This is a genomic window from Mycobacterium sp. SMC-11, from assembly GCF_046250095.1.
Taxonomy (GTDB): Bacteria; Actinomycetota; Actinomycetes; order Mycobacteriales; family Mycobacteriaceae; genus Mycobacterium; species Mycobacterium heraklionense_A.
This window is the reverse complement of record NZ_CP176430.1, coordinates 1667485-1782827: the sequence shown is the minus strand read 5'-3', so window position 1 is coordinate 1782827 and position 115343 is coordinate 1667485. Positions and strand designations below refer to the sequence as shown.

The 115343-nt window shown below is 67.4% G+C and carries 97 protein-coding genes, 2 tRNA genes and 1 pseudogene (2 of these 100 only partly in view); 37 read left to right on the top strand and 63 right to left on the bottom strand.

The genetic code is table 11. The features are described from left to right. Together ACKY0X_RS08355 and ACKY0X_RS08350 are read right to left on the bottom strand one after the other, a co-directional pair. Positions 1–1479, bottom strand: the 5' portion of a protein-coding gene (locus ACKY0X_RS08355) for an AMP-binding protein (protein WP_409429053.1). Its footprint begins 105 nt before the window's first position; only the first 1479 of its 1584 coding nucleotides appear in the window; its start codon is at positions 1477–1479; its stop codon lies beyond the left edge, outside the window. Positions 1480–1501: 22 nt separating this feature from the next. Beyond that, the gene (locus ACKY0X_RS08350) at positions 1502–2338 is read right to left on the bottom strand and encodes an SDR family oxidoreductase (protein ID WP_409429052.1); all 837 of its coding nucleotides are present in this window, start codon (positions 2336–2338) and stop codon (positions 1502–1504) included. 112 nt (positions 2339–2450) lie between these two features. Here ACKY0X_RS08350 and ACKY0X_RS08345 point away from each other — a divergent pair, with 112 nt between their 5' ends. From ACKY0X_RS08345 to ACKY0X_RS08330, 4 genes are all read left to right on the top strand, one after another. Continuing rightward, entirely contained in the window at positions 2451–3563 is a 1113-nt protein-coding gene (locus tag ACKY0X_RS08345; protein WP_409429051.1) for a 1,4-beta-xylanase, read from the top strand. A gap of 66 nt (positions 3564–3629) precedes the next feature. After that, complete coding sequence (locus tag ACKY0X_RS08340; protein WP_409429050.1) at positions 3630–5390, top strand: serine/threonine-protein kinase; 1761 nt, start codon at positions 3630–3632, stop codon at positions 5388–5390. A gap of 110 nt (positions 5391–5500) precedes the next feature. Further along, the gene (locus tag ACKY0X_RS08335; RefSeq protein ID WP_409429049.1) at positions 5501–6547 is read left to right on the top strand and encodes a DUF1942 domain-containing protein; all 1047 of its coding nucleotides are present in this window, start codon (positions 5501–5503) and stop codon (positions 6545–6547) included. A 146-nt stretch (positions 6548–6693) separates the two neighbouring features. After that, positions 6694–7368, top strand: coding sequence for an MPT63 family protein (locus ACKY0X_RS08330; RefSeq protein WP_409429048.1), 675 nt, complete (start codon positions 6694–6696; stop codon positions 7366–7368). Between the two features lie 12 nt (positions 7369–7380). Here the strand turns inward: ACKY0X_RS08330 and ACKY0X_RS08325 are convergent, their stop codons facing one another. Genes ACKY0X_RS08325 through ACKY0X_RS08315 form a run of 3 tightly spaced genes read right to left on the bottom strand, consistent with a single transcriptional unit; the run spans position 7381 to position 10672 of the window. Continuing rightward, positions 7381–8514 carry an acyl-CoA dehydrogenase family protein gene (locus ACKY0X_RS08325; RefSeq protein ID WP_409429554.1) on the bottom strand — a complete coding sequence of 378 codons (1134 nt, stop codon included), beginning with the start codon at positions 8512–8514 and terminating at the stop codon, positions 7381–7383. 35 nt (positions 8515–8549) lie between these two features. Then, a complete protein-coding gene (locus tag ACKY0X_RS08320; protein ID WP_409429047.1) occupies positions 8550–9635 on the bottom strand; it encodes a dihydrodipicolinate reductase in 1086 nt (361 codons plus the stop codon). After that, positions 9632–10672, bottom strand: a complete 1041-nt coding sequence (locus ACKY0X_RS08315; protein WP_409429046.1) for a Rieske 2Fe-2S domain-containing protein — start codon at positions 10670–10672, stop codon at positions 9632–9634. The genes ACKY0X_RS08320 and ACKY0X_RS08315 overlap by 4 nt, the downstream gene beginning before the upstream one ends. 108 nt (positions 10673–10780) lie before the next feature. On the opposite strand from ACKY0X_RS08315, the gene ACKY0X_RS08310 reads away from it, so the two are divergent. Genes ACKY0X_RS08310 through ACKY0X_RS08300 form a run of 3 tightly spaced genes read left to right on the top strand, consistent with a single transcriptional unit; the run spans position 10781 to position 13786 of the window. Next, positions 10781–11413: a TetR/AcrR family transcriptional regulator gene (locus ACKY0X_RS08310; RefSeq protein WP_409429045.1), complete on the top strand. Its 633-nt coding sequence runs from the start codon at positions 10781–10783 to the stop codon at positions 11411–11413. A 45-nt stretch (positions 11414–11458) separates the two neighbouring features. Then, positions 11459–13042, top strand: a complete 1584-nt coding sequence (locus tag ACKY0X_RS08305; protein ID WP_409429553.1) for a Na+/H+ antiporter — start codon at positions 11459–11461, stop codon at positions 13040–13042. Between the two features lie 57 nt (positions 13043–13099). Beyond that, positions 13100–13786 carry a cutinase family protein gene (locus ACKY0X_RS08300; RefSeq protein ID WP_065040587.1) on the top strand — a complete coding sequence of 229 codons (687 nt, stop codon included), beginning with the start codon at positions 13100–13102 and terminating at the stop codon, positions 13784–13786. A 21-nt stretch (positions 13787–13807) separates the two neighbouring features. Here ACKY0X_RS08300 and ACKY0X_RS08295 read toward each other — a convergent pair whose 3' ends face one another. From ACKY0X_RS08295 to ACKY0X_RS08245, 11 genes are all read right to left on the bottom strand, one after another. Further along, positions 13808–14527, bottom strand: a complete 720-nt coding sequence (locus ACKY0X_RS08295) for a DUF2652 domain-containing protein (protein ID WP_409429044.1) — start codon at positions 14525–14527, stop codon at positions 13808–13810. 16 nt (positions 14528–14543) lie between these two features. After that, a complete protein-coding gene (locus ACKY0X_RS08290) occupies positions 14544–15116 on the bottom strand; it encodes a carboxymuconolactone decarboxylase family protein (protein ID WP_409429043.1) in 573 nt (190 codons plus the stop codon). Beyond that, positions 15113–15430 (bottom strand): hypothetical protein, encoded by a 318-nt coding sequence (locus ACKY0X_RS08285; RefSeq protein ID WP_409429042.1) that lies wholly within the window; start codon positions 15428–15430, stop codon positions 15113–15115. The genes ACKY0X_RS08290 and ACKY0X_RS08285 overlap by 4 nt, the downstream gene beginning before the upstream one ends. 101 nt (positions 15431–15531) lie before the next feature. Further along, on the bottom strand, positions 15532–16092 hold the full coding sequence (locus ACKY0X_RS08280; RefSeq protein ID WP_409429041.1) for an ester cyclase: 561 nt from the start codon (positions 16090–16092) through the stop codon (positions 15532–15534). 18 nt (positions 16093–16110) lie between these two features. Next, positions 16111–16881 (bottom strand): MerR family transcriptional regulator, encoded by a 771-nt coding sequence (locus tag ACKY0X_RS08275; RefSeq protein WP_409429040.1) that lies wholly within the window; start codon positions 16879–16881, stop codon positions 16111–16113. 9 nt (positions 16882–16890) lie between these two features. Beyond that, positions 16891–18375: a flavin-containing monooxygenase gene (locus tag ACKY0X_RS08270; RefSeq protein WP_409429039.1), complete on the bottom strand. Its 1485-nt coding sequence runs from the start codon at positions 18373–18375 to the stop codon at positions 16891–16893. An 18-nt stretch (positions 18376–18393) separates the two neighbouring features. Continuing rightward, entirely contained in the window at positions 18394–19314 is a 921-nt protein-coding gene (locus tag ACKY0X_RS08265) for a ferritin-like domain-containing protein (protein WP_409429038.1), read from the bottom strand. A gap of 29 nt (positions 19315–19343) precedes the next feature. Further along, entirely contained in the window at positions 19344–20201 is an 858-nt protein-coding gene (locus tag ACKY0X_RS08260; protein WP_409429037.1) for an SDR family NAD(P)-dependent oxidoreductase, read from the bottom strand. After that, positions 20201–21130 carry an alpha/beta hydrolase gene (locus ACKY0X_RS08255; RefSeq protein ID WP_409429552.1) on the bottom strand — a complete coding sequence of 310 codons (930 nt, stop codon included), beginning with the start codon at positions 21128–21130 and terminating at the stop codon, positions 20201–20203. The genes ACKY0X_RS08260 and ACKY0X_RS08255 overlap by 1 nt, the downstream gene beginning before the upstream one ends. A 134-nt stretch (positions 21131–21264) precedes the next feature. Next, on the bottom strand, positions 21265–23199 hold the full coding sequence (locus ACKY0X_RS08250; RefSeq protein WP_409429036.1) for an Ig-like domain-containing protein: 1935 nt from the start codon (positions 23197–23199) through the stop codon (positions 21265–21267). Positions 23200–23520: 321 nt separating this feature from the next. Continuing rightward, on the bottom strand, positions 23521–24402 hold the full coding sequence (locus tag ACKY0X_RS08245) for a hypothetical protein (RefSeq protein ID WP_409429035.1): 882 nt from the start codon (positions 24400–24402) through the stop codon (positions 23521–23523). A 399-nt stretch (positions 24403–24801) separates the two neighbouring features. On the opposite strand from ACKY0X_RS08245, the gene ACKY0X_RS08240 reads away from it, so the two are divergent. Next, positions 24802–25563, top strand: coding sequence for a PE-PPE domain-containing protein (locus tag ACKY0X_RS08240; RefSeq protein WP_065040595.1), 762 nt, complete (start codon positions 24802–24804; stop codon positions 25561–25563). Positions 25564–25655: 92 nt separating this feature from the next. Here the strand turns inward: ACKY0X_RS08240 and ACKY0X_RS08235 are convergent. Continuing rightward, positions 25656–25729, bottom strand: a tRNA-Ile gene (locus ACKY0X_RS08235). Between the two features lie 175 nt (positions 25730–25904). On the opposite strand from ACKY0X_RS08235, the gene ACKY0X_RS08230 reads away from it, so the two are divergent. Further along, positions 25905–26057 carry a hypothetical protein gene (locus ACKY0X_RS08230; RefSeq protein ID WP_046282532.1) on the top strand — a complete coding sequence of 51 codons (153 nt, stop codon included), beginning with the start codon at positions 25905–25907 and terminating at the stop codon, positions 26055–26057. A 72-nt stretch (positions 26058–26129) separates the two neighbouring features. Here ACKY0X_RS08230 and ACKY0X_RS08225 read toward each other — a convergent pair whose 3' ends face one another. Beyond that, complete coding sequence (locus ACKY0X_RS08225; protein ID WP_409429034.1) at positions 26130–27008, bottom strand: sigma-70 family RNA polymerase sigma factor; 879 nt, start codon at positions 27006–27008, stop codon at positions 26130–26132. Between the two features lie 79 nt (positions 27009–27087). Between ACKY0X_RS08225 and ACKY0X_RS08220 the strand changes: the two genes are divergently transcribed. Continuing rightward, positions 27088–27471 (top strand): DoxX family protein, encoded by a 384-nt coding sequence (locus ACKY0X_RS08220; RefSeq protein WP_409429033.1) that lies wholly within the window; start codon positions 27088–27090, stop codon positions 27469–27471. Here the strand turns inward: ACKY0X_RS08220 and mddA are convergent. Further along, positions 27425–28192, bottom strand: coding sequence for a methanethiol S-methyltransferase (gene mddA, locus ACKY0X_RS08215; protein ID WP_409429032.1), 768 nt, complete (start codon positions 28190–28192; stop codon positions 27425–27427). The two genes, ACKY0X_RS08220 and mddA, sit on opposite strands and share 47 nt — an antisense overlap. Before the next feature lie 114 nt (positions 28193–28306). Between mddA and ACKY0X_RS08210 the strand changes: the two genes are divergently transcribed. Further along, positions 28307–29170, top strand: a complete 864-nt coding sequence (locus tag ACKY0X_RS08210; protein ID WP_409429031.1) for an alpha/beta fold hydrolase — start codon at positions 28307–28309, stop codon at positions 29168–29170. Position 29171: 1 nt separating this feature from the next. Here the strand turns inward: ACKY0X_RS08210 and ACKY0X_RS08205 are convergent, their stop codons facing one another. Continuing rightward, positions 29172–29990 carry a carboxymuconolactone decarboxylase family protein gene (locus ACKY0X_RS08205; protein ID WP_409429030.1) on the bottom strand — a complete coding sequence of 273 codons (819 nt, stop codon included), beginning with the start codon at positions 29988–29990 and terminating at the stop codon, positions 29172–29174. Between the two features lie 96 nt (positions 29991–30086). Here ACKY0X_RS08205 and ACKY0X_RS08200 point away from each other — a divergent pair, with 96 nt between their 5' ends. Continuing rightward, positions 30087–31091: a zinc-binding dehydrogenase gene (locus tag ACKY0X_RS08200; protein WP_409429029.1), complete on the top strand. Its 1005-nt coding sequence runs from the start codon at positions 30087–30089 to the stop codon at positions 31089–31091. Positions 31092–31137: 46 nt separating this feature from the next. Here the strand turns inward: ACKY0X_RS08200 and ACKY0X_RS08195 are convergent, their stop codons facing one another. The 3 genes from ACKY0X_RS08195 to htpG form a co-directional block, all read right to left on the bottom strand. Then, complete coding sequence (locus tag ACKY0X_RS08195; protein WP_409429028.1) at positions 31138–32358, bottom strand: PPE family protein; 1221 nt, start codon at positions 32356–32358, stop codon at positions 31138–31140. Positions 32359–32425: 67 nt separating this feature from the next. Further along, positions 32426–33667: a PPE family protein gene (locus tag ACKY0X_RS08190; RefSeq protein ID WP_409429027.1), complete on the bottom strand. Its 1242-nt coding sequence runs from the start codon at positions 33665–33667 to the stop codon at positions 32426–32428. Positions 33668–33975: 308 nt separating this feature from the next. After that, positions 33976–35910 (bottom strand): molecular chaperone HtpG, encoded by a 1935-nt coding sequence (htpG, locus tag ACKY0X_RS08185; protein WP_409429026.1) that lies wholly within the window; start codon positions 35908–35910, stop codon positions 33976–33978. 154 nt (positions 35911–36064) lie between these two features. Here htpG and ACKY0X_RS08180 point away from each other — a divergent pair, with 154 nt between their 5' ends. Then, positions 36065–42757 (top strand): BTAD domain-containing putative transcriptional regulator, encoded by a 6693-nt coding sequence (locus tag ACKY0X_RS08180; protein WP_409429025.1) that lies wholly within the window; start codon positions 36065–36067, stop codon positions 42755–42757. A gap of 306 nt (positions 42758–43063) precedes the next feature. Further along, positions 43064–43813, top strand: coding sequence for a YoaK family protein (locus ACKY0X_RS08175; RefSeq protein ID WP_409429024.1), 750 nt, complete (start codon positions 43064–43066; stop codon positions 43811–43813). Between the two features lie 37 nt (positions 43814–43850). Here the strand turns inward: ACKY0X_RS08175 and ACKY0X_RS08170 are convergent, their stop codons facing one another. Both ACKY0X_RS08170 and ACKY0X_RS08165 read right to left on the bottom strand, forming a co-directional pair. Next, positions 43851–45227 carry a metallopeptidase TldD-related protein gene (locus tag ACKY0X_RS08170; protein ID WP_409429023.1) on the bottom strand — a complete coding sequence of 459 codons (1377 nt, stop codon included), beginning with the start codon at positions 45225–45227 and terminating at the stop codon, positions 43851–43853. Next, positions 45224–46750 (bottom strand): TldD/PmbA family protein, encoded by a 1527-nt coding sequence (locus ACKY0X_RS08165; RefSeq protein ID WP_409429022.1) that lies wholly within the window; start codon positions 46748–46750, stop codon positions 45224–45226. Before ACKY0X_RS08165 ends, ACKY0X_RS08170 begins: the two co-directional genes overlap by 4 nt. Positions 46751–46813: 63 nt before the next feature. Between ACKY0X_RS08165 and ACKY0X_RS08160 the strand changes: the two genes are divergently transcribed. Both ACKY0X_RS08160 and ACKY0X_RS08155 read left to right on the top strand, forming a co-directional pair. Then, positions 46814–47830, top strand: a complete 1017-nt coding sequence (locus ACKY0X_RS08160) for a DUF2804 family protein (RefSeq protein WP_409429021.1) — start codon at positions 46814–46816, stop codon at positions 47828–47830. Positions 47831–47856: 26 nt separating this feature from the next. Then, positions 47857–48729 carry a carbohydrate ABC transporter permease gene (locus tag ACKY0X_RS08155; RefSeq protein ID WP_409429020.1) on the top strand — a complete coding sequence of 291 codons (873 nt, stop codon included), beginning with the start codon at positions 47857–47859 and terminating at the stop codon, positions 48727–48729. Between the two features lie 26 nt (positions 48730–48755). On the opposite strand, the gene ACKY0X_RS08150 is transcribed toward ACKY0X_RS08155, so the two are convergent. Then, on the bottom strand, positions 48756–50177 hold the full coding sequence (locus tag ACKY0X_RS08150; protein WP_409429019.1) for an amino acid permease: 1422 nt from the start codon (positions 50175–50177) through the stop codon (positions 48756–48758). An 81-nt stretch (positions 50178–50258) separates the two neighbouring features. Further along, positions 50259–50762 carry a lipoprotein LpqH gene (locus ACKY0X_RS08145; protein ID WP_409429018.1) on the bottom strand — a complete coding sequence of 168 codons (504 nt, stop codon included), beginning with the start codon at positions 50760–50762 and terminating at the stop codon, positions 50259–50261. A gap of 247 nt (positions 50763–51009) precedes the next feature. Here ACKY0X_RS08145 and ACKY0X_RS08140 point away from each other — a divergent pair, with 247 nt between their 5' ends. The 3 genes from ACKY0X_RS08140 to ACKY0X_RS08130 are packed head-to-tail and all read left to right on the top strand — an operon-like array spanning position 51010 to position 55789. Beyond that, positions 51010–53625, top strand: a complete 2616-nt coding sequence (locus ACKY0X_RS08140) for a helix-turn-helix transcriptional regulator (RefSeq protein ID WP_409429017.1) — start codon at positions 51010–51012, stop codon at positions 53623–53625. Further along, a complete protein-coding gene (locus ACKY0X_RS08135; RefSeq protein ID WP_409429016.1) occupies positions 53619–54461 on the top strand; it encodes a carbohydrate ABC transporter permease in 843 nt (280 codons plus the stop codon). Before ACKY0X_RS08140 ends, ACKY0X_RS08135 begins: the two co-directional genes overlap by 7 nt. Then, the gene (locus ACKY0X_RS08130; RefSeq protein WP_409429015.1) at positions 54458–55789 is read left to right on the top strand and encodes an extracellular solute-binding protein; all 1332 of its coding nucleotides are present in this window, start codon (positions 54458–54460) and stop codon (positions 55787–55789) included. Before ACKY0X_RS08135 ends, ACKY0X_RS08130 begins: the two co-directional genes overlap by 4 nt. A 19-nt stretch (positions 55790–55808) precedes the next feature. Here ACKY0X_RS08130 and ACKY0X_RS08125 read toward each other — a convergent pair whose 3' ends face one another. The 4 genes from ACKY0X_RS08125 to ACKY0X_RS08110 all read right to left on the bottom strand — a co-directional run bounded on the left by ACKY0X_RS08125 (position 55809) and on the right by ACKY0X_RS08110 (position 60018). Next, the gene (locus ACKY0X_RS08125) at positions 55809–56120 is read right to left on the bottom strand and encodes a hypothetical protein (protein WP_409429014.1); all 312 of its coding nucleotides are present in this window, start codon (positions 56118–56120) and stop codon (positions 55809–55811) included. 106 nt (positions 56121–56226) lie between these two features. Next, entirely contained in the window at positions 56227–57099 is an 873-nt protein-coding gene (locus ACKY0X_RS08120; protein ID WP_409429013.1) for a hypothetical protein, read from the bottom strand. 109 nt (positions 57100–57208) lie between these two features. Continuing rightward, positions 57209–57949: a CbiQ family ECF transporter T component gene (locus tag ACKY0X_RS08115; protein ID WP_409429551.1), complete on the bottom strand. Its 741-nt coding sequence runs from the start codon at positions 57947–57949 to the stop codon at positions 57209–57211. 65 nt (positions 57950–58014) lie between these two features. Further along, on the bottom strand, positions 58015–60018 hold the full coding sequence (locus ACKY0X_RS08110) for an ATP-binding cassette domain-containing protein (protein WP_409429550.1): 2004 nt from the start codon (positions 60016–60018) through the stop codon (positions 58015–58017). Between the two features lie 133 nt (positions 60019–60151). Between ACKY0X_RS08110 and ACKY0X_RS08105 the strand changes: the two genes are divergently transcribed. The 3 genes from ACKY0X_RS08105 (at position 60152) to ACKY0X_RS08095 (ending at position 63422) form a co-directional block, all read left to right on the top strand. Beyond that, a complete protein-coding gene (locus tag ACKY0X_RS08105; protein ID WP_046282548.1) occupies positions 60152–60601 on the top strand; it encodes a MarR family winged helix-turn-helix transcriptional regulator in 450 nt (149 codons plus the stop codon). Positions 60602–60836: 235 nt separating this feature from the next. Beyond that, positions 60837–62645, top strand: a complete 1809-nt coding sequence (locus ACKY0X_RS08100) for a putative bifunctional diguanylate cyclase/phosphodiesterase (RefSeq protein ID WP_409429549.1) — start codon at positions 60837–60839, stop codon at positions 62643–62645. 411 nt (positions 62646–63056) lie between these two features. Further along, complete coding sequence (locus ACKY0X_RS08095) at positions 63057–63422, top strand: PAS domain-containing protein (RefSeq protein WP_024440654.1); 366 nt, start codon at positions 63057–63059, stop codon at positions 63420–63422. A gap of 5 nt (positions 63423–63427) precedes the next feature. Here the strand turns inward: ACKY0X_RS08095 and ACKY0X_RS08090 are convergent, their stop codons facing one another. From ACKY0X_RS08090 to ACKY0X_RS08080, 3 genes are all read right to left on the bottom strand, one after another. Then, positions 63428–64093, bottom strand: a complete 666-nt coding sequence (locus ACKY0X_RS08090) for a TetR family transcriptional regulator (protein WP_409429012.1) — start codon at positions 64091–64093, stop codon at positions 63428–63430. Further along, on the bottom strand, positions 64093–64779 hold the full coding sequence (locus ACKY0X_RS08085) for a TetR family transcriptional regulator (RefSeq protein ID WP_409429011.1): 687 nt from the start codon (positions 64777–64779) through the stop codon (positions 64093–64095). The genes ACKY0X_RS08090 and ACKY0X_RS08085 overlap by 1 nt, the downstream gene beginning before the upstream one ends. Positions 64780–64977: 198 nt before the next feature. Next, positions 64978–66132 (bottom strand): esterase-like activity of phytase family protein, encoded by a 1155-nt coding sequence (locus tag ACKY0X_RS08080; RefSeq protein WP_409429010.1) that lies wholly within the window; start codon positions 66130–66132, stop codon positions 64978–64980. A gap of 54 nt (positions 66133–66186) precedes the next feature. Between ACKY0X_RS08080 and ACKY0X_RS08075 the strand changes: the two genes are divergently transcribed. Both ACKY0X_RS08075 and ACKY0X_RS08070 read left to right on the top strand, forming a co-directional pair. Continuing rightward, the gene (locus tag ACKY0X_RS08075; protein ID WP_409429009.1) at positions 66187–68133 is read left to right on the top strand and encodes an acyl-CoA dehydrogenase; all 1947 of its coding nucleotides are present in this window, start codon (positions 66187–66189) and stop codon (positions 68131–68133) included. Positions 68134–68181: 48 nt separating this feature from the next. Then, positions 68182–68577, top strand: coding sequence for a hypothetical protein (locus tag ACKY0X_RS08070; protein ID WP_409429008.1), 396 nt, complete (start codon positions 68182–68184; stop codon positions 68575–68577). A gap of 15 nt (positions 68578–68592) precedes the next feature. Here ACKY0X_RS08070 and ACKY0X_RS08065 read toward each other — a convergent pair. After that, positions 68593–68668 (bottom strand) — tRNA-Asn (locus ACKY0X_RS08065). A 134-nt stretch (positions 68669–68802) separates the two neighbouring features. On the opposite strand from ACKY0X_RS08065, the gene ACKY0X_RS08060 reads away from it, so the two are divergent. Beyond that, on the top strand, positions 68803–69051 hold the full coding sequence (locus ACKY0X_RS08060; protein ID WP_046282554.1) for a hypothetical protein: 249 nt from the start codon (positions 68803–68805) through the stop codon (positions 69049–69051). On the opposite strand, the gene dnaG is transcribed toward ACKY0X_RS08060, so the two are convergent. Then, positions 69048–70985 (bottom strand): DNA primase, encoded by a 1938-nt coding sequence (gene dnaG / locus ACKY0X_RS08055; protein WP_409429007.1) that lies wholly within the window; start codon positions 70983–70985, stop codon positions 69048–69050. The genes ACKY0X_RS08060 and dnaG overlap by 4 nt on opposite strands. A gap of 136 nt (positions 70986–71121) precedes the next feature. On the opposite strand from dnaG, the gene ACKY0X_RS08050 reads away from it, so the two are divergent. Beyond that, entirely contained in the window at positions 71122–71889 is a 768-nt protein-coding gene (locus ACKY0X_RS08050; RefSeq protein ID WP_409429006.1) for a sensor domain-containing protein, read from the top strand. Positions 71890–71915: 26 nt separating this feature from the next. Here ACKY0X_RS08050 and ACKY0X_RS08045 read toward each other — a convergent pair whose 3' ends face one another. Next, positions 71916–73169, bottom strand: coding sequence for a deoxyguanosinetriphosphate triphosphohydrolase (locus ACKY0X_RS08045; RefSeq protein WP_409429005.1), 1254 nt, complete (start codon positions 73167–73169; stop codon positions 71916–71918). A gap of 135 nt (positions 73170–73304) precedes the next feature. Here ACKY0X_RS08045 and ACKY0X_RS08040 point away from each other — a divergent pair, with 135 nt between their 5' ends. Together ACKY0X_RS08040 and ACKY0X_RS08035 are read left to right on the top strand one after the other, a co-directional pair. Then, positions 73305–75299: a TPM domain-containing protein gene (locus tag ACKY0X_RS08040; protein ID WP_409429004.1), complete on the top strand. Its 1995-nt coding sequence runs from the start codon at positions 73305–73307 to the stop codon at positions 75297–75299. Positions 75300–75447: 148 nt separating this feature from the next. Next, positions 75448–76053: a hypothetical protein gene (locus ACKY0X_RS08035; RefSeq protein ID WP_409429003.1), complete on the top strand. Its 606-nt coding sequence runs from the start codon at positions 75448–75450 to the stop codon at positions 76051–76053. Positions 76054–76199: 146 nt separating this feature from the next. Here ACKY0X_RS08035 and ACKY0X_RS08030 read toward each other — a convergent pair whose 3' ends face one another. Continuing rightward, positions 76200–77801 (bottom strand): PGRS repeat-containing protein, encoded by a 1602-nt coding sequence (locus ACKY0X_RS08030; RefSeq protein WP_409429002.1) that lies wholly within the window; start codon positions 77799–77801, stop codon positions 76200–76202. 254 nt (positions 77802–78055) lie between these two features. Further along, on the bottom strand, positions 78056–79450 hold the full coding sequence (locus tag ACKY0X_RS08025; RefSeq protein WP_192830565.1) for a glycine--tRNA ligase: 1395 nt from the start codon (positions 79448–79450) through the stop codon (positions 78056–78058). A gap of 132 nt (positions 79451–79582) precedes the next feature. On the opposite strand from ACKY0X_RS08025, the gene ACKY0X_RS08020 reads away from it, so the two are divergent. Further along, a complete protein-coding gene (locus tag ACKY0X_RS08020; RefSeq protein WP_065040357.1) occupies positions 79583–79957 on the top strand; it encodes an ArsR/SmtB family transcription factor in 375 nt (124 codons plus the stop codon). After that, entirely contained in the window at positions 79954–80346 is a 393-nt protein-coding gene (locus ACKY0X_RS08015) for a Fur family transcriptional regulator (RefSeq protein WP_046283902.1), read from the top strand. The genes ACKY0X_RS08020 and ACKY0X_RS08015 overlap by 4 nt, the downstream gene beginning before the upstream one ends. Positions 80347–80349: 3 nt before the next feature. On the opposite strand, the gene ACKY0X_RS08010 is transcribed toward ACKY0X_RS08015, so the two are convergent. The 5 genes from ACKY0X_RS08010 to recO form a co-directional block, all read right to left on the bottom strand. Continuing rightward, on the bottom strand, positions 80350–80739 hold the full coding sequence (locus ACKY0X_RS08010) for a hypothetical protein (RefSeq protein WP_409429001.1): 390 nt from the start codon (positions 80737–80739) through the stop codon (positions 80350–80352). Beyond that, on the bottom strand, positions 80739–81626 hold the full coding sequence (locus ACKY0X_RS08005) for a decaprenyl diphosphate synthase (protein ID WP_046283900.1): 888 nt from the start codon (positions 81624–81626) through the stop codon (positions 80739–80741). Before ACKY0X_RS08005 ends, ACKY0X_RS08010 begins: the two co-directional genes overlap by 1 nt. A gap of 82 nt (positions 81627–81708) precedes the next feature. Next, positions 81709–82929, bottom strand: a complete 1221-nt coding sequence (locus ACKY0X_RS08000) for a class I SAM-dependent methyltransferase (protein WP_409429000.1) — start codon at positions 82927–82929, stop codon at positions 81709–81711. A gap of 133 nt (positions 82930–83062) precedes the next feature. Continuing rightward, complete coding sequence (locus tag ACKY0X_RS07995; protein ID WP_409428999.1) at positions 83063–83605, bottom strand: hypothetical protein; 543 nt, start codon at positions 83603–83605, stop codon at positions 83063–83065. A 110-nt stretch (positions 83606–83715) separates the two neighbouring features. Beyond that, on the bottom strand, positions 83716–84519 hold the full coding sequence (gene recO / locus ACKY0X_RS07990) for a DNA repair protein RecO (protein WP_409428998.1): 804 nt from the start codon (positions 84517–84519) through the stop codon (positions 83716–83718). Between the two features lie 74 nt (positions 84520–84593). Here recO and ACKY0X_RS07985 point away from each other — a divergent pair, with 74 nt between their 5' ends. The 3 genes from ACKY0X_RS07985 to ACKY0X_RS07975 all read left to right on the top strand — a co-directional run bounded on the left by ACKY0X_RS07985 (position 84594) and on the right by ACKY0X_RS07975 (position 87383). Beyond that, complete coding sequence (locus tag ACKY0X_RS07985; protein ID WP_409428997.1) at positions 84594–86042, top strand: amidase; 1449 nt, start codon at positions 84594–84596, stop codon at positions 86040–86042. Positions 86043–86163: 121 nt separating this feature from the next. Beyond that, complete coding sequence (locus ACKY0X_RS07980) at positions 86164–86502, top strand: hemophore-related protein (protein WP_046283896.1); 339 nt, start codon at positions 86164–86166, stop codon at positions 86500–86502. A gap of 14 nt (positions 86503–86516) precedes the next feature. After that, the gene (locus tag ACKY0X_RS07975) at positions 86517–87383 is read left to right on the top strand and encodes a sulfurtransferase (RefSeq protein WP_409428996.1); all 867 of its coding nucleotides are present in this window, start codon (positions 86517–86519) and stop codon (positions 87381–87383) included. A gap of 25 nt (positions 87384–87408) precedes the next feature. Here the strand turns inward: ACKY0X_RS07975 and ACKY0X_RS07970 are convergent, their stop codons facing one another. From ACKY0X_RS07970 to ACKY0X_RS07940, 7 genes are all read right to left on the bottom strand, one after another. Further along, positions 87409–88866, bottom strand: coding sequence for a flavin-containing monooxygenase (locus ACKY0X_RS07970; protein ID WP_409428995.1), 1458 nt, complete (start codon positions 88864–88866; stop codon positions 87409–87411). Continuing rightward, positions 88863–89720 (bottom strand): SDR family oxidoreductase, encoded by an 858-nt coding sequence (locus ACKY0X_RS07965; RefSeq protein ID WP_409428994.1) that lies wholly within the window; start codon positions 89718–89720, stop codon positions 88863–88865. Before ACKY0X_RS07965 ends, ACKY0X_RS07970 begins: the two co-directional genes overlap by 4 nt. A gap of 3 nt (positions 89721–89723) precedes the next feature. Then, complete coding sequence (locus ACKY0X_RS07960; protein ID WP_046283892.1) at positions 89724–90398, bottom strand: DUF5642 family protein; 675 nt, start codon at positions 90396–90398, stop codon at positions 89724–89726. Positions 90399–90482: 84 nt separating this feature from the next. Then, positions 90483–91391 carry a GTPase Era gene (gene era / locus ACKY0X_RS07955; protein WP_046283891.1) on the bottom strand — a complete coding sequence of 303 codons (909 nt, stop codon included), beginning with the start codon at positions 91389–91391 and terminating at the stop codon, positions 90483–90485. Positions 91392–91481: 90 nt separating this feature from the next. Beyond that, the gene (locus ACKY0X_RS07950; protein WP_409428993.1) at positions 91482–92780 is read right to left on the bottom strand and encodes a hemolysin family protein; all 1299 of its coding nucleotides are present in this window, start codon (positions 92778–92780) and stop codon (positions 91482–91484) included. After that, positions 92777–93313, bottom strand: coding sequence for an rRNA maturation RNase YbeY (ybeY, locus tag ACKY0X_RS07945; protein ID WP_064888263.1), 537 nt, complete (start codon positions 93311–93313; stop codon positions 92777–92779). Before ybeY ends, ACKY0X_RS07950 begins: the two co-directional genes overlap by 4 nt. Beyond that, positions 93310–94362 (bottom strand): PhoH family protein, encoded by a 1053-nt coding sequence (locus tag ACKY0X_RS07940; protein ID WP_064888265.1) that lies wholly within the window; start codon positions 94360–94362, stop codon positions 93310–93312. The genes ybeY and ACKY0X_RS07940 overlap by 4 nt, the downstream gene beginning before the upstream one ends. 138 nt (positions 94363–94500) lie before the next feature. On the opposite strand from ACKY0X_RS07940, the gene ACKY0X_RS07935 reads away from it, so the two are divergent. Continuing rightward, positions 94501–95160, top strand: coding sequence for a methyltransferase domain-containing protein (locus ACKY0X_RS07935; protein WP_409428992.1), 660 nt, complete (start codon positions 94501–94503; stop codon positions 95158–95160). Here ACKY0X_RS07935 and ACKY0X_RS07930 read toward each other — a convergent pair whose 3' ends face one another. The 7 genes and pseudogenes from ACKY0X_RS07930 to ACKY0X_RS07900 form a co-directional block, all read right to left on the bottom strand. Then, a complete protein-coding gene (locus ACKY0X_RS07930) occupies positions 95161–95841 on the bottom strand; it encodes a helix-turn-helix domain-containing protein (RefSeq protein WP_409428991.1) in 681 nt (226 codons plus the stop codon). It lies immediately after the preceding gene. Beyond that, the gene (locus ACKY0X_RS07925; RefSeq protein WP_409428990.1) at positions 95834–96583 is read right to left on the bottom strand and encodes a 16S rRNA (uracil(1498)-N(3))-methyltransferase; all 750 of its coding nucleotides are present in this window, start codon (positions 96581–96583) and stop codon (positions 95834–95836) included. The genes ACKY0X_RS07930 and ACKY0X_RS07925 overlap by 8 nt, the downstream gene beginning before the upstream one ends. Before the next feature lie 7 nt (positions 96584–96590). Continuing rightward, a complete protein-coding gene (gene dnaJ, locus ACKY0X_RS07920; protein ID WP_409428989.1) occupies positions 96591–97742 on the bottom strand; it encodes a molecular chaperone DnaJ in 1152 nt (383 codons plus the stop codon). 33 nt (positions 97743–97775) lie between these two features. Beyond that, positions 97776–98819 (bottom strand): heat-inducible transcriptional repressor HrcA, encoded by a 1044-nt coding sequence (hrcA, locus tag ACKY0X_RS07915; RefSeq protein WP_046283883.1) that lies wholly within the window; start codon positions 98817–98819, stop codon positions 97776–97778. Between the two features lie 44 nt (positions 98820–98863). After that, positions 98864–99781 carry a LysR family transcriptional regulator gene (locus ACKY0X_RS07910; protein WP_409429548.1) on the bottom strand — a complete coding sequence of 306 codons (918 nt, stop codon included), beginning with the start codon at positions 99779–99781 and terminating at the stop codon, positions 98864–98866. 254 nt (positions 99782–100035) lie between these two features. Continuing rightward, positions 100036–100761, bottom strand: a pseudogene (gene eutC, locus ACKY0X_RS07905) (ethanolamine ammonia-lyase subunit EutC); the annotation flags it as partial. Continuing rightward, positions 100758–102164, bottom strand: coding sequence for an ethanolamine ammonia-lyase subunit EutB (locus ACKY0X_RS07900; protein ID WP_409429547.1), 1407 nt, complete (start codon positions 102162–102164; stop codon positions 100758–100760). The pseudogene eutC and the gene ACKY0X_RS07900, both read right to left, overlap by 4 nt. A 227-nt stretch (positions 102165–102391) precedes the next feature. Between ACKY0X_RS07900 and hisN the strand changes: the two genes are divergently transcribed. The 3 genes from hisN (at position 102392) to ACKY0X_RS07885 (ending at position 106485) form a co-directional block, all read left to right on the top strand. Continuing rightward, positions 102392–103186: a histidinol-phosphatase gene (gene hisN / locus ACKY0X_RS07895; protein ID WP_409429546.1), complete on the top strand. Its 795-nt coding sequence runs from the start codon at positions 102392–102394 to the stop codon at positions 103184–103186. Between the two features lie 363 nt (positions 103187–103549). Continuing rightward, positions 103550–104944 carry a pyridoxal phosphate-dependent decarboxylase family protein gene (locus ACKY0X_RS07890; protein ID WP_409428988.1) on the top strand — a complete coding sequence of 465 codons (1395 nt, stop codon included), beginning with the start codon at positions 103550–103552 and terminating at the stop codon, positions 104942–104944. After that, positions 104941–106485 (top strand): xylulokinase, encoded by a 1545-nt coding sequence (locus ACKY0X_RS07885; protein WP_409428987.1) that lies wholly within the window; start codon positions 104941–104943, stop codon positions 106483–106485. The genes ACKY0X_RS07890 and ACKY0X_RS07885 overlap by 4 nt, the downstream gene beginning before the upstream one ends. 17 nt (positions 106486–106502) lie before the next feature. Here the strand turns inward: ACKY0X_RS07885 and ACKY0X_RS07880 are convergent, their stop codons facing one another. The 5 genes in view from ACKY0X_RS07880 to ACKY0X_RS07860 are tightly spaced (at most 36 nt apart) and all read right to left on the bottom strand, a layout consistent with a single transcriptional unit that may run on beyond the window. Beyond that, positions 106503–107021: a hypothetical protein gene (locus ACKY0X_RS07880; protein WP_409428986.1), complete on the bottom strand. Its 519-nt coding sequence runs from the start codon at positions 107019–107021 to the stop codon at positions 106503–106505. A 36-nt stretch (positions 107022–107057) separates the two neighbouring features. Further along, positions 107058–107288: an MbtH family protein gene (locus ACKY0X_RS07875; protein WP_409428985.1), complete on the bottom strand. Its 231-nt coding sequence runs from the start codon at positions 107286–107288 to the stop codon at positions 107058–107060. Then, a complete protein-coding gene (gene mbtG, locus ACKY0X_RS07870) occupies positions 107269–108549 on the bottom strand; it encodes an NADPH-dependent L-lysine N(6)-monooxygenase MbtG (protein ID WP_409428984.1) in 1281 nt (426 codons plus the stop codon). The genes ACKY0X_RS07875 and mbtG overlap by 20 nt, the downstream gene beginning before the upstream one ends. Further along, on the bottom strand, positions 108546–112949 hold the full coding sequence (locus ACKY0X_RS07865) for an amino acid adenylation domain-containing protein (protein WP_409428983.1): 4404 nt from the start codon (positions 112947–112949) through the stop codon (positions 108546–108548). The genes mbtG and ACKY0X_RS07865 overlap by 4 nt, the downstream gene beginning before the upstream one ends. Continuing rightward, a protein-coding gene (locus tag ACKY0X_RS07860; protein ID WP_409428982.1) for an amino acid adenylation domain-containing protein crosses the window boundary here: on the bottom strand, positions 112946–115343 show its final stretch. It continues 4334 nt past the right edge of the window; 2398 of the gene's 6732 nt are visible here — the last part of the coding sequence; the start codon falls outside the window, past its right edge — the gene reads right to left on this strand; the stop codon is at positions 112946–112948. Before ACKY0X_RS07860 ends, ACKY0X_RS07865 begins: the two co-directional genes overlap by 4 nt.

Below are 115343 nucleotides of genomic sequence, written 5' to 3'. Positions count from 1 at the left end.
GGACACCCCGAGGGCCAGCAGGTGCTCAACGAGTCCGGCCAATTCCAAGGTGCCGGCTCCCGCGCGCGCCACCTCCGCGAGTTCGACGTAGACGCATACCTTCTCGCCGAACACTTCGTCGCGCATCGGCACCGCGGCCGCCACCGCGATCGCCGGATGGGTCATCACCGCGTCTTCGACCTGGGCGGCGCTGATGTTCTTACCGCCGCGCAGAATGAAATCCGAGGTCCGGCCGGTGACACTGAGATAGCCGTCGGCGTCGATCTCGCAGATGTCGCCCATGCGCATCCAGCCGTCAGCGGTGAACAGCTTGTCGTGATCGACCCCGTTGAGGTAGCCGAGGCTGGTGGCCGGGCCACGGCAGGCGGGCTGCCCCCGGCCGGTGTCGGTCACGTCGGTGTTGCCGTCCTCGCCGCCGAACAACCGGACCGCCATCTCGCCGACGATTCGCCCGCCGGTGCGCAACCGTCGCTCCAACGAGTCGGCGAGCGTGGTGGCGCTGAGCACGCCGGTCTCGTTGGATCCGTAGAACTGCAGGATTTTCGCCCCGGTCAGCTCCTCGAACTCCGCGGCCGGCCGGTAGGGCAACGCCTCGCCGCCAGTGAACACCACCCGCAACGAGCTCAGGTCGAACTCGCGGCTGGCAGGATCCGCCATCATCATGGTCAATTGAGTGCTGACACAGCACAATACGGTGACCCGATGGCGAGCGATCGCGGCACAGGTCGCGGCTGCGGTGAAGCGGTCCAACAGGATTGCCGTGGCGCCGAGGTGAATCGGGGTGGTGTGGCTGGTCCAGAGCCCGAAACCGAACGGCGTGGGAATGATCGGCAGAAATACGTCGTCGGGACTCAGTTCCCCGTTGGCGACGGCCAGCTGGTGAAAGTAATGCCAGCGATTCTGGGTGTGCACCACGCACTTGGGCAGCCCGGTGGTACCGGAGGTGGAGTTGATCAGAAAAACGTCATCGGGGCCGAGTTGCGGACCCGCTACCCCGATTCCGGCGGCGGCCTGCAGCTCATCGATGCTCAGCGTCGCGATCTCGAGTCCGGCCGCCGCGGCGTGCCGCTGCTCATCGGTGATCAGTAGCTGGGCCTGCGAAGCGGCCAGAATCGCAGCCACCTCACGAGTCCCGGCCCGGGCACCGATACCGACCACGATCGCCCCGCAGCGCTCGATCGCCACGAACAGCACATGGATGGCCACCGCATCGCGATGCCATACCGCGATCCGGTCCCCGGTGCGCACTCCGGAACCGGCCAGCCGCGCCGCCAATGCGTCTGCCGCGGTGTCGAATTCCTGCCACGTCAAGCCCGCGCCGAGGTAGTCCACATAGGCGTCCCGGGCGGGGAGCTGTTGGGCGTTGCGGCGCACCGCGTCCGACAGCGTGGTCTGCGACCACCAGCCGATGGCGTGATAGCGGGCGGCTTCGGCGGCGGTGTATGCCGGTGAAGAATTCCAGTAGGTGTCGGAAGCCATCTCGCTAACCGCCTCCTATCAGTCAGTAGATGTAGTCTTCGCCGCTCGCTCGCACGGTGATGTCACTGATGCTGATGCCCCAGGGCTGGTCGATGACGTGCACCACCGCCTCGGCGAGGTCTTCGGGGGTGATCAGCCAATACTTCACCGAGTCGATGTCGGTCTGCTCCGGCTCCAGGGTGCCCTCGGCGAACGCGGTGACCGACCGGATGTAGCTCTCGCCGCGGGATCCCACGATGCCCATGATCGCGGAGCCGTTGACCACGCCTCTGCCGAGATTGGTGCCCAGCACACCGGTCGGCTTGACCGTGGTCACCTTGATCTTTCCCTTCGCCTCGCTGCGCAGCGAGTCCGACAGGACGGCGACCGCGGCCTTGGTCGCGCTGTAGACCCCCGAGCCGGCCACACCGGCGTTGCCGTAGATCGACGAGATGTTGACGACGTGACCGCGGCCCTGCTCGATCATCTGGTCATAGACGGCGGAAATGCCGTTCACCACACCCTTGATGTTGATGTCGATCGCCCGGTGCCAGTGCTGCCAGGCCTTGTCGTGATCGGCGAAATACGCCAGCGGCATCACACCGGCATTGTTGACGATGACGTCCACCGCGCCGAAGGTTTGCACCGCGTGCTGCACGGCGGCCTTCATCTGCTCCATCTCGGTGACGTCGGCGACCTGGTAGGTGCCCGACAGGCCGGCCTCGCGGATCCCGTCGAAGACCGCCGCGAGGGCCTCAGCACCGATGTCGACGCCGACCACACGGGCTCCGGCGGCGGCGCACTTCTCGGCGATGAGTTTGCCGAATCCACCGCCGGCACCGGTGATGACGACGACCTTGTCTTGCAGGTGCTGCGACATAGTCGGCCAGTTTAGGTGGCCGCGGTCACCCCAGCTGTCACCGCCCGATTTGCTCGGCGACTGGCGGCGCGTTCGGACGCCCGGTGACAGGTCCGGACGCTATGGTCACTTCGTGAAGCGTCGAACGGCACTGGGGCTCCCCCTCCTGCTGGCGGCGGGTCCCACCTTGAGCCGGCTCCCGCGCGCCGGCGCGGACCCCGGCCGGTGGTCGATCGACCGGGTGAACCGCTGGTATCAGGCGCAGGGTTGGCCGGTCGGCTCCAACTACATCACCTCCACCGCGGTCAATCAGCTCGAGATGTTTCAGCCGGGCACCTTCGATCTGCGGCGGATCGACTCCGAGTTGGGCTGGGCCCGATCGGCAGGCTTCAACACCGTGCGGGTGTTCCTGCACGACCAGCTGTGGGCCGCCGATCAGCGGGGATTCCAGTACCGGCTGGGCCAATTCGTCGCGGTCGCCGCGCGCCACCGCATCAAGCCGATGTTCGTACTGTTCGATTCCTGCTGGGACCCGCACCCCAAGGCCGGACCACAGCCGGCACCGCGAGTCGGCATCCACAATTCACGATGGGTGCAGAGCCCGGGCGCCGACCGGCTCGGGGACCGCAACTACTACCGCACCCTGCATGACTACGTCACCGGTGTGATGACCCAGTTCCGGTACGACGAACGGATCCTGGCCTGGGACCTGTGGAACGAGCCGGACAACATGGCCCGCGAATACAGCGCGGTCGAACGGTCCGACAAGCTGGATTACATCAGTGACCTGCTGCCCCAGGTGTTCAGCTGGGCCCGGTCGGTCGATGCCCGTCAGCCGTTGACCAGTGGAATCTGGGAAGGCTCGCGTCAGGGCAGCACGATCGTCAACACCCAGCTCAACAGCTCCGACGTCATCACGTTCCATTCCTACGACAAGCCGGCGACGTTCAGTGAGCGCATCGCCGAACTGGCGCCCCTGGGCCGGCCGATGATGTGCACCGAATATCTGGCTCGTACCCGCGGCAACACCATCGACGGGATTCTGCCGATCATGAAGCGCCACAATGTGGGCGCCTACAACTGGGGCTTCGTCGCCGGGCGAACCCAGACCTACCTGCCGTGGGACTCCTGGGACAACCCCTACACCGCCGAGCCGCAGACCTGGTTCCACGATCTGGTGCAACCCACCGGTCGCGCATACCGCAATCTGGAGATCATGACGATCAGCAATCTCACCGGCCGCTGACCGGCTGATAGCGGCGCGGTTCAGTGATGAAATCATTGACGGCAATATCGTCGTGAGGAGTCGGTGATGAGCGAGACCGCGTCGGGTTCGCGGGCTGGATCCCGGGTGGGGCGTTACCTCCTCAAACGACTGCTGGGACGCGGCACCACCGGCGAGGTGTACGAGGCGGTCGATACGCAGAAGGACCGCACCGCCGCGCTCAAACTGCTGGCGCCGGCGTTGGGCGGGAATCCGGCGTTCCGCGAATGGCTGCAGCGCGAAGCGCTGGTCGTCGGGCGGGTGCAGGAGCCGCACGTGGTCCCGGTCCGCGACTACGGCGAGCTCGACGGCCAAGTGTTCATCGATATGCCGCTGGTGGCCGGTGTGGACTTGGCCGCGATATTGAAGCGCAACGGGGTACTGCCTGCCTCCCGTGCGGTGAACGTGGTGTGGCAGGCGGCGTCGGCCCTCGATGCCGCGCACAGCGCCGGCGTGATCCACCGCGGCGTCAAACCGCGCAACATCCTGCTGACCAGTGATGACTTCGTCTATCTGGTGGATTTCGGGTTGGCCGGCGCGCCCGGGGCCGAGGCGGCCGATGCCGAGAACGCCGGTGCCCGCTGGAAGTACGCGGCCCCGGAGCTGTTCTCCGGCAGTGACTTCGGGCCGGCCGTCGACGTCTATGCGCTGGCATGTGTGCTCTACCAGTGCTTGACGGGTTCGCCGCCGTACCGGGCCGACAGCCTCAAGATGCTGGCCAACGCGCATCAGACCAAACCGATTCCGCGGCCCAGCCTTGCCGGCGCGACCATCCCGGCAGGGTTGGACGAGGTCGTCGCCAAAGGGATGGCCAAGGATCCGCAGGACCGTTATGCCAACGCCGCGGAGCTGGCGACCGCGGCCTATCAGGCGCTCAGTGCACCCGACCAGCACCGGACGCTGCAGATCTATGAGGCCAGCCAGCAGGCCACCCCGCCGCTGCTCGAGGCGCCACAGCCCAGCGCGCCACCGGTGGTACCGGACGAGGCGGCGGCAGCCGAGCCGTCGGCACCGGCTGCTGCGGCAGCCGAGGTTGCCCCGGCCCCGGTGCGTGAGGGACCGCCGGCGCCCGAGGTGCAACCAACCCCGCCGCCGGTCCAGCCCGCCCCGATTCCCGAACCCGCGGCCCGCCCCGCCGGGCAGTCCGGTCTGCCCCGTGTCTCGACGGCCGCCGACGACTGGTTCAGCGCGTCACGGCGACTGCGGCTGCACCACGATCCCGCCAAACGCAAGCTGCTGCTGCGCCTCGGGGCGGCACTGATCGTGGTCGTCGGGTTGATCACCTGGATGACGAACCGATCGGGTTCCGACGAGTTGGCCGCAGACGCCGACACCTCGCAGTCCGCCGCGGGGGCAAGTCAACCTACGACGACGGTGTCGTCGACCGAGGCGCAGGCTCGTCTACTCAAGTTGTTGCCGTCGGGCTATCCGCAGGACGCCTGCACAGCGTCCGCGCCGACGGGCGGTGCCATCGCCGAAGTGACGTGTGGCCGCAACACCGACCTCGACGGCCCGCCCGCTGCGACTTACGCACTGTTCCCCGATGCCACTGCACTGCGCCAGAGCTTCGACAACACGGTGCAGGCCACCACTGTCGTCACCTGCCCGGGCCGGATCCAGTCGCCGGGAGCGTGGCACCGCACCGCCACCCCGGACAAGACGGCCGGAACACTGCTGTGCGGCATGCGGCAGGGGTCGCCCGTACTGGTCTGGACCAACGACGCCAACCTGGTGATCGGCTCACTGCGAACAGAACGAAACACACCCACGCTGGAGCAGTTCTACACCTGGTGGAGTTCGCACTCCTGATCGTCGATCCACAAACACGAACAAACGCAGCTGTCAAATCCGTTAGGCTTTTCGACTTGGAGTCCCTGCGTCACCTGCGAGATCCAGTCGAACCGAGGAGTCAACCCATAATGAAGTTCTTCACTACTGCCGTGGCAGCCGCGGGCGCGTTGGCCGCAGCCGGAGCCGTCACCGCCGCGACCGCCAGCGCGGACGCCGGGGACGTCGCCCCCTCGACCCACCCGATCGGCACCCAGGGCACCGTGGAGAACGGCGGTGTCATCCAGGGCTGGACCGTCAGTGACCTGCGGCCCAGCTCCGACGCCATCCCCTACCAGCCGCGCGGCACCCTGTGGGAGGCCACCGCCACCGACGTGGCCATCCAGGGCAACGTCACCCCGGTGATCGCCAACCTCGGCGCGCGCTCGGCGAGCGGTCAGACCTACCCGGCGCTGTTCACGGTGGCCACCGCGCAGGGCGTGAACCCGGCCAACCTGACGCAGGGCCAGACGACCAGCGGCAAGGTCTACTTCGACGTCACCGGCGATGTGCCCAACAGCGCGGTCTACCAGGGCGCCGGCCAGGACCTGCTGGTCTGGACCCCCGCCGCGCCGACCACTCCGGCCGGCGGTTCGTCGGGTCCGGCGGCCACCGGTTCGCAGCGGGCTTCCGGTCCGGCGGCCGCTGGCACCAAGCCTGCCCAGCCGGGCACCCAGGGCGCGCCGGCCGCTACCGAGACCACGCCGGCTGCCGCCGGTAGCCAGGGCACCCCGCTGCCCGCGAGCAGCCAGGGCACCCCGCTGCCGGCCGAGGCCGGCGGCACTCCGGCCGCTGCCACCGGCTCGGAGGTTCCGGCCGCCACGGGCACCTCGGGCTCGCAGACCCAGGGCAGCGCGGAAGCGTCGACTCCGGCCGGCGGCCCGGCACCGTCCTCGCAGCAGACGCCGGGTACGCCGGCCCAGTCCGAGGCGTCGGCGGCCGCCGGCAGCTCGGGTACGCCGCTCCCCGCAGAGGCACCCGGTGCTTCGGCGACGGAGGCGACCGGTACGGCGGGCTCGGCGGGCACTGGTTCGGAAGGCACCACGTCGGCTGCCGCCGGAAACCAGGGCACGCCGCTTCCGGCCGCCCCCGGTACCCCCGCCGCCAGCGGCGCGAGCGGCTCGACCACGTCGAACTGACCGAAGTTCATAGCCAATCCGGCCCGGCCTCCTACCGCGAGGTCGGGCCGGTCTCGTTCCTGGGTAGCCTGGTCCCCAGCCCGCTACGATTGAAGTACTTGAGTACCAATGTCGTCGGCATGCAGCCGATTTGAGGAGACACTCCCATGAAGTCCATCTCGACCGCCCTGGCCGCGGGAGCACTGGCCGCCGGGGGCGTCCTCAGCACCGGGATCGCCGGCGCGGATCCTGACCCGGCCCCCGCCCCGGCCACCCAACCGATCGGCACCCAGGGAACCGTGCCCGAAGGCCCCGGAGTGCATGGCTGGACTATCACCGATCTGCGCCCCAGCTCGGACGCGATTCCCTATCAACCGCGTGGGACCCTGTGGGAGGCCACCGCCACCGACGAGGCGATCCAGGGCGCCGTTTTCCCGATCGTCGCCAACCTCAGTGCCCGTTCGGCCAGCGGCCAGAACTACCAGGCTTTGTTCACCGTGCCCACCGCACAGGGCATCGCTCCCGCCGCCCTGACTCAGGGCCAGAAGGCCAGCGGCAAGGTCTATTTCGACGTCACCGGCGACGCACCGAACAGCATGGTGTACCAAACCGGCGGCAACGATCTGATTCGCTGGGTGGCCCCGGCTCCGCAGGCGCCGGCGCAGCCGCAAGCCCCCGCGGGCGGCTCCCAGCTCCCGGCGAACGGTGCCAGCAACCGGGCACCTGCCGCACCGGCTCGTCCCCCGGCGTCGCGGCCCGCGCACCCCACACCGTCAGCTCCGCCGTCCGGCAGCTCCGGAACCCCGCTGCCCGAGGGCAGTTCCGGCACACCACTGCCCTGATTCAGCGGCTGCTCACAGCCCGAACTGGTCGTCGATCAGGCCGAGCCAGATCTGGGCCGCGTCGATAGCGACCTTCTCGCTGATGAAGGCGTGCTGGGTTCCGGTGTAGATGTCGCGGAAGGCTCGTTCGAGGCGGCTGCCTTCGCGGATTGCCGTGGTTCCGGCCGCCAGATGTGCCCACTCGGCGCAGCTTCTGGCGGCATCGGTGGCGTAGACCGCTGCCACCCGCATGTCGGCCCGCAGTCGCGGCGTCAGGTCTTCGCCTGCCGCGACGGCGGTTTCGGCCGTGGTGAAGGCCTCGAGCACCAGCAAGCGAGCGGCCCGCCACGCGGCGACATGGTGCGCCAGATCCTTCTGAAACGTCGGGCGGCTGGCCAACGCCGCCATGTCGCTCATCCGGTATTTGGTGGCTGCCAGCTCGGTCACGTCGTCGAGCATGCTTTTGGCCACACCGAGCGCCCAGGAGGCGTGGCCCGCGGCGGTCACCGGCATCAGCCCCATTCGAGCTGCCGGCGAGGCTCCTCGAAGTGGCCTGCGGCAGAACAGTGGAAAGGTCCGGCTCCCTGGTACGAACACGTCCTGGGCGCTGTAGTCATAGGAGCCGGTTCCCTTGAGCCCCTGTACATGCCAGCCGTCGTTGAAGGAGATCTGCTCACGTGGGAGCACCGCGACCTGCATGTCAGGTATTCCGTCGCTGACCCAGCGCATCTCGCCGTCGTCCATCGGGAAGAAACCGGCGGCCACATACTGGGAGTGCCCGATACCCGAGCCGAAGCTCCAGGCTCCGCTGAGCCGGTAGCCGCCGTCGACGGCGACGCCCTGGCCGTTGGGGAAGTATTGACCGCCCAGTGTGACGTGATTGTCGTGGGAGGTGAACACCTCATCGAAGCCCTCGTCGGGTAGGTACGTGGCGGCCGCGAAGGACGACGGCATGTTGGCAATGCCGACCCAGCCGAACGAGCCGTCCTGCCATGCCATTTCGATCCAGGTCTCGATCATCTCGGCAAACGATGGCTCGGCGCCACCGGCGGCGGCGGGATTGAATGCCGACATCAAGCCGGTGCGCCACATCTCGTCGACGATGGGATCGGTCAGGGTGCGGCGCTGTTCGGACGCGGCGGCCTCTCCCGCCACCAGCTCGCGCATGCCGCGCGCCAGCGCGGCAAGCCCGCCGGCCTCGCTCACCTGCGGAATCGCCCGGCGAATCCGCGCAGCGGCAGGTCCGCGCTGGTCAGCAAGCCCGGAGGCGCCGCCACCACGGACTTGATCGCGTTGAGCGCGGGCAATCCGGTCACGGTCATGCCGATCGAGGCGAAGTTGTCCGGGTTGGACAGGTCAATTCCGGGCTTGGGAAAGATCATGTGTTTGTTGTAGACGCACGGATCTCCGGTAACCCGGGTGATGTAGCAGCCCTTGATGTTCCAGTTCGGCTCGGTGAACGGCGTCATCTGCCATTCCAGATGCGTCTCGACGCGCGGCACACCGTCGACCATGCCCTGATACTTGATGTAGTTGCCGCCCAAGGACCCTTTGGGCAGGGTGTACCAGCCCAGGTCGACGTCCCTGGTGCACACTCCCAGTTCGTAGTCGAACGTCACCTCATCGAGGGTCAGATCGAAGCAGTCGGCCATCATCAGCACGCTGTCGGCGAAGACCCGGGTGAACTTCTCCAGCTTGGCGGGGATCTCTGGATCATCGGCCGGCTGGCCGTAACCCACCTCGATCCAGGTGTCCTTGGAGTGGTGACACGACACGTCCACCGACTCGATGGTGGTGATGTTCTCGATCTCGGCGACATCAGCCGAACACACCACGCCCAGAATCTGATTGAGCCCCGGGTTCATGCCGGTGCCGTAGAAACTCGCGCCGCCCGACTCGGCGGCCTCGGCCAGCAGTTGCGTCACCGGTTTGCCCGACGGGTGCGGATGGTTGCGGTCGCGGTGCCAGCCGGTGATCCAGTCCGCGGTGGTCACGATGTTGATGCCCGCTTCCAGGATCTGAACGTAGAGATCCTCGTCGGGGAACACCCCGTGAAAGGTCAGCACGTCGGGCTTGGCGGCGATGATCTCCTCGACACTGCCGGTCGCGAGGACCCCGTTGGGCTCGATCCCGGCCAGCTCACCGGTGTCTTTGCCGATCTTGTCCGGCGAATAGCAGTGCACGCCTACCAGTTCGAGATCATCGCGGGCGGCGAACCGCCGGATCATCTCGGTCCCGACGTTGCCGGTGGCGACTTGGAAGACGCGGATGGGTGCGGCGGCGTTCATGCGGTGAAACCTTTCTGCGCTCTGAGTTCAGCGACCTCGGCGGCACTGCCGCCGATGCCGTCGGGATAGAACTGCTTGGCCCACCGGCGGATTGCGGTGAACCCCTCATATTCGGCCGTTGCCAGAGCCGGTGGATCCGAATAGCGCTGATGCGACCAGATGTGGATGTCCTGCTCGAATTGGCGGATGACTTCGCGCCCGAAATCGGCCGCCCGCGCCTCGGCACGCGCAGCGTCGCCGGGCTTATGCGGCGACCGGCCGATATAGACCATGAAGCGGACGTCGGAGGTCGAGTCGTCGACGGGCGTGATCGCGGAGATGGTCCGGTTGTCGATCATCCCCCAGCTCTTGGTCACCGCAATTCCCAAGCCGCCGTTGATGGCTTCCACGCCGCTGTTGACGTCCTCGATCTTCTGACCGTCGTCGCCTTCGAAGGTGATGGTGAAGTCGACGTAGGACACCGGTTCGGTGAAATCGTGGCGGGTGAAGACCGGCACGATCGGGGTCCGGTGCACGTACTTGAAGTGGGCGAAGTCAACACCGTTCTCCAGCACGTACTGCGGGTGCAGCTCCAGGCCCGTGCGAAACAGCCGCTGTTGCGGGTAGTAATCGTCGGCGCTGCGGTCGTCGAAGCTGGCGAACACATCCGGCGCGTCGAAGAACGGCGCCCGCCCTTGCGCGTCGTTCCAGATGTAGACCGCTTCGTTGCGTTCGGTGACCGGATAGGTGGTGATGCGCCGGCCGCGGTTGGGCTTGTCCTGGTAAGGGATGCAGACGTTGCGGCCCTGGGAATTCCACTGCCAACCGTGGAACGGACACTGCAGCACCTCGCCGCAGACGGTGCCGCCGAACCCCAGATGCGCGCCGAGGTGTTCGCAGTAGGCGTTCATCACGGTGAGCTGGCCCGACTCGGCCCGCCAGGCCACCATCTCCCGGCCGAAGTACTTCATGGCATGAACATCGCCGATGCCGATCTCGTCAGACCAGGCGACTTGAAACCAGCCTGTCGGGTTCATCGACAACGGCGGTTTGGCCATGTCAACGTGTCCTCTCTGTGGTCTCCGAGCGGGCCGACTGTCGCAGCATAATGCGCATTGCAACGGAATCATAGTGGGTACTATGTAAATGTTGTTAGGATTCGGCGGATGGCTCAATCAGAGACGCGGCGCAGCAATAAGCGGGGGCTGGCAACCCGCGAGGCGATGCTGGACGCCGCCGTGCGCTCCCTGGCCACCGGCGACCCCGGCGCGGTGTCGGCCAGCCGGATCGCCAAGGAGAGCGGCGCTACCTGGGGCGCGGTGCAGTATCAGTTCGGCGACGTCGACGGATTCTGGGCGGCGGTGTTGCACCGCACCGCCGAGCGCCGCGACGCCGCGATCTCGGCGTTCGGCAGCGTGAAATCGGAAGCGCCGCTGCGGGAACGGGTCGCGGCGATCATCGACACGCTCTATGACGGGCTGGCGTCACCGGATTCACGGGCGATCGAGAACCTACGGGCCGCACTCCCCCGCGACCACCGCGAGCTGGAAAGGCTGTATCCGCGCACCGCGGCCGAATTGTTCTCCTGGGGCAAGAGCTGGCTGACGACGTGCCATGCGGCCTTCGCCGACCTCGGAGTCGACCCCCAGCGAGTGCGGGAGCTGGCCGCCCTCATCCCCGGTGCGATGCGCGGGCTGGTCTCCGAACGCCAGCTGGGCTCCTACGCCGACCTGGACGAGGCCCGCCGCGGCCTGACCAATGCGCTGGCGGCATACCTGGAGCAGTCCCGGCCCGGCTGAAACCGGGGGCTGCGCAAACCGGAGAGTGCACGCAAGGATGTGATGGTGTTTGGCCTCGTCGTTGTTGTCACCCTCGTCGCCACCGTGGTCGGCGGCACGATTCTGGGCAAGCGCTATCGCGTCGGCCCCCCGGTGTTGCTCATCCTGCTCGGCGGCGCGCTGGGTCTGATCCCCAGCTTCGGCGAAACCCAGCTCGACGGGGAGATCGTCTTGCTGCTGTTCCTGCCGGCGATCCTCTACTGGGAGAGCATGAACACCAGCTTCCGGGAGATCCGGGCGAACCTGCGCGTGATCGTGCTCGTCAGCGTCGGCCTGGTGATTGCGACCGCGGTGGCAGTGTCCTGGACGGCGCGATCGCTGGGCATGGAGCCGCACGCGGCGTCGGTTCTTGGCGCTGTCCTGTCGCCCACCGATGCGGCCGCGGTGGCCGGCCTGGCGAAGAAGTTGCCGCGCCGGCCGCTGACCGTGCTGCGCGCCGAAAGCATCATCAACGACGGCACCGCGCTGGTGCTGTTCGCGGTGACGGTCGCGGTAGCCACGGGCAGCCCCGCGATCGGACCCATCGACCTGGTGGGCCGTTTCGTCGGTTCGTACCTGGGCGGTATCGCGGCCGGACTGCTGGTGGGCGCCGCGGTCACGCTGCTGCGCCGCCGCATTGACTCGCCGCTGGAGGAAGGCGCCCTGAGCGTGTTGACGCCGTTCGCGGCGTTTCTGCTCGCCCAGACTTTTCACTGCAGCGGCGTCGTCGCGGTGCTGGTGTCGGCGCTGGTGTTGTCCTACGTCGGCCCGCGGGTGATCGGGGCCCGCTCGCGGTTGCAGGCATTCGCGTTCTGGGACATGGCAACGTTTTTGATCAATGGCTCATTGTGGGTGTTCGTCGGCGTACAGATTCCCGGCGCGGTGCACGGGATCGTCAATGTCGGCGACGGCCTTCGCCATGCCACGACGCTGGCCCTCGCTGTCACCGGTGTGGTCATCGTGACCCGGATCGCGTGGACAGAGATCACCACCGTGCTGCTGCGCACCCTGGACCGACGCGCCGTGCAGCGGACCCGCCGGGTGGGCTGGCGCCAGCGCGCGGTCTCGAGTTGGGCGGGCTTCCGCGGCGCGGTCTCCCTGGCCGCGGCACTGGCCGTCCCGTTGACCACACATGCGGGCACGCCCTTTCCGGATCGCAACCTGATCATCTACGTGGTCACCTTTGTGATCCTGGTGACGGTGCTGGTCCAAGGCAGCACCCTGCCCGCGGTCGTGCGGTGGGCAAGGATGCCCGAAGACGCAGCGCACGCCAAAGAGTTGCAGCTGGCACGAACCCGGGCCGCCGAAGCCGCCCTGGAAGCGTTACCGCGGGTGGCCGCCGAACTCGACGTCAGCCCAGAGCTGGTAGGTCGGCTGCTCAAGGAGTACCAGGATCAGGCCGAGCTGGTGGCGGTATCCGATCAGCCCAACGCCGCCGCCGAACGTGACGACATGGTGCGCCGGGTGCACCTGGGCGTCCTCGAGCACAAACGCGGTGCCGTCACCGAGCTGCGCGACCGAAATCACATCGACGACATCGTGTTACGTGAAGTGCAGGCCGAAATGGACCTGGAGGAAGTGCGGCTGCTGGGGCCGGCCGATTCCGAATAGTGGACCGGGTCGCGGCTGGAGGCGACAGGGCGGTCGCATACCACTACTATCCACTTCGTGAGCGATTCCTCGGCCCGCCGATTCAGACTCACAAGGCGTGGCACTGTACTGGCGGCAGTTTTGCTGACCGCCCCCGTCGTGATTCCGACCGGCACGCCCGGTGCTGTGGCGCCGGCCAGCGCGGCCTGCCCCGACGTCGAAGTGGTGTTCGCCCGTGGGCGTCTGGAATCGCCCGGGGCCGGCGCGATCGGCAACGCGTTCGTCAGCGCGCTGCGCTCCAGGACCTCCAAGTACGTCAGTCTGTATGCGGTGAACTACCCCGCTGACAATGAGATCGACAAGGGCGCCAACGACATGAGCGCTCACATCCAGAACACCATCAACGGCTGCCCGAACACTCGGATAGTTCCGGGGGGTTACTCGCTGGGTGCCGCGGTCACCGACGTGGTGCTGGCGGTCCCCTTCTCGGCGTTGGGCTTCACCAATCCCCTGCCACCGGGCGCCGACGAACACATCGCCGCGGTGGCGCTGTTCGGCAACGGCAGTCAATGGGTCGGCCCCATCACGAACTTCAACCCGATCTACAACGATCGGACCATCGAGCAGTGCCATGGCGCCGACCCGATCTGCAACCCCGCCGACCCGAACACCTGGGAAGCCAACTGGCCGCAACACCTGGCCAGCGCCTACATCTCCGCGGGCATGGTCAACGAGGCAGCGGACTTCGTCGCCGGAAAGCTGTAGCCGGCCCCGAACCGACCGCCATCAGCCCTTCGACAGTTCCGGGGCAGCGCGGCCCAGTCCCCGGAATCCCTCGCAGGGCTGCTTGGCTCCGACTACGAACGGCAGCGCCTTCCACCGAAATCGCATTCTGCCGCGAAATCCCATGGCGTCTGCCGGCGGCTCGACCGCCGACTTTGCGAGATCCAAGTAGTAGGTCGACGTTTGGCCCAGTCCCTCGAAGTCGTGCAGTAGCGGCGTGCACACGGCGCGAACCGGCTCGTCCAGCCGCTGCGCGATGGCATCGGTCATCAACACGTATTCGGGAACCGGCACCAGGTTCTTGAGCATCCGATGCACCAGGATCACGTCGACCCCGGCAAGTTCGGTGTGGCGCTTAACCTTCTGCTCGGCCACCTCGCCCTCATGCGCAACAAATTTCAACGAGAGGTTCATCAGCTGCTCGCAGCTTTCGCAGTGACAGTTGCGGCCGTTCTCGATACGGGCCCGACGATTCAGGAACGCCTGATGCATCCGCGACAACCGCTCGCTGACCAGCACCTGGGCGTTACCGTCGGGCGCCCAGAAGAAGGCGGCGTCGCCCTCCAGCTTCGCAAGTTTCATGCCCTTAGCGGCATCGATGACCGATTCCAGCAGAGCGGCCACTGCCATCTGGGCGTGCACCAGATGGGTCCGGTTCCAGTTCATGTAGGCGGTGTATCCGCCGATGTCGGCGATGACGAGCACCGCGCGCCGGATGGCCATGAACACAACAGTCTAGCTAGCCGTAACCACGTTTCACCAGATGCCGTGCACCGGCCGCCATGGCGGCCGGGCCGGCCACCTCGAAGTCGAAGGCGTTGGCCAACCGATCGGTGATGTTGAAGACCAGACCGACCGCCAGTGCGTCCTTGACCTGCGCGGCAGTGACACCGCTCGCCAGCACGGCCCGTATGTCGTCGGCGTCGACGCGGTGCTGGCGCGTCAGCTTACCGAGCAGGCGAAGGGTGGCCCGCAGCTCGTCGCTGATCGGGGCGGTGTCCAGGTCGGCGAGGGTGGCGGCTGCGGTCGCGTCGTCGTAGCAGATGTTGGAGGTGGCCGTGTGCGCCGCGACGCAGAACGGGCAGTCGTTGACCTTCGAGACGTAGGCGGCCATGAGTTCGCGCTCCCCTATGGTCCACGCCGACGGCCCGCGCATGGCCTCGTTGGTCAGCGGACCACCGCCGTAGAACTCCGGGCGATGGAACGCGAGTTTGACGGCGTCGACAACCGGCTGGCGTGACACCAGCCGAATCATGCCCAGTAGGGCCTTGGTGCGTAGCCGGTGGCCGCGATCGAGGACGGTCAGTCTCATCGCGTCGCCCGCTCGTCGGTGGCAGCGGCCAGCGCCTCCAGTGCGCTGGTGTACTGCCGGGTCGCCTGGCCGACCGCGGCGCACACCACGATCTCGAAAATCTGGTCCTCGCTCAGGCCTGCGGCTCCGACGGCGGCAACGTCCTCGTCGGCGACGCTGTAGGAGCGCAGGGCCACCTTGTCGATCAGGCTGCTGATCGGTTCCTCGAGACCGGCGTTGTCATAAGCCGCCCGGCGTAGTTCGACCGGCGCCCTCCCGCTTTGACCGAGAACGCGGGCCAGCAGCGCTTGGTGTAGTTCGGTGATGTCGGACATGGGTTTTCGTGGACCTCCTCGTCCCGCGCGGGGCGACGTCGACTGGTCACTACCCGTCCATTGTGCGACCGCACGGCGCGTGCGGTCCAGAGCTGGGCGGTTCAGCGCGACAGATCCGCCGGCGGGGTGTGGACGAGGCTGGGATCGGGTGCTCCCGACATGCGCAGCAGGCCCCGCACGACGCGGACGACCAGCGGCCAGGAGCGCGGATCGCGCAGGTTGATGCCGCCGAGCAGTTGTTTGACCATGGACACGGTGTCGAAATAGATGCGCTCGATCGCCAGGTTCTCGTGCTGATCGAAGACGAAGTAGGCGGTCATGCGGGTGCGGTGACGTGATCCGGTGGCCGGAACACTGCCAAGCGGTCCCAGATGTGTTCCGGTCAGCCAGAATTCGACGATCACCGCGTCGGCGCTGTGGCGCAGCGCGATGATCTCGTGATTCTGGTCCGGGAAGGCCACCCGGGTGTCGTGGTAGTACCCGCGCACTTCCGCGTCGCCGTCGTGCACGGTCAGCGTCGGGATGATCTCGTAGTGGGGATGCGGGAACGTGGCCAGCACGTCGTCCCAGTCCTGACGCACTTCGTCCCGGAAATGATCCAGGACCAGCTTCTCGCGGGCCTGCAGAACCTCAACGGACGGGATGGCGTAGCGGTCGGTCACGGTGTTCCCCTTATGGAGTCAGGCGTTGTCCTGCAAGCGCCCCTCGTGCTCATGGCTCGCCTGCCGATACTGCCGCAGTTCGGCGCGCACCGCCGCATCAAACGCCCGGTCCAGACTGGCGTGCGCCGACCTTCGTGCCACCCTGCGCATGGCGCCGACCAGGTCCGCGGCCCAGGCGAGTTCGTCGTCGTTGGTCGGCAACCACCCGGGCCCGCGCTGGCGGACCACCTCGGCATGTCCGCTGCGGGTCAGCAATTCGGCCGCGTCGTCCAACCTCTGGTCGACGGCGGTCACGGTCTCCAGCATCGCCGCCAGGGGCATCCCCCGCGACATCAGCGTGGCCAGATCGTCGATCTGTTCGGTGTCGGTCACCCGGTAGACGTCGTCGGCATCGGTCGGCTCGATGACTCCACTGGCGGCCAGGCGCCGCAGCAGGGGATCGTCCAACCGGCCCAGCCGCGCCTCCAACTGGTCGCGCGTCATGGTCTGCGACACCGGGCGTGACCATGGCGCGGTCACCAACTCTCCCAGATCAGCCAGATCCAGGACCTCGACCAAGGCTTCGCCGCGCTGCAGCCCGGTCAGGAACTTCAGGATGTGTTTGACGGTGAATCCCTCGCCGAGCAAACGGATGATCGCCTGCAACTGCTTCAAGTGCCGGTCGGTGTAGATCGCGACCCGGCCCCGGCGCTGGGGCCGGGGCAACAGACCGCTCTCCTGGTACACCCGGACGTTGCGAGTGGTGGTCCCAGCCTGTCTCGCAAGATCGTCGATCCGGTACTCGGTCACTGTCACATCCTAGGCAGTCAGGACCGGGTCACTGCTTGTCGTCGCGGCGGTGATCTTGAAGTCTTCCAGGTCCAGCGTCTTGAGTTGGTTGACGAATTGTGTGGCGAAACCAGGGAACATAGTGGCGTTGAAGCCGTCCTCGGTCAGATACCAGCTCTGGCATCCGGAGTTCCACGTGGTGGTCTTCAGGCGCCGCTGGATGTCCTGGTTGTAGCGGTCCTGCACCTCGGGCCGTACATCGAGCGATTTCCATTCGTACTGCAGCAGTTTCGAGATCGCGCCGACGATGTAGTCGATCTGCGCCTCCATGTAGACCAGGGCGGAGCTGTGGCCGGGGCCGGAGTTCGGCCCGAAGGTGAAGAACAGATTCGGATAGCCCGATACCGCGACACTGCGGTAGGCGTAGGCACCCCTGCTCCACTCCGCCGCCAGGTCGCGACCATCGATACCGGTGATGGGGATCGGCGTGCCGGCTTTGGACACCTCGAAGCCGGTGGCGAAAACGATGGCGTCGAACTGGTGCTCGATGCCTTCGACGGTGCGAATTCCCTTGGGTGACAACCGGGCGATGGGCCAGGTGACCAGCTTGCAGTTGTCCTTCTGCAGCGCTGGGTAGTAATCACTGGTCATCAGCAGGCGCTTGCAGCCCGCGGAGAAGTCCGGTGTGAGCTGTCGGCGCAACCACGGATCCTTCACCTGCGCGCGCAGGTTCGCCAGACTCAGGGCTTCCACCAGCCTGGTGAAGGGGCTGTCCCACACCACGCCGACCGCGACGGACTCGTGGCCCCAGAACCAGGCCGACCGCATCAGCTTCTCGGCCAGCGGCACATCCTTGTAGATCCTTTTCAGCCAGCCACTGGTGGCCGTGTTGAGCCGCGGCAGCACCCATCCCGGGGTGCGCTGGAAGACCTTGACCGACTCAGCCACCTTGACCAGTTCGGGGATGATCTGCACCCCACTGGCACCGGTGCCGACCACGGCCACCTTCTTGCCGGTGAAGTCGTAGTCGTGATCCCAGCGGGCGCTATGGATCTTGCGCCCCTCGTAGTCCTCGATGCCCGGGATGTTCGGGAAACTGGCATTAGCCAGCGGCCCGGAGGCAACGATGACAGACTTGGCGCGCACCGCTTCCCGGCCATCCAGGTCGATGGTCCACTCGCCCGCTTCCGCGTCGTAGCTGATCCCGGAGACATTGTGCTCGAACCGGATATACGGTGCGATTCCGAAGGATTCGACCATGGTGTCGATATAGCCGAGGATCTCGGCGCTGCCTGAGTAGGTGTGCGACCAGTCGGGGTTGGGGGCGAAGCTGTAGGAGTACAGCCGCGACGGGATGTCGCAGGCTGCACCCGGGTAAGTGTTGTCGCGCCAGGTTCCGCCGACCCGCGAGCCCCGTTCGAACAGGACGAAGTCGGTGATTCCCTGGTCTTTGAGGCGGATGGCGGCACCGATGCCGGCGAAGCCGGCGCCGATGATGGCTGTTGAGATAGTCACAGTGATCGTTCCTCTTACTTACGCGACCGGCTCGTAGGTCAGTTCCTGCGACCAGGTTGGGGTGTTGTGCACCAACCCGGGCGGGATGACGCCGGTGATCTTGACCAGGGAATCGGCCAGCCAGTGGTACTTCGAGCTGCGGTCGATCACCTTCTTGCCGTGCCAGGAGATGAACTGATACATCGGCACCCGGCGAGCGAAGGCGCTTCGTTCGCCGACGCTTTGGAAGCGGCGCATCGCCTGGTAGAGACGTTCTTCGTTGACGCCCATCGCCACAATGTTGTCGCGCATCTTGTTCAGCAGCGGGAAATAGCTCAACGTGCCGATCAGCAGCGCGGGGTTCATCCAGCTGCCGACCAACTCGACGGCCAGCTTCCGCATGCTGGCGTGGCCCAGAATGTCCATCACCTCGAAGTCGACCGCCAGGTGACGCGACTCGTCGGAGTTGATCCGCTTGAAGACCTCTTGGGCCACCGGGTCTTTGACCTCGTCGGTGATGAACTTGATCAGCGCACCGTCCAGGGCCACTTCCAGCATGGGGATGACGGTGCCCAGGATCGACAGCGACATGCTGTCGGAGAACTTGTCCAGCCAGGTGATCACCAGCTGGACGTTGACGCTCGGAGCTGGAATCTCGTCGTCGTCCAGCATTCCCCAGCGTCGCATCAATGCGAGCTCGGCGTTCGCGTGCTTTTGCTCCTCGGCGTGGAAGTGCTCGTAGATGCTCTTCAGGGTTGGGGTCGGGGCCTTCTTGGCGAGCGCCGCGAAACCGCGTGCGCCGACGTTCTCGATCCACATCAGGTCGGTCATGAACGGCTTGAGCTTGGCCCACAGCTCTGGCTCGATCAGCTCGGCCCCGGGGGCGTCCCAGTCGATGTCGACCAAGGCCCACTGCTTGTCCTTGATCTTCTGCAGCATGTCATCGAGGTTCATCGCCATGATCGGCTGTATTCCTTTCGCGAGACGGGTCAGTTCTTGGGAAGGACGCGGCCGAGCAGGCCGGCGCCACGGGCGTACAGCGCGGGGAAATGTCGCTTCAGGTGCCAGATAACGGTGGCGTCGATCTGCGGCACCACATACAGCCGGTCGCTGTCGTGCGCGTCGAGCGTGCGCGCCGCGACACTGTCGGCAGACAACCCGGTCCAGCGGGCCAACTGCTGACTCAGGCTCATCGAGCCCGGAGTGATCCGGCCGTCGGTGAAGACGTTGGTCTTGACAAAGGTCGGGCAGAGCACGGTGACGGCGATGTCGGTGCCGCCGAGTTCGGCTGCCAGGGTCTCCGACAGCGACATCACCCCGGCTTTCGACACGTTGTATGCCGCCATCGAGGGCGCTGCGGCGAATCCGGCCGCTGAGGCCACGTTGATGATTCCGCCGCGTCCGGCCTCGCGCAGCAGCGGGGTGAAGACCTCGCAGCCGTAGACCACGCCCCACAGGTTGATGCCAAGGGCCCAGTCCCAGTCCTCGAATCCGATGTCGCCCACGGGCTTTCCCCCGATACCGACGCCGGCATTGTTGATGACCAGGGTCGGCGCACCGCCGAATACCGCGCGAGCCTGCTCAGCCAGCCGCTCGACGGCGGCACGGTCGGAGACGTCGCACTGCACCGCGTGTCCGGCACCGGTGGGCAGCTGCTCGATCAGCGCCACCGTCTCGGCCGCGCGTGCCTCGTCGATGTCCGCGCAGATGACCTCGCCACCGCGGCGAGCCAGCTCCAGGGCGAACGACCGCCCGATACCACTGCCTGCTCCGGTGACGACGGCCTTGGCGTTGACTGTCCGTCGATCATTGCGAAACAGGGACAGCACCGTGTCGAGTCCGAACATCAGCGTGCCGCCCCCAGCTCGTCGGATCGCTGGTCGGCGTAGACGCCGGCGATGAAGGCCGCCACGCGGCGCAACGCGGGCTTGGCCTCCGGGGCCAGCCGCGGCAGGGCCTGGAATACATGCACCATTCCCGGCCATACCTCCAAGGTGCTGGCTCCGCCGTTCCGGCGGATCTCCGCGTCCAGGTAGCGCGAGTCGGCGCTGAGGATCTCGAAGCCACCCACCTGCGTGAACACCGGAGGCAGCCGATCCGCCCGGCCGAAATCGAGCCGAAGGCGCACATTGTCGGGGTCCTGGCCCCGCACGTAGAGCTCCACCAGCCGGCGCGCCGAGGCCGCCGACACCGCGGGGTCACGCCGTACCTTCTCCTGCTGCTCGGCCAGCTTCAGCGTGAGGTCGATCAACGGCGAGAACAGTACGACGCCAGCCGGCTGAAACTGCGGCTCGTCGGCATGTGCGAGCAACATGTCGCAGGTCAGGTGGCCGCCGGCGGAGTCCGCACCGATCACGACCTCGGAGGCCGCGTATCCCTGGGCCAGCAACCACCGGTAGCCGGCCTCGACATCGTCGGCGGCCGCCGGGAACGGGTTCTCGGGAGCCAGGCGGTAGTCCACGGAGAACATCGGCAGGCCGGTTGCCTCCGAGAGCCTGGCGACCAGCTTGCGGTGGGTCCGCGTCGAGCACAACACGTATCCGCTGCCGTGCACGTAGTAACCCGCCCGCCGGCCGAACTCAACGCCGGGCCCGAGCACCCATTCGCCGCGCACCCCTGCCTCGCGAACCTGAATGACCCTGGTTCCGGCCGGCGTCGAGCCGAGCGTTCCCATGATGGTGGCGATCAGGCCGCGCGCGAACGCGATACCCGGCCGATTCATCGGAATCATGTTGTTGAGAACGTGCAATGTCCAGCGTGTGGACACGCCGGCCACCACGGCTCGCAGTGATGCGCGCGTGGGTACTGGCGGCAGGGGCAAGCCATCGGGTTCCGTCACGGCACACACAACACCAGCGATCGTGCCATTTGTCAATGGCACGATTTGCGGTGTATAGGTGCCGGGCAGCCTTAGGACACCGTGACCGGGCCCAGCAGCTCGGGCACCTCCGTTTGATACGGCGGCAGGCTCGGCGTGGCCGGCCGCAGTTGGGTCGACGGGGCCGGCGGTGGCGTTGATCCCATGCTCCAGTTGCCGTCGTTGCCGGCGGTGTAGGCCAACCAGACCCGGTCGACGCCGGCCTGGGCCTTGGCTGCCTTGAGCAGTTCGTTCTGATACCCGGTCCGAGGTACGGCGAAGGCGCCCTGCCCGACGCACGCCAGGGCTCCACCGGCGAACTGGCCGGCGCCGGAGCTGATATGCCAGCCATCGGGCGCCTGGCAGGCGTAGCGCAGGAACTGGCCGCAGGCCTCGGCCTGGAAGCGACCGTCGCCGTTATGCACGGCGCACTGTTGGGTGGGGCTGGACAGCGGTTGACCGTAGGACCAGCTCCAGGCGAAGCCCGCCAGCTGGTCGGCGTGTGGGTCCACGAAGTTCGGGCCGGGCGCGTTGGCACCGCATTTCATCATCTCGTGGATATCGGCCGACGTCATCGGCTGGGCATTGCCGCCACCGGCGAGCACGTCGACCAGGGTGCTGGAGTCGAAGAACCGCGTGTACGAGCTCTCGTACTGCGCTCTGCTGAAGTGGCAGTCGGGGTACTGGACGGTGACCGGCCTCCCCTTCTCCTCGACGTTGCTGTCGTTGAAGCCCAGCGCGTCCCACGCCGCATTGTGGCCACAACCGCTGTTGGTATAAAGCAGCACCTGTTTGCCGCTCGCGAGGATCTGGGCCATGCTCACGTCCCGCGGAATCGGCTGGGTCTCGCACGAGGAGCCGGGCTGCACCTGCGAGGGGCGGAACAGCAGGTCACGCGCCGAGGTACTGCCCAGCGTGCTCTCGATAACCGCGGCCCCGGCCGGCAACGACTTGGTGATGTCGTCGACCGGGTCATCGAGCCGATTCTCGATGTAGAGAACGATCACCTGATCAGGGTGAGCGTCCAACCAGCGCCGTATCTCCTGCAAGCCCGACGCCGCGGTCCGTTCGAAGGTGCAGCCCAGGTGGTTGTCGAAGCCGTGACACAGGATTGGGGCGTAGCCGCCGGGAGCACCCAGGCTGGGGTACCAGTGCAGATCGAGCTCGATGAACCGCATGTCCAAGTCGAGTTGGTCGACCAACGAGTACAACTGGTCGGGATCCATGCCCGACAACGTCGGCGGAACATTGGCATTCGTGTAGTTGAACGAGTTGTGGGTGGCAGGTATCTGGGCCTCCCCCAGCGGCAGCGTCAGGTTCAGCCGGTACTGCTGCGCCAGCGCCTTGTGCACCGGCCCGGCCAAGTACGCCTGTACCGAGCGATTGCCGATGGGGCTGCCGTTGCGCAAGGCGCAATAGTCGATCGGGCCGTTGATCGCCCGGCACTGGCTGGCTACCAGCTGCGCCGCCGCATCAAGCGTCTTACAGGTCGCCGCCAGCTGACCGGTGGCGACATCGAAGCAGGCGCTGATCAGTCCGTGCTTGTTGCCGCCGAACCAACTGCACGCCTCGACGGAACCGACTGTGCTGCAGGCGTTCACCAGCGGGTCGGTGACGCTGCCGATCGCCGTACACACCGGGGTGAACGCCGGGCCTAGGTCAGTACAGGCGGTGGCCAGCGATGGCGGCGCGGAAGACGGCGACATCACCGTGATACCGACGGTCGCCGGCGTCGAGACCCCCGAGCCGTCGGTGGTGGCGTAGCTGAAGGCATCGGTACCGACGAAACCGTTGGCCGGGGTGTAGGTAAACGTGGCGCCGGTGACCGTCACCGTGCCGTGCGCGGGTGGGGTGACGATGGCGAACTGCGTGGCCGGATTCGCCGGAACGGCAACCAGTCCCGCGCTAACCGGGGTGGCGGTGGTCGTCACGGCCACCACGTTCTGCGGCTCAGCGCCCGCTGCCGACGCCACCCCGGGAAACCCCATCGCGGCCCCGACTCCTCCGGAAAGTACCGACAGCACCGCGATTACCGCGGTCCAGCGCAGCCGGCGGGTGGCGAGCCTGGTCGTGGCAGGCCACCCAACGTGGCGCCGAAAACGCTGAACTGTCGCCCCATCGACCACAGGCCAAACTCCTCACGGTTACGACCCCCGGACCCCTCAGGCAACTTCCGTAACAATGGGCAACAGAAATCACAGTGGTAACACGACACGATCACAGATCGAACTCAATGAATTCTTCGGATTAACTTGGCTTGCACTCACTCGAAGAGTTCGCCATTCGGTGCGGCGCGCACGCCGAATGGTTCAGAAGTCCGCCAGCAGTGCGCTCGGCTCGCCCGAGTCCCCCAGGTCGAGGTCGCCGAGGTCCGGCGGCAGCGAAGCATCGATCGGCGAGTACGAAGCACCGATCGACTCGGCGACAGCGCGCGGCAGATAGTTCACCACGGCATCGACGAAACCCGTTTGGTTCACATCCTCGAAGGGCGCCAGCAGGCCGGCCAGGCCCGGGGCTTCGCTGTTGAGATAGGCGTTGAGGAGGTCGGCCGGCGCGCCGATCAGCCCGAACAGCGCACCGATGATGTCGCCGGCCGACAGGTCATCCACGAAATTGCGGGCGAGCGTCTCGAATTCGGCGATGACGGCCTGCAGGGAGCTGAGCGCTGCAAGCCCGACCGGCACCTGCACTGCGTGCAGCGTGGCCATGGCCGCGTTCACGATATTGCCGACGATGTCGATGGGAATCGCCACTAGGCGGTCCACCAGCCCCAGGACCGGAAAGGCGCTAATCACGATGCTGATCGCCTGCCCCAACGCCGCGGTGATTTCGCTCGACGAGATGGCGCTGAACAGGGTGTCGAGTTGGTCGGGCAGATTGATCAGCCCGTCGACGAATGACTGGGCGGTGGCCCCGAATGCCTCGAAAGTCCGCTGCGCGTAGTCAAACCCGTTGGTGGCCAGTTGGACCATGATGGGCAGCGGATCTTCCAGCCAGTGTGCGCCGATGGTGCCCAGATTGTTGAAGGTGTTGGTGACCAGGTCCACATACGGGTCAAACGGACTGGCCGTCAGCTCGACTGCACGGGCGACGACGGCAGGGGGCGGCGCCACCGACGGCGTCGCGATCAGGGCACCCGCGGCCAGTGCTGCGATGCCGACGGCGACCCGGGAGTGACTGACTGATCCCACAACACTCATTTCATGACAGGAGCCACTACGGTAACTCTGGGCACGCTGGTTGACCGTGAGAATGAGTGATTTTTAGGAACGCCACTTGCAGGGCAAACGGCGAATCCCGTGGCCGCCCATCGCCTACCAACCGAGTCCTCAAGAACGGACCTAAGTCTTCTTATGCCGGACCGCAGCCTCCTTTAGCACATCAGCGGGCCGGACGTTAAGGATTTGATTCAGCGGATCTGTCAAATTCCAAGACGAAAATTGACGCCAGTTGCAACAATCCTGTCAGTTGCCAACTGGCGGCACAGTGTACGGTCCGACATCTGCTGGGGACATGTCGGGCGGCGTAATCGCTTGCCGTGCAACCAACTTGGCGACACCACCAGTTATCGCTCCGAACAAGGGGGATCGATGAAGAAAATCATCTTCGGCGTCGCACTATGTGGCGCCGCGTTGGCGTTCGCCGGTGCAGCCAACGCCGCCAACGACAACCAGTACGACTTCCTCTATGGCTCAACCGACGCGTTGGTCTTGGGCCCGACGGGCATCGCGACACCGACCGCCAACTACATCAGCAACGGAATCGATCTGTACCTCGATCCGCTGGGTTACGGCGGCACCGTCGCGTCTTCCGAGGCGCTGAGCATGCCCAACAGCTGGGACTTCTTGAGCAGCGTCCCGGAGGGGCAAGCCATCCTCGTCGACGCGATCCTCGCCGACTACAACGCCGGCGAGATGGGCTGCGACGCCTCGGGCGTGTGCAGCGACCCGCTGACCATTTTCACCTACTCCCAGAGCAGCCTCATCGCCTCCTACGCCCAGGAGCAACTCGCTGATGCCGGCGTCCCCACCGACGCCTTGCGTTTCGTGATGCTCGGCGCCAACCCCGCCGCGGTCCCCACCGACCTGTACCCCACCGAAGTGTTCAACATCCAAGGTGACGTCTTCGCGGACAACTTGGGCAAGAGCTGGTGGGACCTGCTGTTCGGAAACACTAGTTGGCAGGACCTGCTCTACGGCCTGGCGCTCCATCAGGTCTACCTGGGTTTGACGCCAGAACAAATCGATTCAGCCACATCGACTGTCGACGGGTTGACCACGTTCAACGACATTCCAACGCTCGACACCGGCGACCTGATCCAAGCGCTGTTCAACTCGTTCTTTGCCGTGTGACCGCTAGGTGAGGTGGTTGGGCCGGGCGACGCTCGGCTCAACACCCGCCTGGGGGACGTCAGTATCGCTGCATGGCATGAAATGAAACGTTGTAGGGCGGGCGGGGCTCGAACCCGCGACCAATGGATTATGAGTCCACGGCTCTAACCAACTGAGCTACCGCCCCTGATACGCATGTGCGCGGGAACCATCGTGCCATGCCGCGCCAGCGGCGTCTCCACGCGCCGTCGTCCCCATCCACGTCCGGGAACCGCCGAGCTCGTCCGCCATGTCACGCACCGACGACACGTCTAATCATCTTCATATTGCAATGTCTGCATATGTCATGTAGCGTCGCTGCCATGAACACGACAGAGCACCAGACCCACTCCCACACCGAACACACCCACGGCCCCGACTGCGGCCACGAGGCAATTCAGCACGGCGACCACGTGGACTACCTACACGATGGTCATCGTCACGCCGCTCACGGCGACCACTACGACGAGCACTGATCACTCACCAACCCATACGCAATCGATGAGGAAGGCTCCGCATCAGCGGGGCCTTCCTCATCAGCAGGCGGGCTACTTGCTGCTGGCCGGCGGATCGGGCAGATCCATGCCGGCCAACCGAACCGGGTCGGCGATCGACACGATGCCCACCAGCCGACCATCTCGGACCGTGCACGCCATCAAAGCCAGCGGCCGGCCCGTCGGGCCCCAGCCCAAGATTCCCGGCTCGCCGTTGACCAGGACACGGCGCGCGGTGATGCGGGCCCCCTGCCCTCGGCGTACCGCGTCTAGGACCGCACTGGATCCGGTTGTCACGGTCACCCCGCGGACCGTGTGCTGACGCCAGGTGACGTCGGGGTCGAGTACCCCCAGCAGTGCCTCGAAGTCTCCGCCCTGTGCGGCAGCCAGGAAGGCGTCGACGACCTCGCGCTGCACACGCCGATCCCCTGCCGGCGTGGGTACATCCTGGACCTTGCGGCGAGCCCGGCTGGCCAGCATCTTGGCGGCATCAGCGGACTTCCCGACGATCGGCCCGATCTCGGCGAAGGGAACGGCGAACATGTCGTGTAGCACGAACGCGAGCCGTTCCTCGGGTCGCAGCGACCCCAGCACGACCAGCAGCGCCAGCCCGATTGAATCCGACAGCACCGCAGCATCTTCGGGGGTGTCGCGGTCATCGGTCACGACCAAGTCGGGCAGGTCCTGATCGATCGAGACTTCGGGCCGGGCGGTGCGCGAACGCAGGGTGTCGATACAGATCCGGCTGATCACCGTCGTCAACCACCCCGGCAGATTGTCGATCACGTCGACGTCCTGGCGCGACAGCCGCAGCCAGGCCTCCTGAACCGCATCTTCGGCGTCGGACCCCGAACCCAGCACCCGGTACGCCAACGCCAGCAGGCGATGACGCTGCTGCTCGAAGGCCTGTGCCAGCTGCGTCTCGGTGGTCATCGGTTACCTCTCGTGGTCGCGGTCCGTCATAGGTAATGACGAACCCCACCCGACCGAGGTAACCACGAAGGAGTACGCCATGAACACCGCCCTGTGGATCATCGCCGGCGTCGTCGCTGCCGCATACGCCATCGGCGGCGCCGCCCTGCTACTGCTGCCCCGGGCGAAGTACCGCGCGCTGGGGGCCAATCAGCATTGGGTCGACGATTTCGGCGACGGCCACCTCAAAGCCATTGGCACCATCAAGCTGGCCGGCGCGACTGGCCTGGTTCTCCCGGCCGCCGTAGGTGTGGCACCCCTGCTGGTGCCGCTCGCCGCCACCGGCCTGATGCTGTTCATGGCCGGTGCCGCCACCACCCGATTCCGCCGCAGCGAGTGGACCTATATGGCCGGCGACGTCGTCTTTATCGCGATGTTCACGTTCCTGGCCTGGGGCCGATTCGTGCTGCACCCGTTCGCCTGAACCCGCCGGGCACCAGCATCGGCACCTGGCGGCGATACTGCCGGTATTGCTCGCCGAGCGCGGCCACCAGGTCGCGTTCCTCCAGCTGCACCGCGACCAGGATGAAGCACGTGGCCGCGACCGCGAACAACAAGTGCCCGGCCGTCATGGTGGGCGTGGCCCAGAACGCGATCACGAACCCCACCATCAGCGGATGACGCACCACCCGGTACAGGGCCCGGGCGTGAAAGCCGACATGGGAGTAGGGCTGTGATCGCCAGGCGAGATACACCTGACGCAGCCCGAGCAGGTCCACGTGACTGATCATGAACGTCGACGCCAGGGCTATCGCCCAGCCGATCCAGAACAGTCCCCACAACACCGCCCGCTCCGCGGGCATCGTCAGGTTCCAAATGCTCGTCGGGATCGGCCGCCACTGCCAATACAGCAGGACCAGAACCAGATTCGACGCCAAAACGTAGGTGCTGCGTTCGATGCTCTCGGGCACCACGCGGGTCAGCAGGCGCTTGAATGCCGGGCGCGCCATCACGCTGTGCTGCACCGCGAACAGCGCCACCAGCGCGACATCGATGGCTACCGCCAACCCGACGGGTGCCGGCGGGCCGTGGTCGACGCTGCGCGGCACGACGAAGTTGCCGAGAAAGCCGACCAGGTACAGGAAAACCGCGAGGAAACCGAGATAGTTGAGTGCCCCGTAGGCCAGGGCAAGATAACGGGCCATCAGACCCTCCCCAATTTGCCGACTCCGCCATCGTAGCCCCCCGAACCCGCAGGTCACCATAGGTTTCGTCGGGCAAGTGATCGAGCATTACCAAGGTCGGCTTACTATCCCAAGATGACCGCGGAAACCTTCGTCACCCACGCGCCCGGCGATGTCCGGATCATCGCCGACCGCCACGGTGACCCCGACGCGCGCGCCGTGGTGTTCCTGCACGGCGGCGGGCAGACCCGCCGATCCTGGGGACGGGCCGCCGCGGCCGTGGCCGAGCGCGGCTGGCAGGCGGTCACCGTCGACCTGCGCGGCCACGGCGAGTCGGATTGGGCAAGCGAGGGCGACTACCGATTGGTCAGCTTCGCCGCCGATGTGCACGAGGTGCTGCGCACCCTGCCGCCGGACCCGGTCCTGGTCGGGGCCTCACTGGGCGGGTGCACCGCGATGCTGCTCAGCGGCGAACTGGCGCCGGGAGCCGCCAGTGCGGTGGTGCTGGTCGACATCGTGCCCAACATGGACGCCTCCGGCGCGCAGCGCGTGCAGGCGTTCATGGCCGAGAACATGGAGTCCGGCTTCGACTCCCTCGATGAGGTCGCCGACGCGATCGCCGCCTACAACCCGCACCGGCCCCGCCCCGCCGATCTGGGCGGGCTCACCACCAACCTGCGCCGACGCGGCGACCGTTGGTACTGGCACTGGGACCCGCAGTTCATCAGCGGCCCCGAGCACCAGGGACCGATGGAGATCCACGATGTCGAGCGGCTCAACGCCGCGGTGCAGACCATCCTCGACGGCGGTGTACCGATGTTGCTGGTACGCGGCCAGCTCAGCGACCTGGTCAGCGCGGCCAACGCCGAGGAGTTCCTGGCCCGGTTCCCACAGGTGGAGTTCGTCGATGTTGCCGGGGCCGGTCACATGGTCGCCGGGGACCGCAACGATGTCTTCGCCGACGCCATCTTGGGCTTTTTGGCGCGGCACTCCGCCTAGCTCAGCCGAACACGGTCTGGCCGTCTGCATCCAGCAGATAGCGCTCGGTGCCGTCGGCAACCCGCGGTGCGTCGGCAGCCAGTGCCACCGCAATCTTGTTGCCGGCGTTGCGCATCACATCCAACGTCAGCTCGACGGCCTGCTCATCGGTGAAGTGCCGACGCACCCCGGCAGCCACCTCGGCGTCAATGTGGGCCGGCGTCCAAACCAGCGCGTCGACGTAGCGCAGCGCGGCCTTCTGCGCCTCGCTGAGCAGCGACGACTCCTCGAAGTGCTCGATGTCGCCGTAGAGCGACTCGGACCCGCCGGCGTCCAGCGCGGTCGTCTCGCGCAGCGATTTGCACAGCCGGCAGTTGTGCTGGGCCGCACCACGCAGCCGCACCACCTCCGAGGTCACCGGATCCAGGGACCGCAACCGGGCGACCGCGGGCATGAACCCGTTGAACAACGCGTCGGCGGGGTGGCCGGAGTGATCCCAGACGATGGTGACCGGCCACGGCACCGCAACACCGACGGCGTCCAGGCCGTTGCGCACCCGTGGCACGAAGTCGCCGATGTACATCTGAACGACGACATCAAAGGCCCTGTCCCCCAGCGCCTCCCGCAGCCGTTCCCGCTGAGCGTCGGTGATCGTCGACACGTCGACACTGAACTGTTCGGCGAATTCGGTCACCGCCGGATCGGTAGCGGAGCCGTCGACGCCCGCCTCGGCCGGCACCGGCGACAAGCCCAGCGTCTGCCCACACACCTGGCGGACCAGGGCACCCAGCTCGCCATCCGAGCACGCCACCAATCGGTTCAGCTCACCGAGTACGTCCACCTCACTGAGTTTATGCGGCGGTTCCAGCTTCGCCTCTCCTTCGTCGAAGCTCGCTAAACCACCGTTTATGAACCGATCAGCCATAGGGTGAAACCCATGCGCGTTGTCGTCATCACCAAGACCGGTCCCCCATCGGTGCTGCAGGTGCAGGACCGCCCCGACCCGCCGCCGCCCGCCAGCGGGCAGGTACGGATCGGGGTGCGGGCAGCCGGCGTGAACTTCGCCGATCACCTTGCCCGCGTCGGGCTGTATCCCGATGCGCCGAAGCTGCCCGCCGTGGTCGGCTACGAGGTGGCCGGCACCATCGAGGCCGTCGGCGAGGGTGTCGACCCGGCCCGCATCGGCGAGCGGGTGCTGGCCGGCACCCGGTTCGGCGGCTACGCCGAGATCGTCAACGCCAACGCCGCCGACACCGTCCCGCTGCCGCCGTCGATGAGCTTCGAAGAGGGCGCCGCCATCCCGGTCAACTATGCGACGGCCTGGGCGGCGCTACACGGTTACGGGTCGCTGCAGGCCGGCGAACGAGTACTGGTGCACGCCGCCGCCGGCGGCGTCGGCATCGCGGCGATCCAGTTGGCCAAGGCCGCCGGGGCCATCGTGCACGGCACCGCGTCACCGGGCAAACACGCCCAGCTGGACGCGTTGGGCATTGACCGCGCCATCGACTACCGCCGTAAGGGCTGGTGGGAGGGACTGCCGCCGTACGACATCGTGCTCGACGGGCTCGGGGGCACCTCGCTGCGGCGCTCGCTGACGTTGCTGCGTCCCGGCGGGCGCCTGGTCGCCTACGGTCTTTCGTCCCTGCAGCAGGGCGAGAAGCGATCGCTGCTGCGTGCGGCGCCGCAGGCTCTGGCGATGCTGCGCGGCTTCAGTCTGATCACGCAGATGGAGCAGTCCAAGACCGTGATCGGCCTGAACATGCTGCGGCTGTGGGACGACCGCGGCACGCTCGGACCCTGGATCGCCCCGCTGTCCGAGGCGCTGTCGAGCGGGACCGCGGCCCCGGTGGTGCATGCGGCGGTGCCGTTCGCCAATGCCGCGGAGGCCCACCGCATTCTGGCCGCGCGGGAAAACGTCGGCAAAGTGGTGCTGGTGCCCTGATCGGCGCTTGCGGCACGGTAGATTCCGGCCAACCCGCGCGGCGGATTCATCCGGCCCCGGGAGGCCGGGGCATCCGAAAACGGCGGTCTCGCATGCGAAACACCGCGGTACCGTCGCGGCGCGGCGCCCGACGGTCCATCGGTCCCAGGACCGCGGTAGGCGCGTTACCCACCATGGGCTTCGCCGAATTCGCGGGCTCCGCCGGGGCTGCGCCGATGGCCGCCGGTCGCGATGACTTAACAGCCGAATCGGCGGCGCCTGCCGTCGGCGTTGCCGTCAACCAGTTTTGCGGCACCGACAGCTTTCCGACCGGCGCTGCCTTTCCTGCGCCCGCCAGCACCGCGGCGGGCACACCGGTCAGGGTTGTGCCGTGCGCATCGACCGTGACGACCGGGGTGGCCAACATGGCGCCGGCGGCCGCCTTCGCTTGCGCGTTCAGGATCGCCATACCGAAGATGCCCTGCGATCCGGTTGTGAACACCACCTGTTGAGCCACGCCCAGTACCCCCAGGGTGGGGCCGAAAGCCGCCACCTGCTCGACTATCGGCAACGATGCCGGTGGCGGTGGTGTGGCCTGGCCAATGCCCACTTGTGGTGGCTGCGCCGGTGCCGTGGCGGGAAGGTGCGGCTGTTCGGGAGCACCCGAAAGCAGCTCTGCCAAAAGCATTTGCGTATCCCCGGCGACGACGTCGGCGGCGGCGCGCGCCGCCGCGGCCTGTTGGGCGGATTGCCCGCCCAAGCTGGTGGTCTCCGGCGGGCGTGAAAAGGGCGTCAGCATGCCTGCCTGCGCCGAGGCTCCGGCATAGCCGTACATCGCTGCCGCATCTTGCGCCCACATCTCGGCGTAGACGGCCTCTGTGGCCGCGATTGCCGGCAGGTTCTGCCCGAAGAAGTTCGTGGCCACCAACATCGCCAACTGAGTGCGGTTGGCCGCCACCGCCACTGGCGGCACCGTCGCGGCGAACGCTATCTCGTAAGCTCCCGCCACCGCCCGGATCTGGGCGGCCGTCTGTTCGGCCTGCGTCGCGGTGGCCGTGGCCCACGCCAGATATCGGGTGGCGGCCGCCGCCATGGCATCCGAGGCAGGACCCGACCAGCGCTGGCCCTGCAAACTCGAGATCGTCGAGGAGTAACCGGTTGCGACCGATTCCAGTTGTCCGCCAATGTCGTCCCACGCCGCAGCAGCCGCCATCATCGGCCCCACTCCCGGACCGGCATACATCCTGGTCGAATTGATCTCGGGAGGCAGTGCGCCGAAATCAAACATCTACTGCCCGGTCGTTGCAGGTGACCCGAAACCCTGAGTGGCAGTTCACCAAATGGGCGCGCATAAGTTAGCCACCGCAGGACGGACGGGGCATCTTGAACGGACTGGGTTCGACGCGCAGGGCGCCAGCGACCGATTGACGCCCCAGCCCTCCGCCCATCATTGCCGCCATCGGCCCCATGCCTACCGCCGGTGAGGCGCCGGGCATATCCCCCTCCGCGCTGCCCTGCCACGGCGACGCATCGTCAAGCTCCGCTTCCGACAGCCACACCGGGTCTTTGGTTGCGGACGCTACCGGGGTGGCATCCGCCCACGCCGGCGGAACCGATAGCTGACCCACTGGTGCCACGTCACTGCCCATATGGGCAAGCACCGCCTGGGGACCGCCGGCGGCAGCGCCACCCGACTCGGCTACTGGCGTTTCAGCATTGGCCAGGACCGGCCCCGCCGCGCCGGCCGCCCCGGCCGCCCCGATACCGGCGCCACCATGAGTCAGCAGGAAGGCGTTCCCGGCCAACGCAAACGAGCCGATCGCCGAGACCGTACGAGCGGTCTGCAAGCCAAACGAGGTCGGCCCCAGCAGGATGTTTGCCGCCTCGATCAGTTCCAGCGGCAGCAACGGGTCTGCCTGGGCGGGCAGCGCTGCGGCCTGACCGGTGGCGAGACCGCCGAGCTGTTGGGGCAGGGCCGTGAGCAGCTGCGACAGGAAGGTCTGCGAGTGCGACGCGCCGGTAGCTCCCGCCGAGCCGGCCACCGCGGCGGCCTGGGCCACGCCACCTGCCGGGTTGGTTGTCGGCGGCGGCTGGTGAAACGACGGCAACTGCGTCGCCGTCGCCGTCGTGGACGCGTAGCCGAACATCGCGAGGGTGTCTTGGGCCCACATCTCGGCATACTCGAACTCAGCGACCGCGATCTGGGGCGTGTTCTGCCCGAAGACATTGGCCGCAGCCAGGCTCGCCAGCCGGGCACGGTTGGCTGTCACCACCACCGGCGACACGACCGCGATACGCACTTGCTCGTAGCCGGCTGCCGCCGCACGCGCCTGACCGGCTGCCCGTTCAAGCTGGCTTGCCGTCACCGTCGCCCATTCGGCGTAAGGCGTTGCCGCGGCGGCCATCGCCGCCGAAGCCTGGCCGGCCCAACCCTCGCCCTGCAGGTCCGCGATCACCGAAAAGTATCCGGTAGCAAATGAATTGAGTTGAGCAGCGAGTGCGTCGTATGCCGACGCAGCGGCCAACAACGGTCCCGAGCCGGGACCGGCATAGATTTTTGCCGAGGTGATCTCGGGCGGAGACGTTCCAAAATCCAACACCGCACATATCCCCTCTAGTTGCCGTTCTATCGGCGACCAGCGGTGCCGGACTCACCCCGCGTTCGGAGCTCATGGAGCTGATCGACCAACGCTGGTTCAATCGGACCGGATCATGTGGCTGCCTGGCCACCGATCACGGGGAGTGACTTCCCGACGATGACTCCGGCCCGGTGGAAATCTGCTTCCACCTGCTTCCAGCTTCATTGCCGAACGCGCCCTGCGCTATCGGAGCTGACACCCAATCGCGGGGGGAGACAACCTGTATGAACGAGCTGCGGCTGGCGAGAGACGCCAGCCGGCCAAGCTCAAACCGTACGGGCCAATCGGTGCGCCAGCAGCTCGGCGAACCGCGCCGGATCCTCCAGCGCCCCGCCCTCGGCCAACAGCGCTGTGCCGTACAGTAACTCCGCGGTGTCGGCCAGGTCAGCGTCTTCGGCGCCTCGCTCGCTGTGCGCCTGGCGCAGACCGGTGACCAGCGGATGCCCCGGATTCAGCTCGAGGATGCGCTTGCCGACCGGGACCTCCTGGCCGTTGGCGCGGTAGATGCGAGCCAACGCCGGGGTCATCTCGAAGGTGTCGGTGATCAGGCACGCCGGTGACTCGGTGAGCCGGGTCGACAGCCGTACCTCTTTGATGTGCTCGTCGAGAGTCTGCTGCAGCCAGGAGATCAGGTCGGCGAAGTCCTTCTGCTGCTCCTCGCGCTCGGCCTCGTGCGCGGCCTTTTCCTCCTCGGAGTCCAGATCCACCTCACCCTTGGCCGCCGACTGCAACGGCTTCCCGTCGAACTCGGCGACGGCGTTCACCCACACCTCGTCGACCGGGTCCGTGAGCAGCAGCACCTCATAGCCCTTGGCCTTGAACGCCTCCAGGTGCGGCGACTTCAGCAGTTGCTGGCGGGACTCACCGGTGGCGTAGAAGATCTGCTCCTGGCCGTCTTTCATGCGTTCGACATACTCGGCTAGCGTGGTCGGCTCGGAGTCGCTGTGGGTCGAGGCGAACGAGCTGATCGCCAGCAGTGCCTCTTGATTGTCGAAGTCGGAGAGCAACCCCTCCTTGACCACGCGACCGAACTCGGTCCAGAAGGTGCGGTAGTCCTCGGGCCGCTGCGACTGCAGCTCCTTGATGGTCGACAGCACCTTCTTGGTCAGCCGCCGGCGAATCGCGTTGATCTGGCGGTCCTGCTGCAAGATCTCCCGCGAGACATTGAGCGACATGTCCGCGGCGTCGACGACACCCTTGACGAAGCGCAGATACTCGGGCATCAGCTGGTCGCAGTCGCCCATGATGAACACGCGTTTCACATACAGCTGCACACCGACCTGGGCGTCCCGGTTGAACAGGTCGAACGGGGCGTGCGACGGGATGAACAGCAGCGCCTGGTACTCGAAGGTGCCTTCGGCCTTCATCGCGATGACCTCGAGCGGATCGTCCCAGGCATGCGCGATGTGCTTGTAGAACTCGTTGTATTCCTCAGGCGAGACTTCGTCTTTGGGGCGCGCCCACAGCGCCTGCATCGAGTTCAGGGTCTGGGTTTCGACGGTGACTGTCTCATCACCGCCGTCTTCTTCAGGCGGGGTGCGGCGTTCGACCTGCATCCGGATCGGCCAGGCGATGAAGTCGGAGTACTTCTTGACCAGACCCCGGATCGTCCACTCGGAGGTGTAGTCGTGCAACGCGTCTTCGGCGTCTTCGGGCTTGAGGTGCAAGGTGATCGACGTGCCCTGCGGCGCGTCCTCGACAGGTTCGATGGTGTAGGTGCCATCACCACTGGATTCCCACCGGATGGCTTCGCTCTGGCCGGCCTTGTGGGTGACCATCTCGACCCTGTCGGCGACCATGAACACCGAGTAGAAGCCGATCCCGAACTGGCCGATCAGCTCTTCGGACGCTTTGGCGTTCTGCGCGTCGCGCAGCTGCTGGCGCAGCTCGGCGGTGCCGGAGCGGGCCAGGGTGCCGATCAGGTCCACCACCTCATCACGCGACATGCCGATGCCGTTGTCGCGGACCGTCAGGGTGCGCGCCGTCGTGTCCACCTCGATCTCGATGTGCAGGTCGGAGGTGTCGGCCTCGAGGTCCTTGTTGCGGAAAGCCTCGAGTCGCAGCTTGTCCAGTGCGTCGGAGGCGTTGGAGATCAGCTCCCGCAGAAACGCGTCCTTGTTCGAGTAGACCGAGTGGACCATCAAATCCAGCAGCTGCCGGGCCTCGGCCTGAAACTCCAGTTGCTCCACACGTTCGCTCATAAGCGCCAAATTTTACCGACGGCGTCATTGCGCTCCTCGGGGGGCCAAGCCGCCTCCGACGCCGCTCTGACCGCGGCGGATCCCATCTTTACTGGATCTTGACCGCGCGTTGAATCGCCCCACCGACGATTACCACGTGACTACCATTCAAGCCGTGGAACTGGGGGTTTTGGGACCTCTTCAGGCCCGGCACGACGGCGCCTCGGTCACAATCCCGGGCGCCAAACCGCGTGCGATCCTCACGATGCTCGGCCTACACGGCGGTTCGGTCGTGTCGGCCGAAACGCTGATCGATCTGCTCTGGGGTGACGAGCCGCCGCGCACTGCGGCCAAGGCGCTGCAGACTCACATCTCCTCGTTGCGCCGGGCGCTGGGCGACGGGTTCGTCCTCACCGAGGGAACGGGCTGGATCCTCAACACCACGGAGGTGGATGCCCCGCGCTACAAGCGGGCCACCAAGGCAGGACGAGACGCCTCGGCGACCGGCGATACCGGCCAAGCAGTGGTCCGCTTCGAGGAGGCGCTGAACCTGTGGCGCGGAACTCCCGAACTGCCCGATTCCCGCCGAGGTGTTTCGGAGCGGACACGCTGGATCGAAGGGCACGCCGCCCTGGTCGAGGACCGCGCCGACGCGTTGCTCGCGACGGGGCGGGCCGCGGAGATCATCGGTGAACTGGAAGCCGCGGTGGCCGATGCACCATTGCGCGAGCGCCGATGGGCCCAGCTGATGCTGGCGCTCTATCGCGCCGGTCGACAAGGTGACGCCCTGGGCGCGTATCAACGAGCCCGGTCGGTGCTCGCCGACGATCTCGGGGTCGATCCCGGGCCAGAGCTTCGACGGCTCGCCGCTGCGATCGTTGCCCAGGACTCCGCACTGGATCACCCCGTGACCCAACATCTTCCGTCGGTGACCCGCGCGGTCACCTTTCTTCTCACCGATATCGAGGGGTCGACCGCAGCGTGGGAAGCCGATGCCGACGCGATGGCGATAGCGCTCGCGCGCCACGACGAGCTCGTCGAGCAAGTGGTCACCTCCCGCGGCGGCCGGCTCATCAAAACGCGTGGCGAAGGCGATGCCACCTTCTCGGTCTTTGACCGGCCCTCAGCGGCGGCCGCCGCGGCTATCGAACTTCAAGACGCGATCCTCCACGAGCCGTGGGCTTTGCACGAACCCATGCGGATCAGGATCGCCCTGCATACCGGCGAGGTAGAGCTACGCGACGGTGACTACTTCGGTCGCGCGGTCAACCGTGCCGCCCGTCTGCGGTCGCTGGCCGCGGGGGGCCAGATTCTGTGCTCGGGCGCGACGGCCGAGCTCGTCATCGACACCCTTCCCGACGACGTCGGCCTTGCCGACCTGGGGATGCGTACGCTGCGCAACCTGCCGCGTCCGGAGCATGTGTTCGAGCTCCGCTTCGAAATCGCCGAGCAGCTCGAGGAGACCGTCGATGAGCCGCTGGCGCGGCCCGACCTCCCCGCGGTATTCACCGGCCCCGGGCGGTTCGTGGGGCGCGGCCTGGAGCTGGAGCGACTGGGCTCCGCGTGGCAGGCCGTACTCGCCGGTGGCATTCACGCGATGCTGATTGCCGGCGAACCCGGTGTGGGCAAGACGCGCCTGGCCGGCGAATGGTCTCAACAGGCCTTCGAGCAAGGCGCCGTCGTGTTGTACGGCCGATCCGACGAGGACCTCGGTGCGCCCTATCAACCCTTCGCCGAAGCACTGCGTTCGCTCGTCCCCTGCATCGGCGCACAAAGACTGCGGGGATTGCGGGGCGTTGAAGCACTCCTTCCACTGATTCCCGGTCTGACCGACGTCCTCCCCGACCTGTCCGCGCCGCCGCGCGCCGACCCCGACACTGAACGCTATGCGCTCTTCGACGCCGTCGTCGCGCTGCTGGAACTCGCCTCGGCCAGTGCACCCGTCGTACTGATACTCGACGACCTGCACTGGGCGGCCAAACCGACGCTGCTGCTGTTGCGGCACCTGCTGCGCTTCGGTGACCACACCCGGGTACAAGTCGTCGCGACCTACCGCAGCACAGATCTCGACCGATCCCATCCGCTGGCGGCGATGCTCGCCGACCTTCAGCGGGACGGCACCGCGGACCGCCTTGCGCTGAGCGGCCTCGGTGCCGACGACGTAACCGCCTATGTCGCCGAGGCCGGGTACGACGACGAGCAGCTCGCCCGGGCGCTGGCGTCGGTCACCGGCGGTAACCCGTTCTTCTTGATCGAGGCGCTGCGCCATGTGGACGAAAGCGGCGGAGTCTGGGATCCCAACACCTTGCCGCAGGGCGTTCGTGAAGCCGTGAGCCGCCGGCTTTCCCGGCTTCCAACAGCTACCAACAAGGCCCTTGCCGCGGCCGCCGTAGTCGGCAGCCGCTTCGCGGTGGATCTCGTGGAGCGGGTCCTCGAACAGGACCTCGTCGACGCGTTCGACGAAGCCTGCCAAGCCGGCATCGTCATCGAAGAGTCCGGCGGTCGATACCGGTTCAACCATGCCCTCGTCCGGCAGGCTCTGATCGCCGAGCTGGCCTCGGTGCGGCGCATGCGACTGCACCACCGTATCGCCATCACGCTGGCAGCCATGCCCGGCGCGAACGACGAGCTGCTGGCGGAACTGGCCTACCACTATTTCGAATGCGCGTGGGCGGGCAACGCGGCCAAGGCCGTCGAGTATTGCCGACGTGCGGCGGATCAGGCGATGTCGCGCCTCGCCTACGAAGGCGCCGCCGATTTGTACGACCAGGCGCTGCACGCCCTGGAGGAGATCGACGACGAGCTGCCCGATCGCGCCGACCAGAACGCCGAGCTGCTGGTCGCGCGCTGTGAGGCGCTGCTTGCCGCGGGTGAGGTGGCTTCGGCGACCCGCGCTGTCTCGCAATTACAGGCAGCGACCGTCGATTCGGCTCGGCTGGCGGCGTGGGCGACATGTTTCGACGGCCAGCTGTCGATGCTGATCCATCCGGAACGATTGGACGAGATCGAGGCCGCACTGGGCGCGGCTGCCGACAGGCTGGCCGGATTGGGTGACGCCGAAGGAGAAGCCAAGGCCCACACCGTCCGGGCCGGATGCCTTGCGCGTCTTGGGCGAATCGGCGATTGCGAGATCGCCTTGGACAGTGCGCTGACCGCTGCGCGGCACGCCCGTGAACAGCGTCGGGTGAACGCGGTGCTGGCCGGAGCGCCCCTGGCGGCACTGTGGGGCCCGAACCCGGTTCCGCGTGCCGGCGGGCGTTGTCTGGACGTGGTGCGACTGCTGCGCATCACCACGGAATCCCCGGCGGTCGAGGCGACGTCGACACGATGCCAAGCCGTGTTGGAGGCCTTCCGTGGCCGCGCTGCCACCGCCCGACGCATGATCGACTCGGCACGGCGCACGGTCAGCGAGATCGGCCTGCGGCATGCCTTGCTTGAGGTTGAGCAGTTCGCCGGAATCATTGAGCTGGTTGTCGACGATCCGGATGGCGCCGAGCCGCATCTACGTCAGGCCTACCACGGCTTTCGCCGCATGGGGCTGGATGCCGACACCGCCGAGACCGCTGCTCTGCTGGGGCGTACTTATCTGGCTCTCGGCCGAGATGCCGAGGCCGATGAGTTGTGCACCGAGAGTGAGCGTCTCGCGGGACACGCATTGAAAGCGTCGATCGCCTGGCGCACGCTGCGGGCGCTGCTGTTGACACGCCGCGGTGATCATTCGGCCGCCGGGCAGATGGCCGAGTCTGCGGTCGCCCTGGCTGGCCGCACCGACGCCTTGGTCGATCACGGCGATGCCTGTCTGGCGCTGGCAACGGTGCTGGCTGCCGCGGGCGATCTAGCGGGGGCACGAGCCGCCGCCGAGCGAGCGACCGCGCTCTACGAGCGGAAAGGCGCCGAAGCGCTCGCCGCCAAGGCGCGAGAGATGCTGGGCGATCGCGTGGCACCGGTGCCCGCAACTCCATCCAGATCGCCGACCATGGGCTACGACAATCCGGCTGTCCGCGCCGGTGAACGCGTGATGGCCGCCATTGAACGCGAGGCCTGGGACGAGTTCGAGACCATGTTTGTGCCCGAGGGCTTGATCGAGAGCCGCCGCAAGATCGTTGGCTTCCCGCCCGACGAGACGACGGCGGGCGAGGTGATGCACCACACCAGGCAGGATCTCGAGTCGGGAGCCATTCGGGTGGAGCGAGTCGTTATCGCAGAGCGAGGCACGCGTCTGGCCCTGGTCCGAATGTGCGTTGGCACTCCCGGCGGGGGTCCGGGGGCGCCCGCCGACGAGCTACTCCAGCTGTACGGCATCGACGAGGAGGGGCGAATCGCACTGCAAATCTGGTTCGACGCCGACGATATGGATGCGGCGATCGCCGAACTTGATGCGCTGCACGCACGATTCGAGGACCAACGGGCACCGGTGCGGCACCTGGAGAACAAAGCAGTGCTGGTGATGGAGCGGTTCTACCCGAACTTTGCGGCCCGCGACTGGGAGGCCATCGCCGAAGCAGCGGCCGACAACTACTACATCGACGATCGCCGGCGAACAGTCAACACTGGCATCAGATATGGCCGAGATGCCGGGATACGGGAGTTGCAGGCGACCGCTGAGGTCGGCTTCACGATCATCATGTCGGATGCCGTGGCAACCCGCGGCGAGCGGCTCGTCCTCACCCGCGTTCGCGCGTCCGGCCCCGACCCTGAGGCAATTCAGAACGACGCCCTTAACGTCATCGAGATCGACTCGGAAGCGAAGGTCGTGGCGGCCGTGGTGTTCGATGTTGACGACTTCGACGATGCGCTAGCCGAACTCGATGCGCGCTATCTCGCGGGCGAAGCCGCCGTCTGCGCTGACACCTGGTCGGCGATCACAGCGGCTTTCGTTGCGATGAGTCGACGCGAAATGCCGCCGACCGTCCCCGGCTTCACCGACGTGGACCGTCGTACGCTTGCGACGGTCGGACCTGGGGACCTGATGGCATACCTTCACGTCGCGCTGAAAGACACGGCACAGAACACCATTTACGTCGAATCCGTGCATCGGCTGACCGACCACGGCGCGGTGATCACCCACGTAGCCCAAGGGACTTCACCCGAAGGCCTAGACGTCGAGTGGCGCCTTGTCGACACTGTCACGGTCGACGGCAATCTGATCAGTCACTGCGAGATGTTCGACGAGGCAGACCTCGACAGAGCCCTTGCGCGGTTCGAGGAGCTGCAGCCGCAGAAGCCGTGGCGATTGCACAATGCGGCAAGCCAGGTGTCCCAACGCTTCCTGGCCGAGTTCGCCGTCCACAACTGGGACGCTATGGCCGATCTCTTGGCCGAGGATTACTACCAAGACGATCGCCGAAGTACCGTGAACGCCGGAATTCGACACGGTCGAGACGCGGCCCTCACTAACATGCGAGCTGTCGCCGACCTCGGCATCGCCGACGTCGAAGTGAGCGATGTCGCGACGCGTGGGAAGTACCTCGTCCTCACCCGCAGCGTCTTCTCGTTCCGGGATCAAGGCCCCGAGGCATACCTCGCCGAGCAACTCGACGTCGGGGAGATCGATTCGGAGGGACGGTTGGCGGCGAGCGTCTCCTTCGACCCCAACGACTTCGACGACGCGCTAGCCGAGCTCGAGGCCCGCTACCTCGCCGGCGAAGCGGCACCCTATGCGCGCTCGTGGTCGGCGCTCAGCCAGGCGTACGCCTCAGCGAACAAGCAACAACTCCGGCTGACACCGGACTGCGCCACCATCGATCACCGCCGTATCGCGACAATAGAGACCGGCGACTTGGCCACTTACCTCCGCACCTCATGGGACGACGCGCAGAGCTTTCTCGTCTATGTCGAGGCGGTTCATCGACTGAGCACACAAGGAGCGGTCTTTACCCAAGCGGCACGCGGCACATCGGACCAGGGCTTCGATGCCGAATGGCGAGAAGTCATCGTGGCCACATTCGAAGGCGACCTTGTGAATCGCTGCGAGCTGTTCGACGAGACGGACCTCGACGCCGCACTCGTGCGGTTCGCGGAGTTGCATCCCCAACCGAACCGGCTGGAGAACGCGGCAAGCCGAGTACACGCCCGAAATTTTGCATACTTCCGAGCCGGCGCCTGGACGGCTTTAGCCGAGATTCTGAGCGAAGACACTGTCGTCGACGATCGCCGGCGCGTGACAAGTTCCGGATTCTGGAACGGACGCGATGTCGTGATCGAAAACCTGCGCGCCTTGGCCGACGCAGCACCCACGCCGTTGATCGTCGTCGCGACCCGCGGCGAGCGTCTCGCCCTCACTCGGGTCTGTTCGCCGAACCGAGATCTGCAATATGGGCAATTCAGCAGCGACATGCTCATCCTGGCCGAGATCGACGCCGGTGACCGGATCACGGCGCAACTGGCCTTCGATCTCGACGACATCGACGCCGCAATCGCCGAGCTCGACGCCCGTTATGTCGCCGGCGAAGCGGTGGCCTGCGCCCACACATGGTCGGTCATAACGGCGGGCTACGCCGCCTTCAACCAACGCAAGTTTCCCGAACTCGACTGGGAGAATGTCGATCACCGTCGCGCGAGAGCGTTCGCGCCCGGTGAATTGGCCGCCTACATGCGCGCTACGTGGGACCTCGCGCCCGACGTCGGGTGCTACAGCGAGGCGGTGCATCGGTTGACTGGCTTGGGTGCGGTCGTCACCCAAGTGGTGCGCGGTACCTCGCGCGAGGGCTTCGAGGCCGAATGGCGCGAAGTCGTCTTGTTCACGGTCGAGGGCGAAATGATCAGCCGCTGCGAAGTATTCGACGAGGCCGACTTTGACTCCGCGATCGCCAGATTCGACGAATTGAATCGATTCCGTCCTCCGTATGAGAATGCCGAGTCTCAGTAATCGGCCTGTCTGTACGGCTTGCGCGTCCCCAAGAATGGGTGTCAGACCCGATACCGTTCGGCCCGGTTTCCACACAAAACTGATGTCAGGTCGATAGCGGCGCCGATGCGTTCTCGGCCGCCTATCCCCTGCTCGCTGGCGTCCGAAAACGCTGAGCGCACACGGGAAAGCGTTCGTTCGCACGATCGACATCCAGGTGGCCCTAGACAGTTCGAGCGCAGTTGCGCCCGGCCGATCTCTGGCTTCGGCCGAGCTGTGGTCCTACGCGCACATATCGGCCAGTGCTCGGTTGGGCCCCGGCGAAACATGCAACAGCGATTCGAAAAGAAGGGGCGGTTCACGCCGATGAGACCCAAGTTCAACGGTGAAGCGCGGTTATCATGGGCGCTCAGCGCACTGGCCGGGCTATTGGGTGCCACCGCATTCACCCATTCCACCGAGTACTTCGTCACTTCCATGACGGGAACAGGCCAGCTGGCGGTGCTGGGCTCCTTTCGAGACCAGCGCTGGGTATCGATCACCGCGGGATTCATATTGCTGGCGTTCATTTTAGGGGTGGTGACCGCATCGCTGTGCCGCAGGCACTTGTGCGTGGCGCACGCGCACGGTTCGACGGTCTTGACCACCCTGTCAGTGACGGTCGCGTCCGCAGTCGACGTCACTTTGGACGGCTGGTCGGACAAGGAGCTTCCGATCGCGCCGATCTTACTGATCGCGTTCGGTCTTGGCGCTCTCAACACCTCGTTCGTCAAAGACGGTGAGGTATCGATTCCCCTGAGCTACGTGACCGGGACTGTGGTCAAGATGGCGCAAGGCATCGAACGTCATATCAGCGGCGGCTCGATTGCGGACTGGCTCGGAAATTTCCTGCTGTTCGGCAGCTTCACCCTGGGGGTCACCATTGGTGCGTGCATGCACGTCATGGTCACCGAAACGGCGATGCTGGCGATCGCTGCTGTCATGTGTGCACTGATGACCGGATGCACCTACTTCCATGCGGATCGACGTACCCTGCTGAAAGCAGCTGGCGAACCGCTTGCCGACCAGACGTCTTGAAAAGCGGTGGCCGGTGCTGCCGGAGGGTTCGACATGCTTAGGTCGCCTGGCTCACCGACGACATGTGGAAGTCGGGAATCCGCAGTGACGGCATCACCGCCCGGGTCGCCCAGTCGCCCCACTCCCGGGGCAGTGTCGGCTCGGCGATGCCGGCCTGGGTGGCGCGGCGCAGCAGATCCAGCGGACTTTCGTTGAATCGAAAATTGTTCACCGCCGCAGTCACTTTGCCGTCCTCGACCAAATAGACGCCGTCGCGGGTCAGCCCGGTCAACAGCAGCGTGGTCGGATCCACCTCGCGGATGTACCACAGCGTGGTCAACAGCAGCCCACGCTCGGTCGAGGCGATCATCTCGTCCATGCTGGCCGAACCGCCAGTCATCAACAGGTTATCGGCGGCAAGGGCGACCGGGACGCCGAACTCGGCGGCAGCCGCCCGCGGGTAGGCCAGCGCGTTGATCACCCCACCGCGGATCCAGTCCACGCAACCGATGTCCAGGCCGTTGTCGAACACCGAGGCGGTCTCCGACGAGGTGCCCGTCGCCACGAACGGCGCGCACTCGAGCCCGAACGCATGCGGGTCGGAGTACAGCGTCAGGGGCAGTTCGGACAATCGCTCCCCCACCCGGGTACCGCCGCCGGGCGCCGACAACGCGGTACGGCCCTCCTGCGCTCCGCGGCCGCTCATCGTCCAACCGAGATAGATCATCATGTCGGCCACGGTCGAAGGTGGCATCAACGTCTCGTAGCGCCCGGCCGGCAACTCGACGGTGCGCGCCGCCCAGCCCAAGCGCGTCGAGAGCTGCTCCAGCAGCGAATCTGCCGGCACGTCAACGAAATCCGGGGTGCTGATCCCCGCCCATGCACTGGCGCCATTGCGTTTGGCGTTGATCTCCACCGTCCCGGTGGGCTGGGTGAAACGGCGCCGCAATCCAGTCGAGGACGCCAGGAACGTCGTCTCCACCTCGTGGCGGGCGAACCCGTAGAGCTGGTCGGCGCCTCGAAAACCTCGGCTCAACGAGCTGGCCAACCCGGCAAAGACCTCCGCGCCGGTCTGCGGGAGCGGGGCGTCCCAGTCCTCCGGGACGACGGAGCCGCCCAGCAGTTCCGCGGCGTCGCGAGCCTCCGGTGCGCCCGCGGCCGCCTCCATCGAGGCCGCGACCAACTCGGGGATCAGCGCCGGATCCACTTCGGCGGAGCACAGGGAGCCGACCCGAGCGCCCTCGTCGTCGGAGACGATCGAGATGACGGTGGTGGTTCGGCTGCTCGACACCCCGTTGGTGGTCATCGAGTTACCGGCCCAGCGCAGCGACGCCTCGGTTCGGTCGGTGACCAGAACGATGGTCTCGGTGTTGTTATCGGCGCCCCGCCGGCTCGCCGCCAGCGCGGTGTCGATGACCTGCTGTGGCCCAATCATTCCCGGCCCCCCTCGCTGCGCGTGTTGAGCACGTTGATCCCGCGGAACAGCGCCGACGGACAGCCGTGGCTGACCGCGGCCACCTGACCGGGCTGCGCCTTGCCGCAGTTGAACGCCCCGCCCAGCCGCCATGTCGAGGCGCCGCCGACGGCCTCCATGGCGTTCCAGAAATCGGTGGTGGTCGCCTGATAGGCCACATCGCGCAGCTGCCCGTCGAGGCGACCGTCACGGATCCGGAAGAACCGCTGCCCGGTGAACTGAAAGTTGTAGCGCTGCATGTCAATCGACCACGACCGATCGCCGACGATGTAGATGCCGTTGTCCACCCGGCCGATCAGATCTGCGGTGGATAGGTCCTCGGTTCCCGGCTGCAGTGACACGTTGGCCATTCGCTGGATCGGGACATGATGCGGCGAGTCCGCGTATGAGCACCCGTTGGAACGAGACTGACCTAACCTGGGCGCGAATACCCGGTCCAGTTGATAGCCCACGAATCGCCCGTCGCGCACCAGGTCCCAGCTCTGGGCTGCCACGCCTTCGTCGTCGTAGCCGATGCTGGCCAACCCGTAGGGCACCGTGCGGTCGGCGGTCACGTTCATCACCGGCGAGCCGTATTGCAGGGTGCCGAGCTTGTCCGGGGTGGCGAACGACGTACCCGCGTAGGCCGCCTCGTAACCGATGGCTCGATCGTATTCGGTTGCATGCCCGATGGATTCGTGGATGGTCAGCCACAGGTTCGTCGGGTCGATCACCAAATCGGTCGGTCCGGCGGTCACGCTGGGCGCCTTAACCTTCTCGGCCAGCAACACCGGAAGTTCGGACAGCTCGCCCGACCAGTCCCAGATCTCGTCACCGGCCACCGCTTCCCAACCGCGCGCCGTCGGCGGTGCCAGCGTTCGCATCGAGTCGAAACCGTCCGGTCCGACGGTGACCGCATCGCAGACCGGCATCAGCCGCACCCGCTGCTGAGTGATCGACGATCCGAACACATCGGCGTAGAAGGTCTGCTCCTTGACCGCGGTAACGGAAGCGGACACGTGGTCCACCCCGGCTCCTCCCTTTTTGGAGGCGAGTAGCCGACCCGAGTAGTCCTCCAGCACATCGATCTTGTCAGCGGTGGGTACCTCGAACGGGTCGATCAGATAGTCCGACACCCACGTCGCGTCGCGGTACACCGGCTCGGCGGCCAGTTCGACACGTTCGGCGTTGAGCACCGCCAGCGTCTTGGCGACCTGCACAGCACGACGAGCGGTGTCAGCCGCTACGGCCGGCGCCAGTTCGGCATGCGAGGCGAAGCCCCAGGTGCCGTCGACCACCACCCGCACCGCTAAGCCGAGCTCGCGGTTGACGACGGCGGTCTCCAACTCGCCGTCGCGCAGCCGGATGACCTCGGTCGCGATCCGGTGAATCCGCAGGTCGGCATGCTCGGCGCCGGCCGCTCTGGCCGCCGACAATGCGGCGTCGGCCAGCTCGTGGCGGGGCAGGGCCAGAAACTCGGCGTCAATCCCCCGATTCGCTGTCACCCGTCCACCGTAACGACGTGCCGATGGTTGACCACGGCATAGGTGTCAATTAATGATCACGGCGTGACGGCGCCTCAGCGACTGGTTGAAGACGGTGTTCGACGCTACGGCCGCTTCGATGGCCGGGTCCGCGACACCAACCCGGTCGACGCGCACCGCGGCTTGTCGCGCCTCTGGCGCGAGTTCCGGCTCAAAGAGTGGGTGGGGTTCGCCTTGATCCACCCCGAGATGTCGGGCGCCATGATCATGCAGGACGTGAAGTACCTGGCGTCGTCGGAGCTGTTCATTCGCGATCGGGCGACCGGTGTCCTGGTGGAGAAGAGTGCGCGGTTCCGGGGCGCCACTCTGGACCTGCCCGACGACCTGCTGCATGGTGGTCGCTGTCGGGTCCAGACGCGCCGCTATCTGCTCGACTACGACTTCGATGTCGACGCCCACACGATCACCGTGCGCTTCGACTGTGCGGCAGACCGGCGCGGGCCCGCGATCACCGGTGCGCTGACCCTGTATGTGGCGGGCGCGGCGCCACCGCTCAGCCTCAGCGCCAAACTCACGTCGGCGATCGACTACTACACGTTCAAGCAGCCGTTTCCGGTCGACGGCACGCTCACCGTCGGTGACCGAACCTATGCGTTCGAGCGGGCCCGCGACTTCGCCATCCTCGATGAGCATCGTTCGCAATTCCCGTATTCGACGTTCTGGACGTGGGGCACCTTCGCGGTCGCAATGGCCGGCGGTGTCGTCGGATCCAACTTCGTCGACCGGCCGGAGGTCAACGACGACGATGACGAGTCGTCGAACTGGGTTCCCGGTGCCGTGGAGCCGCTCGTGGGAGTCCAGTTCGATTTCGGGTCCGCCGATCCGCTGTCGACCGTGCACGTCCGTGACCGTGACGGCCGGCTCGATGTGACCTTCACGCCTGCAGGGCGCAAGGTGGTCAAGGTCAACCTGGTCGCGGCCGCGATCGACTACTGGCAACTCGCCGGGACCTACCGCGGCACCGTGACTTCCCTGGCCGGCCAGTCCTACTCCTTCGGCAACGTGCCCGGGATTCTTGAGCGGATGAAGACCCGGTTTTGAGTCGACGCAAGCGCTTAAATACTCCTATGAGCCGCCGCGCCCCCCGGTCTGCGACGCTGGGCTACGCCCTGCTCGCCCCCAGCCTGTTCGGGGTGGTGACGTTCTTGCTGCTGCCGATGCTGGTGGTGGTGTGGCTGAGCCTGCACCGCTGGGATCTGCTGGGGCCGATCCGTTATGTCGGCGCGGAGAACTGGCGATCGGTGCTGACCGATCCGGCATTCGGCAATTCCCTTGTGGTAACGATACTTTTCGTCGCGTTCGTCGTCCCACTACAGACCGCGCTGGGGTTGGGTGTGGCGCTCTTGCTGGCGCGCGGGCTGCCCGGCAGCGCCGTGTTTCGCACCGTGTATGTGCTGCCGTGGATCTGCGCACCGCTGGCGATCGCGGTGCTGTGGCGCTGGATTCTGAGCCCCACGGACGGCGCGGTGAGCACCGTGCTCGGTCACCGCATCGAATGGCTCACCGATCCGGGGCTGGCGCTGCCGGTGACTTCGGCGGTGGTGGTGTGGACCAACGTCGGCTACGTCGCGCTGTTCTTCCTGGCCGGCATCCTGGCCATCCCGACCCAGGTGCTGTCGGCGGCGCGCATCGATGGCGCCAACGGGTGGCAGCGGTTCTGGCGCGTCACCCTGCCGATGCTGCGGCCCACGATGTTCTTTGTGCTGGTCACCGGGGTGGTCAGCGCGGCGCAGGTGTTCGACACGGTGTACGCGCTGACCGGCGGCGGACCGGGCGGCCGCACCGACCTGATCGCCCACCGGATCTATGACGAGGCATTCGGGGCGGCGGCGATCGGCCGGGCCGCGGTGATGGCACTGGTGCTGTTCGCCGTACTGGTTTCGGTGACGGTCGTTCAGCAGCTGTCGTTGGGCCGGCGGGTCAGCTACGACCTCACGTGAGCCCACATCGTTGCTGTGCTTGCGTTCTAACCGCCGTTGAGTGCGCTGTGACGGCGACCCCACACCAGGTAGAAGATCAATGCGACCGCTAGCCAGCCGGCGAACACGATCCAGGTGTAGCGGTGCAGGCTGCACATGATCCATCCGCAAACCACGACCGACAAGATTGGTGTGATCGGATAGCCGGGCACCTTGAATCCGCGAGGCAGATCCGGTTCCCGGACCCGGAGCACAACCACCGCCACGGACACGACGATGAACGCGGTCAAGGCGCCGATGGAAACCGTTTCGGCCAGACGCTGAAGCGGAACCAGACCGGCGAGGGCTGCCGCCACAACCGCGACGATCATGGTGTTGGTTGCGGGTGTCCCGGTGCGCGTGTTGACCTTGGCGAACGTCGCCGGCATTAGGCCGTCGCGACCCATCGCGAACAGGATGCGCGTCTGGCAGTACATCGTGACCAAGGTGACCGAGAAGATCGAGATCACCGCGCCCACGGCCAAGACGGTTCCGCCTAAGCGGTTTCCGGTGATGTGGTCCACAATCACGGCCAGGCCTGCGCTTTGCCCCTCGAAGTCCTGCCACGGCTGGCTGCCCATGGCGGCCACCGCGACAATCACATAGACACCGGTCACGATCAGCAGTGCCGCGATGATTGCCCGCGGGATCGTGTGCTGCGGGTCTTTGGCCTCTTCACCGGCGGTGGATACCGCGTCGAGACCGACGTAGGAGAAGAAGATCGTGCCCGCTGCCCAGCTGATTCCCGAGAATCCGAACGGGGCGAAGTCCGTGAAGTGGTTCGCTCTGAACGCCGTTGACGCGATCACCGCGAACATCAGCAGCACGCCGAGCTTGATCACCACCATTACAGCATTGACCTTGGCCGACTCACTGGTGCCGCCGATCAACAGAGCCGCACATATTGCCACCAAGACGATGGCTGGCAGATTGACGAAGCCACCCTCGGAATCCCATGGTGCCGATGAAATAGCAGGCGGTACCGAGAATCCGAAGACATTGAGCGACAGCTTGTTCAGGTACTGACTCCACCCCACTGACACCGCGGCGGTAGACACCCCGTATTCGAGCAGCAGGCATGCCCCGACAACCACGGCCATGAACTCACCGAGGGTGGCATAGGAATACGAGTATGCCGACCCCGAAATGGGCACCGCCGAAGCCAACTCCGCGTAGCAAATCGCGGCCAGACCCGCTGCGGCCCCGGCGATGATGAACGAAACGACCACCGCCGGGCCGGCTTGCGGTACCGCCACCGGGAAGACAAAGAAGATCCCCGTGCCGACCGTCGAGCCGACGCCGAACATGGTGAGCCGAAAGCCGCCGAGCCTGCGTCGCAGGTGGTTCGTGCCCCCGGTCGGGATCGGTGCACCGTTCACCGGCCGACGCCGCAGCATCTGCCGTGACAGGCTGAGCGCCGGCGTTGACATTGGTGCCCCTAGCTGGACGGTTCGTGTCCATCATTGAACACGCCCCGACCGGCACCACGGGTTACAACACGACGAAGCGGACTAGGAACAGGTCACATCGATTTCGAAGGGCTTGTTCACCGGCTGCATCGGGTTGGCCGTGTCGATCCCGGTCGCGGTGCCGCTGATCTTGTATCCGTTGCCGTCCTTGGTCGCCTTGGCGTCGCCCTGCCCGGTGCCCGCGGTGTATGCCAGCGTCACACCGTTGACGTTGCCCAGCCCGACCGACTTCACCTCCGGAGGGTTGGCGTCGGTGAGCACCGCGGCGATCCCGGTGGCCGCTCCGCCGATCGCGATGTTGACGTCGCCGGCCATCGTCGTGCACACGGTGGTGCCGGTGACGTTCTGGTCTTGGCCGTCGATGGTGACTTTCGTGGTTGCCGCAGCGCCGCCGACATTCACCGACGCACTGGATCCACTCGAAGAGCTCGCGGCGCTCGAGGAGGATGCGTGAGTGGTTTCCGACTTCTTGTCGCTGGAGCACCCCGACAGACCTACGACCGCGATTGCTGCCGCTGCTGCGGCAACCGTTACTGAACGCTTCACCGGTACTCCTTTGTTGTGGGTGGTCACGTGCCTGGTTTCGTGCTGTTTGGTGGGCGCGGGCGGGGGCTGGCGGGCTAGGCTTTATCCCGCATCCTGATCAGATGGCGGTGTGCTGACGCCCGTGGCAGACCGCCCGCCACGCTCATTGGGGAGTGTGCTGGGCGGCCCAACCTCGGCGCATCGGGTAATTACCTGATATTTGCTCCGGAATGCGCGGTCTCGGACCCGACGCGGGAGGGGGTTGGCCGTGGTGAGCCGTCTGCTCGAACGCGACACGACGCTGAGCACCCTGCATCGCTGCTATCGGACCGCCACCCGGGGGCACGGGCAGCTGGTTTTGCTGCGTGGCGAAGCCGGCGCGGGCAAGACCACGGTGATCGCCCAGTTTCTCGCCACACTCGATCCGGGCACCCGGGTGTTGCGGGGCTGGTGCGACGGCCTGGCCACCCCGCGGCCGCTGGGCCCGTTCATCGACATGCTTGCCTACCTTCCCGCGAGTCAAGGCTCCTCGATACGCGCCGCCATCGATGCCGGAGACACCGAGGCGATCTATGCCCAGCTGGTCGGCGTCGTCGGCGATGGCACCCCTTCGGTGTGTGTGATCGAGGACTTGCACTGGGCCGACGGCGCCGCCCTGGATCTGCTGCGCTACGTGGCCCGGCGAATCGACACACTGCCGGTGCTGTTGCTGGTGTCCTACCGCGACGACCAGATCGGCCCCACCCATCCGCTGGCCGTGTTGTTGGGTGATGTGGCTACCTGGGCGACCGTGACTCGCATGGCGTTGGACCCGCTCAGCGCTGCAGGGGTAGCCGCGTTGGCCGCCGGCAGCGGCATCAACGCCCAAGCGTTGTACCGACTTACCGATGGGAACGCGTTTCTCGTTACGGAGATGTTGGCCGCCGGGCCGGATGCGCTAGGCGATGGCGACCTGCCATGCAGTGTCTCCGAGGCGGTGCGGGGCCGACTCGCGCGACTGTCGGCCGCCGGACGCGAAACCGCACACGCGGCAGCGATCTGCGGTCCACGCGTGCACCCCGCACTGCTCGAAACGGTATCGCCCGGCGCAGCGGGCACGCTGAGCGAGTGCCTCGCCGCCGGAGTGCTGGTAGCCGACGCAGACGCGGTGGGATTCCGCCACGAGCTGACCCGCCGTGCCATCGTCGAGCAGATCCCCGACTATCAGCGCCGAGTGCTGCACAAGCGAGCACTGACCGCATTGTTAGAACCCCCGATCGAGCCGGACACCCTGGCGACGTTGACATTTCACGCCGAAAAGGCCGGCGACACCGACACACTCATCAGCTTTGGCCCCGCAGCTGCCGAGCGCGCCGCAGGATTTGGCGCCCATCGGCAAGCCGCCGACCTGTATGCGTTGGTGCTGCGCCACGCCGGCACCATCCCCGACGAGCACCAGGTGCTGTGGCTCGAACGGCACGCATTCAGCAGTTATCTGACCGGCCAGGCCGAAGCGGCGATGTTGTCATGGCGGCAGGCCATCGCGCTCCGCCGGCAGTTGGGAAATCGTCACGAGGAGGCTGAGGATCTGCGCCGGCTGTCGCACGTCCTGCAGCTGCTGGGACGCCCGGCCGAAGCCTTGGCGGCGGCGCACGCGTCATTGCGGTTGCTCGAAGACCTCGAACCGTCCCCGCAGTTGGCTTGGTCGCTGATCAACATGGCGCACATCGCCGCTCTTGCCTTAGACCCCGCCTGTGCACGATATGCGGCCCGCGCGAAGTCCCTCGGCGCCCACTTCCGCGACCCTGCCGTGGTGATCCACGCCCGCGGATATGCTGCACTCACCACCGTGTTCTGCAGCGACACCGGCTGGGACGGGTTCGAGGAGGTCTGGCGAGAAGCGGCCGCGGCCCCGCGCATCGAGGAGCACAGCGGAATCCTGGGCGTCCTCCTCGGCACCTTCGCTGTCGTGCGCGGCGATTTCGGTCGCGCGGAGCGTTACCTCGCCGAAGTCGCGGCCTACCTCGACGACCGCGAACTTGGCATGCTCCAGACCTTGGTGGCCGGGCTCCAGGCACTGACCGGTCTGGCCGGCGGCGACTGGACCTCTGCCGCGCTGGCGGCCGAGCAGATCCTGACCCAGCGGGAACTGGCGCCCCAACACCGGATCGCGCCGTTGATCACGGTCGCCTTGATCCGGGCACGCCGTGGCGAGGAACCGGTGTGGCCGCTGCTCGACGAAGCCCTTGAGGCTGCGACGGGCAGCCTGCTACGCCTGCCTGTCTGCGCCGCACGCGCCGAGGCTGCCTGGCTGGCCGATGACGACGAGGCGGTCCACCGCTGCGCGGCCGAGGTTCGCACGGTGTCCAGCACCGCCTACGCGTGGCTCGGGGGTTCGCTGCGGCGCTGGGCTCATCTGGCCGGTGACCGATCCGGTCTTGACGTCATCGCTGCCACGCCCTATGAACGTGAGATCAACGGGGATTGGTACGCGGCCACGCAGGAGTGGATGCTTCGCGACTGTCCCTACGATGCCGCCATCGCTCAACTCAGCGGCGACATCGACGCCGTTGAGGCCGCGCTGGGCACCTTCCGCCAGCTTGGCGCCCGTGCCGCGGCCCGGCGCACCCAGCAGCGTCTCGCCCACCTGCGCGGCCGCGATCCCGACCGCCGCCGCAAAGACACCAGCGCCGACCCACGTGGCCTCACCAAGCGCCAACGCGACGTCCTCGAACTCCTTGCCGCCGGGCGCAGCGACGCCGAAATCGCCACCGCCCTCTACATCAGCACTAAAACCGCCAACACCCACGTCTGCGCCATCATGGCCAAACTGGGCGTGCACAACCGCACCCAAGCCGCCGCCTACGCCTACCAAAACCCCAGCGAGCTCCCCACCCCATGTTGATCAGTACTTCTCGCATTCCGCACAAGAACATTCGAGCCTCCGCCATCTACGCGCTGCTGACGATCGGCGCGCTGATCACGCTGGCGCCCTTCGGGCTCGGGCTGTTGACCTCGTTCACCCCGGCCCGCCAATTCGCCACCGGTTCCCCGCTGTCCTGGCCGCACCCGCCGACACTGGACAACTACGGCGATCTTGGCGGGGCCGGATTCGGCCGAGCGGCGGCGGTTACGACGTTGATGACGGCGGTGATCGTGGTGGGACAGCTGAGTTTCTCGGTGCTGGCCGCCTACGCGTTCGCACGGCTGGAGTTTCCAGGCCGCGACAAGTTGTTCTGGGTGTATGTGGCGACCCTGATGGTGCCGGCCACCGTGACCGTGGTGCCGCTGTATCTGATGATGGCGCAGCTGGGCCTGCGGAACACGTTCTGGGCGTTGGTATTGCCGTTCGTGTTCGGATCGCCGTATGCGATCTTTTTGCTCCGCCAGCATTTCCGCACCGTCCCCAATGATCTGATCAACGCCGCACGACTCGACGGAGCCAACACCCTGGACGTGATCGTGCACGTGATGCTGCCGGCCAGCAGGCCGATCCTGGTCACGCTCGGGCTGATCACCGTGGTCTCACAGTGGAACAACTTCATGTGGCCGTTGGTGATCACCAGCGGAGACAAGTGGCGGGTGCTCACGGTGGCCACCGCCGCCCTGCAGTCGCGCTACAACGCGCAGTGGACGTTGGTGATGGCAGCCACCACGGTGGCGATGATTCCCCTGATCGTGTTGTTCATGGTGTTCCAGCGCCGAATCGTGCAGTCGATCGTCGTCACGGGGATCAAGTGAGCCGGCCGCGGTTCTCCACCGTGTTCGCCGCGGCGGTGGTGGTCCTGGCCGTCCTGCTCGGCGCCGCGGCGGTGCTGCTCGACGGGGCCTCGAACCGGTCGGCGGCCGGCACGACGGTGGTGACGGTACGACTGTGGGACGAACAGGTCGCGAACGCCTACCGGCAGTCGTTCGCCGCATTCCATCGCACCCATCCCGAGATCGAGGTGCGCGTCAACGTCGTCGCCTACGGGACCTACTTCGACACGCTGCGCACCGATGTCGCCGGTGGCGGCGCCGACGACATCTTCTGGCTCTCCAACGCCTACCTGGCCGGCTACGCCGACAGCGGACGGCTGATGAAAATCGATGCGGCAGGCTCGGATTGGGAGCCGTCGGTGGTCACTCAGTTCACCCGTGACGGCACGCTGTGGGGCGTCCCGCAACTGACCGACGCCGGGATCGCGGTGTACTACAACGCGGATCTGGTGGCCGCCGCCGGGATCGCTCCCGCGCAGCTGGAGCAGCTGCGCTGGGATCCCCAAGGCGCGCACGACACCCTGCGGCCGCTGCTGGCGCGGCTGACCCTCGACAGCGCCGGACGCAGCGCCAACGCCCCCGGCTTCGACCAGCGGCGCATCCGGCAGTGGGGCTACAACGCCGCCAACGACCCGCAGGGTATCTACCTGAACTACGTCGGCTCTGCCGGCGGAGTGTTCCAGCGCGGCGACGACTTCGCCTTCGACAACCCGGCAGCGATCGGTGCCTTCGGTTACCTGGTGCAGCTGATCAACGGCGACCATGTGGCACCGCCGGCCTCGGAGACCAACACCAACGGCGACTTCTCCCGCAACCAGTTTCTCGCCGGCAAGATGGCGCTGTTTCAGTCCGGCACCTACAACCTGGCGGCCGTCGCTGAGCAGGCGGCGTTCCCGTGGGGGGTGGCGATGCTGCCCGCCGGGCCCGTCGGACGAGTCAGTGTCACCAACGGCATCGCCGCCGTCGGCAACGCCGCATCGCCGCGTCCCGCGGCCGTACGGGAGGTGCTGGCCTGGCTCGGCAGCCGCGACGGCAACGCCTACCTGGGGCGCCACGGGGCGGCGATACCGGCGGTGCTCAGCGCACAACGGGTCTACTTCGACTATTGGGCACGGCGCGGGGTGGACGTCACCCCCTTCTTCACCGTGCTCAACGGCCCCCGCATCCCCGCCCCGGGCGGCGGCGCGGGATTTGCCGCCGGAAACCAGGCCATCAAGCCCTATTTCGACGAGATGTTCCTCGGCCGCTCCGCCGTCGACACCGCCCTACGCCAAGCGCAGGACGCCGCGAACGCGGCCGCACGCCGGTAGCCCCGGCGGTCGAACGTGCTCACAGATGCTGGCGCGGCAGGTCATTGCCGTAGCTGGGGTTCTCGTCGTTCAGATCGATCACCCAGCACTTCTCGGTCGCCGGCAGGTACAGACCTCGCGCGCCCAACATCCCCCGCACTATCCGGCACCGGGTGAAGGTGTTGTCGGGGCTGATCGGGCCGTCGCACAGCATCCCGAACGGCTCTGCAGCGCAGCCCATCGCGCCAGGGACCGCCTCCGCCGGTGACCGGCTGATCGTGACGCCGGCCGCAAGCAGACCGCACGCCGCGAGGGCGGCGGGCATCCGGTGGTTGCGGATTGCAGGTGACATGGCGTCCTCGTCACCCACTGTAGAACGCGCCCACGCCCTGGGCTATCACGGTTTTCACCGCAGCTGCGGCTCCCGAGATTGCAACCATGCAGGAAAAGGCCGGAAATTACCTGCGTGCTTGCAATCTGGGCGTCAGGGCGCCTCTCCATCCCCGCGATCTCAGCGCGCGGTAGACGCGTTCGACCGCCTCGGCCGGCCGATCCTCGGCGATCACCTTGATGTTGAGCCAACCCAATTGCGGCAGCTTGCGCTGGCGCCGTTCACCACGGACGTACTCGCGGCGATCGGTACGGTGCTGGTCCCCGTCGTACTCAGCGGCGACGCGGAACTCTTCCCACCCCATGTCGAGCATCGCAAACAGGTGACAGTTGATGTGCACGGGAATCTGCGTCGTGGGTGCGGGTAATCCGGCGTCGAGGAGCAGGAGTCGCAACCACGTCTCCTTGGGCGACGCCGCTCCGCCGTCGACGAGCGGCATCAGTTCCCGAAGCTGCCGCAATCCCCTGGCGCCTGGATAGCGATCGGCAAGCAGCAGAACACGCTCGACCGCGAACGGGGTGGCCCGCGTCAACGCATCCAGCCGGGCGAGGGCCTGCCCCCGCGGTAGGTGACGCGCCAAGTCAAATGCGGTACGTGCTGGAGTGGTCACCGGAAGGCGCCCGACAAAGGTCAGCTCGTCGTCGGCGACGGCCTCGTTGCGCGTGATCACCCCGCTCGGTGGCCGGCCGTTACGCAGCAGCATCTCAACAACCGTGTCGTCGTGGACCCAGCGCGCCCCATGCAGCGCGGACGCCGCGACACCGGCGATGACGCCACGACGACGCGACCAGAGCCAGGCTCCGCCGACGCGGTCCCGCAATGACGGGACCGCGTCGGCGGGAAGGTAGACGTCGGGGAACATCCGCCGGAACCGGCGTCCCAGCCGATCCCGAGATACTGCACCCGCGGCGACGGCTTCGCTACCGAGAAATGCCTTCATACCGGGCAAGGATGCGCGTAGGCACCGACAGCGCGCCGAAATTGCAGCCATGCAGCACAATCGGGCAAAGAACTCGCGTGAGTGCAATCTCGCGAAGGAGGCGGCGAGTTCAGGCAGCTGCGGTCAGCACCGTCAGTTCAACAGCCACTGCCCCACCGCACATTACGACCACCACCGCCAGGGCCACCAGGTCGGACAACCCCGGCCGCGTCGGCGACGCCGAAATCTGGCCGATGCCACCACGAGCGGTGATCGCGTCCCCCATCTCGTCGGCCCGGCGCAGAGTCACGGTGATGGCCGCAGTCATCAGATCGACGGCCTCGCGTGCCCAGTGGCGCCGGCGTTGCCGCCGGGTCCGCGGCCGGAACCGGGGCCGCAGGCGCCGCGCGGCGTAGAGCACCCGGAACTCATCGACCAGCATCGGGAAGGCGCGCAGCGCCAGCGCCAACGCCACCGCCCACTCGTCGACGGGGATGCGAAGCAGCCGCAACGGTCTCCCCAGCGTGGCCACCGCGGGAGCGATCTCCGCGACGTTGGTGGTCCACGACACCATCGCGCCGAGCCCCAGCAGCACGATCGACAACGCGGTGATCCGCAGGAAGTACAACAGCCCACCCAGGCCGGCCGGGTCGCCGCCGGACATGGCCGCAGTCCCGCCGCCGATCAACAGCAGCACCCACAGCCAGCGGGGTACCGAGGGCAGCGCACCCCGCGGGATGCGAGCAATCCTGGCCGCGCCGAACACCAACAATGCCACCGCGCCGATCGTCACCCAGCCGGGATAGAAGGTCAGCAACACCGAGATGCCGAAGACCACGATCAACTTCGTCCCGGCCCACAGTCGGTGCATGGCAGAGTCGCCGGGAACCGGCCGCAGCAACACCACCGGCCGAGGGGCGCTGCGCGCCTCCCCCGTCACGCCGCACCTGCCGGCGCCGGCACCAGCACACCGTTGTGCAGGTGCAGAGTCCGCGGGCACAACTCGCCAAGGCCGGCGAAATCGTGCGAGATGACCACCACCGTCAGGCCACCCTCCCGCCGCAGATCCTCCAGCAGTCGCAACAAGCCGTCCCGGCTGGCGGCGTCGAGGCCCGCCAGCGGCTCGTCGAGGATCAACGCCCGGGGCGACCGGGCCAGCAGGCCGGCCAGCACCAGCCGGCGCATCTGGCCGCCGCTGAGCTGGTCGATACGCCGTCCAGCCAGCGCCTCGTCCAGTCCGACGGCGGCCAGGGCGGCGCTGACCCTGGCGTGATCACGCGGTGAAAAGCCCGCAGCCGAAGCCACTTCCAGACCGACATGGCTGCGCATCAACTGCAGCCGCGCCGCCTGGAAAGACAGCGCGACGGCCCCCACCTGCTGGTCGGCGGGCCGGCCCCCGAGCAGGCAACGGCCGGTGGTCGGCGTCGTCAGGCCGGCCATGATCCAGGCCAGGGTGGACTTGCCCGAACCATTGCCGCCATGGATCAACAAGCCGTCGCCGTCGTCGACGCTGAAGCTGATGTCCCGCAGTGCGGTCTTGGCCCACGGCGTGCCGCTGGCGTATTCGTGCCCCACGCCGGATAACTCGAGAACCGGCGTGCGCTCGTGTCCCGGTGCGACTCCGCCGGATGCGGCGGGGACCTCGGCGGTCTCCACCATGGCGGTGTTGTCGCGGGACCCGGACAGGTCGATGGTCCGGTCGGCGCTGCCGGCCTCGTCGTTGTAGTGGGTGATGTGCACCAAGGAGGTGCAACGCCGGTCAGAGCGCCCGGCCAGCTTCGACAACAGCCCCAACAGCGCCTCACGTCCTTGCGGGTCGACCATGCTGGTGACCTCGTCGGCGATCAACAGTGCGGGTTCGCGGGCCAGCGCCGCCGCCACCGCCAGCCGCTGCAGCTCCCCGCCGGACAGGCCACCGGTGTCACGCTCGGCGAAGCCCGCCAGGCCGACCTCGCCGAGCAGCCGCTCGATGTCGGTGCTGGTTCCCGGCGGCAGGCCCCACACCACGTCGTCGGCGACCCGGGTGCCCAGCACCTGGCTTTCCGGATGCTGCATGACCACCGCGGTGCCTCCGGGCGCACCGAGCCCCACCGCGCCGGGGCGCTCAACGGTGCCCGCGGTGGGGGCTCGCCCGGCCAGCAGCAGCATCAAGGTGGTCTTGCCCGACCCGTTGGCGCCAGTGATCGCGACGTGCTCACCGGCGACGACTTCCAGGCTTACCGGGCCGAGTGCGTCATGGTCGGACTGCGGATAACGGAACCGCACCTGATCCAGCCGGACAGGGACCGGCGCTACTGGACCGCTCTCGGCCAGAAGGTCCAGCTTGTGGACATCGGGCACCCCGCGGAGCCGGTGCAGCACCCGCGACAACGCCCACCACCCGAGCAGCGAGACGATCATGACGCCGATCGTCATCTGGGCCAGGATGAGCCACTGCCAGTAATGCAGCAGCACACCGAGAAATCCGTTCAGGTCCTGGGCAGTTCGCTGGAACTCCGGCAGCGGAATACGCGCCATGGCGGCCGCAACCCCGTGCACGTTGGCGGTGATCGCGTCGAAGATCAGGTGGCGCAGCCGGGACAACACGGTCAGCGCCAGCACCATAGCGGTGCCGAAGATGGCGCCGGCCACCGCGGAGGCCACGACCACGGTGGGCAGGCCGCGGCGATGGCGTTTGATAACGCCGGTCAAGCCGCCGATGTAGGCGCTGTTGACCACAGTCATGAAGCCGCCCATGCCGGCGATCAGAAATGCGATGGTCGCGGCGGCGACGGTGGCGGCGATCAACACGCGAATCCGGTAGCGGTAGGCCAACAGACCCATCGGCACCGTGCCGAGCAGCGCCAAACCAGCGGCGAAGGGCACCACAACCGCGATGATGGCCGTCGCCGCGCACAGCGCCGCCATCACGGCGGCCTGCGCAATCTCGAAGGGCTGCATCGACCGCGCCCGGACTCGGTTTAGGCCCTGGCCGGTCTTGGTCACCCGTCGATTCTGCCAGTCGCTCGGACCGCCCCACGCTGAGCGGACCGAGCTGGTCCACTTTCGTGCACGCATGTGAAATACTTGCCCGATGGTCGCCCCCGCCCAAGCCAGCCTTGGAGCCGATTTGCTCAGCGTTGTCTCGCGGCTCAACCGGCTCGCTACCCAACGAGTCGCGCTGCCCATTCCGGGGGCACAGGCCCGACTGCTGTCCACTATCGAGGACCTCGACGTGGCCCGGATCTCCGACTTGGCGGCGGTGGACCATTGCTCCCAGCCGACGATGACCACCCAGGTGCGCCGTCTCGAGGACGCCGGCCTTACCACCCGCACCCCCGACCCGCTCGATGCCCGAGCCGTGTTGATCCGGATCACCGACAAGGGCGTCGAGACCATGGCGCGGGTCCGCCAGGACCGGGCGGCGGCGTTGGACCCCGAATTGGACCGGCTTTCCGCCGAAGACCGCCGGACGCTTGCCGACGCGGTCGAGGTGCTGCACCGCTTCTTGGCCGAAGCCGGCCCGACCCGACCGGTCCGCTAACGCCGTCGCCGTCGCAATCGCCATCGGGCCGCGCCGATCGATCTAGCAGCCGCCAATTCGGCTGAGAAGTTTCCAGCTTGAGCGCCTTTTCGAATATGCTCAACAGCGGCATCGGCCCGAAGCGATCCTAGGCCTCCTGCGGCCCTCGCGGCTCGCCCGCTGGGCTGCCGGTCTTCGGGGGAAGGACATCGTGGCGGATAGATTGGCGCTGGTCACCTCGATCGCCGCCCAACTGATGGCCACTACGCCATCGACAGCTGCCGCGGTCAGTGAACGTGTGCTGCAGACGTTGGTGGAGCAACTCAACGTCGACGCCGGATTCCTGCGCCACAACGACCACGAGATCAGGGCCTCCAAGCTGGTGGCCGAGTGGCCGCCGCGCATCGATCCGCCGAACCCGGATCCACTCGCCGTCGTCTCGTTCACCACCGCGGATCCGGTCTTCACCACCTGCGCGCATGGCAAGCGGGTGGCGGTCATCCGGCCGGAGCCGGACGAGTCGGGCTATGTGCGCCAGATGTCGATGGACCATGCCATCGAATCGCTGTCGGTGGCCACCGCGCCGCTGATCTCCGGACCGGTGACCATCGGCATGCTGGGCCTGGTCAAGTTCCGCCGGCCCAAGTGGCGGCCGGAAGAACTCAACACAATCGAGGCGATCGCGTCGCTGTTCGCGCAGTTGCAGGCCCGTGTCGCGGCCGAGGAGCGGCTGCGTTATCTGGCCGACCACGATGACCTGACCGGCCTGCACAATCGTCGCGCGCTGGTCGCGCACCTGTCCGAGCGGCTCGTCGCCGGCAATCCCGGCCCGGTCGGCGTCTTCTACATCGACCTCGACCGGCTCAAGCCGATCAACGACTACCTCGGTCATGCCGCCGGCGACTGGTTCATCCAGGACTTCGCCCGGCGGCTGCGTGCGTACGCCGGAAACCGGACCATGGCGGCCCGGATCGGCGGGGACGAATTCGTCGTCATCCCGGACTGGCCGATGTCGATGGCCAGCGCCGAGACGTTCGCCGACCGGCTGCAGGGCGCGCTGCGCGAGCGGGTGGAGATCCAGGGCCACACGGTCAACAGCACGGTCAGCGTGGGCGTCACGGTCGGCCTGCCCGGGGAAGACACCAGCGCCGGTCTGCTGCACCGCGCCGACGAGGCCGTCCTGGCCGCGAAACGCGGCGGTGGGAACCAGACCGTCAGCTCCACCGATGACATGTCCTTGAAGAGCTTGTTCCGCAAGGACATCGAACTGCACATGCAGGGCAAGATCGACGACGAGTCGTTGCTGTTGTACTACCAGCCCGAGGTCGATCTGTGGAGCGGCGCCATCGTCGCGGTGGAGGCGCTGGTGCGCTGGCGGCATCCCACCCGCGGGTTGCTGTTGCCGAGTTCGTTCATCAGCATCGCCGAATCCGCCAACCTGGCCGATGATCTGGGCCGGTGGGTGATGCGCACGGCGTGCGCAGAATTCAGCCAATGGCAGACCAACGGCGTCCGGACCAATGCCACCCTGCGCGTCAATGTCTCGCCGGTGCAGCTGGCCGCCCGCGGTTTCGTCCAGAACGTGGTGGAAACCATCAACGAATTCGGCCTACGCCCCGGTTCGCTATGCCTGGAGATCACCGAGCGGGCGGTGGTGCAGAACATCGAGAGCACCCGCCGAACCCTGGCGGAACTGCGCGAAGCCGGGGTGCAGATCGCCATCGACGACTTCGGTACGGGTTACGCCGTCTTGTCACACCTGAAGGATCTGCCGGTCGACACCTTGAAGATCGACACCGTGTTCGTGCGCGAATTGGGCGTCAATCCGGGCGATCTCGCAATTGTCCGAGCGATCATCGCCCTGGCCGAGGCGTTCGGCCTGCAGGTGGTCGCCGAGGGTGTGGAGACATCCGCGGCCGCGCTCACCTTGATGCGGCACGGCTGTCACCGCGCGCAGGGGTTCCTGTTCTCCCGCCCGGTGCCGGGGCCCGCCGCCGAAGCAATGCTGGCGTCACGCTGGATGGCAATGCCCTTCCTGGCCGACAGTCAGGCTTTGGTGATCTGACAAGAACATCGCCCGGTAGAAAGTGGCACGCAACCGCACCCCCGTCTGCCTGCCGGCGAGCGCTGCAGTCGGTGCGGTGCACCAACGCGGCTCGGCGTGCGGCGACACACGGCGATGCGGACCCCTCAAGGTGCCCCGGGCGAAGCTTCGGGAGGAACTCGCCGGCCTCGGCGCACGCCGCAGCGCGCCCGAGCCGTACAAACCAGTTCCTCGCATAAGCGGAGATAGTACATACCTTTTGGATGGTGTTCAATCCATACGAGACTGTGCGTCACGTCACGTCGGCTGCCTATGTATTGCGCGCGCCGCGGTCACTACCCGCAGCGGCGAACCCTGCCCACGGTGTCCGCGGCGCCCGTCATAATCAGACACATGGAGCGACGGCGGAACGCGCAAACCCCTCTGGCACCGATGGACACTCTGCGGCAGCTGCCGGCCCTGGTCGCGCTCGAGCGGATCCCCGTTCCGGTGCTCGCGATCGCCGACGACGGCACCATCTTGTTCGCCAACAGCGGGTTCGCCGCCATGCTGGGCTACACCCAAGAAGAGGTGCTGGCTCTGGAGTTTCGGCAGATCTTCGGCCAGGTTCCACCGGCCGAGGAATCGGCCCTGTCGGTGATGCATTCCCTGGCCAATCTGGTTGTCTCCCTGGAACATCGGGACGGCTCGACGGTGCGCGCCCTAATGAGCAAGTCGGCACTCGAACGTGCCGACGACCGGGTTGCGCTCGCCACGTTCCAAGACCTCACCGAGCAACTCTGGCTGGAAGAGCGCTAGCGCCGTCAGGGCGCAGCGGACGACGCGCCGTCAGTGCCGTTCTGATAGCGCAGCGCGTCGCGGGCCAGGAACTGCCGGAAATACGGCAGTGAGTCGGCCACCACGATCGCCGGCAACAGCGTCTCCCACATCCGGCTCACCCGGCCGATGCTGTCACCGGCGTAGTGCGTCAGCAGCCACGTGCCGAGCATAGCCGAGGTGATCGACTCGGCAACTTGGCGGGCATCGAGTTCCTCGCACAGGTCGCCCTCGGCGATCGCGCGCGCGGTCTGGGCGGTGACCGCGTCCGCCCATTCGCCGCCGACCTCGGCCCCCAATTCGTTGGATTCGGCCAGTGCGAAGACCAGATGGCCCGCTGCCCGCGCCTCCTTGTCGACGGACAACAGCTCCGTGACGGCGAACATGCCGTGGATCATCCCCTCCAGAGCGGGCGAGGACGGCTGGCACATGCTCCGGAACGTGGTCAAGACCGTGGCGAACCCGCCCTCGATGATGGCCGTCACCAACGAATCCATCGAGTCGAAGTGGTGGTACAGCGCCCCCTTGGTCACCCCGGCCCGCTCGATGATCGCGGTTCGCCCGGCAGCGACGTAACCGGCCTCGCCGAAGACGTCGATGGCCGCATCGAGTAGCTTGCGCCGAGTCGCCTCGGACCGGACCTGGCGCGCCATCAGCCGGCCTCCCCTTCGGGCACCGCCGCCTTCGCCGCCGTGGTCTTGATTGCCAAGGCAGTGCGCCGACGGACGAACTGAACGAAATAGTCGATGCGATCGGCAGGCACCACACTGGGCAGCACAACCGACCAGACCCGCTCCAACTCACGCAAGAACTGTTCGGGCTCATCAAGATTGCCGGCCTGTCGCAGACCCAGGTAAAGCGCCACCATCATCCGGGCCACATCGTGCGGATCGCGGTCGAGGACGTCGCCTTCGGTGATCGCCCGCTCGGTCACCACGCCCAACGCCTGAATCGCATTGTTGAGCACGGTGGCCTGCAGCCCCTCGGCGCCGCCCACCACCGGCAGCAGGTGCAGCATTGCTCGGGCGCTGTCGCTGGTGAGGTCTTCGACTGCCATGAGGTAGCCCACGTCAAGCAGCGTTTCCAAGCCGGAAAGCTTGCGGTCCACCAATGCCCGGATCGCGGTGCCCGTCTTGGCGAGTTGTTCGTCGATGACGGCCAAGGCCAGCGCGTGCTTAGAGCGGAAATGGAAATACATCGCGCCCTTGGTCAATTCCGCTTCAGCCAGAATGTCGTCGAGGCCGACGTCGTGAAAGGGCCGCTGGGCGAACTGATGCGCCGCGGCACGGATGATCTGCTGGCGCGTCGCATCGGCGCGCCGGTCGGTCGACTCAGCCAACGCGCGATCTCAGCCTCGTCGCTGACCAGCAGTCGTACCACACCCGGGTTACGGTATCAGCCGAATGATGAAGTTGACTCATTTCTATACTTGAAATCGTCATTCACCTCTGATGACATTCGGAAAACGCCAATTCCGTGGCGCCAGATTGTATTCGGTCTGCTTGGGACTGTCGCGCCGACGATCACCGTTGTGCGGCTAGTCGGCGGGTATCGCGAAGGCGACGAACTGGGTCAGTTGGCGCGGTGCGAAGTTGTCGTCACTGACCAGCACCACGGTCTGCCGCCCATCGGGCAGTCGCGGGCCCAGCGTCAGCCCCTCGATGTTGTCCAGCGGGTCCAGACCGGGTGTGGTGGACAGGTCGGCCACCAGAGTCTTGGTCATCGGCGTCACGGCGGCAGCCGCGAGCGCCGGCATTCCGAGCACATCGGTGGCACCGGTGATCTCGGCGCGAAACAGTCGCACCGTTGGGCGGTCACTGAACGCCCGCTCGATCACGAGGAACGCGGTGTCCGACAGGGCCACCAGATCGGTGAGGCCGTTGGTTTTGGCCGGTACGGTGGCAGGCTCCAGCGGATAGGCGTATTGGGCGACCGGGGCGCCAGGACTGGCGTCAGCGTCGAGTCGGTAGGCGGTGATACGAGTCAGCGCGCCGTGGTCGCGATCCGGCAGCGGGCCGTCGTCGTACCCCGGGCCCTCCATTGCGGCGAACAGCATTCGTCCGTCGGCAGTCACCGTCAGGCCCTCGAGGGTGGTGTTGCGGCGCGGCCCGGTGGGCTGCGCCGACATCGCCAGCTGCGGCGGCATGGTGAACCCGCCAAGGTAGCTGCCGTCCAACCCGGCGGTACGCACCCACGGGTCGGCCAACACCGCGCCGCGTGGGCCGTCGGTACGCCGCTCCCCCTCGGAGGACCAATACAACCGCTGCCGACCGGCATCGAACGCGATGCCTTCGGGGTCGGGCGGTATGACCGGCGGCGTCGCGTCGAAGGCCTGGCGCTCAAACGGGCGCCCGTGCTGGTCCAACAGCGGGTTCATGGCGGTGATCGCCACCCCGTCGACGCCGCGGTCGGACACCGAGAGCCGCACGGTGTAGAAGCGGGCCGGCCCGTTGGCCGAGCGGTCGTCGCTGATCACGTAGTAGCAGTCGCGGCCGCGGTCGTAGCTGATTCCGGACAGGCCACCGACGACGGTGCCCGCGAATCTGGTGTTCGACGCCAGTCGAGCCTGGCCGAGGTACTGCAGTCCGGCTGTCGCCGTGGAGGTCTCGCACGGCGCGCAACCCACCAGCGCAGCACCGCCGGTCAGCAGCACACCGCACAACGCCGGCAACCGGCTCCGCTTCCCACGCACATCCGTAATCTAAACCCGGTTTACCGGTGGCCCCGCCTGGATACGGTGCATGAAGTGACCACTTCCGATGCCCTGCGCGACACCTTGGACGGCCGCTGGCGGACGGTGAAAAACCAGGTCCGGGCCACTCTGTGCGATGAGAAGTTTCGTCCGCACTACACCCCGAACACCGCGATCGCCCGCGCGAAGGTCGCCGAACAACTGCGGATCATGGCCGGCTCCGGAGTTGCGGCGGACAGTTTCCACAAGGAACACGGCGGCACCGGCGACGTCGGCGCGGCAATCACCATGATCGAGATGTTGGCCATGTCGGATCTGTCGCTGATGGTCAAGGCCGGGGTCCAATGGGGGCTGTTCGGCGGCGCAGTGGAGAACCTGGGCACCGAGCGCCACCACCGCGCGTACGTCGAGAAGATCATCGACCTCGACCTGCTCGGGTGTTTTGCGATGACCGAGACCGGTCACGGCAGCGACGTGCAGTCGCTGGAGACCACCGCCACCTACGACCCGGCAACTCAGGAATTTGTGATCGACTCCGCGACGGGATCGGCACGCAAGGACTACATCGGTGGGGCCGCCGAAACCGCCGCCGTTGCGGCAGTTTTCGCCCAGCTCATCACCGATGACGAAAACCACGGCGTGCATTGCTTCCTGGTGCCGATCCGCGACACGCAGGGCACCGATCTGCCCGGCGTGACCACCTCGGACTGCCACTACAAAGGCGGTCTTCCCGGTGTGGACAACGGACGCATTGTCTTCGACCGCGTCCGGGTGCCCCGGGAGAACCTGCTGAATCGCTATGCCGATGTAGAGGCCGACGGCAGTTACCGGTCGTCGATCGAGAGCGATGGCCGGCGGTTCTTCACCATGATCGGCACCCTGATCCGGGGCCGGGTCTCGGTGGGTGGAAGCGCGGGCGCGGCCGCCCGGGTCGCCCTGGATATCGCTACCCGATATGCGTTGCAGCGCAGGCAATTCAGCGCCCCCAGCGACGACGGAGCGAAACACGAGGTGCTGATCATGGACTACCTGGTTCACCAGCGTCGCCTCTTGCCGCTGATTGCCCGCTCCTATGCGCTGCAGTTCGCCCAGAACGAGCTGGTGGGCCGCTGCCATGATCTGCAGACCGCCGACGAGCCCGACGCCGAGGAACAGCGCGAATTGGAGGCACGAGCAGCCGGGCTCAAGGCGGCCAACACCTGGCACGCGTCCCGGGCCATCCAGGAGGCGCGCGAGGCCTGCGGCGGCGCCGGCTACATGGCCGAGAACCGGCTGATCGCGTTGCGCGCCGACATCGATGTGTTCACCACCTTCGAGGGCGACAACCACGTGCTGACGCAACTGGTGGCCAAGCAGCTGCTGACCACCTACGCCGATGACATCGCCGACATGAGCCCGGTCGGGTGGGTGCGGTTCGCGGCCGAGGCTGTCGGGGATCGGGTGCTCAAACGCACTGCGGCCGAGACGATCATCCAGACCATCGTGGACGCCAGGCAGGACAGCGAGGAGGAGGGCAGCCTGTTCAACCGCGGCACCCAGGTGCACATGTTCGAAGACCGCGAGGAATATCTGCTGACCTCGGTGGCACGGCGGCTCAGGGCCAAGTCCCAGGAGATGAGCGACTTCGACGCCTTCAACGCGGTCCAGGACCACATGCTGCATGCGGCCACCGCACACATCGATCGAGTCGTGCTGGAGGCGTTTGTCGCCGGCATCGACTCCTGCCCCGATCCCGACGCCCGCGAACTGCTGGAGCTGGTGTGCGACCTGTACGCGCTCAGCGTCATCGAGGACGACAAGGCCTGGTACATCGAGCACCGGTATCTGTCCACCGATCGGGCCAAGGCCGTCACCCGCGGCATCAATGACCGGTGCCGGAAACTGCGCCCGCACGCACAGACTCTGATCGACGGGTTCGGCATCCCCGAAGAATTGCGGTACGCCGAAATGCTGCATCCCGAACACCTGTCGGTACCGCCCGCCGGTGCGTCCACCGGGTAGCCGCCTTTAGGCTGTCTGGACCCCAGACCGAACAAAGGAGTACCTCTCATGGCGTGGTTCCTCGCCCTGAATGCCACCCCCACCAAGGGCGTGCAAGCGCCCACCTATGAGCTGCACGAAACCGCTGATCTCGAGCGGATCACCGAGGAGATGGCCACCTTCGCGGCCACCGACCGGGCCGTGGCAGTTCCCGCCGTCTTCAACAACGGCCGCCAGCAGGTCACCGTGTACGTGCGTCCGGCTGCTTGGGGCGCGTGGGCGATCTACGAACTCAGCGAAGAAGAGCGTCGCGAGATGATGGCGAACAACCCGCTGGTCAACGCGCTCGCCCAGGCCCGTGCGGCCAAGCAGCAGGGCGGGCAGTCACAGCAGGTGCCGGGGATGTTCGCACCGCAGCAGCCGCCTTCGCAGGCGGGTCCTTCGGTGATTCCCCGGCTGGACTAACGCCGGTCTCAAACGTGGCTCCCCCGGGTGGACTCGAACCACCAACCCTCCGGTTAACAGCCGAATGCTCTGCCAATTGAGCTACAGGGGATTGCTGTCCTCGCGGACTTGCAAGACTCTAGCGCATACCGAAACCACCGCTGTGCAACGGGGGTCGCACCCGGCCCCCGTTGCACCGCGTGAGGCAGGATGGAAGCACTGCATCGACTGTTCTAAGGGGCCGCATTGATCGGGTATGTCGTGGTGATGGGGGTCGGCTACGTGATGGGCACCAAAGCCGGCCGTCGCCGCTACGAGCAGATCGTCGGCACCTATCACGCGGTGACGAGCAGCCCGGTCGCCAAGGCGCTGATCGACAAGGGACGGCGCACCATCGCCGACCGGATCCATCCCGATTCGGCGATGGTGACGCTGACCGAACTCGAGGACGGTACGTCGATCGTCACGCCGGTCGAGCCCGAAGACGACCGCTAGGCGGTCAGATCATCGCCGCTGGCCTGCTCCAGCAGGCTGCGGCGGTAGGCCTCCATCGCCACCAGATCGCCGAAGAGCGCGTGATATTCGTCGCTGTGCTCCACCGGTGACATGCGCTGCAGTTTGGACTTGACCTCGGCGATCTGCCGGCCCACCCACACCTCTTGGAGGCGGGCCAGCACGCCGCCGATATACCGCGGCAGCTTGTCCTCGTCGACGCGGATGGCCTCCACGCTCAACTCGTGGATCAGCGCGGTGGTCAGCGACGAAGGCGTCTGCGCGCGCACCGTCTCGATCCACTGCGCGCCGCCGGCGCCGGCCACCCCGGCTGTCCCCCCGGCCGCGTCGATCGCCGAGCGCACCGCGGCATAGCCGGGGTGGGTGAAACTCTCCACCGTCAGGGTGTCGAACACCGGCCCGGCCAGCGCCGGGTACTGCAGCGCCGCTTTGAGCGCCTCACGCTGCGGCCACAACGTCGGATCGGTCGGGTTCGGTCGGGCGACCGCCGGCTGTTCGGCGGGACTGGCGGCCCCACGCGACGCCTGACGGTCCCGGGCCGGCCCGCTGTCCTTGGCATCGCCCTTGGCTCCCTTGGTCTCGTTCTTGGCCCTCGCACGCACCCGGCCGATCACCTGCGCGACGTCGTCCCAACCCACCCAGCCGGCCAGCTGCCGCGCGTATTCATCGCGCAGCGTCGGGTCCTTGATCTGCGCGACCATCGGCACGCAGCGGCGCAGCGCAGCGACCCGGCCCTCGGCCGTCTCCAGGTCCATCTCGGCGAGGGCGGTGCGTACCGCAAACTCGAACAACGGGGTGCGGCGCGCCACCAAGTCGCGCAGCGCCTCGTCGCCATGCGCCAGGCGCAGATCACACGGATCCATGCCGTCGGCGGCGACCGCGACGAACGACTGTCCGGCCAGCTGCTGCTCGCCCTCGAGCGCCTTGACCGCGGCGGCACGGCCCGCCGCGTCGCCGTCGAAGACGTAGATCAGTTCACCGCGAAAGAACTTGTCGTCCATCATCAGTCGGCGCAGCATCGCCAGGTGCTCATCGCCGAAGGCGGTACCGCACGAGGCGACCGCGGTGGTGACGCCTGCCAGATGCATCGCCATCACGTCGGTGTAGCCCTCGACGACGATCGCCTGGTGTCCGCGGGCGATGTCTCGTTTAGCCAGGTCCAGGCCGAACAGCACGTTGGATTTCTTGTAGAGCGTGGTTTCGGGGGTGTTGACGTACTTGGCCTCCATCGGGTCGTCGTCGAACAGCCGGCGGGCACCGAACCCGATCACCTCCCCCGCCGACGAACGGATCGGCCACAGCAGCCGGCGGTGGAATCGGTCCATCGGACCGCGGCGCCCTTCTCGGGACAGGCCGGCGGCCTCCAGTTCCTTGAACTCGAAGCCCTTGCGCAGCAGATGCTTGGTCAGGCCGTCCCACCCCGAGGGGGCGAAACCGCAACCGAACCGCTCGGCGGCGGCGGCATCAAAGTTTCGCTCGGTGAGATATTTTCGCGCCGGCGCGGCCTCGGGGGTGCTCAGCGCCGCGGCGTAGAACTCGGCAGCCGCCGCATTGGCGGCGATCAGCCGGCTGCGGCCGCCGCGCTCGCGTTGGATGTTGGTGGCCGACGCGCCGGTGTAGGTGATGGTGTGGCCGACCCGGTCGGCGAGCAGCTCGACCGCCTCGACGAAGCTGGCGTGCTCGATCTTCTGGATGAAGGCGTAGACGTCGCCGCCTTCCCCACAGCCGAAGCAGTGGAACAGGCCATGGTTGGGCCGGACGTGGAACGACGGTGACTTCTCGTTGTGAAACGGGCACAGGCCCTTCAGCGAGTCCGCGCCGGCACGCCTGAGCTGCACGTAATCGCCGACCACGTCCTCGATCCGGACACGCTCGCGGATAGCGGCGATGTCGCGATCGGAGATACGGCCTGGCACTGGGCCAGTCTAGAGCGCGCCATCTGCCCCGCGGCGATCGCGAGCGCGGCGAAGCGGATCGCCGCCGTCTGCCCGGCCCTGATGCCGGCACTGCCCATGCTTTAATGACGGGTCAACTGCTGCATCAGGGGCGTGAATGAACTCGAAACGGGTCTGGTTGCTGACCCTTGTCGCCGTCGCCGTGCTCGCCGCGGCCGCGGTGACGACCTGGCTGGTGCTGCCCGACCGGTCGCGTAGTGCGGCCGGCGTCACCGGCGAGACCGTCAAGCAGGTGCTGCTCAACGGCACCGAGCTGACCGCGATGTTGGATCAGCCCTTCACCACCGTCACCGGCCCGCCGTCCTACGGCGGCCTGGAGGCGATGGACGACTCAGCAACCCCCGGCGACTGCGTGGGAGTCCTCGACGTCGCGCAGCGAAGTGTGTACGCGTCGGCCCCCGTCCAGAGCTACGCGCGGGAGACCTGGATCGACCCCGAGCCCGCCCACGACGGCTTCAAGCCGCTCGACACCCGGGTGATGTTCGTCAAGGAGGCCGTGGTCGCCCTGCCCACCGCCGCAGACGCCCGGCAGCTGTTCGAGAAGTTCGCCGAGCAGTGGAAGCACTGCGACGGGCAGCCGGTCAACGCGGCCGACCCGGACACTGCCGGATCGCCGCACCTTCCCGGCACCGAAATGCACATCACCGACGTGCGGGTCACCGACGACGTCCTGGCCGCATCGATCGTGCTCGACAAAAGTCCCAAGGCGCCGGACACCCGCGCCATCGGGCTGCAGGACAACTGCATCGTCGGAGTCCTGATCGCCTTCACCGGAACCGAGAACGCCAGTGGTTCCGGTGACCCGCAGACCAGCAGCACCGATGTCGTGCGGGCGATGATGGACAAGGTCGCCAAGCTCGGCTGAGTTCGCCCGCGGTGCCGCCTATGTCACTAGCCCGCGACGAGGCGTTCCAGCCGCCCCTCGGTACACGACGCGATCTGGTCGACGATCACCCGCAGCCGTGCGTTGTCGTCAGCGGCGGCGTTAAACGCGGGAACGAAGATCGGGTCCAGGCTCTCCGGCGCCGTGGCGAGCAGCCGGTGCGCGACCTCGTGCACCTGCTCACGCTGAGCGGCCTGAATTCTGCGGTGCTGGTCCGACGAAATGATGAACTGCACCGCAAGGGTTTTCAGCACGGCCACTTCGGCCCGCACCAGTTCAGGAACCTCGAGGTCTGCCTGGTAGCGGGTCAGCGGCCCGGGACCGGCGGCATCGTGGGTGGCGGTGATCGCCGCAGAGGCGAAGCGTCCGACCAGTTCGCTGGTCAACCGTTTGAGTGCCACCGACGCCGACAGAGTCGCGTCGTAGTCACCCACCGCAGCCACCACCGGCAATTCGGTGAGTCGGCGGGCCGCCGCGGCCAGATCGTGCACCCCGCGCGGGTCACCCAGACGCGTCAACTCGGCCACGGTTGATGCGTCGGCGAGCACCCGCAGGTCGATCCGGCCGGAAATGACGCCGTCTTCAACGTCATGCACCGAGTAGGCGACGTCGTCGGCCCAGTCCATGATCTGCGATTCCAGACAGACGCGTCCCTCCGGTGCACCGCGGCGCATCCAGTCAGCGGCGTCCCGATCGTCGTCGTAAAAGCCGAACTTGGTCCGTACCGAGCCATCTGCCGCGCGACGGAACCACGGATATTTGGTGACCGCGTCCAGCGTCGCCCGGCTCAGATTCAGGCCCGCACTTGCACCGTCCGGACCGAGAACCTTGGGCTCCAAACTGGTCAGAATGCGGAAGTTCTGCGCGTTTCCCTCGAATCCGCCACAGACCGAGGCGATTTCGTTGAGCGCCTGCTCACCGTTGTGCCCGTAAGGCGGGTGGCCGATGTCGTGAGCCAGCCCAGCCAGGTCGACCAGGTCAGGGTCGCAGCCCAATCCGATCGCCATCCCCCGCCCGATCTGCGCGACCTCCAGCGAGTGGGTCAGGCGGGTGCGCGGGGTGTCCCCGTCTCGGGGGCCGACGACCTGAGTCTTATCCGCCAACCGGCGCAGCGCAGCGCTGTGCAGCACCCTGGCCCGATCGCGGGCAAAGTCGGTGCGGTGCTGGCCGCCGGTTCCGGGCAGGCCGGCGGTTTTCGACGACTCCGCCACGATGCGTTCGCGATCGTGCGCGTCGTAGCTGTCGCAGGAGTTAATGGCCACCGCCGCCAGTCTATTTTGACCCGACCCGAGACCATGACACGGCGGGCCGAAGTTCGGCATCCGACCGTTGCGAAACCGAGTGGGCCGGTCGCAGAATTCCGTCGATCACCCCCGATCGCATATAGATTTACCGACATGCGCATCCCCCGCCTGGCCGGCGCCGCCCTGGCGTTTCTCCTCGCTGTGCTGCTGGTAGCCCCAAACGCTGCGGCGCAGCCTCCGCTGCGTCTGCCCACCTTGATCACCGACAGCGCCGGGGCGCTCTCGCAGTCCGAGCGCGCCGAGGTGCAGAACGCGATCGACAAGCTCTACGCCGACCGGCACATCCGACTGTGGGTGGTCTACGTCGACGTGTTCTCCGGGCAGACCGCTGAGGACTGGGGACGCAGCACGGTGCGGCTCAGCGATCTCGGCAGCAACGACGCCTTGCTCGCCGTGGCCACCGCCGACCGCAGCTACGCCTTCCTGGTTTCCAACGGCATCTCCGAGGTCAGCTCGGGCAAGGTCGACGCGTTGCGGCGCAACCAGATCGAACCGGCCCTGCACCGCAACGACTGGGCCGGCGCGGCCTCGGCGGCCGCCACCGGACTCGATGCCGCCGCCGCACCCACCGAGGTGAGCTGGACACCGATCCTGATCGCCCTGGCCGCGGTGGCGGCCGCCGGCCTGGTGTTGCTGCTGGTGGTCCGTTACCTGCGGCGCCGGCGCCGAGCCGCGGCACTGGCGGCGGCCCGGCGGATCGACCCCACCGACCCCAACGCACTGTCCGACGTGCCGGTGTTCGCGCTGGACGCCTTGTCGCGAGAGAAGGTCGTCGAAGTCGACAACGCGGTACGCACCAGCGCCAACGAACTGGAGCTGGCCCTCGAAGAATTCGGCAAGGAGCGCGTGCGGCCCTTCGCGCAGGCCGTTTCCTCCGCCAAGTTCGCTATGGAGCACGCCTTCACCGTGCGCCAGCAGCTGGACGACGACATCCCCGAGACACCGGCACAACAGCGCGACTTGCTGACGGGGGTGATCGTCACCGCCTCGAAGGCCGACCGCGAACTGGAGACCCAGCGCGCCGCGTTTGAGCAGTTGCGTGACCTCGTGCTCAACGCGGGCGACCGCCTCGACACACTGACCCAGCAACTGGTCGAGCTGACCGGGCGCATCCCGGCCTCCGAGAAGCACCTGGTGGAACTGCACACCGAATTCGACGCCACCGCGCTCAGCACGGTGTCCGGCAACGTCAAGACCGCACAGGATCGGGCCGCCTTCGCCGAACGCAACATCACCCGGGCACGCAGCCTGGCCGATCACCCGGTGACTGGCGGGCAGAGTGAGCTGGTGGATGCGGTGCGGGCCGCAGAGTCGGGGCTGGGCCAGGGCCGTGCCCTGCTCGACGCCGTCGACAATGCCGCAAGCGACATCCGTCACGCGGTCGCCACACTGCCCCAGACCATCGCCGACGCCGAGGCCGGCATCGCCCAAGCCACCGCATTGCTGCAGGGCGGGGCGGGCACGCATAAGTCCGAGCTGTTCGCTGTTCGCGATGTCGTAGTCAAGGCCGTGGCCACCGCCCGCACCTCCGGAGATCCCCTGGGAGCCTTCACCGCGCTGATCAAGGCCGACGCCGACCTGGACCAGCTGCTGGACACCGTGGCCGAGGAACGCGCAGCCGCTGAGCGGCTGGCCCGCACGCTCGAGCAGGCCCTGTTCACCGCATCGTCGCGCATCCGCGCCGTGTCCGATTACATCGACACCCGTCGCGGCAGCGTCGGCCCGGAGGCGCGCACCCGGCTGGCCGAGGCACGCCGCCGCCTCGACGCCGCCCACGACAAGCGCACCACCGATGTCGCTGGGGCCATCACCCAGGCCAACGGCGCGGCAACCCTAGCTGCCGCCGCGCAGTCACTGGCGAAAGCCGACGTACAGGACGCGCAACGGGCCTACTACGGCCGTTACGGCAACGACCCCGGCGGTGGCCGCAACGACACCGGCGCCATGCTGGGCGGCATCATCATCGGCAACATCCTCTCCGGCGGGGGCGGCGGCTTCGGAGGTGGCGGAGGGGGAGGTTGGAGTCCAACCTCGTTCGGCGGCTCGTCTTCGGGCGGGGGCTTCTTCGGCGGCGGCGGCCGCTTCTAGCCTCATGTTCGGACTTACCGATGTCGCGTTAGCGGCGGCTCCGGTGGCTTGCGGGTATGCCCTGTGGGTCCGTCGCTACACCTGGGGTTCGCGCTGGGATACCAATCCTTCGCGCATCCTCGTCCTCATTGGATGCGCGGGACTGCTCATGTCCCCGTTGGGGCCGACATATTTCGATCCCCTGGTCCACCGGATGTCCGGGTTGTGGAACGTCGCGGGCCTGCTCGCCGTGCTCTGCATGTTCGCCGCGGTCGCGGCCATGTTCGACCACCTGGCGACGAGGTTGACCGACGAGGACCACGCCCGGTTGCTGGGGCGTCGCCACGTCACGACGCCGCTGAAACTCGGTCTGCCGCTGATGGTCGTCGTGTTCTGTGTCGCTGATCGGGGGCACCCCGAGTACCTGGATGTCTTCGCACCCCGCGGCCCCTGGTTCGCGGCATACTGGGCGCTGGTCGCCGCACTCGCGCTGTATCTGTTCGGGTTCACCGGCCGGATACTGCTGGCCCTGCGCACCGATCCGCGCTCGCAGACTGCCGCGCACTACTACCTGGTGTGGGTCGTCTTCAAAGTCGCGGCGATCGTCGCGCAGTTGACCAGCGTGCTCCTCGGCAGTGCGGTCACGCTGCCCACCTGGATCTGCGCAAGCGTGAGCACCGCCGCGTTCATCTACGCCTCCGTGCTGTCTTGGCGCGCCCGAATCGACTGGTTCAAGCCCGTTCGGCCACCTGCCCCCGAAATCGCCGGGGACTGAACACGATCGGCACATGCTCCGGTCGCCGGATTTCGGTGGCTGCCGATGCGGCTCACCCACCCGGTTCGGCACCGCACGGACACCACAGCGGAAGTGCCCGCACGCCAAGGCGTGCGGGCACTTCTACACCACTACGTATCAGGGTGTCAGGGTGTGGCGGTCGCTCCGGTAGCACCTTGCTGGCCGTCCGGTCCGGCCGTACCGGCCGTCCCGTCGGTCGCCGTGCTGTTGCCGGTCGCCGTCGCGGTACCGCCGGCGCCAGCGGCGCCGCCCTGTCCGCCGGCCCCGCCGGCCGCGCCGCCGGTACCACCGGTCCCACCGTTGCCACCGGCCCCGCCGTCGCCGCCGTCACCGGCGGTCGAGACGCCCCCCGAACCATGGGTGGTGGAGTCGCCACCGGTACCACCGGCGCCGCCCTTGCCGCCGGTGCCTCCAGCAGTGCCTGCTGCACCCGTGGCACCCTCGGCGCCGACACCACCGCTTCCACCGTCACCGGCGGTCGCGGTGCCCCCGGCGCCGTTGGCCCGGGCGGCGCCACCGGCGCCACCGTCGCCGCCGGTGCCGGCGATGAGGCCCTGTCCGCCGGTCCCGCCGGTCCCACCGTCACCGCCGTTGGCGATGCCCTGGGAGCCGTTGGATGTGGCCTCGCCACCGGCGCCACCGACGCCGCCAGTACCGCCGTGTCCGTTCTCGGCGATACCACCCGCGCCACCCATGCCGCCGTTGCCGCCGGTTGAGTCACCGCTGAAGCCGTTGGAGGTGCCTTCACCGCCGGCGCCGCCGGCGCCGCCGGCACCGCCTTCACCTCCGTTGCCGATGGGTGCGGCCGAGTTGCCGCCCGTACCACCGACACCACCGTTGCCGCCGGTGACCGTTCCGCTGGCCCCGTTTGCAGTCGCCGCACCGCCAGCACCACCGACGCCACCCGCTCCGCCGTTGCCGAAGACCGAAGCGATGGCGTCGCCCCCGACACCGCCGGCGCCACCGTTAGAGCCGACCGCGGTGCCGTCGACGCCGTTGGCCGTCGCCTGGTATCCGGCGCCACCGGCACCTCCGACCCCGCCGTCGCCCATGACCGTGCCGCCGGTGCCACCGGCACCGCCGATACCACCGTCCACGCCGGCCACGGTCGAGTCCCAGCCGTCGCCGCCCGCGCCGCCGTTACCAAAGAATCCAGCGGCACCACCGTCACCACCGGCCATGCCCTGCACAGTGGAGTCCCAGCCGTCGCCGCCGTCGCCGAACCACAACCCGCCTGCACCGCCGTCGGGGTCGGTCTCGGTGCCGTCGACGCCGTTGCAGATCAGGCCGCAGGCACCATTAAGACTGTCCTCGCCGTTCATCTGCACATAGGCAAGATTGATGGCGTCGTTGATCTGCTGGCCCAAGTCACTGGTGATCCAAGCCTCCATGGCGGTGTGCCACGGCGCGTACATCCACTGCTCGATCACACTCGCGGGGTCCAGAGCGGGGTTCGCCAGCAACAGCTGGTCCCAGAACGGCGAATCGCCGAAGACGCCGTCGACCCCAGAGGTGTCGGCAGCCACGCCCGCGACATCGCTGGGTTCGAACATGTCCAACAGCCAATCGAACCCGTCGGCATGCGCCTGCGGCGCGGGGGCCAACGGGGCCATCCCGAACGCCAGAAATGCCGCCGCCGCGCTCCCCACCCCGATCACACGGCTGCGACGGCGCCCCTTGATGCCAAGTGAATGACGATGTTCCGTGGTGCGTTCACTGATAGTCATCTACCTACCTCCCAGGTGTGGACTAACCCTTGACTTTCAGAAATCCGTTACGAGATACAGACTTCCATAAGTTAATGCGGGCTGTGACAACACATCAACCCGAGGCACCGGACTCTCAGGTAGGCGCTAACCCCAGACACCCTCAGGGCAAACCAATGGCAGGCGCTGACCCAACAGGGTTACGTGAGGCCACCCGCGGCGTTTCGCCGCCGGGCGCCCCTCGCCAGCAACTGCTCAGGTCATGCGAGCAGTGATCAGCAGCCCTTGAGGCGCACGGCCAGGTAGTCGGAGACCGCGTCAATGGCCACCCGCTCCTGAGACATCGTGTCGCGCTCACGCACGGTGACGGCATGGTCTTCGAGCGAGTCGAAGTCGACCGTGATGCAGAACGGCGTGCCGATCTCGTCCTGGCGCCGGTAGCGCCGGCCGACCGCTCCGGCGTCGTCGAACTCCACGTTCCAGGACTTGCGCAGCTCGGCCGCCAGGTCCCGGGCCTTCGGCGACAGGTCGGCGTTGCGGCTCAGCGGCAGCACGGCGGCCTTGACCGGCGCCAGCCGCGGGTCCAGCCGCAGCACGGTGCGCTTGTCCACCCCGCCCTTGGCGTTGGGGGCCTCGTCCTCGTGGTACGAGTCGACCAGGAAGGCCATCAGCGAGCGGGTCAGGCCGGCTGCGGGTTCGATCACGTACGGCACGTAGCGGGTGTCGGAGGCCTGGTCGTAGAACGACAGGTCCACACCGGAATGCTCCGAGTGCGTGGTCAGATCGAAGTTGGTGCGGTTGGCGATGCCTTCCAGCTCACCCCACGGGTTCCCGGCGAAACCGAACTTGTACTCGATGTCGGTGGTGCCGGCGGAGTAGTGCGACAGCTTCTCAAGCGGGTGTTCGTAGAGGCGCAGGTTCTCACGCTTGATACCCAGGTCGATGTACCACTGCAGGCGCGCGTCGATCCAGTACTGGTGCCACTCCTTGGCCGTGGACGGCTCGACGAAGAATTCCATCTCCATCTGCTCGAACTCACGGGTCCGGAAGATGAAGTTGCCGGGGGTGATCTCGTTGCGGAAGCTCTTGCCGATCTGTCCGATTCCGAACGGCGGCTTGCGACGAGCCGTGGTCACCACGTTGGCGAAGTTGACGAAGATGCCCTGTGCAGTTTCGGGCCGCAGGTAGTGCAGACCCTCTTCGGACTCGATCGGACCCAGGTAGGTCTTGAGCATCATGTTGAAGTCACGGGGCTCGGTCCACTCGCCCTTGGTTCCGCAATCCGGGCAGGCAATCTCGCTCATCGGCACGTCATCGGGGTTGCCACCCTTTTTGAGTGCCACCGCTTCCTGCATGTGGTCCTGCCGGTGCCGCTTGTGGCAGTTGAGGCACTCCACCAGCGGGTCGTTGAACACCGCGACGTGACCGGAGGCCACCCACACCTGACGCGGCAAGATGATCGCACTGTCCAAGCCGACGACGTCGTCGCGGGACGTCACGACCGAGCGCCACCACTGGCGCTTGATGTTCTCCTTGAGCTCCACCCCGAGTGGGCCGTAGTCCCACGCCGACTTTGTGCCGCCGTAGATTTCGCCCGACTGGAAGACCAGGCCACGTCGCTTGGCCAGGTTGGCAACGGTGTCGATGATGGACGCCACGAGGGGGTGCACTCCTGTCTTGACGGGACCGCGCCGGCAACGCCGACACGCAAAACATCAGTCATCGTATCGATACCGCCCACGTTCTTTGACATGCGTCATCACGCATGGAACAGTGGGAGCCAGCTGAAAACGATTTCCAACATGTGCGGAGGTGGTGCTGTGCCCTCCTCAGCGTCTGGTCTGGTGGCCGACGGCCATCAACACACCGGTCCTGCCTTCCCCGCTACGCCACCGCGGGAGATCCTCGACGCCGCTGGGGAATTGCTGCGGGCACTGGCCGCTCCGGTGCGCATCGCGATCGTGCTGCAGCTGCAGGAGTCGCACCGCTGCGTGCACGAACTCGTCGACGCGCTCGGGGTCCCGCAGCCCCTGGTCAGTCAGCATCTGAAGATCCTCAAGGCCGCCGGGGTGGTCGCCGGGGAACGTTCCGGCCGCGAAGTGCTTTACCGGCTGGCCGATCATCACTTGGCGCACATCGCCATCGACGCAGTGGCCCATGCCGGTGAGGACCGTTGACCGCCCCCGGCGTGCGCTCCACCCGGCAGCGGGCGGCGATCTCGGCGTTGCTGGAGACCGTCGAGGACTTCCGGTCGGCCCAGGAGCTGCACGACGCGCTACGTGAGCGCGGCGAGAACATCGGACTGACCACCGTCTATCGCACCCTGCAGGCGATGGCTACGGCCGGCCAGGTCGACACGCTGCGATCCGACACCGGAGAAGCGGTGTACCGGCGCTGCTCGGAGCATCACCACCACCACCTGGTGTGTCGGGACTGCGGGGCCACCGTCGAGGTGGGCGACCGCGAAGTCGAGGAGTGGGCGGCCCGGATCGCCGCCGAGCACGACTACTCCGACGTCGGGCACACCATCGAGATCTTCGGCACCTGTGCCGATTGCCGGAAGTAGGTCTCAGTCCGTCAACGCGTCGCGGACGTCGACGCCTTTGGCCAGCACCAACAGGACCAGCGTGCGCAGCGCATCGTCGGTCAGGCCCGATCCGGGAAAGTTGTAGCGCAGCATCACATCTGCGGACGCGGCATCCTTTTCGACCAGGGTGATGGACCCGAGCTGACTGAGGGCCGCCTGCTCGGCGGCGCGCTTACGCAGCTTCTTGGTCAGCGGCAGATCCCACCCCAAGACTTGGGTGAGCGACACCAACTCGAGGTCTTGCGCGATCGGCACCACCCGCAACGACGCCAGGGTGCCGTCGTGGCGGACGGTCAGCGCACCGTCTGGCTCGGCATCAACGGCCAGCACCTCGGCGAGCACCGTGGCGAGGCGATCGGCCAGGGCCGTCATCACGCCGTTCCGAACCTGCGCTGCCGCGAGGCGTACTGCTCGCAGGCCTCCCACAGATCGCGGCGGTCGTAGTCCGGCCACAGTTTCTCTTGGAAGATGTACTCGGCGTAGGCCGCCTGCCACAGCATGAAGTTCGACGACCGCTGCTCACCTGAGGTGCGGATCAGCAGGTCCACATCGGGCATGTCGGGCCGGTGCAGATGCCGGGCAATGGTGGCCTCGTTGATCCGGCTCGGATTCAGCTTGCCCGCCACCGCCTCTTCGGCGATGGCCTGGGCGGCTTCGGCGATCTCGGTGCGCCCACCGTAGTTGACGCAGTAATTAATAGTGATGACGTCGTTGCCGACGGTCATGGCTTCGGCGATCTCGAATTCTTTGATCACGCTGCGCCACATCTTCGGCCGCGAACCCACCCAGCGCATCCGCACGCCCATCGCGTTGAGGTTCTCCCGGCGCCGGCGCACCACCTCGCGGTTGAAGCCCATCAGGAAGCGGACCTCTTCAGCGGAGCGCTTCCAGTTCTCGGTGGAGAACGCATACACGGTCAGCCATTTGATGCCGAGTTCGATGGCACCGCAGGTGATGTCGATGAGCACCGCCTCGCCCATCTTGTGCCCCTCGGTGCGACCCAACCCGCGCTGGGTCGCCCAGCGGCCGTTGCCGTCCATGACGACGGCAACGTGGTTAGGCAGCGCATCGGCGGGGATCTGCGGAGCGACAGCCTTGGAGGTGTGTTGTGGGGGCCGACACGGCCCCCCGCCCGGCGGCGACGGCAGCTGCGGAAACACCACCGGCCAGGTGGACTTGTCCGGGAACACCGGATAGTCGTCGGGTGCCGCGGCCAGTTGTGGGAAGGCAGCCTTCCGATTGGCCCGATTCAACACCATGCGCCCTATCCTGCCCGACCGTGCCGGCGCCGCCCGCGGCGACCATGCGGTCGCCGCGGCGGCTTACCGGCCATACCGACGATCAGGAACCGGCACTCAGATCGACCGCGACGAAGTCCAGGCGCCACAGCGACTGGAACAACTTGCGACCGAACTTCTCCAGGTCCGCCGCACTGCCGCGCGCCGGGCCGGCGGCCTGCGCCAGGTCCGCGGCGATCTGGCGAATGCTACGACGACCGTCGATGCTCTGAACGAACGGCAGCTGCGCCGGGTTCAGCGGCATACGCCAGCCCGAACGGAAGATCTCGTTGCCGTTCAAGCCACACTTCCAACGGAACAGCGGCACGTAGTCGAGGCTCTCGGGCGTCGAGAAGTCGATCGTGTAGCTGCTCTTGGGCCGCTCGGGCCGAGTGGCGATGAAGAAGTGGCGCGCGTTGAGGGTGTGAATGCGCTCCATCACCGACCAGATCTTCTCCTCCGGCAAGGCATTCACCTTGTCGTAGAAGCCGGCCGACGGCACCGCCACATCGTGGGCGTAGTACGGCGCCTTGAGCAGCCAGCCCTGGAAGTCCAGACCGGCCGACTTGGCCAGATCGATGCAGCCGTCGACGTCGTAGCTCTTCGCCCGACCGTGCAAGAAGGTGTCCACCAGACCCGAGTCCGAGGCCAGGTCGCCGGCGATCTTGAGGTACGGCTGGACCGGGTGGTCCTGCGACAGCAGGCGGATGGCCTGGCGGACGGTCTGAATCGACTCGTCGCTCTGCTCCAACCCGAGGTCCTGGAAGACCGTCTCCAGGATCTCGATGCCGATGCGGCCGTAGCGCGCGTAGAGCATGATGCCGGCGACGCCGTCGGGCCGCAGACGGTCGGCGATCGCCTTCATGCCCACCTTCGGGTCGGCCATGTGGTGCAGCACGCCCGTCGAGATCGCCAGATCGAAGTCCCGACCGAGCGTGGACAGCTCCTCGATCGGCAGCTGGTGCAGCTCCAGGTTCCACAGCCCGTGCTTGTCCTTGAGGTACTGCTGGTGCCCCAACGACGACGCGCTGATGTCGACGGCCACCACCCGCGCCTGCGGGTTGTTGTAGGCGAAGACCGCCGCCTGGTTGGTGCCGCAACCCGCGATCAGGATGTCGAGGTCAGGGCGGTACTCACGATCCGGCCACAGCACCCGGTGCGCGTGGCTCGGGTCGAACCACTCCCAGTTATTGGCCGACCAGGCCTGCAGGTCGTTGATGGGCGGCGGGTAGGTCCACCGCTCGTACTGCCGGGAGACGACGTCTGCACGTGGATTGTCGGTCACTTCTTTGTGGCTCCTTGTCGAATTGCCCCCCGCCGGATCGGATCAGACTTTAGCGGGAGCAGTTTTGGCCGGTGCGGCGTGGCTCACATCGGAGCCCGCCGCCCGGTGGTTGGAACAGTTGTGTCGAACCGGCTCAGTGAGCGTGGCCGGGCTGCCCGGGCTGCCCGGGCTGGCCCGGCTGGCCCGGTGTTCCACCGGGTCCGGCCGCTCCGCCGGCCCCGCCGGCACCGCCCAGGCCCGGTTGGCCACCGGCACCACCGGCACCACCGGCACCGCCGTTCCCGCCGCGTCCGCCAACACCGCCTTGGCCGCCTGCGCCGCCCTTACCGCCTTGGCCGCCGGCACCACCCTTGCCGCCTTGGCCACCCTTGCCGCCCTGGCCGCCTTTACCGCCCTGACCGCCCAGGCCACCGGCGCCGGGGGCACCGTCAGCACCGGGGGCGCCGTCGGCTCCGTTCGCGCCGTCAGCGCCATCGGCACCGTCAGCACCGGGGCCGTTCGCCGGCAACGGTGCCGTAATCCCGGCGACCGGACCGGGTTCGGCGGCCCGCGCACAGGAGGTTACGGCCGGGATCATTCCCACGACGAGTAGCGCTCCGGCCGCCACACCGATACCGGCTCCGTAGCCCGGTGTCGTCCTGTGCGCCCAGCGCCCCCACCCGGTGTCGTGAAACATTCGGCCTGCCTTCCTGATTGAACCTAGGGATCTTGAAGTCGCATCAGCCTACCGCCGACGCCCGCATAGCCCACCGAAACGGACACAATCCCCAGGTAGGTGCCGGTCTATCAGCCGTCGCTGCCGGTGGCTCGGGGTTGAACCTGCACCTGCGCCTCGACGTCGTGCCCGGCCGCCCGCTGCTGAACCCGCTCCACCAACGGCAGTGTCCGAAGCCGTCGCTCCAGGTGCCACTGCAGATGCGCGGCCACCAATCCGCTGGCATGGCTGCGATGCGCCGCCGTGGAAAGCTCGGCGACCTCCCAGTCGCCGTCATGCAATGCCGACATCAGATCCAGCACACCCATCGGCGGGGTGGTAGACCCAGCCGGGCGGCAGTGTCCGCAGACGCTGCCGCCGGCCGCGACGTGAAACGCCCGATGCGGACCGGGGGTGGCGCAACGCGCGCACTCGGTCAGTGCCGGCGCCCACCCGGCCACCGACATGGCACGCAGCAGATAGGCGTCCAGTACCAGCTCACGGGGGCGCCGACCGTCGGCCACCGCGCGCAGCGCCCCAACGGTGAGCCGGTGCAACGCCGTCGCCGGGGCTCGCTCGGCACCGGCCAGGCGTTCCGCGGTCTCCAATATCACGCAGGCGCAGGTGTAGCGGCCGTAGTCGCTGACGATGTCGGAAGCGAACGCGTCCACCGACACCACCTGGGTGACGATGTCGAGATTGCGGCCCGGGTGCAGCTGAACGTCGATGTGGGCGAACGGCTCCAGCCGGGCACCGAACTTGCTGCGGGTACGACGCACCCCCTTGGCCACCGCACGGACCAGCCCGTGGTCGCGGGTGAGCAAAGTGACGATCCGGTCGGCTTCGCCGAGCTTGTGCTGGCGCAGCACCACCGCCCGGTCCCGGTACAGCCGCATCGGACCAGTTTCGCATCGCGGGGCGGTGTTTCGACGACACCCACCGGTACGGCACGCCGATACTCTCATCACCGATGACCCACCCGACCACGCCGTCCGGCACCCGCTTCCCCACCCTCACCGAGCAGCTCTACCAGCTGGCCAGCGGCGAGGCGACCTCTGTCGACCTGGTACGTCGGGCACTACACGCCATCGACGCCAGCCAGTCCACTCTGAACGCCTTCCGGGTGGTGTTCACCGAGTCGGCGCTGGTCAGCGCCGCTGAAGCCGACCGGCGTCGGGCCGCGGGGCACCGTGCCCCGCTGCTGGGCATCCCGATCGCGGTCAAAGACGACACCGACATCGCCGGGGTGGCCACCTCGTTCGGCGCCTTCGGCTACATCGAGCCCGCTGGCCACGACGCCGAGGTGGTACGCCGCCTGCGGGCCGCCGGCGCGGTGATCGTCGGCAAGACCAACACCTGCGAGTTGGGCCAGTGGCCGTTCACCAGCGGCCCCGGGTTCGGCCACACCCGTAACCCCTGGTCCCGCCGGCACACCCCAGGCGGGTCGTCGGGCGGCAGCGCCGCCGCGGTGGCCGCGGGTCTGGTCGCCGCCGCCATCGGATCCGATGGAGCCGGTAGCGTGCGCATCCCCGCCGCGTGGACACATCTGGTCGGGATAAAGCCCCAGCGCGGCCGCATCTCCACCTGGCCCCTCGCGGAAGCGTTCAACGGGCTCACCGTCAACGGAGTGCTGGCCCGCACCGTCGAGGACGCCGCGCTGGTGCTGGACGCGGTCTCCGGCAACGCCGAAGGGGACTTGCACAAACCGCCGCCGATGAAGGTCTCCGACTACGTGCGGACCGCACCGGGACAACTGCGTATCGCGCTGTCGACCCAGTTCCCCTACACCGGGTTCCCGGCCCGGCTGGATCCGGAGATCAGGGCCGCACTGAACCGCACCGCCGAGCAGCTGCGGCTGCTCGGACACACCGTGGTCCCGGGGAACCCCGACTATGGGCTGCGACTGTCGTGGAATTTCCTGTCCCGGTCCACCGCCGGAGTGTGGGCCGCCGGCAACCGGCTCGGCGGCGGTGTCAACCTCGACCCGCGGACCTTGGCCAATATGCGCACCGGCCGCCTGCTGTCGCAGGCCGTGCTGCGCAAGGCCCGCGCCCACGAGGTGCAGGATCAGCGTCGGGTGGGCTCGATCTTCCGCATCGTCGACGTGGTGCTGGCGCCCACCACTGCCCAGCCACCGCCCCTGGTGAACACGTTCGACGACCTGGGCAGCTGGGAGACCGACCGCACCATGATCGCGGCCTGCCCGGTGACCTGGCCGTGGAACCTGCTGGGGTGGCCGTCGATCAGCGTGCCGGCCGGGTTCACCTCCGAGGGGCTGCCGATCGGAGTGCAGCTGATGGGGCCGGCCAACAGCGACGGCTTGTTGGTCTCGCTGGCCGCTGAGTTAGAGGGCATCAACGGCTGGGCGGCCCGGCAACCCACACCATGGTGGCGCACCGAGCCCGGCCACGGCTCGTAAGCACCCAAAGCGCCGCTAGCTGCGACTTCAGCGGGTTGCGTGGTGGTCGGCTAAGCTTGGCCAGTCTTGACTTAGGTCTTCATAACCCCGTAAAGGTGCACTGGTGAAAGGCGTCCGCAAAATGGCCTCTCTGTCGTTGACCAGGTTCGCTGTCGCAGCTGGCAGTCTGGCTCTGTCGCTCTCCGCCGGAGCCGGGTTCGCATCCGCGAGCCCTGACCTCGGCCCGATCATCAACACCACCTGCAGCTACTCGCAGGTGCATCAGGCGCTGGTCGCGGAGAACCCCTCCGCAGCCGCCGAATTCGACGCCAACCCGAATGCCCAGGGCATGCTTCAGATGTTCCTGAACGCGCCGCCGGCCAAGCGGCAGCAGCTGGCCGGCATGGTCCAGGCCATGCCGGAAGCTCAGCAGTACGTCGGCACCATCACCCAGGTCGCCGGCTCCTGCAACAACTACTGAGCGGAATCCCCGCGGTGAGTCCGCGCAGCAAGGTCCTGATCAGCGCCGCGGAGCTCACCGAGTTCCTGCGGGCCGGTGATCCGGTAACCATCCTCGACGTCCGCTGGAGCCTGGAAGCACCGGACGGGCGTCAGGCATATCTCGACGGTCACCTGCCGGGTGCGGTGTATGTCTCTCTCGAAGACGAGTTGTCTGACCACACCGTGCCCGGTCGGGGCCGCCATCCCCTGCCGACCGGCCGCAATCTGGAATCCGCCGCCCGCCGCTGGGGCGTGCGGCGTGACCGGCCGGTAGTGGTCTACGACGACTGGAATCGCGCCGCGTCCGCACGGTTGTGGTGGTTGCTGACCACCTCCGGGGTGGCGCACGTCCGTATTCTCGACGGCGGCCTGCCGGCCTGGGTAAGGGCCGGCGGCGCGTTGGAAACCGGCGAGGTCGCCCCCGAGCCGGGCAACGTCACCCTGCTGCCCGAAGACCTCTATGAAGGCCTGCGGCCTACGCTGACCGCCGACGAGGCCGGCGACGGCGCCCGCGACGGCTCGATGGCGTTGTTCGACGCCCGCGGCCCAGAGAGGTTCCGTGGCGAAACGGAACCTCTCGATGCGGTCGCCGGGCACATCCCGGGCGCGAAGAACCTGCCGTTCACCGCGCTGCTGGACGCCGACGGGACCTTCCTGCCCGACAATGCGATCGCCGAACTGCTGGCCGACCGCGGTGTCGGTGCAGACGACACGGTGGGCGCCTACTGCGGTTCGGGGATCAGTGCCACGGTGATCGTCGCGGCACTGGCCGCCGGGGGCCGCTCGGCGGCCATGTTCCCGGGGTCATGGTCGCAGTGGAGTGCGGATCCGTCCCGGCCGGTGGCACGCGGCGAAGACTGAGGCCGCATCAGCCCAGGTGGCTGGGTCAGCTGAGGTGGAAGGCCGCCGGATCGGGGCTGCCCAGCATCGCCTTCATCGTCGCGCGATCGAACGGCCACAGATCCACGTTGCCGCCCTCGGTGAGGTACCAGGAGTTGCAGCCGGTGTTCCACACCGTCGGGCCCATCGCGATCGCGACATCATCGTTGAACCGGGTAGTGGCCTGATCGGTGACCTCGACGGTGGTCAGCTCGCCGGTTCGGAACTTCGCCAGCCACTGCGCGATGTAGCGCGCGGTCAGCTCTGAGGTGTACTGCAGTGAGATCGACCCGGTGGGCGAATTGGGCCCCAACACCGTGAACAGGTTCGGGAATCCGGGAATCGCGGTCATCTGATAGGCGCGCGGGCCCTTCGCCCAGGCGTCGTCGATGCTGATCCCGTCGCGGCCGTGCAACCGCATGGGGCGCATGTAGTTGTGGGCGTGGAAGCCGGTCGCCAGCAGGATGACGTCGGTGTCGCGGTGGGTGCCGTCGGCGGTGCGAATACCGTACGGGGTGACTTCGGCGATGTCGTCGGTGACCAGCTCGGCGTTATCGGCCCGAATGGCCCGGTAGTAGCTTCCCGACACCACCTGGCGTTTGCACAACGGCTCATAGTCCGGCTGAAGTTTGGCCCGTAACGTTTTGTCGCGCACCTGGATTCGCAGGCAGGCCCGGGCGTAGGCCTGCACTGCCCGGCGTCGCCAGGTGGGCCGAGTGGTCACGTCGGTCAGCACTCGGGATCCACCGAACGCCATCAGCCGGTAGAGGGTGCGATGCAACTTCGGCAGGCGTGCCAGTACCGTGGCGACGCCGGGCAGCTGCCGAAGCGACATGGGCGCCCACAGGATCCACTGCGCCGAACGCACATAGTGATCGATCGATGCGGCATCGGGCTGCAGGGCGGAGACCACCTGCACACCGGTGGAACCGGTGCCGATCACCGCGATTCGCTTTCCGTCGGTGTCGAGCTCGTCGTCCCAACGGGCGGTGTGTACCACCGGCCCGCCGAAGTCGGCCAGGCCGGGGATCTCGGGGATAAACGGGTGGTGCAGCACGCCGGTCGCGCAGATCAGGAAGTCGGCGATCAACTCTTCACCGGCAGCGGTGGTGACCACCCAGTGCCGATTTTCGTCCCAATGCGCGTCGGTCACCTCGGTGTCGAGCCGGATCAGCTCCGCCAGCCCGAGCTGCTCGACGACGTCGCGGTGATAGCGCTGAATCGCCGCGCCGGTGGCCCAGGCGTGCTGCCAATCGGGTTTGGGCGCGAATCCGAACTGGTAGATCTGCGAAGGCACGTCGCATCGCAGTCCCGGGTAGTGATTCCAGTACCAGACCCCGCCGACGTCGGAGCCCTTCTCCAGCACGGTGATATCGGTGAAACCCTGCTCCCGCAGAACGTGGGCGGTGGTGATACCCGCGACGCCGGCTCCGATGATGAGGACGCGGGGCTCACGCTCGGTCACCGGGTCGCCTCGCCACGATGGGCGCGGGCCTGCCGGTCCACCCGCTCGATGTAGGCACTGCGCGCCGCGGTGTCGAGGGACGTCAACGCCCGCCGATCATCGATCAGCCGCCGGGCCAGACTCTGCAGCCACTCGGGCACAAACGCGGTCGTCGACCACGCCGGCGCCACCCAGCGTGGCACCGACCGTCGAGCGGCACGGGATCGCAGCACCGCCACGATCGCCGCGGCCACATCCTCGGGATCGACCGTGGGCATGCCGCCGCCCAGCGGGGCACCGGAGGTCAGCTCGGTTCGCACCGCCGAGGGCAGCACCGCCGAGACCGCGACACCGGTGCCGGCGTACTCGCGCCGCGCGGACAGCGACGCCCCTAAGGCCGCGAATTTGCTGGCGTTGTAGGTGACCATGCCCGGCACCGGAATCATGCCGGCCATCGAGGCCACGTTGACGACATGACCCCGGCCGCGCCGGGCCATCCCGGGGAGCACCGCCTGCATGCCGTTGAGCACACCGCGGATATTGACGTCCAGGATCAGATCCCTGACCTGTTCGGTCTCGGCTTCGAAGGCTCCCAGCGGCATGACCCCGGCGTTGTTGACCAGGATGTCCAGGGGGCCGTCAGACGCCTCGATCCGCGCCAGCATGTCCTGCCAGGACGCCACGCTGGTCACGTCGAGCCGGGCACCGCAGACGCCGAGTTCGGCGGCGGTCTGCAGGCAGGTGTCCTCGTCGACGTCGCCGATCCACACGCGGGCGCCGCGGCCGGCGAGCAGCTTGGCGGTGGCCGCACCGATCCCGCGGGCACCACCGGTGATCAGCACCCGGGCGTCGCCGACCGACTGCTTCGTCGCCATGGGCTAGTCGCGCAGCGCCGACACCGCGTCGACCAGCAACTGGCGTGCCCGATCGGCGTCGACCATCGTCGGCGGCTGGCCGCGGACCGGCTGCGGGTTCGCGGTGACCTGCACCAGCGCACTGCCCAGGTAGGCGGTGAAGGTGTAAGACTCGCGGGACTGCTGCTGGCCGTCCTTGCCGGTGATCTCGATCTCCGAGTGCGAACCGATGGTCTTGGCGTGGTCGATCTGCGGCGCGTCGACCTCGTCCAGGTAGCCGGTGAGCTTGCCGGCATTGAACGAGACGTGCTTGCACTTCTCGGCGTCGGTGTCGTCATACGGCAGGTCCGAGTCGGACTGCATGGCGATCGCGACCAACTGGTTGCCGTTGCCCAGGATCGAGACCATCGACATCTTGCCGCGGATGCCCTTCGGCGGCCGGCCGGTGTTGGCCGCGTAGTCGGCGCAGTCGGCGGGATCGAACGTCACGCCGGGGGGCATCTTCTGCGGCCCGAGGATCTTCGGGTCGATGTCGTTCGGACCCTTGGTCTGGGTCTTGAAGTCCGAGCCGAACGTCGACTGGACGTTGAACAGCTTGGTGGTGTCGACCGGCTTCTGACTTCCCCCGCAGCCGGCCAGTGCTTGCGCACACACCAAGAGGCCAACCGAGGAGACAAGCAACGACTTGCGTACGGGCATCCAAGGAATCTACCAATGTCGATTCCCCGGCGGCGGGCGGTGGCCACCCGGATTGGGCGCGATACGCGCCGAGCTGCCCCCGCTCTAGAAGCCCAGCCGCCCGAGCTGCTTAGGGTCGCGCTGCCAGTTCTTGGCCACTTTGACCCGTAGGTCGAGAAAGACCTTGGTACCCAACAGCTTCTCGATCTGAGTGCGCGCCGCCGTCCCCACCTCGCGCAGCCGGGCGCCGCCGCGGCCGATCACGATCCCCTTCTGGCTGTCGCGCTCTACATAGAGCAGCGCATAGACCTCGATCAGGTCGTCACGATCTTCACGCTGGCGCACCTCCTCGATCACCACCGCCAGTGAATGCGGCAGTTCGTCGCGCACCCCCTCCAAGGCGGCTTCCCGGATGAACTCGGCCATCAGGGTCTCTTCGGGCTCGTCGGTCAGTTCACCGTCGGGATAGAAGGCCGGCCCGACGGGCAGCGCAGCGGCCAATACGTCGATCAGCACGTCGACCTGCTCGCCGCTGACCGCCGACACCGGAACGATCTCGGCTTCCGGCGCCAGTTCACCGACCGCGACCAGTTGCGCGGCCACCTTGTCGCGAGTGGTCTTGTCGATCTTGGTGACGACGACGACCAGCTTGGTTCGCGGTGCGACGACGCGGATCTGCTCGATGATCCAGCGGTCCCCCGGCCCGATGGCCTCGTCGGCGGGAATGCACAGGCCGATGACGTCGACTTCGGAATAGGTGTCTTTGACCAACTCGTTGAGCCGCTTGCCCAGCAGCGTCCGGGGACGGTGCAGGCCGGGAGTGTCGACCAGGATGATCTGGAAGTCGTCGCGGTGCACGATGCCGCGGATGGTGTGCCGGGTGGTCTGCGGGCGGTTGGAGGTGATCGCCACCTTCGCCCCCACCAGGGCGTTGGTGAGAGTCGACTTGCCGGTGTTGGGCCGGCCGACGAAACATACGAAGCCGGAATGGAATCCGGAATCCGATCCAGTCACGAGCCGCCTTTCGCCGAACGTGTTCTCAGCACGAGATTTCGGGTGAATTGTCGTCGTGAGTGCACGTTCGACGCGCGCACGACTGGTGCGTCACTGCTCAACTGCGGCCTCCTCACCGGCGGGCTCGACCGGGCTGACCAACACCGTGCTGATCCGCACCCGCCCGCGGCTGTCGCGGCTGCCCTCGGCCCGCAGGCGCAGGCCGTGTGACACTACCTCGGCGCCGGGCAGTGGAACGCGGCCCAGCTCCAACGCGAGCAGCCCGCCGACCGTGTCGACGTCGAGATCGGAATCGAACTCCACCCCGTACAGCTCCCCGACGTCTTCGATCGGTAGCCGCGCGGAGACCCGAAATCTGTTGCCGTCCAGCTCTTCCACCGGAGCGACTTCGCCTTGGTCGTACTCGTCGGCGATCTCGCCGACGATCTCCTCCAAGACATCCTCGATGGTGACCAGTCCGGCGATCGCGCCGTATTCGTCGACCAGCAGGGCCATGTGATAGCGGCTGCGCTGCATGTCTTCCAGCAGCGCGTTGAGTGCTTTGGAGTCGGGCATGAAGACGGCCGGCCGCATCACCTGCGCCACCGTGGTGTCACGTCCCCCGTTGGTCGAGTAATAGGTTTGTTGGACAAGGTCTTTCAGGTAGACGACGCCGAGGATGTCGTCGACGTTCTCACCGATCACCGGGATGCGGGAATGCCCACTGCGCACCGCCAGAGACGTGGCTTGACCGGCCGATTTGTCACGTTCGATCCAGACCATCTCGGTGCGCGGCACCATCACCTCGCGGGCCGGGGTGTCGGCCAGTTCGAAGACCGACTGGATCATCCGGCGTTCGTCGGCCGCCACCACGCCGCGCTGCTGGGCCATGTCGACCACTTCGCGCAGCTCGATTTCGGAGGCGAACGGCCCGTTTCGGAAGCCGCGGCCCGGGGTCAGTGCGTTACCCAAGACCACCAGCACGCGGCTGATCGGGGCCAGCAGCACCGACAGGACTTGCAGCGGCAGCGCCGCGGCCAGCGCGATCGAATAGGCGTTCTGCCGTCCCAGGGTCCGCGGTCCCACCCCGATCACCACGAAGCTGACCACCACCATGACCGCCGCGGCGGCGAGCAGACCCCAGTCCAGGCCGAGCACGGCGCTGAGCAGATGCACCAGCAGCGCGGTCGCGGTGACCTCGCAGGTGATGCGCAACAACACCACCAGGTTGATGTAGCGCGGACGTTCGGCCATCAGCTTGACCAGCCAGACCGCCCCGGGTCGCTTCGCTCGCACCAGCTCCTCGACCCGCGCCGGCGAGACGGTGCTGACCGCGGCGTCGATTGCCGCGAACAACCCGCCCAGACCGATCAGCGCAATCACGCCGAGTAGCAGCGGTGTTCCGGTCACGGTTCGTCGAAATACCTGGACTTGTCCAGCAGCCGGCGGTCTTTCTCGCTCTGGGTCTCGGCCCGGTATGTCTCCACCTGGTCGGCGACCCACTCCTCGAGCAGACGGCGCTGCAACGCGAACATCTCTTTTTCTTCATCCGGCTCGGCGTGGTCGTAGCCGAGCAGGTGCAGCACGCCGTGCACGGTCAGCAGCGCCAGTTCCTGGCCCAGCGAATGGCCGGCCGCCGCGGCCTGTTCGGCGGCGAACTCCGGGCACAGGGCGATGTCGCCGAGCATCGAGGGACCGGGTTCGGGCGCATCCGGCCGGCCGCCGGGCTCCAATTCGTCCATCGGGAAACTCATGACGTCGGTGGGGCCGGGCAGGTCCATCCATCGCATGTGCAGGTCGGCCATCGCGGCGGTGTCCAGCAGCACCATCGACAGCTCGGCACCGGGATTGACGTCCATCTTGGCCAGCACGAACTTGGCGACGCTGATCAGCTCGACTTCGGAGACGTCGAGACCGGATTCGTTGGAGACCTCAATGCTCATCGGCGTGACCTGCCTTGCGAGGCGCGCCGTGACGCCCGGTTCATGGCCAGCCCCGGCTGGACCTGTTCGGATTCGTGGCGTGAGTAGGCGTCGACGATCTCCGACACCAGCCGGTGCCGGACGACGTCGACGCTGGTGAGCTCGGCGACGTAGATGTCGTCGATGTCGTCGAGGATGTCCACGGCGGCCCGCAGCCCGGACCTCGCCCCGCCGGGCAGGTCGATCTGGGTGACGTCACCGGTGACCACGATCTTGGCCCCGAAGCCCAGCCGGGTGAGGAACATCTTCATCTGTTCCGCGGTGGTGTTCTGCGCCTCGTCGAGAATGATGAACGCGTCATTGAGCGTCCGGCCGCGCATGTAGGCCAGTGGCGCCACCTCGATGACACCGGAACTCATCAGCTTGGGAATCAGCTCCGGGTCCATCATGTCGTGCAACGCGTCATACAGCGGGCGCAGATACGGGTCGATCTTCTCGCTCAGCGTGCCGGGCAAAAACCCCAGCCGCTCACCGGCTTCCACCGCCGGACGGGTCAAGATGATGCGGGTGACCTGTTTGGTCTGCAGCGCTTTGACCGCCTTGGCCATCGCGAGATACGTCTTGCCGGTACCGGCCGGGCCGATGCCGAACACGATGGTGTGGGCGTCGATGGCGTCGACGTAGCGCTTCTGGTTGAGCGTTTTGGGCCGGATGGTCTTACCGCGCCGTGACAGGATGTCGAGGCTGAGGACTTCGGCGGGCGACTCGTTGCCGGTGCCGACCAGCATCCCGACGCTGTGCCGCACCGTTTCGGGCGTCAGGGACTGCCCGCCGGCCACGATCGCCACCAGCTCGGAGAGCACCCGCTCGGCAAGGGCGACGTCGGCCGGCGCCCCGGAGATGGTGACGGCGTTGCCGCGCACATGCAGGTCGGCCGAGAGCAGGCGTTCGATGGCGCGCAGGTTCTCATCTGCAGAACCCAGCAGGCCCACGACCAGGTCGGGTGGAATATCGACGCTGCTGCGAACCTGCGAGGCCGGCCCGGCAGCGGGGGTATCGCGGGGCGTCACGGGGTTTCCGATGCCTGCTTCCTGGGGGTTTGTGCCGTGGGGACGGCGATGAGTCGGACGCTTGAGTCTACCGCCTACCGTCACCGATGAGCGGTTCGTTCAAGACGGGGTGGTGGCGGGCGGGCGAAACTGCCGGGTATGAGCGAGGAAACCTTCACCCCTGCCCTGGGCCGCTTGGCGCCGGCCCGGTTCTTCGACTACGTGGTGGCGTTGACGCGCGAACGGCTGTGGCGAGGCCTGACCGTCATGCATCTGGCGCCGCGTCCCGGCGACACGATCCTGGACGTGGGCTGCGGCACCGGATCGCTGGCGCTGCTGGCCGCTCGGGTCGAGCCGCAGGCGAACATCGTGGGCCTGGACCCCGATCCGGAGATCTTGGCGGTGGCGCGGCAAAAGGATGCGGAGTCCGAGTCAGCCGGCCGGGTCCGCTGGGTGACCGGGATGGGCGACGACCTGGTGGCATCGGTGGGCGCCGAGTCGATGGACGGCGTGATGTCCAGTCTGGTGCTGCACCAATGTCCGATGGACGTCAAGCGCGCCATCTTGGCGTCGATGTTCGCGGTGCTGCGGCCGGGCGGGCGGCTGGTGATCGCCGACTTCGGGTGGCAGCGGACTCCGCTGATGCGCCTGGCGTTTCGCTTCGTCCAGTTCGCCGACGGCAAGACCGACACGCAGCCCAACGCCGATGGTGTTCTCCCGAAGCTGATTTCGGCCGCCGGCTTCACCGAGGTTCGCGAAGCCGACGTGGTGGCCACCATCAACGGGACGATCTCGGTTTATACCGCCCGCAAACGGTGATCACGCCAGCGCCTGCAGCACCACCGACGGCGTCAGGCCCATCATCTCCCGCATCTGCCGGGTGAAGTGGGCCTGGTCGGCAAACCCCGCGGCAATCGCGGCGTCGGCCAGCGGCATGCCCGACTGCAGGGCTTCGACGGCCCGGCGCAGCCGTGACCAGACCCGCCAGCGGGTGAGCGGCATCCCCAGTTCCCGGCGCGCCAGCGCGCGCAGGCGCTGCGGCGATAAGCCGATCTCGGCGGCCAGGCTCGGCATCGCGATGTTGCTGCCGGCCAGCATGGCCAGTGCCGTCACCAGGCGTGGATCCAGCTCCTCCGACTCGCCCCGGCAGGCGGCTGCGACATCGGACTCGCGCAGTTCGCCCAGCTCGGGGGCGGCGGCGATCCCGGCGTCATAGCGTTGCCGCAGGCGGTCGGCGAACAGGCAGTGCGGCTCGATGAAGTAGGTGACCAGGTCGCGGATGGCCAGGATGCGGTGCGGCGCCATCGGTGAGACGACCAGGGCGGCAGCCCGATGACACGTTCCGGCCGGGTCCACCATCGCCACTTCGTCTCGCCCGGCGACGACGATCTGGAAAGCGCCGTGGCGGTGAATCGGGCCGCCGCCGCCCACCGGGCCGCGATATACGGCGTAGCCGTCGCTGATGCTCAGCGACGGCGCCGAACCCGCCAGGCTATTCACTCCCCCAGCGCGGCGTGAGCACCCCGAGCGCGCCCAGCGCGACGGCCGCCGCGGTCGAAGTGCGCAGCACGGTGGGCCCCAGCCGGGTGGCGACGGCACCGGCGCCGGTCAACGCCGCCAGCTCCGCCTCGGTGATTCCGCCTTCGGGCCCCACGATCAAGGCCACTGCCGACACGGTGGCCCCGACTGCGTCGGCCAATGCGACGCCGGCCGCGTCATGCAGTACCAGCACGGTGGCGGCGGCAGCCACCTGTTCGCGGACCCACGACACCAGCTCAGCGCCGGTCAGCACCCCGCGAACGGGCGGAATGTGGGCCCGACGGGACTGCCCTGCGGCCGCTTGGGCGACCGCCTGCCAGCGCCGCACTCCCTTGTCGGCTCGCGGGCCGTCCCAGCGGGCCACGCACCGGTCGGCCTGCCAGGCCACGAAGCCGTCGGCACCGGCCTCCGTGGCCAGCTCGATCGCCAGCTCGGAGCGTTCGGATTTGGGCAGCGCCTGCACCACGGTGACCGGTGGGCTGGGTGGCTCGACCTGGGAACGCTCCAGCACCCGGGCCCGCAATCCGCCGCGGTCGGCCTCCTCGACCTGGCATTGCGCCAGTACCCCGGCACCGTCACCGAGGGTCAGTTGCTCACCTGGCCGAATCCGGCGCACCGTCGCGGCATGGAACCCGGCATCGCCGCCGAGTACGGCCAGCGCACCCACCTCGGGCAGCGCATCGACGTAGAACAGGCCTGCCACCGCGGGCTCAGCGCCCGGTGAAGGTTTCGCGCAGTCGGCTGAACAGCCCGCCGCTGTTCGGCGTGTGCGCCGAGCGGACCTCGGCGGTCTCGCGGTCGCGGTGCTCTTTGAACTTGCGCAGCAGCTCGGTGTCGTGGCTGTCGAGGCGCTCGGGGACCACCACCTCGATGTGGGCGTGCAGGTCACCGCGCACCCCGGTGCGCACCTGCGGCATGCCCTGGCCGCGCAGCACGATGGTCGCCCCGGGCTGGGTGCCGGCCGGGATGGTGATGTCGGTGGCGCCGTCGAGGATCGCGTCCACGGTGACGGTGGTGCCCAGCGCCGCGTCGACCATCGGCACCGAGATGTGGCAGTGCAGGTCGTCGCCGTCGCGGGCGAAGATGTCGTGTTGCTGTTCGTGTACCTCGACGTAGAGGTCACCGGCCGGTCCCCCACCCGGGCCGACCTCACCCTGGGCGGCCAGCCGCACGCGCATGCCGTCGCCGACGCCGGCCGGGATCTTGACGCTGATCTCACGGCGCGAGCGCACCCGGCCGTCGCCGCCGCACTGGTGGCACGGGTCGGGGATCACTTCGCCGACTCCGCGGCAGGTGGGGCACGGCCGCGACGTCATGACTTGGCCCAGCAGCGAGCGCTGCATGCTTTGCACCTCACCGCGGCCGTGGCAGGTGTCGCACGTCATGGGGCGTGAGTCCCCGTTGGTCCCGCGGCCCTGGCAGCGGTCGCACAGCACCGCGGTGTCGACCGTGACGCGCTTGGTCACGCCGGTGGCGCACTCGGTGAGGTCCAGGCGCATGCGCAGCAGGGAGTCCGACCCCGGCCGGACTCGCCCGATCGGGCCGCGGGAGGCCGCACCGCCGCCGAAGAACGCTTCGAACACGTCCCCGAGGCCCCCAAAGCCACCCCCGAAGCCGCCGCCGAAGCCATTGCCGCCCCCACCGCTTTCCAGCGGGTCGCCGCCGAGATCGACGATGCGACGCTTCTCCGGGTCGGACAGCACCTCGTAGGCGGCGCTGATCTCCTTGAACTTGGCCTGCGCCGCCTCGTCGGGGTTGACGTCGGGGTGGTAGGTGCGCGCCAGCTTGCGATAGGCGCGCTTGAGCTCGGTGTCGGTGGCGTCCTTATCGACGCCCAACAAGCCGTAATAGTCGCGTGCCACGCCTGACCCTTCCCAACTTCTGCCAGCCGGAGATTAGCGAGCCCCGAGCACTTCACCGATGTACATAGCAACTGCTGCGACACTGGCGATCGTTCCCGGATAGTCCATCCGGGTGGGACCCAGCACCCCCATGCCCCCGTACACGGTGCCCTGTGACCCGTAAGCGGTGGACACCATCGAGGCGCCGGCCATCTCCTCGGCCTCGGTCTCGTGACCGATGCGCACCGTGACTTTACCGGCTTCCTGCTGCACGGCGAGCAGCCGCAGCACCACAACCTGCTCTTCCAGCACTTCCAGCACCGACCGCAGGGAGCTGCCGAAGTCGGCGGCGTTGCGGGTCAGGTTGGCGGTACCACCGAGCAGCAGGCGTTCCTCGCGGTGCTCGACCAACGATTCCAGCAGCACGGTCGCCGAGCGCCCCACCGCGTTGGCCAACCCGGGCGACAGCCCGCTGCGCCCGTCCAGGTGCCCGGCGAGTTCGGCGACGGCGGTGGAGGCCGCCGAGATCCGTTTGCCCTCCAGCGCGGCGCCGAGGATCTCACGCAGCTGGCTGAGCTGGTGATCGTCGATGGGCTCACCCAACTCGACGATGCGCTGATCGACCCGGCCGGAGTCGGTGATGACGACCAGCAACAGCCGCGCCGGGGTCAATGCGATCACCTCAAGGTGGCGCACCGTGGACACCGACAGCGTCGGGTACTGCACGACGGCCACCTGGCGGGTCAGCTGCGCCAGGGTGCGCACCGCGCGGCGCAGCACGTCATCGAGGTCGACACCGGAATCCAGGAACGACAGGATCGCCCGGCGCTCCGCGGATGACAGCGGCTTGACGTCGTCGATTCGGTCGACGAACTCCCGATAGCCCTTTTCGGTGGGCACCCGCCCGGAACTGGTGTGCGGCTGGGCGATGTAGCCCTCGGCCTCCAGCACCGCCATGTCGTTACGCACGGTGGCCGGAGAAACCCCGAGGTTGTGCCGTTCTACCAGCGCTTTGGAGCCGATCGGCTCTTTGGTGGCGACGAAGTCGGCGACGATGGCACGCAGTACCTCGAAGCGGCGGTCATCAGCCACGCCCATGGGTGCTCACCTCCTACTTCGAACAGCTACGGCCGCTCTCGATTTTACGGTGAAGCCGCCAACAGCCGGTGTTCGATGCCGTGCACGATGCCAGGCTCGCGGTCGCGCACCAAACAGGCGACGTCGACGAACTGGGAGACGAGCGGGGACGGCTCGTCGTCGATCCAACCCACCGCGATCGCCGATCCGGGCCAGTCCTCGATCGGCAGGAACCGGACCCCGGTCAACGGCATGAAGTGCGCGGCCGCTGCGCCGGTGATGGCGATGGCCGCGCCGGCGGCGACCACCTGCGCCTCCTCGGTGATCGAATCGGCACGCACCACGTCGACCTTCGGCGCATCGGTGCGCGCCGCGGCCAGGCTCCAGAACGCGTGATGGGCTTCGTCGACGCTGGACGACTGGGTGATCGGATCGTCGAGAAGGTCGCGCACCGACACCGATGTGCGTCCGGCGTGGCGATGCGAGGTCGACACCATGGCGACGACGGGATCGATCGCCAGGATCTCGGTGTTGATGTTCGGTGTGCTCTGAGGCAGCCGCAGGAACGCCACGTCGGTGGCCCGCGACGCCAGCCCTGCCGATGGATCGCTGACCTGGAATTCCCGCATCTCGATGGTGATGTCGGGGTGACGTTCCCGGAACTCGGCAATGATCGGTGCGGTCAGTTCCAGGGCGGCGCCCGGTACGTACCCCAGCCGCAGCGTGCCGACCACCCCACGGGCTGCCCGTTCCGCTGCTGCGGCGGCGCTGTCCAGTGCGGCCAAGACGCCACGTGTTCCCTCCAGGAAGACTTCGCCGGCGGGCGTCAGCGTCACGTTGCGGGTGTTGCGTTCGAACAGCTTGACGCCGAGTTCGTCTTCGAGGTCTTTGATCTGGCGACTCAGCGCCTGCTGCGCCAGGTGGACACGCGCCGCCGCCCGACTGAAGTGCAGTTCTTCAGCAGCCACTACGAAGTGGCGCAGCTTTCGCGTGTTGATGTCGATGGTGCCCGATCTTAGGACACCGCGTGTTGATTGAGCGTGGTTGAACCCGGCGGTTCAGCGAGGCTCGACGAAGGAGAGCCGAAGCTGGGACCGCCGCGTGGAAGCTGCGGTTCAGCGAGGCTCGACGAAGGAGAGCCGAAGCTGGGACCGCCGCGTGGAAGCTGCGGTTCAGCGAGGCTCGACGAAGGAGAGCCGAAGCTGGGACCGCCGCGTGGAAGCTGCTCGTCAAGTGCGGCCACCGACACCGCTTTCAAGTCGACGCCCGATCGGCCCAGCTGCCGTGCGCCGGTGATCAGGGCATCGATGACGCGGGCGGCTTCGAGGTAGCCGAGGCCGTCCGGCGGGTGCACGTTGGAGACGCAGTTGCGTTCGGCGTCGGTGCGGCCCGGCCGTGGCCGGTGCGTCAGGTACAGCCCAAGACTGCTGGCCACCGACAATCCCGGCCGCTCACCGATCAGCACCACCAGGGACTGCACGCCCATCGCTTCGCCGATGTGGTCGCCGAGCGCCACCCGAGCGCCGGTGGCGATCACCGGTGCGGCGATGGTGCGGTGAGCGCCCACCACCTCGACCAGCGCACGTAGTAACGGAACACCGTGTTCGGTCAGTGCCGCCGGGGACAGCCCGTCGCAGAGCACGAAGCCCACCTGCGCTGTACTGCATGGGATTTCACGCAAGTCCTTGGGCAGCCGGCCGAGATCGGGGCGGCGCAGGTATTCCTCACGGGTACTCGCTTGGCTGGTCACCACTACGGGTTCACCGAGGCCCACTGCGGCCACCTGCTGCGCCAGGTGCTCGATGTCAAACGGTTGGCGCACTGCGTCGCGGGCCAGCGCGTGCGCCGTCCGGAACTCCAGCACGCTACGGGTCGGTTGGGCGTCACCGGAGCGGCCGAGCCCGATCCGCGCCTGGGTGTGGCGGCGCAAGTCCTGCCAGAGGTCCACTTCAGCGAGGCTCATGCCGGTGCCGCCAGCGAGCGCAGCGGCGAGCTCTCCAACGCGTGCGGGAGCACCCGACCGGATTCGTCGGCGATACCGAGGCGCTGCAGCCACGCCTCGAACTCCGGGGCTGGCCGCAACCCAAGCGCACGGCGGGCGTAGAGCGCGTCGTGAAAGGACATGCTCTGGTAGCCCAGCATCACGTCGTCGGCGCCGGGGACGGTGATGACGAAGTTGCAGCCGGCGACGCCGAGCAGCGTGAGCAGGGTGTCCACGTCGTCCTGGTCGGCTTCGGCGTGGTTGGTGTAGCAGACGTCCACACCCATCGGCAGGCCGAGCAGTTTGCCGCAGAAGTGGTCCTCCAGCCCGGCCCGGGCGATCTGTTTGCCGTCGTAGAGGTATTCCGGCCCGATGAACCCGACCACGGTGTTGACCAGCAGTGGCGCGAATTCGCGGGCCACCGCGTAGGCCCGGGTCTCCAGGGTCTGCTGATCGACAGGCCGGCCCCCGCTGCCCAAGTGGGCGTGCGCGCTCAGTGCCGAGCCCTGGCCGGTTTCGAAGTACATGACGTTGTCCCCGACGGTCCCGCGCTGCAGGGAACGCCCGGCCTCGTGGGCGGTACGCAGCAGATCGAGGCTCACGCCGAAGCTGCGGTTGGCGCCCTCGGTGCCGGCGATCGACTGGAACACCAGGTCGACCGGGACGCCCTGCTCGATCAGCTCGATGGTCGTGGTCACGTGCGAGAGCACGCAGGACTGCGTCGGGATCTGGTAGCGCACCCGGATGTCGTCGAGCAGGTACAGCAGGTCGGCGGTGGCCTGCGGCGAGTCGGTGGCGGGGTTGATGCCGATCACCGCGTCGCCACATCCGTGCAGCAGCCCGTCAAGCGTGGCCGCGGCGACCCCCCGGGGGTCGTCGGTCGGATGGTTGGGTTGCAGCCGGGTCGCCAGGCGGCCCGGCAGGCCCAGCGTGGTGCGAAACGCGCTGGTGACCGTTGCCGATCGCGCCACCGCGATCAGGTCCTGGTTGCGCATGAGCTTGCTGACCGCGGCCACCATCTCGGGGGTCAGCCCGGGCGCAAGCCGGCGCAGGGTGTCGGCCGCGGTCGGCGTGGCCGCCACCTCCAGCAGCCAGTCCCGCAGCCCGCCGACGGTCAGATGCGACACCGCGGAATAGCTCGCACGGTCGTGGCGGTCGATGATCAGCCGGGTGACCTCGTCGGTCTCGTAGGGCACGACAAGATCACGCAGAAAGGTGTCGAGCTCGACGTCGGCCAATGCCCATTGCGCCGCGGCTCGTTCGGCGTCGCTGGCGGCGGCGCAGCCGGCCAGTTCGTCGCCGGATCGGCGCGGGGTGGCCTTGGCCAGCAGGTCGATCAGGCCGTCGAACCGGTAGGTGGTGCCGGCCAGCGTCTGCGTGTACATGGTCACCGCAGGCCCCTTCCGCTGTGCCGGGTTTTCCCTGATCGCATCGACGACCGCACGCACCCGTGATGAGGAAATGGCGTCGTGCCGATATGAGTCGCGGCCGAAGAAAAATGCAACCCGCACACCCAGTTTTACATATCGGCGACGCGATCCCATAATTCCGCTATTTCGTCGGCGAGCGGGGAAATATCCCAACCCGGTGGTACTGTCCCCCGCTTGTGGGAATTGCAGCAGAATCCATCGATGACGATCTGACCCTGGCGCTGGGCCTGGCGGACCTGGCCGATGCCATGACGATGGACCGATTCGGGGCGCTGGACCTGCGGGTCGATACGAAGCCGGACCTCACTCCGGTCACCGACGCCGACCGTGCGGTGGAGGTCGCACTGCGCGACTCGCTGGCGCGCGATCGGCCCGACGACGACGTGCTGGGCGAGGAATTCGGCGGCAGCGCGACGTTCAGCGGCCGCCAGTGGGTCATCGACCCGATCGATGGAACCAAGAACTTCGTGCGCGGCGTGCCGGTGTGGGCCACCTTGATCGCCCTGCTCGACGACGGCGTGCCGCGCGTCGGTGCGATCAGCGCCCCCGCGTTGGGCAGGCGGTGGTGGGCCGGGGATGGCCTGGGCGCATTCGCCGCGGTCGGCGGTGCGGCGCCGCGCCGGCTGTCGGTCTCCGCGGTCGCCGACCTCGGTTCGGCGAGCCTGTCGTTCGCCGGTCTCACGCAGTGGGCACACCTGGGACTGCGTCAACGGTTCCTGGATCTGACCGACGCCGTATGGCGAACGCGCAGCTACGGCGACTTCTGGGCCCATTGCCTACTCGCCGAGGGTGCACTCGACATCGTTATCGAACCCTCGTTGTCGCTGTGGGATATGGCCGCCCTGGACATCCTGGTCCGCGAGGCGGGTGGCACCTTCACCGACCTCAACGGCACCGCCGGCCCCCACGGCGGCAGCGCAGTGGCCAGCAACGCAGCGTTGCACGCGGCGGTGCTGGACAGCCTGGGCATGGCCTAGCGCGGCAACGTTCCGAACATCCGATTAACAACAAAAGTTTGTGAATGCTGACTATTTTTGGTGTTGGAATTATCGTCGGCCATTTGACATTATTGGCCCGCGGCCATTGGACAAAATCTGGCGGTAATTCTTGCTATCCCCGCAGCCGCCATTCAGATGCGCAGGAGATCATGAATTCAGGCATTTCACTGCGGCCCGCGGCGGGGCAGTCGGCGTGATAACGACGCAGCGCGCACTGCGTGATGTGACGCCACGTCGGTCGGCCGTGGTTAGCTCTGCTATTGCGCGTGCAAACAACAACACGATGATCCCTCGGGGTTTCTGACTCCGAAGGCTCCTCAAGATGGAGGATCTGCTCTCAACATGTCCGACTTTCCCTACACGGACCGCTTCACTGTCAACCGCACGCTGCCCGAACAGGGCCGGCCGCGTGAGGAAGTGCTCGCGGAGCTGCGTGAGATGGCGCAGGCCGAGGACCCCACTTGGGAAACCGGCAAGGTGTCCGGGACCATGTACTGCGGTGACCACGAGCACTACCGCTTCCTCGATGAGGCGTTCGGACTGTTTGCCCATGTGAACGTGTTGCAGCGCGACATCTGCCCGTCGGCGAACAAGTTCGAGGGCGAGGTCATCGCGATGGCCCTGGACCTGATGCACGCCGAAGCCATCACCGACACCGAGCCGGTCGGCATGGTCACCACCGGCGGCACCGGCAGCATCATCCATGCGCTGCTGGCCTACCGCGAGCACGCCGCCAAGAACCGGGGCATCACCCGGCCCAATTTCATCAAGCCCGAAACCGGTCACCCAGCCTTCGACAAGGGCTGCCATCTGTTCGGCATCGAGCTGCGCACGGCGCCGATCGATCCGCAGACCACCCAGGTGGACGTCGACTGGGTGGCGAACAACATCGACGAGAACACCATCGCGATCATGGGCTCGGCCTGCAACTACGGCTACGGCACCGTCGACCCGATCCCGGAACTGGGACAGCTGGCCCTGCAGCGCGGGGTGGGGTTGCACGTCGACGGCTGTCTGGGCGGGTTCGTCCTGCCCTTCGCCCAGGAGCTGGGTTACGACGTCCCGCTGTTTGATTTCCGGGTGCCCGGGGTCACCAGCATCTCCGCGGACAACCACAAGTACGGCTACGCGTTGAAGGGCGCCTCCACTCTGCTGTTTCGCGACAAGGCTTACCGCAACGCGCAGTACTTCTACCTGCCGGAGTGGTCCGGCGGTAAATACCACTCGCCGGGGATCGAGGGCTCCCGCTCGGGTGGGCTGATCGCAGCCGCGTGGGCGTCGATGGTGCAGCTGGGTCGGGAGGGCTACCGGGCCTACGCCAAGGCGATCCTCGAGACGGCATCCACCATGCAAAATGCCGTGCGCAGCCACCCCGAGCTGATGATCCTGGGCTCGCCGACGTTCTGCTTCAGCTTCCGCTCCGACGAATTCGACATCTATCACGTCGCGGACGCGATGAAGCCCAAGGGCTGGCGTTTCAACGGCCAGCAGTACCCCAACGCCATCCACATGGCCGTCACCCGGCCCCAGACCCAGCCCGGCGTGGCGGAAGCGTTCGCCGCCGACCTCGACGACGCGGTCGAGTACGCCAAGAAGAAGACCGCCGCCGGCGAGGCGCCGGTCAGCGCTGCGGTCTATGGCGGCGTTCCGGGCGGGATGACCGACGAGGCGGCTCAGTTCATCGAAGGGTTCATGGAACACATCCTCGACACCCAGCAGTCCTTGCCGCCCCTATGAGCAGTGCGGAGCGCATCGATCGCGTCGTTCTGGCCGTCGACCTCGGCACTGGTGGCCCCAAAGTCGGCTTCGTGTCGTTGGACGGCACCGTGTTGTGGTCGGACCTCATCACGGTCTCGACCGAGTACGGGCCGGACGGGGCCGCCACCCAGGACGCCGACCTGTGGTGGGAGATCATCCGCGACGCCACCAAACGCGGGCTGGCCGAGAGCGGAGTACGCGGCGATCAGGTAGCCGGGGTGTCGATCACCGGGCAATGGGCCAGCACCATTCCGGTCGACGCCGAGGGGCGTCCGGTGGGTTCCTGCGTGATGTGGATGGACACCCGCGGTGCGCCCCACAGCCGCAAGGCATTCGGCGGTCGCGTCGCCGGCTACCGGCCACGGGTCCTGCTCAACTGGCTTCGTCGCAACGGCGGCGTCCCCTCGCCCAGCGGCGACGATCCGGTCGGGCACATGCTGCACCTGCAACACGGCGAGCCGGCGGTCTTCGCGGCGACCCGCTGGCTTCTGGAACCGGTCGACTACCTCGGCATGCGTTTCACCGGACGGGCGGCGGCATCGCGGGCCTCGATGATGGGCAGCTGGCTCACCAACAACCGCAACCTGGGCGTGCTCGACTACGACGACATGCTGGTGCGGCTGGCCGGCGTCGACCGGGCGAAGCTGCCCCCGCTGGTGCCGACCGGCTCCATCATCGGCCCGGTGGCACCGTCGGTCGCCGCCGAACTCGGCATATCGCCCGCGGCCCAAGTGGTTACCGGGACCCCGGACCTACACAGCGCGGCGGTGGGTTCCGGTGCGGTGCGCCAAGGTGAACTGCACCTGACCATCTCCACCACGTCATGGATCAGCTGCCCGGTGGCGTTCAAGAAGACCGATGCGTTCCACCAGCTGGCCACCGTTGCGGGCCTCGACCCGACGTCCTATCTGCTGGTCAACAACCAGGACACCGCCGGCCGTGCGCTGCAATGGTTGCGCGACACCGTATTCGACGACCTGGACTACGACGCGTTGACCGCGGTGGCGGCGGACGCACCGGCCGGCTCGAACGGCGTGATCTTCACCCCCTGGCTCAAAGGCGAGCACTCCCCCATCGATGACCGCCGTGCCCGCGGCGGCTTCCACAACCTTTCACTGGCCACCACCCGCGCCGATCTGGTGCGCGCCGTGCTCGAAGGAGTCGCCTACAACAGTCGCTGGCTGCTCGAGTCGGTGAATCGGTTCGCCCCCAACGCCGGACCGATCCGGATCGTCGGCGGCGGGGCGCGCTCGGACCTGTGGTGCCAGATCATCGCCGACGTCACCGGCCGTACCTGCGAGCGGGTGGCCGATCCGTTGAACGCGCAGTTGCGGGGCGCGGCACTATTCGCCGGGATCGGGATGGGCTACGTGCAGCGCGACGAGCTACGCGATCTGATCCCACTCGACGGCGTATTCGAGCCGGTCGCCGCCAATCACGAGGTGTACGAGCGGCTCTTCGCCGAGTTCCCCGGGCTCTACAAGTCGCAGAAAGGCATGTTCGGCCGCCTCAACCGCTGACCGATCCGTTCTGCGGCTTAGTGGGCCGCCATGATCTGCATCAGCTGTGCCGCCGAGTCGTGCGACAGCACCCAACGACCTTGGTCGACGAGCTGCAGCGGGATGGTCTGCGGAGCAGGCATCTTGGGGCCAGAGATGGTGACGTTGGCCAGCCCCTGACCCTCGCCGGTCTGCACCACGTTGATCACGTCGAAGTTGTAGGGCAGCTCGCCATCGCGGTAAGCCTTACGCAGCTCGCTATCGAGCCCGTGGCCCTCGTGCTGGGTGATGCCGTTCTCGACCAGGTCGGCCTTCTCCTTGTAACCGATGCCGGCATCGCTGAGCCTGGTCAGCATGCCAGACACCTCACCGATCGTGGGCAGCGGCACACCCGACGGCGCCGGCGGTGCCGGAGCGGGCTCCAGCGGGACGGGTGCACCGGCCACGGAGTCCTGCGGCGCGGCCGGTTCTGCGGTGGCAAGGCCTCCCCCGAGCAACCCGGTCACTCCGATCGCAGCCAGCGCCGCAGCGCTCAGAAGTTGCAGTCTTCCAGTCACGGTTCCCCCTTTGCAACGACGGATACCGGAGTCAGGCTACCCCCGTTCGGCCGCCATGGCATCACGAAGACTCTTGGGCCGCAGGTCGTTCCAGTGCTGCTCGACGTACTCCAAACAGGCCGCACGGTCGGCACCCTGTTCACCCCCGTAGACCACTCGCCACCCGGCGGGAACATTGGCGAACGTCGGCCACAGGCTGTACTGCTCCTCGTCGTTGACCAGCACGAAGAAGCTGCCGCTTTCGTCGTCAAAGGGATTGGTGCTCATCGGATCTCCTCGGTATCGGTGGCGCAGCAGAAAGGTGGGCGCCCAGCACCCGGTCGGACAGCAGTCCCAAGCAGCTCAGGTTGGGAAAACCCGGCCCCTGGGTGAGCCCGGCCAGGTTGGGCAGGAAGAGCTTCGGGGTGACGTCGGCGACGGCCAGATCGTGCCCGATCGCCTCGGCCAGGCGGTCGCCGGACAGCGGTCCACCCAAGCCCAGCTCGAGCAGGTCCAAGGTGTCCTGGCCGAACAGCGACACGAACCACAGCGGGTCGGCGCCGGAGCCGTCGATCACCAGATCGAAACCGTGCACGGTCTCGAAGTTCTCACCGCCGCGGTTGGTGCTCAGCGTCAGTCGGATTCGGCCATCGCGGGCCACCGCGTGCGCGACCCGGCCCCGCAGGTGACGGATCCGGTCGTCGGCCAGCAGCGCGTCCTGCACCCGGGCCGAGAACACGCCGCGGTCGGTGCGGGCCAACGCATCTCGCCGCTCGGCCAAGGTCAGCGCGGTCCAGTCGGTGGGATCGGAGAACAGGGCGTTCTCGAAGAATCCCTCCCCTCGGGTGAACAGAGTCACCTGTGGAGAGATCACGGTGATCGTTGAAACCCGGTGCCGGAAAAGCTCATTGAGCATGGACGCCGCGGTCTCGCCGCCTCCGATGACGGCGACACGCTCGGCGCTGATCCGGTCGGCCGCAGCCCGGTGCCAGAACTGTGCGATGGAGAGCACTAGCGGGTTGCCGGGCAGGATCGACTTTTCGGCCTGCCCCGGACCGGTGATCATCACCGCATCTGCGGCGACTTTGGTTTCTCGGGTGTGCAGCACCCAACCGGCGCCGTCCACGCCCAGCCGCTCCACCTCGCCGGGAATCACGTTGAGCTGCACCGCCTCGGCCACCCAGCGCAGGTACTGGCTCCACCGCAGATGGGTCGGGGCCGGCCGGCCGCGGTCGACCCATTCGGCGAACTGGCCAGTGGCGATCAGATAGGACTGCCAGCCATAGCGGGTCATGCGCTCGTCGAGTTCGGCGTTGCGGCCTGCCACCAGTGCCGAGCGGTACGGGAAGCCGACGTCCTTCTCCGGGCTGGTGCCCAGCCGGTGTGCACCATCGGTCCAGCCGCCGGCGGCACGCCAGTTGGCGGCGACTTCGGTACGTTCGACGGCAACCACATCCGGTGCGGCGACGCCCATTTCGCGCAGCGCGGCGGCCTTCGCGGCCACCGCGACCGCCTTGGCTCCGGCGCCCACCACCGCAAGTGTGCTCATTGCAGTTCCTCCACCAGGTCGCCCAGGCTGTCGGTGAACAGCTCTTGCAGTGCCGTGATCTCGGCGTCGCCGAGGATATCGGGCAGGGTGCGCCACTGGGTCATCAGCGCCTGTCCCGCCCCGAGGTCGGCCACCGCGGCGAAGATGCTCAGCTCGTGGCGTACCGCCTGACCGGGTTCGGGCACCGACGGCAGCCCGGCGATCAGGTCGGGGGCCACGGCCGGTCCGCCCCCGGCCCGGTCGACCCGGCCCAGGTAGTTCAGCAGCACCTGCGGCCCGGGCCGAGCCGCCAGCCGCTCGGCGGTGTCGGCGCGCAGGTAGGCCAGTAGCCCGTAGTCGATTCCGCCGCCCGGGATGTCGGCCAGTGCGCGCGCCACCCCGGCCGGGTCGGCCTGAGCCACCCGCAGCGGATAAATGGCGGACAGCAGGCCGGCGATGTCGGCGGTGTCGACGCCGGTCACGATCTCCTCGGCACGCCCGTGGGTCTCCAAGGCCAGTAGCGGTGTCGCACCGGCCTGCCCGCGGCGGACCCGCCAGGCGGAGACCATCCGCGCGGTCGCCGCGACCAGCAGGTCATGCATCGGAACCGGCAGGGCCGACAGCGCGGCGGTGAGCGCCGGATCGGTGACGGTCACCGCCACGGTGAGATCACCGGCGCGATCACGCGTTGGGTCGACCCGCCGAGCGCCCAGATCCGGGTCGGCGCCGGCCAGCTGGTCGGCCCAGAAGTCCACCGTGTCCAGGGTCTGCGCACGCTTGTGCAGTGCGGCCGCCCAGCGCCGGTAGCCGCTGCGCTCCGGCAGCGGATCCGCCCGGGCCAGCGCGGCGTGCAGCTCGCCCAGAATCACCTGCCACGACACCGGGTCCAGTGCCAGCACGTGCCCGCACAGCATCAGCACTCCCGCCGCGTCGGGCGTGCGCAGCCACACCGCGCGCAGCATGACTCCGTTCGCCGGATCCAGGCTCTCCAACAGTCGGGTGCCGTGCTCGGTGACCACCGAAAGGTCGGCCGCCTCGACCGTGACCTCGGTGAGGACGTCGACGGGCTCGGTCGGGTACAGCGTCAGCTCGGCCGGGTCGAGTCGGGCACGCAATAACGGATGCGCGGCGACGATCGCGGCCAGGGCCGCCCGCAGCTGCTCCGGCTGGGTGTCGTCGGGCAGCCGAATCGCTTCGACCTGCCCCAACCGGCGCGGATCGCCGTATTGATAGAGCCAGCGGCCGGCCGGCAGCAGCGGAATCGGCCCGTCGACCGCCTGCGATCCGTCGCGCTGCGCCGCTTCGTCGGCTTCGGCCACTTCGCGGTCCAAGGCGGCAGCTATGTCCCGAATCGTGTTGCAGCTCAAGATGGTCCGCGGACGCAACGGCAGACCGCGCCGACGGGCCGCCCGCACCATCGACAGCGCGACGATGCTGTCCAAACCCAGCTCGCGCAGATCGGTCTCGACCCCCGGAGCTGCGCCTGCCGCCGCGTCGGCGCCCTCCGGGCCGGCGAAAACCTCGGCGAGCAGTTCCACCAGGACCCGTTCGGTGTCGGTGGCCGCCTCTACCCCACCGCCGATCAAGGGACCGGCCAGCTCCAGCAACACCTCGGTGTCCAGTTTTCCGTTGGAGGTCAACGGCATCGATTCCACCGCGGTGATCCGGGCAGGTATCAGGTAGGACGGCAGCCGGGCGCCGATCTGGGCGCGTACCCGGGTGGTGTCCACGTGCGCACCGGTGACGAAACCGGCCAGTTGGGTTCCGGTCGGCCCCTGTACCGGCAGAACCGCCGCGGCGGTCACCCCGGTCGCGGCGGCCAGCGCCGCCTCGACTTCGGCGATCTCGACCCGGTAGCCGCGCACCTTGACCTGGTCGTCGGCACGGCCGAGGTAGACCAGGCGGCCATCGATCCGGCGCCGGACCAGGTCCCCGGTGCGATACATCCGGCCGCCGATGCGGAACGGGTCGGCGATGTAGCGGGCCGCGGTCGCCCCGACGCGGCCCAGATAGCCGCGGGTGACCTGCGCTCCAGCCAGGTACAGCTCGCCAGCCACTCCGTCGGGCACTTCGCGCAGCGCCGAGTCCAACACATGAGCGGTCATGCCGCGCACCGCTTCTCCGATCACCGGGACATCGGTAGCTGCGACGTCGGCGACGACGGCTTCCACCGTGGTCTCGGTGGGGCCGTAGCAGTTGTGGACTGCCGTCGAGGGCGCCGCACGCAGTCGCGCCCAGGTGTGCGGGGCGATCGCCTCGCCGCCGAGCGCCAGCACAGTCAGGCGGTGGTCGGAGTCGGCATCAAGCAGGCCGGCGTCGAACAGTTGGGTGAACATCGACGGTGAGGTGTCGATCATGTCCAGTCGGTGCCGGCGGATGCCGTCGATGATCGCCTCGGCGTCACGCATCTCGTCGGCGGAGAACAGGTGCACGCACTGCCCACCCAGCAGGCCGACCAGCGGCTGCCAGCTCGCATCGAAACTCAGTGACCAGGCGTGCGCGACGCGCAGGGCCCGGCCCAGACGCGCCACGGCGGGCGCGTACATGCGTTGCTGGTGGTCGGCAAAGTACGACGCCAGCGCGCGGTGGGTGCCGACGACGCCCTTGGGTTCTCCGGTGGATCCGGAGGTGAAGATCACGTAGGCGGCCGAGTCGGGGTGGATCGCGGCCGGAGTCGGGATCTGCACCGCATCTTCGGCACGCAATTCGTCGAGCAGTCCGACGGTCAATGTCATCTTCGGGCCGGCTTGGCGCAGAATCGATTCGATGCGCACCTCCGGCAGGCTGATGTCGACGGGAACATATGCTGCCCCGGCCTGCAGCACCGCCAGGATTGCGATGACCGAATCCAGCGAGCGTGGCAGCGCAATCGCGACCCGATCCTCGGGACCGATCCCCCGCCCGGCCAACGCCCGCGCCAGCGCGGCGGATTCGGCCGCCAGTTCGGCGTAGGTCAGGCTCCGGTCCTCGCCGGTGAGCGCCGGACTGTCCGGGTGTGCCGCGGCGGCCGCGGCGAACAGCGCGGGCACCGAGGTAGTCGGGTTTGCGCGGCGGTCCACCGGATCGGTGATGCGCGCCCGCTCCAGGGGCAGCAGCACATCCAGATCGGCGACACGGGGCCGCGCCGGGTCGGGGAGCTGGCGCAGCAGCTGCAGCAGCCGCTGCCCCAGATCCGGAACCGACAACTCCCCCAGCGCATCTGGGATCGCCTCGAGCAGCACGGTAAGCCGGCCGTCGCGGGGCGGGTAGCTGACCAGCGTCAGCGGATAGTGCGTGAGGCTTTCCACCGTCACCGGGATGAAGCGGACCCCGTCCTCAGTGGTGACCCCGGCTGTCGCCGAGCCGATGGGAGCGTTCTCGAACACCAGCAGGGTGTCGAACACCGCCTTGCCGCTGGCCCGCTGCACCGTCGACAGACTCAGGTATCCCAGGTCGCGCATGGCAGCGGTATCGCGTTGCAGCGCTTGACAGGTGGCGACCACCTCGGCGCGCGGCGGTGTCGACGCGGCCACCGGGACGGTGTTGATGAACAGGCCGACCATGGTTTCGACGCCGGTGAGCTGTTGGGGGCGGCCCGACACCACCGCGCCGAACGCCATATCGGTGCGGTCGGTGAGGCGGCCGAGCAGCACCGCCCAGGCGAACTGCAGCACGGTGTTCAGCGTCAGGCCGTGCCGGCGGGCCCATTCGGTCAGGCGCGCGGTGGCGTCGCTGTCCAGTACGACCTCGTGGGTCTGCGGGACGGCGCTGCCCACCGCGGCGCGCTCTCCGCCGGCCAGCATGGTCGGGGCGCTCAGCGGGGCCAGGTATTCGCGCCACCGCTGGGTCGCGGCGGCAGTGTCTTGGCTTGTCAGCCAGCCGATGTAGTCGCGGTAGGGGCGCGGCGCGGGCAGCGGGTCGACGCCGCCGGCGCGGTAGATCGCCACCATTTCGTCGAAGAACACCGCCATCGACCACCCATCGATTAGTAGGTGGTGCACGGTGAGGATCAGTCGGTACTGCTCGGGGGCGGACTGGGCCAGCACGAAGCGCAACAACGGTCCGCGGGCCAAGTCGAAGTTCGTGGTGCGTTCGATGCGCGCGATCTCATCGAATTCGCTTGGTGCAGCTTCGATCTCTCGCCACGGAAGTACCGTTGTCGCCGGGATGATCTGCACCGGGTGCGGCAGGTCGACGTCCCAGAACGACGCCCGCAGATTCGCATGCCGAGCCAGCATCGCCTCGGCACTGCGGCGCAACAGCCCCGGGTCGACGGCGCCGACGATATCGATGACGAACTGCACGGTATAAACATCGATGCCGTCGCGCCCGCCACCGTCATCGGTGGCGAGTTTGGCCAGCGAGAACAATCCCTGCTGCAGTGGCGAGAGCGCCAGCACGTCCTCGATCGCCGGGGTAACCCGTTGGGAGGTCTCGGTCACGGCGAATCACCCCATGCGGCGGTCAGATCGGCCAGTGCGTCGCTGCTCAACCCCGAGACGCTCATCGGTTCAAACGCCGTGTCGGCGGCTTCCGGGGTGCCACCGGCCGCAGCCACAGCGTCGACGGCGGCGGCCAGTTCGGCGAACGTGGGGTGCTCGAAGATCATCCGCGGGTCGACGTCCAGCCCCGCCGCGCGCGCCCGCGCGGCCAGCTGCACCGACAGGATGCTGTCGCCACCGAGTTCGAAGAAGCCGTCGCTGCGCCCGATTGCCGCAACACCCAACAATTCGGCGCAGATTCCGACCAGGGTCTGTTCGGTGGCGGTGACCGGTGGGTCCGATTCCCCGCGGGTGGCCACCGCCGGCTGCGGCAGGGCGGGCCGGTTCAGTTTCCCGGAGTCCGTCAACGGCATGGCGTCGAGCACCGTCAGCGACGACGGGACCATGTAGCCGGGCAGCGTTGCGGCCACGGCCGCACGCACCGAAGCGATGAACTCCGCCGCGTCGGAGACCGGGGCCGCAGGCACCAAGTAGCCGGCCAGCGTGGTGACACCGCGCTGCTCCCAGGTGCGAGCAGCGGCCATCGCCACTCCCGGTGCGCTACGCAACGCGGCCTCCACCTCGGCCAGCTCCACCCGGAAGCCACGCACCTTGACTTGGTGGTCGGTGCGGCCAACAAACTCCAACACCCCGTCGACGGTCCAGCGCGCCCGGTCGCCGCTGCGGTAGAGCCGGTCGCCGGGCGTCTTGGAGAAGGGGTTGGCGACGAAGCGGGTCGAGGTCAGTCCCGGCCGCTTCCAGTAGCCGCGGACGATCTGCGGGCCCGCGTAATAGACCTCGCCGACCACCCCGGGCGGCACCGGCTGCAACGCGTCGTCGAGCAGGTAGGCCTGCGATCCGGGTGTGGGCCGGCCCAGTTTCGGTGTGGGCGGCTCCAGTTCCCCGCGCACCACTGCACCCGAGGTTTCGGTGGCACCGAAGTTGTTGAGCAGTTGCGCATCCGGATCGAGCGCCCCGCCCAGCCGGGCCAGCAGGTCCGCCGAGACGGGCTCGCCGCTGCAGACCAGGCGGCGCAGACCGCGCACGGCCTCGGGTGCAGAGTCGACCAGCACCGAGATCAGGCTCGCCACCGCGGTCACTTGAGCCACCCGCTCGTCGGTGATCAGCCGGGCCAGTGCTTCGGGGTTACGGAACTCGTTGTCGTCGGCCAGAATCAGCGTCGCCCCGGCGGCCAGGCCGGCCAGCATCTCCATGCCGCCTTCCAGGAACGTCATCGACGACTGGGCGAGCCGGATGTCCTCGCCGGTGACCGGGTAGTGGGCGATCTGCCAGTTCAGGCGTGCGCTCATCGACCGGTGGGTGCCGAGCACGCCCTTGGGCATGCCGGTGGATCCGGAGGTGAACACCAGATACATCGGGTCATCGGGGTGCGGCACCGGAAGGCCCAGCCCGACAGTGCCTTTGGCCAGTTCCGCCTGCACGTCGGCGTCATCCAGGCACAGCAGCGTGACACCGTCGCTGGCCGGAATCGCATCCCGGGTGCCGTCGCTGACCAGGACCACCTTGGGCGCGACGTCGTCGATCATGAACTCGAGTCGCTGGCTCGGATAGCTCGGGTCCAGCGGGAAATAGCCGGCGCCGGCCTTCATGATGCCGACCAGCGCCACCGGCAGATCCAGGTCGCGGCGCACCGACAGACCCACCAGCGTTCCGGGTTCCACGCCGGCGGCGATCAACAGCTCGGCAAGCCGGTCGGAGCGGGAATGCAACTGCGGGTAGGTGAGCTCGGCTCCGGCGCATCGCACGGCGACGCCGTCGAAGCTGCGGCTGGGCGCCAGCACGTCGGCGATGGTTTGCGGATCGCCCGCGGGAATCTCGGCACCGCGGCTCCACCGCCCCACGATGCGCTCGCGTTGCTGCTCGTCGACCAGGCTGATGTCGCGCAGCGCCCGTCCCGGATCGCCGGCCATGGTCGCCAGCACCCGGCCCAGCCAGTCGGCGAGCCGCTGTACGGTGGCGCGCTCGTAGAGGTCGGTGCGGTAGATCAGATGTCCGTCGTAGCCGTCCCCGTCGGACTCCTTGGTGGTGAACAGATTCACCGACAGGTCGGCGTGAGCGATGTCGAAGGTGGGCATCACGGTGCGGAAGACCAGGTCGCCGTCGGGCCCACTGTCGATGACGTGGGTGACGTCGGCGGCCTCGCGGACGTGGACCACCACCTGGAACAGCGGGTTACGCGACAGCGTGCGGACCGGGTTGAGCGCCTCCACCAGCCGGTCGAACGGCAGGTCGGCATGCGCGTAGGCGCCCAGTGCGGCTTCCCTCGCCCGCGCTACAACCTCGCGCAGTGTGGGGTTGCCGGACAACCGGTTTCGCAGCACCACGATGTTGACG

Excerpts from the sequence above, each read along its gene's own strand:
- ACKY0X_RS08350 (WP_409429052.1), bottom strand. The coding sequence starts at position 2,338 with ATGTCGCAGCACCTGCAAGACAAGGTCGTCGTCATCACCGGTGCCGGC.
- ACKY0X_RS08340 (WP_409429050.1), top strand. The coding sequence starts at position 3,630 with ATGAGCGAGACCGCGTCGGGTTCGCGGGCTGGATCCCGGGTGGGGCGT.
- ACKY0X_RS08335 (WP_409429049.1), top strand. The coding sequence starts at position 5,501 with ATGAAGTTCTTCACTACTGCCGTGGCAGCCGCGGGCGCGTTGGCCGCA.
- ACKY0X_RS08330 (WP_409429048.1), top strand. The coding sequence starts at position 6,694 with ATGAAGTCCATCTCGACCGCCCTGGCCGCGGGAGCACTGGCCGCCGGG.
- ACKY0X_RS08325 (WP_409429554.1), bottom strand. The coding sequence starts at position 8,514 with ATGCGCGAGCTGGTGGCGGGAGAGGCCGCCGCGTCCGAACAGCGCCGC.
- ACKY0X_RS08320 (WP_409429047.1), bottom strand. The coding sequence starts at position 9,635 with ATGAACGCCGCCGCACCCATCCGCGTCTTCCAAGTCGCCACCGGCAAC.
- ACKY0X_RS08315 (WP_409429046.1), bottom strand. The coding sequence starts at position 10,672 with ATGGCCAAACCGCCGTTGTCGATGAACCCGACAGGCTGGTTTCAAGTC.
- ACKY0X_RS08310 (WP_409429045.1), top strand. The coding sequence starts at position 10,781 with ATGGCTCAATCAGAGACGCGGCGCAGCAATAAGCGGGGGCTGGCAACC.
- ACKY0X_RS08295 (WP_409429044.1), bottom strand. The coding sequence starts at position 14,527 with ATGGCCATCCGGCGCGCGGTGCTCGTCATCGCCGACATCGGCGGATAC.
- ACKY0X_RS08290 (WP_409429043.1), bottom strand. The coding sequence starts at position 15,116 with ATGAGACTGACCGTCCTCGATCGCGGCCACCGGCTACGCACCAAGGCC.
- ACKY0X_RS08285 (WP_409429042.1), bottom strand. The coding sequence starts at position 15,430 with ATGTCCGACATCACCGAACTACACCAAGCGCTGCTGGCCCGCGTTCTC.
- ACKY0X_RS08265 (WP_409429038.1), bottom strand. The coding sequence starts at position 19,314 with ATGGCGATGAACCTCGATGACATGCTGCAGAAGATCAAGGACAAGCAG.
- ACKY0X_RS08260 (WP_409429037.1), bottom strand. The coding sequence starts at position 20,201 with ATGTTCGGACTCGACACGGTGCTGTCCCTGTTTCGCAATGATCGACGG.
- ACKY0X_RS08250 (WP_409429036.1), bottom strand. The coding sequence starts at position 23,199 with ATGGGGTTTCCCGGGGTGGCGTCGGCAGCGGGCGCTGAGCCGCAGAAC.
- ACKY0X_RS08240 (WP_065040595.1), top strand. The coding sequence starts at position 24,802 with ATGAAGAAAATCATCTTCGGCGTCGCACTATGTGGCGCCGCGTTGGCG.
- ACKY0X_RS08230 (WP_046282532.1), top strand. The coding sequence starts at position 25,905 with ATGAACACGACAGAGCACCAGACCCACTCCCACACCGAACACACCCAC.
- ACKY0X_RS08225 (WP_409429034.1), bottom strand. The coding sequence starts at position 27,008 with ATGACCACCGAGACGCAGCTGGCACAGGCCTTCGAGCAGCAGCGTCAT.
- ACKY0X_RS08220 (WP_409429033.1), top strand. The coding sequence starts at position 27,088 with ATGAACACCGCCCTGTGGATCATCGCCGGCGTCGTCGCTGCCGCATAC.
- mddA (WP_409429032.1), bottom strand. The coding sequence starts at position 28,192 with ATGGCCCGTTATCTTGCCCTGGCCTACGGGGCACTCAACTATCTCGGT.
- ACKY0X_RS08210 (WP_409429031.1), top strand. The coding sequence starts at position 28,307 with ATGACCGCGGAAACCTTCGTCACCCACGCGCCCGGCGATGTCCGGATC.
- ACKY0X_RS08200 (WP_409429029.1), top strand. The coding sequence starts at position 30,087 with ATGCGCGTTGTCGTCATCACCAAGACCGGTCCCCCATCGGTGCTGCAG.
- ACKY0X_RS08195 (WP_409429028.1), bottom strand. The coding sequence starts at position 32,358 with ATGTTTGATTTCGGCGCACTGCCTCCCGAGATCAATTCGACCAGGATG.
- htpG (WP_409429026.1), bottom strand. The coding sequence starts at position 35,910 with ATGAGCGAACGTGTGGAGCAACTGGAGTTTCAGGCCGAGGCCCGGCAG.
- ACKY0X_RS08175 (WP_409429024.1), top strand. The coding sequence starts at position 43,064 with ATGCAACAGCGATTCGAAAAGAAGGGGCGGTTCACGCCGATGAGACCC.
- ACKY0X_RS08170 (WP_409429023.1), bottom strand. The coding sequence starts at position 45,227 with ATGATTGGGCCACAGCAGGTCATCGACACCGCGCTGGCGGCGAGCCGG.
- ACKY0X_RS08155 (WP_409429020.1), top strand. The coding sequence starts at position 47,857 with ATGAGCCGCCGCGCCCCCCGGTCTGCGACGCTGGGCTACGCCCTGCTC.
- ACKY0X_RS08150 (WP_409429019.1), bottom strand. The coding sequence starts at position 50,177 with ATGTCAACGCCGGCGCTCAGCCTGTCACGGCAGATGCTGCGGCGTCGG.
- ACKY0X_RS08135 (WP_409429016.1), top strand. The coding sequence starts at position 53,619 with ATGTTGATCAGTACTTCTCGCATTCCGCACAAGAACATTCGAGCCTCC.
- ACKY0X_RS08125 (WP_409429014.1), bottom strand. The coding sequence starts at position 56,120 with ATGTCACCTGCAATCCGCAACCACCGGATGCCCGCCGCCCTCGCGGCG.
- ACKY0X_RS08120 (WP_409429013.1), bottom strand. The coding sequence starts at position 57,099 with ATGAAGGCATTTCTCGGTAGCGAAGCCGTCGCCGCGGGTGCAGTATCT.
- ACKY0X_RS08115 (WP_409429551.1), bottom strand. The coding sequence starts at position 57,949 with ATGCACCGACTGTGGGCCGGGACGAAGTTGATCGTGGTCTTCGGCATC.
- ACKY0X_RS08110 (WP_409429550.1), bottom strand. The coding sequence starts at position 60,018 with ATGCAGCCCTTCGAGATTGCGCAGGCCGCCGTGATGGCGGCGCTGTGC.
- ACKY0X_RS08105 (WP_046282548.1), top strand. The coding sequence starts at position 60,152 with ATGGTCGCCCCCGCCCAAGCCAGCCTTGGAGCCGATTTGCTCAGCGTT.
- ACKY0X_RS08100 (WP_409429549.1), top strand. The coding sequence starts at position 60,837 with ATGGCCACTACGCCATCGACAGCTGCCGCGGTCAGTGAACGTGTGCTG.
- ACKY0X_RS08095 (WP_024440654.1), top strand. The coding sequence starts at position 63,057 with ATGGACACTCTGCGGCAGCTGCCGGCCCTGGTCGCGCTCGAGCGGATC.
- ACKY0X_RS08090 (WP_409429012.1), bottom strand. The coding sequence starts at position 64,093 with ATGGCGCGCCAGGTCCGGTCCGAGGCGACTCGGCGCAAGCTACTCGAT.
- ACKY0X_RS08070 (WP_409429008.1), top strand. The coding sequence starts at position 68,182 with ATGGCGTGGTTCCTCGCCCTGAATGCCACCCCCACCAAGGGCGTGCAA.
- ACKY0X_RS08050 (WP_409429006.1), top strand. The coding sequence starts at position 71,122 with ATGAACTCGAAACGGGTCTGGTTGCTGACCCTTGTCGCCGTCGCCGTG.
- ACKY0X_RS08040 (WP_409429004.1), top strand. The coding sequence starts at position 73,305 with ATGCGCATCCCCCGCCTGGCCGGCGCCGCCCTGGCGTTTCTCCTCGCT.
- ACKY0X_RS08035 (WP_409429003.1), top strand. The coding sequence starts at position 75,448 with ATGTCCCCGTTGGGGCCGACATATTTCGATCCCCTGGTCCACCGGATG.
- ACKY0X_RS08030 (WP_409429002.1), bottom strand. The coding sequence starts at position 77,801 with ATGACTATCAGTGAACGCACCACGGAACATCGTCATTCACTTGGCATC.
- ACKY0X_RS08020 (WP_065040357.1), top strand. The coding sequence starts at position 79,583 with ATGTGCGGAGGTGGTGCTGTGCCCTCCTCAGCGTCTGGTCTGGTGGCC.
- ACKY0X_RS08010 (WP_409429001.1), bottom strand. The coding sequence starts at position 80,739 with ATGACGGCCCTGGCCGATCGCCTCGCCACGGTGCTCGCCGAGGTGCTG.
- ACKY0X_RS08005 (WP_046283900.1), bottom strand. The coding sequence starts at position 81,626 with ATGGTGTTGAATCGGGCCAATCGGAAGGCTGCCTTCCCACAACTGGCC.
- ACKY0X_RS07995 (WP_409428999.1), bottom strand. The coding sequence starts at position 83,605 with ATGTTTCACGACACCGGGTGGGGGCGCTGGGCGCACAGGACGACACCG.
- recO (WP_409428998.1), bottom strand. The coding sequence starts at position 84,519 with ATGCGGCTGTACCGGGACCGGGCGGTGGTGCTGCGCCAGCACAAGCTC.
- ACKY0X_RS07985 (WP_409428997.1), top strand. The coding sequence starts at position 84,594 with ATGACCCACCCGACCACGCCGTCCGGCACCCGCTTCCCCACCCTCACC.
- ACKY0X_RS07980 (WP_046283896.1), top strand. The coding sequence starts at position 86,164 with ATGGCCTCTCTGTCGTTGACCAGGTTCGCTGTCGCAGCTGGCAGTCTG.
- ACKY0X_RS07965 (WP_409428994.1), bottom strand. The coding sequence starts at position 89,720 with ATGGCGACGAAGCAGTCGGTCGGCGACGCCCGGGTGCTGATCACCGGT.
- ACKY0X_RS07960 (WP_046283892.1), bottom strand. The coding sequence starts at position 90,398 with ATGCCCGTACGCAAGTCGTTGCTTGTCTCCTCGGTTGGCCTCTTGGTG.
- ybeY (WP_064888263.1), bottom strand. The coding sequence starts at position 93,313 with ATGAGCATTGAGGTCTCCAACGAATCCGGTCTCGACGTCTCCGAAGTC.
- ACKY0X_RS07935 (WP_409428992.1), top strand. The coding sequence starts at position 94,501 with ATGAGCGAGGAAACCTTCACCCCTGCCCTGGGCCGCTTGGCGCCGGCC.
- hrcA (WP_046283883.1), bottom strand. The coding sequence starts at position 98,819 with ATGGGCGTGGCTGATGACCGCCGCTTCGAGGTACTGCGTGCCATCGTC.
- ACKY0X_RS07900 (WP_409429547.1), bottom strand. The coding sequence starts at position 102,164 with ATGTACACGCAGACGCTGGCCGGCACCACCTACCGGTTCGACGGCCTG.
- ACKY0X_RS07890 (WP_409428988.1), top strand. The coding sequence starts at position 103,550 with ATGTCCGACTTTCCCTACACGGACCGCTTCACTGTCAACCGCACGCTG.
- ACKY0X_RS07885 (WP_409428987.1), top strand. The coding sequence starts at position 104,941 with ATGAGCAGTGCGGAGCGCATCGATCGCGTCGTTCTGGCCGTCGACCTC.
- ACKY0X_RS07875 (WP_409428985.1), bottom strand. The coding sequence starts at position 107,288 with ATGAGCACCAATCCCTTTGACGACGAAAGCGGCAGCTTCTTCGTGCTG.
- mbtG (WP_409428984.1), bottom strand. The coding sequence starts at position 108,549 with ATGAGCACACTTGCGGTGGTGGGCGCCGGAGCCAAGGCGGTCGCGGTG.